This window comes from Alteromonas sp. ABH2_165 (genome assembly GCF_056159945.1).
Genome location: NZ_JBSWWF010000011.1, coordinates 1 through 115,343, shown reverse-complemented (window position 1 = coordinate 115,343; position 115,343 = coordinate 1). Strand labels below are relative to the sequence as shown.

102 protein-coding genes, 1 tRNA gene and 1 other annotated feature (1 of these 104 running past the window's edge) are annotated in these 115,343 nt (G+C 48.4%); of the genes, 57 read left to right on the top strand and 46 right to left on the bottom strand.

Translation table 11 applies throughout. The annotated features are described in order from the left end of the window. Window positions 1-102, bottom strand: partial view of a histidinol dehydrogenase gene (gene hisD / locus ACXAFQ_RS19475; protein WP_474825044.1) — the 5' portion only. The gene continues 1,206 nt to the left of window position 1, outside the view; 102 of the gene's 1,308 nt are visible here — the first part of the coding sequence; the start codon lies at window positions 100-102; the stop codon falls past the left edge of the window. Between the two features lie 6 nt (window positions 103-108). Further along, window positions 109-1,011 carry an ATP phosphoribosyltransferase gene (hisG, locus tag ACXAFQ_RS19470; RefSeq protein ID WP_474825043.1) on the bottom strand — a complete coding sequence of 301 codons (903 nt, stop codon included), beginning with the start codon at window positions 1,009-1,011 and terminating at the stop codon, window positions 109-111. Window positions 1,012-1,056: 45 nt separating this feature from the next. Then, window positions 1,057-1,173: a sequence feature (His leader region), on the bottom strand. Window positions 1,174-1,379: 206 nt separating this feature from the next. Here hisG and ACXAFQ_RS19465 point away from each other — a divergent pair. Further along, on the top strand, window positions 1,380-1,727 hold the full coding sequence (locus ACXAFQ_RS19465) for a hypothetical protein (RefSeq protein ID WP_474825042.1): 348 nt from the start codon (window positions 1,380-1,382) through the stop codon (window positions 1,725-1,727). 135 nt (window positions 1,728-1,862) lie between these two features. Further along, window positions 1,863-4,580 (top strand): M16 family metallopeptidase, encoded by a 2,718-nt coding sequence (locus tag ACXAFQ_RS19460; protein ID WP_474825041.1) that lies wholly within the window; start codon window positions 1,863-1,865, stop codon window positions 4,578-4,580. Between the two features lie 83 nt (window positions 4,581-4,663). Here the strand turns inward: ACXAFQ_RS19460 and arsB are convergent, their stop codons facing one another. From arsB to ACXAFQ_RS19420, 8 genes are all read right to left on the bottom strand, one after another. After that, window positions 4,664-5,680 carry an ACR3 family arsenite efflux transporter gene (gene arsB / locus ACXAFQ_RS19455; RefSeq protein WP_474825040.1) on the bottom strand — a complete coding sequence of 339 codons (1,017 nt, stop codon included), beginning with the start codon at window positions 5,678-5,680 and terminating at the stop codon, window positions 4,664-4,666. 9 nt (window positions 5,681-5,689) lie between these two features. Further along, window positions 5,690-6,406 carry an arsenical resistance protein ArsH gene (gene arsH, locus ACXAFQ_RS19450; RefSeq protein ID WP_474825039.1) on the bottom strand — a complete coding sequence of 239 codons (717 nt, stop codon included), beginning with the start codon at window positions 6,404-6,406 and terminating at the stop codon, window positions 5,690-5,692. Further along, window positions 6,406-6,879, bottom strand: coding sequence for an arsenate reductase ArsC (locus ACXAFQ_RS19445; RefSeq protein WP_474825073.1), 474 nt, complete (start codon window positions 6,877-6,879; stop codon window positions 6,406-6,408). The genes arsH and ACXAFQ_RS19445 overlap by 1 nt, the downstream gene beginning before the upstream one ends. Window positions 6,880-6,910: 31 nt before the next feature. Continuing rightward, window positions 6,911-7,189 carry a metalloregulator ArsR/SmtB family transcription factor gene (locus ACXAFQ_RS19440; RefSeq protein ID WP_474825072.1) on the bottom strand — a complete coding sequence of 93 codons (279 nt, stop codon included), beginning with the start codon at window positions 7,187-7,189 and terminating at the stop codon, window positions 6,911-6,913. Window positions 7,190-7,349: 160 nt separating this feature from the next. After that, the gene (locus ACXAFQ_RS19435; RefSeq protein WP_474825038.1) at window positions 7,350-7,832 is read right to left on the bottom strand and encodes a nucleotidyltransferase family protein; all 483 of its coding nucleotides are present in this window, start codon (window positions 7,830-7,832) and stop codon (window positions 7,350-7,352) included. A gap of 138 nt (window positions 7,833-7,970) precedes the next feature. After that, window positions 7,971-8,546, bottom strand: coding sequence for a lipid-binding SYLF domain-containing protein (locus ACXAFQ_RS19430; protein WP_474825037.1), 576 nt, complete (start codon window positions 8,544-8,546; stop codon window positions 7,971-7,973). 224 nt (window positions 8,547-8,770) lie between these two features. After that, window positions 8,771-10,690 carry a methyl-accepting chemotaxis protein gene (locus ACXAFQ_RS19425; RefSeq protein ID WP_474825036.1) on the bottom strand — a complete coding sequence of 640 codons (1,920 nt, stop codon included), beginning with the start codon at window positions 10,688-10,690 and terminating at the stop codon, window positions 8,771-8,773. A 193-nt stretch (window positions 10,691-10,883) separates the two neighbouring features. Further along, complete coding sequence (locus ACXAFQ_RS19420) at window positions 10,884-11,771, bottom strand: TraB/GumN family protein (RefSeq protein WP_474825035.1); 888 nt, start codon at window positions 11,769-11,771, stop codon at window positions 10,884-10,886. A gap of 134 nt (window positions 11,772-11,905) precedes the next feature. On the opposite strand from ACXAFQ_RS19420, the gene ACXAFQ_RS19415 reads away from it, so the two are divergent. From ACXAFQ_RS19415 to ACXAFQ_RS19355, 13 genes are all read left to right on the top strand, one after another. After that, on the top strand, window positions 11,906-12,808 hold the full coding sequence (locus ACXAFQ_RS19415; RefSeq protein ID WP_474825034.1) for a sulfite exporter TauE/SafE family protein: 903 nt from the start codon (window positions 11,906-11,908) through the stop codon (window positions 12,806-12,808). A gap of 120 nt (window positions 12,809-12,928) precedes the next feature. After that, window positions 12,929-14,242: an alpha-amylase family glycosyl hydrolase gene (locus ACXAFQ_RS19410; RefSeq protein ID WP_474825071.1), complete on the top strand. Its 1,314-nt coding sequence runs from the start codon at window positions 12,929-12,931 to the stop codon at window positions 14,240-14,242. A 101-nt stretch (window positions 14,243-14,343) separates the two neighbouring features. Continuing rightward, window positions 14,344-16,257: an ATP-dependent DNA helicase gene (locus ACXAFQ_RS19405; RefSeq protein ID WP_474825033.1), complete on the top strand. Its 1,914-nt coding sequence runs from the start codon at window positions 14,344-14,346 to the stop codon at window positions 16,255-16,257. Window positions 16,258-16,267: 10 nt separating this feature from the next. Continuing rightward, window positions 16,268-16,942, top strand: coding sequence for a tRNA (adenosine(37)-N6)-threonylcarbamoyltransferase complex dimerization subunit type 1 TsaB (gene tsaB, locus ACXAFQ_RS19400; RefSeq protein ID WP_474825032.1), 675 nt, complete (start codon window positions 16,268-16,270; stop codon window positions 16,940-16,942). A gap of 91 nt (window positions 16,943-17,033) precedes the next feature. Next, complete coding sequence (locus ACXAFQ_RS19395) at window positions 17,034-17,339, top strand: hypothetical protein (RefSeq protein WP_474825031.1); 306 nt, start codon at window positions 17,034-17,036, stop codon at window positions 17,337-17,339. A gap of 123 nt (window positions 17,340-17,462) precedes the next feature. Beyond that, window positions 17,463-18,173 carry a Slp family lipoprotein gene (locus tag ACXAFQ_RS19390; protein WP_474825030.1) on the top strand — a complete coding sequence of 237 codons (711 nt, stop codon included), beginning with the start codon at window positions 17,463-17,465 and terminating at the stop codon, window positions 18,171-18,173. Window positions 18,174-18,260: 87 nt separating this feature from the next. Then, complete coding sequence (locus ACXAFQ_RS19385) at window positions 18,261-19,100, top strand: alpha/beta fold hydrolase (protein WP_474825029.1); 840 nt, start codon at window positions 18,261-18,263, stop codon at window positions 19,098-19,100. Window positions 19,101-19,222: 122 nt separating this feature from the next. Continuing rightward, on the top strand, window positions 19,223-20,875 hold the full coding sequence (gene fadD / locus ACXAFQ_RS19380; protein ID WP_474825028.1) for a long-chain-fatty-acid--CoA ligase FadD: 1,653 nt from the start codon (window positions 19,223-19,225) through the stop codon (window positions 20,873-20,875). 56 nt (window positions 20,876-20,931) lie between these two features. Further along, window positions 20,932-22,095 carry a ribonuclease D gene (rnd, locus tag ACXAFQ_RS19375; RefSeq protein WP_474825027.1) on the top strand — a complete coding sequence of 388 codons (1,164 nt, stop codon included), beginning with the start codon at window positions 20,932-20,934 and terminating at the stop codon, window positions 22,093-22,095. 42 nt (window positions 22,096-22,137) lie between these two features. Further along, a complete protein-coding gene (locus ACXAFQ_RS19370) occupies window positions 22,138-22,434 on the top strand; it encodes a YcgL domain-containing protein (protein WP_474825026.1) in 297 nt (98 codons plus the stop codon). Next, the gene (locus ACXAFQ_RS19365) at window positions 22,434-23,435 is read left to right on the top strand and encodes a lytic murein transglycosylase (protein ID WP_474825025.1); all 1,002 of its coding nucleotides are present in this window, start codon (window positions 22,434-22,436) and stop codon (window positions 23,433-23,435) included. Before ACXAFQ_RS19370 ends, ACXAFQ_RS19365 begins: the two co-directional genes overlap by 1 nt. A gap of 1 nt (window position 23,436) precedes the next feature. Continuing rightward, a complete protein-coding gene (locus ACXAFQ_RS19360; protein ID WP_474825024.1) occupies window positions 23,437-24,099 on the top strand; it encodes a fumarylacetoacetate hydrolase family protein in 663 nt (220 codons plus the stop codon). Next, window positions 24,099-24,590, top strand: a complete 492-nt coding sequence (locus ACXAFQ_RS19355; RefSeq protein WP_474825023.1) for a YcgN family cysteine cluster protein — start codon at window positions 24,099-24,101, stop codon at window positions 24,588-24,590. Before ACXAFQ_RS19360 ends, ACXAFQ_RS19355 begins: the two co-directional genes overlap by 1 nt. Window positions 24,591-24,663: 73 nt before the next feature. On the opposite strand, the gene ACXAFQ_RS19350 is transcribed toward ACXAFQ_RS19355, so the two are convergent. From ACXAFQ_RS19350 to ACXAFQ_RS19330, 5 genes are all read right to left on the bottom strand, one after another. After that, entirely contained in the window at window positions 24,664-25,215 is a 552-nt protein-coding gene (locus ACXAFQ_RS19350) for a GNAT family N-acetyltransferase (protein ID WP_070125413.1), read from the bottom strand. Then, the gene (dsbB, locus tag ACXAFQ_RS19345; RefSeq protein WP_474825022.1) at window positions 25,212-25,733 is read right to left on the bottom strand and encodes a disulfide bond formation protein DsbB; all 522 of its coding nucleotides are present in this window, start codon (window positions 25,731-25,733) and stop codon (window positions 25,212-25,214) included. The genes ACXAFQ_RS19350 and dsbB overlap by 4 nt, the downstream gene beginning before the upstream one ends. 15 nt (window positions 25,734-25,748) lie before the next feature. Beyond that, a complete protein-coding gene (nhaB, locus tag ACXAFQ_RS19340; protein WP_474825021.1) occupies window positions 25,749-27,326 on the bottom strand; it encodes a sodium/proton antiporter NhaB in 1,578 nt (525 codons plus the stop codon). Between the two features lie 516 nt (window positions 27,327-27,842). Continuing rightward, the gene (amt, locus tag ACXAFQ_RS19335; RefSeq protein ID WP_474825020.1) at window positions 27,843-30,032 is read right to left on the bottom strand and encodes an ammonium transporter; all 2,190 of its coding nucleotides are present in this window, start codon (window positions 30,030-30,032) and stop codon (window positions 27,843-27,845) included. Window positions 30,033-30,188: 156 nt separating this feature from the next. Further along, on the bottom strand, window positions 30,189-30,611 hold the full coding sequence (locus tag ACXAFQ_RS19330) for a hypothetical protein (RefSeq protein ID WP_474825019.1): 423 nt from the start codon (window positions 30,609-30,611) through the stop codon (window positions 30,189-30,191). A gap of 151 nt (window positions 30,612-30,762) precedes the next feature. Between ACXAFQ_RS19330 and ACXAFQ_RS19325 the strand changes: the two genes are divergently transcribed. The 8 genes from ACXAFQ_RS19325 (at window position 30,763) to ACXAFQ_RS19290 (ending at window position 36,666) form a co-directional block, all read left to right on the top strand. Then, entirely contained in the window at window positions 30,763-31,464 is a 702-nt protein-coding gene (locus tag ACXAFQ_RS19325) for a response regulator (protein WP_474825018.1), read from the top strand. A gap of 1 nt (window position 31,465) precedes the next feature. Continuing rightward, complete coding sequence (locus ACXAFQ_RS19320; protein WP_474825017.1) at window positions 31,466-32,878, top strand: ATP-binding protein; 1,413 nt, start codon at window positions 31,466-31,468, stop codon at window positions 32,876-32,878. A 69-nt stretch (window positions 32,879-32,947) separates the two neighbouring features. Then, window positions 32,948-33,505, top strand: a complete 558-nt coding sequence (locus ACXAFQ_RS19315) for a DUF4136 domain-containing protein (RefSeq protein WP_474825016.1) — start codon at window positions 32,948-32,950, stop codon at window positions 33,503-33,505. 71 nt (window positions 33,506-33,576) lie between these two features. Next, complete coding sequence (gloA, locus tag ACXAFQ_RS19310) at window positions 33,577-34,107, top strand: lactoylglutathione lyase (RefSeq protein WP_474825015.1); 531 nt, start codon at window positions 33,577-33,579, stop codon at window positions 34,105-34,107. A 158-nt stretch (window positions 34,108-34,265) separates the two neighbouring features. After that, the gene (locus ACXAFQ_RS19305; protein ID WP_474825014.1) at window positions 34,266-34,529 is read left to right on the top strand and encodes a DUF7218 family protein; all 264 of its coding nucleotides are present in this window, start codon (window positions 34,266-34,268) and stop codon (window positions 34,527-34,529) included. Window positions 34,530-34,826: 297 nt separating this feature from the next. Continuing rightward, complete coding sequence (gene fadR, locus ACXAFQ_RS19300; protein ID WP_070125403.1) at window positions 34,827-35,537, top strand: fatty acid metabolism transcriptional regulator FadR; 711 nt, start codon at window positions 34,827-34,829, stop codon at window positions 35,535-35,537. Window positions 35,538-35,653: 116 nt separating this feature from the next. After that, window positions 35,654-36,013 carry a phasin-related domain-containing protein gene (locus ACXAFQ_RS19295; RefSeq protein WP_070125402.1) on the top strand — a complete coding sequence of 120 codons (360 nt, stop codon included), beginning with the start codon at window positions 35,654-35,656 and terminating at the stop codon, window positions 36,011-36,013. Window positions 36,014-36,084: 71 nt separating this feature from the next. Next, on the top strand, window positions 36,085-36,666 hold the full coding sequence (locus ACXAFQ_RS19290; RefSeq protein ID WP_474825013.1) for a hypothetical protein: 582 nt from the start codon (window positions 36,085-36,087) through the stop codon (window positions 36,664-36,666). Between the two features lie 42 nt (window positions 36,667-36,708). Here ACXAFQ_RS19290 and ACXAFQ_RS19285 read toward each other — a convergent pair whose 3' ends face one another. Further along, window positions 36,709-38,094 (bottom strand): hypothetical protein, encoded by a 1,386-nt coding sequence (locus ACXAFQ_RS19285; RefSeq protein ID WP_474825012.1) that lies wholly within the window; start codon window positions 38,092-38,094, stop codon window positions 36,709-36,711. A 25-nt stretch (window positions 38,095-38,119) separates the two neighbouring features. Next, entirely contained in the window at window positions 38,120-39,601 is a 1,482-nt protein-coding gene (locus ACXAFQ_RS19280) for a patatin-like phospholipase family protein (RefSeq protein ID WP_474825011.1), read from the bottom strand. 281 nt (window positions 39,602-39,882) lie between these two features. Between ACXAFQ_RS19280 and ACXAFQ_RS19275 the strand changes: the two genes are divergently transcribed. From ACXAFQ_RS19275 to ACXAFQ_RS19265, 3 genes are read left to right on the top strand one after another with little or no spacing between them, the layout of a single operon-like run. Next, window positions 39,883-41,100 (top strand): DUF445 domain-containing protein, encoded by a 1,218-nt coding sequence (locus ACXAFQ_RS19275; RefSeq protein ID WP_474825010.1) that lies wholly within the window; start codon window positions 39,883-39,885, stop codon window positions 41,098-41,100. Window positions 41,101-41,102: 2 nt separating this feature from the next. Beyond that, window positions 41,103-41,789, top strand: a complete 687-nt coding sequence (locus tag ACXAFQ_RS19270) for a TetR/AcrR family transcriptional regulator (protein WP_474825009.1) — start codon at window positions 41,103-41,105, stop codon at window positions 41,787-41,789. Next, window positions 41,789-43,225 (top strand): wax ester/triacylglycerol synthase domain-containing protein, encoded by a 1,437-nt coding sequence (locus tag ACXAFQ_RS19265; RefSeq protein WP_474825008.1) that lies wholly within the window; start codon window positions 41,789-41,791, stop codon window positions 43,223-43,225. Before ACXAFQ_RS19270 ends, ACXAFQ_RS19265 begins: the two co-directional genes overlap by 1 nt. Before the next feature lie 36 nt (window positions 43,226-43,261). Here the strand turns inward: ACXAFQ_RS19265 and ACXAFQ_RS19260 are convergent, their stop codons facing one another. Continuing rightward, window positions 43,262-43,981: a DUF1439 domain-containing protein gene (locus tag ACXAFQ_RS19260; RefSeq protein ID WP_474825007.1), complete on the bottom strand. Its 720-nt coding sequence runs from the start codon at window positions 43,979-43,981 to the stop codon at window positions 43,262-43,264. A gap of 138 nt (window positions 43,982-44,119) precedes the next feature. Here ACXAFQ_RS19260 and ACXAFQ_RS19255 point away from each other — a divergent pair, with 138 nt between their 5' ends. Beyond that, complete coding sequence (locus ACXAFQ_RS19255) at window positions 44,120-45,739, top strand: GMC family oxidoreductase (RefSeq protein WP_474825006.1); 1,620 nt, start codon at window positions 44,120-44,122, stop codon at window positions 45,737-45,739. On the opposite strand, the gene ACXAFQ_RS19250 is transcribed toward ACXAFQ_RS19255, so the two are convergent. After that, a complete protein-coding gene (locus ACXAFQ_RS19250; RefSeq protein ID WP_474825005.1) occupies window positions 45,708-46,322 on the bottom strand; it encodes a TetR/AcrR family transcriptional regulator in 615 nt (204 codons plus the stop codon). The genes ACXAFQ_RS19255 and ACXAFQ_RS19250 overlap by 32 nt on opposite strands. A 146-nt stretch (window positions 46,323-46,468) precedes the next feature. Here ACXAFQ_RS19250 and ACXAFQ_RS19245 point away from each other — a divergent pair, with 146 nt between their 5' ends. Further along, window positions 46,469-48,493 (top strand): FAD-dependent oxidoreductase, encoded by a 2,025-nt coding sequence (locus tag ACXAFQ_RS19245; protein WP_474825004.1) that lies wholly within the window; start codon window positions 46,469-46,471, stop codon window positions 48,491-48,493. Between the two features lie 23 nt (window positions 48,494-48,516). Here ACXAFQ_RS19245 and ACXAFQ_RS19240 read toward each other — a convergent pair whose 3' ends face one another. The 4 genes from ACXAFQ_RS19240 to ACXAFQ_RS19225 form a co-directional block, all read right to left on the bottom strand. Continuing rightward, the gene (locus tag ACXAFQ_RS19240; RefSeq protein WP_474825003.1) at window positions 48,517-49,362 is read right to left on the bottom strand and encodes an alpha/beta hydrolase; all 846 of its coding nucleotides are present in this window, start codon (window positions 49,360-49,362) and stop codon (window positions 48,517-48,519) included. Window positions 49,363-49,450: 88 nt separating this feature from the next. Continuing rightward, entirely contained in the window at window positions 49,451-50,560 is a 1,110-nt protein-coding gene (locus ACXAFQ_RS19235) for a retropepsin-like aspartic protease family protein (RefSeq protein WP_474825002.1), read from the bottom strand. After that, the gene (locus ACXAFQ_RS19230) at window positions 50,557-51,015 is read right to left on the bottom strand and encodes an acyl-CoA thioesterase (protein ID WP_474825001.1); all 459 of its coding nucleotides are present in this window, start codon (window positions 51,013-51,015) and stop codon (window positions 50,557-50,559) included. Before ACXAFQ_RS19230 ends, ACXAFQ_RS19235 begins: the two co-directional genes overlap by 4 nt. Then, window positions 50,999-51,727, bottom strand: coding sequence for an FFLEELY motif protein (locus ACXAFQ_RS19225; protein ID WP_474825000.1), 729 nt, complete (start codon window positions 51,725-51,727; stop codon window positions 50,999-51,001). Before ACXAFQ_RS19225 ends, ACXAFQ_RS19230 begins: the two co-directional genes overlap by 17 nt. A 139-nt stretch (window positions 51,728-51,866) precedes the next feature. Between ACXAFQ_RS19225 and ACXAFQ_RS19220 the strand changes: the two genes are divergently transcribed. The 6 genes from ACXAFQ_RS19220 to ACXAFQ_RS19195 all read left to right on the top strand — a co-directional run bounded on the left by ACXAFQ_RS19220 (window position 51,867) and on the right by ACXAFQ_RS19195 (window position 56,363). Further along, window positions 51,867-52,460, top strand: coding sequence for an elongation factor P hydroxylase (locus ACXAFQ_RS19220; protein WP_474825070.1), 594 nt, complete (start codon window positions 51,867-51,869; stop codon window positions 52,458-52,460). Next, a complete protein-coding gene (locus ACXAFQ_RS19215) occupies window positions 52,457-53,584 on the top strand; it encodes an ATP-NAD kinase family protein (RefSeq protein ID WP_474824999.1) in 1,128 nt (375 codons plus the stop codon). The genes ACXAFQ_RS19220 and ACXAFQ_RS19215 overlap by 4 nt, the downstream gene beginning before the upstream one ends. Window positions 53,585-53,615: 31 nt before the next feature. Then, complete coding sequence (locus tag ACXAFQ_RS19210; RefSeq protein ID WP_474824998.1) at window positions 53,616-53,924, top strand: YfcL family protein; 309 nt, start codon at window positions 53,616-53,618, stop codon at window positions 53,922-53,924. Between the two features lie 190 nt (window positions 53,925-54,114). Then, window positions 54,115-54,735 (top strand): FlgO family outer membrane protein, encoded by a 621-nt coding sequence (locus tag ACXAFQ_RS19205; RefSeq protein ID WP_474824997.1) that lies wholly within the window; start codon window positions 54,115-54,117, stop codon window positions 54,733-54,735. Window positions 54,736-54,740: 5 nt separating this feature from the next. Further along, window positions 54,741-55,493 (top strand): FlgO family outer membrane protein, encoded by a 753-nt coding sequence (locus ACXAFQ_RS19200; RefSeq protein WP_070125378.1) that lies wholly within the window; start codon window positions 54,741-54,743, stop codon window positions 55,491-55,493. Between the two features lie 3 nt (window positions 55,494-55,496). Then, window positions 55,497-56,363, top strand: a complete 867-nt coding sequence (locus ACXAFQ_RS19195) for a FlgO family outer membrane protein (protein ID WP_474824996.1) — start codon at window positions 55,497-55,499, stop codon at window positions 56,361-56,363. A gap of 199 nt (window positions 56,364-56,562) precedes the next feature. Here ACXAFQ_RS19195 and mnmC read toward each other — a convergent pair whose 3' ends face one another. After that, window positions 56,563-58,554 (bottom strand): bifunctional tRNA (5-methylaminomethyl-2-thiouridine)(34)-methyltransferase MnmC2/FAD-dependent 5-carboxymethylaminomethyl-2-thiouridine(34) oxidoreductase MnmC1, encoded by a 1,992-nt coding sequence (gene mnmC / locus ACXAFQ_RS19190; protein ID WP_474824995.1) that lies wholly within the window; start codon window positions 58,552-58,554, stop codon window positions 56,563-56,565. A 252-nt stretch (window positions 58,555-58,806) separates the two neighbouring features. Here mnmC and fabB point away from each other — a divergent pair, with 252 nt between their 5' ends. The 10 genes from fabB to purF all read left to right on the top strand — a co-directional run bounded on the left by fabB (window position 58,807) and on the right by purF (window position 72,803). Beyond that, entirely contained in the window at window positions 58,807-60,021 is a 1,215-nt protein-coding gene (gene fabB, locus ACXAFQ_RS19185; protein ID WP_474824994.1) for a beta-ketoacyl-ACP synthase I, read from the top strand. 133 nt (window positions 60,022-60,154) lie between these two features. Next, window positions 60,155-61,306: a 4-phosphoerythronate dehydrogenase gene (locus ACXAFQ_RS19180; RefSeq protein WP_474824993.1), complete on the top strand. Its 1,152-nt coding sequence runs from the start codon at window positions 60,155-60,157 to the stop codon at window positions 61,304-61,306. Window positions 61,307-61,356: 50 nt separating this feature from the next. Further along, complete coding sequence (locus tag ACXAFQ_RS19175; protein ID WP_474824992.1) at window positions 61,357-62,373, top strand: aspartate-semialdehyde dehydrogenase; 1,017 nt, start codon at window positions 61,357-61,359, stop codon at window positions 62,371-62,373. A gap of 374 nt (window positions 62,374-62,747) precedes the next feature. Beyond that, on the top strand, window positions 62,748-66,800 hold the full coding sequence (locus ACXAFQ_RS19170; RefSeq protein ID WP_474824991.1) for a FimV/HubP family polar landmark protein: 4,053 nt from the start codon (window positions 62,748-62,750) through the stop codon (window positions 66,798-66,800). Window positions 66,801-66,874: 74 nt separating this feature from the next. Beyond that, on the top strand, window positions 66,875-67,666 hold the full coding sequence (gene truA, locus ACXAFQ_RS19165) for a tRNA pseudouridine(38-40) synthase TruA (RefSeq protein WP_474824990.1): 792 nt from the start codon (window positions 66,875-66,877) through the stop codon (window positions 67,664-67,666). Window positions 67,667-67,859: 193 nt separating this feature from the next. Next, window positions 67,860-68,705, top strand: a complete 846-nt coding sequence (accD, locus tag ACXAFQ_RS19160; RefSeq protein WP_474824989.1) for an acetyl-CoA carboxylase, carboxyltransferase subunit beta — start codon at window positions 67,860-67,862, stop codon at window positions 68,703-68,705. Further along, window positions 68,706-69,989, top strand: coding sequence for a bifunctional tetrahydrofolate synthase/dihydrofolate synthase (folC, locus tag ACXAFQ_RS19155; protein ID WP_474824988.1), 1,284 nt, complete (start codon window positions 68,706-68,708; stop codon window positions 69,987-69,989). A 9-nt stretch (window positions 69,990-69,998) separates the two neighbouring features. Then, window positions 69,999-70,580, top strand: a complete 582-nt coding sequence (locus ACXAFQ_RS19150) for an SPOR domain-containing protein (protein ID WP_474824987.1) — start codon at window positions 69,999-70,001, stop codon at window positions 70,578-70,580. A 199-nt stretch (window positions 70,581-70,779) separates the two neighbouring features. Then, window positions 70,780-71,268 (top strand): CvpA family protein, encoded by a 489-nt coding sequence (locus ACXAFQ_RS19145; protein ID WP_474824986.1) that lies wholly within the window; start codon window positions 70,780-70,782, stop codon window positions 71,266-71,268. A gap of 14 nt (window positions 71,269-71,282) precedes the next feature. Continuing rightward, window positions 71,283-72,803 carry an amidophosphoribosyltransferase gene (gene purF / locus ACXAFQ_RS19140; RefSeq protein ID WP_474824985.1) on the top strand — a complete coding sequence of 507 codons (1,521 nt, stop codon included), beginning with the start codon at window positions 71,283-71,285 and terminating at the stop codon, window positions 72,801-72,803. Window positions 72,804-72,883: 80 nt separating this feature from the next. On the opposite strand, the gene ACXAFQ_RS19135 is transcribed toward purF, so the two are convergent. The 3 genes from ACXAFQ_RS19135 to ACXAFQ_RS19125 form a co-directional block, all read right to left on the bottom strand. Then, window positions 72,884-73,483: a Yip1 family protein gene (locus ACXAFQ_RS19135; RefSeq protein ID WP_474824984.1), complete on the bottom strand. Its 600-nt coding sequence runs from the start codon at window positions 73,481-73,483 to the stop codon at window positions 72,884-72,886. Window positions 73,484-73,758: 275 nt separating this feature from the next. Next, window positions 73,759-74,772 carry a LacI family DNA-binding transcriptional regulator gene (locus ACXAFQ_RS19130; RefSeq protein WP_474824983.1) on the bottom strand — a complete coding sequence of 338 codons (1,014 nt, stop codon included), beginning with the start codon at window positions 74,770-74,772 and terminating at the stop codon, window positions 73,759-73,761. A gap of 152 nt (window positions 74,773-74,924) precedes the next feature. Next, window positions 74,925-77,141, bottom strand: coding sequence for a TonB-dependent receptor (locus tag ACXAFQ_RS19125; RefSeq protein WP_474824982.1), 2,217 nt, complete (start codon window positions 77,139-77,141; stop codon window positions 74,925-74,927). 181 nt (window positions 77,142-77,322) lie between these two features. On the opposite strand from ACXAFQ_RS19125, the gene ACXAFQ_RS19120 reads away from it, so the two are divergent. Together ACXAFQ_RS19120 and ACXAFQ_RS19115 are read left to right on the top strand one after the other, a co-directional pair. Then, the gene (locus ACXAFQ_RS19120) at window positions 77,323-78,288 is read left to right on the top strand and encodes a nucleoside hydrolase (protein ID WP_474824981.1); all 966 of its coding nucleotides are present in this window, start codon (window positions 77,323-77,325) and stop codon (window positions 78,286-78,288) included. A gap of 3 nt (window positions 78,289-78,291) precedes the next feature. Beyond that, entirely contained in the window at window positions 78,292-79,527 is a 1,236-nt protein-coding gene (locus ACXAFQ_RS19115) for a NupC/NupG family nucleoside CNT transporter (protein WP_474824980.1), read from the top strand. Between the two features lie 32 nt (window positions 79,528-79,559). Here ACXAFQ_RS19115 and ACXAFQ_RS19110 read toward each other — a convergent pair whose 3' ends face one another. The 4 genes from ACXAFQ_RS19110 to ACXAFQ_RS19095 all read right to left on the bottom strand — a co-directional run bounded on the left by ACXAFQ_RS19110 (window position 79,560) and on the right by ACXAFQ_RS19095 (window position 84,768). Continuing rightward, window positions 79,560-80,249: a 2'-5' RNA ligase family protein gene (locus ACXAFQ_RS19110; RefSeq protein ID WP_474824978.1), complete on the bottom strand. Its 690-nt coding sequence runs from the start codon at window positions 80,247-80,249 to the stop codon at window positions 79,560-79,562. A 109-nt stretch (window positions 80,250-80,358) separates the two neighbouring features. Beyond that, entirely contained in the window at window positions 80,359-81,447 is a 1,089-nt protein-coding gene (locus ACXAFQ_RS19105; RefSeq protein WP_474824976.1) for a lipocalin-like domain-containing protein, read from the bottom strand. Then, window positions 81,444-84,023 (bottom strand): ABC transporter permease, encoded by a 2,580-nt coding sequence (locus ACXAFQ_RS19100; protein WP_474824975.1) that lies wholly within the window; start codon window positions 84,021-84,023, stop codon window positions 81,444-81,446. The genes ACXAFQ_RS19105 and ACXAFQ_RS19100 overlap by 4 nt, the downstream gene beginning before the upstream one ends. 1 nt (window position 84,024) lies before the next feature. Next, window positions 84,025-84,768 carry an ABC transporter ATP-binding protein gene (locus tag ACXAFQ_RS19095; protein ID WP_474824974.1) on the bottom strand — a complete coding sequence of 248 codons (744 nt, stop codon included), beginning with the start codon at window positions 84,766-84,768 and terminating at the stop codon, window positions 84,025-84,027. A gap of 435 nt (window positions 84,769-85,203) precedes the next feature. Here ACXAFQ_RS19095 and ACXAFQ_RS19090 point away from each other — a divergent pair, with 435 nt between their 5' ends. From ACXAFQ_RS19090 to miaE, 4 genes are all read left to right on the top strand, one after another. Continuing rightward, window positions 85,204-85,980: a hypothetical protein gene (locus ACXAFQ_RS19090; RefSeq protein WP_474824973.1), complete on the top strand. Its 777-nt coding sequence runs from the start codon at window positions 85,204-85,206 to the stop codon at window positions 85,978-85,980. Between the two features lie 924 nt (window positions 85,981-86,904). Next, window positions 86,905-87,156 carry a hypothetical protein gene (locus tag ACXAFQ_RS19085; RefSeq protein WP_070125354.1) on the top strand — a complete coding sequence of 84 codons (252 nt, stop codon included), beginning with the start codon at window positions 86,905-86,907 and terminating at the stop codon, window positions 87,154-87,156. 17 nt (window positions 87,157-87,173) lie between these two features. After that, window positions 87,174-87,743, top strand: coding sequence for a histidine phosphatase family protein (locus ACXAFQ_RS19080; protein ID WP_474824972.1), 570 nt, complete (start codon window positions 87,174-87,176; stop codon window positions 87,741-87,743). 116 nt (window positions 87,744-87,859) lie between these two features. Then, window positions 87,860-88,612 carry a tRNA isopentenyl-2-thiomethyl-A-37 hydroxylase MiaE gene (gene miaE, locus ACXAFQ_RS19075; protein WP_474824971.1) on the top strand — a complete coding sequence of 251 codons (753 nt, stop codon included), beginning with the start codon at window positions 87,860-87,862 and terminating at the stop codon, window positions 88,610-88,612. 34 nt (window positions 88,613-88,646) lie between these two features. Here miaE and ACXAFQ_RS19070 read toward each other — a convergent pair whose 3' ends face one another. The 7 genes from ACXAFQ_RS19070 to ACXAFQ_RS19040 form a co-directional block, all read right to left on the bottom strand. After that, window positions 88,647-89,288, bottom strand: coding sequence for a pentapeptide repeat-containing protein (locus ACXAFQ_RS19070; RefSeq protein WP_474824970.1), 642 nt, complete (start codon window positions 89,286-89,288; stop codon window positions 88,647-88,649). A 46-nt stretch (window positions 89,289-89,334) separates the two neighbouring features. Then, window positions 89,335-91,185, bottom strand: a complete 1,851-nt coding sequence (locus tag ACXAFQ_RS19065) for a methanol/ethanol family PQQ-dependent dehydrogenase (protein WP_474824969.1) — start codon at window positions 91,183-91,185, stop codon at window positions 89,335-89,337. Window positions 91,186-91,520: 335 nt separating this feature from the next. Further along, window positions 91,521-92,156 (bottom strand): response regulator transcription factor, encoded by a 636-nt coding sequence (locus ACXAFQ_RS19060; protein WP_070125349.1) that lies wholly within the window; start codon window positions 92,154-92,156, stop codon window positions 91,521-91,523. Then, window positions 92,137-93,423 (bottom strand): sensor histidine kinase, encoded by a 1,287-nt coding sequence (locus tag ACXAFQ_RS19055; RefSeq protein ID WP_474824968.1) that lies wholly within the window; start codon window positions 93,421-93,423, stop codon window positions 92,137-92,139. The genes ACXAFQ_RS19060 and ACXAFQ_RS19055 overlap by 20 nt, the downstream gene beginning before the upstream one ends. A gap of 235 nt (window positions 93,424-93,658) precedes the next feature. Beyond that, window positions 93,659-95,404 carry a flotillin family protein gene (locus ACXAFQ_RS19050; protein ID WP_474824967.1) on the bottom strand — a complete coding sequence of 582 codons (1,746 nt, stop codon included), beginning with the start codon at window positions 95,402-95,404 and terminating at the stop codon, window positions 93,659-93,661. Window positions 95,405-95,461: 57 nt separating this feature from the next. Next, window positions 95,462-96,088: a YqiJ family protein gene (locus tag ACXAFQ_RS19045; RefSeq protein WP_070125346.1), complete on the bottom strand. Its 627-nt coding sequence runs from the start codon at window positions 96,086-96,088 to the stop codon at window positions 95,462-95,464. Window positions 96,089-96,168: 80 nt separating this feature from the next. After that, entirely contained in the window at window positions 96,169-96,519 is a 351-nt protein-coding gene (locus ACXAFQ_RS19040) for a hypothetical protein (protein WP_474824966.1), read from the bottom strand. Between ACXAFQ_RS19040 and ACXAFQ_RS19035 the strand changes: the two genes are divergently transcribed. After that, on the top strand, window positions 96,475-96,876 hold the full coding sequence (locus tag ACXAFQ_RS19035) for a hypothetical protein (RefSeq protein WP_474824965.1): 402 nt from the start codon (window positions 96,475-96,477) through the stop codon (window positions 96,874-96,876). The two genes, ACXAFQ_RS19040 and ACXAFQ_RS19035, sit on opposite strands and share 45 nt — an antisense overlap. Window positions 96,877-96,976: 100 nt before the next feature. On the opposite strand, the gene ACXAFQ_RS19030 is transcribed toward ACXAFQ_RS19035, so the two are convergent. From ACXAFQ_RS19030 to ACXAFQ_RS19015, 4 genes are all read right to left on the bottom strand, one after another. After that, window positions 96,977-98,881, bottom strand: a complete 1,905-nt coding sequence (locus ACXAFQ_RS19030) for an alkaline phosphatase (RefSeq protein WP_474824964.1) — start codon at window positions 98,879-98,881, stop codon at window positions 96,977-96,979. Between the two features lie 12 nt (window positions 98,882-98,893). After that, a complete protein-coding gene (locus tag ACXAFQ_RS19025) occupies window positions 98,894-100,477 on the bottom strand; it encodes an alkaline phosphatase (RefSeq protein ID WP_474824963.1) in 1,584 nt (527 codons plus the stop codon). A gap of 316 nt (window positions 100,478-100,793) precedes the next feature. After that, entirely contained in the window at window positions 100,794-101,522 is a 729-nt protein-coding gene (gene lpxH, locus ACXAFQ_RS19020) for a UDP-2,3-diacylglucosamine diphosphatase (protein ID WP_474824962.1), read from the bottom strand. A 62-nt stretch (window positions 101,523-101,584) separates the two neighbouring features. Beyond that, entirely contained in the window at window positions 101,585-102,079 is a 495-nt protein-coding gene (locus tag ACXAFQ_RS19015; protein ID WP_474824961.1) for a peptidylprolyl isomerase, read from the bottom strand. Between the two features lie 169 nt (window positions 102,080-102,248). Between ACXAFQ_RS19015 and cysS the strand changes: the two genes are divergently transcribed. Further along, complete coding sequence (cysS, locus tag ACXAFQ_RS19010) at window positions 102,249-103,628, top strand: cysteine--tRNA ligase (RefSeq protein ID WP_474824960.1); 1,380 nt, start codon at window positions 102,249-102,251, stop codon at window positions 103,626-103,628. Between the two features lie 88 nt (window positions 103,629-103,716). On the opposite strand, the gene ACXAFQ_RS19005 is transcribed toward cysS, so the two are convergent. The 3 genes from ACXAFQ_RS19005 to gloB all read right to left on the bottom strand — a co-directional run bounded on the left by ACXAFQ_RS19005 (window position 103,717) and on the right by gloB (window position 107,319). Further along, on the bottom strand, window positions 103,717-104,769 hold the full coding sequence (locus tag ACXAFQ_RS19005) for an ion transporter (RefSeq protein WP_474824959.1): 1,053 nt from the start codon (window positions 104,767-104,769) through the stop codon (window positions 103,717-103,719). Between the two features lie 7 nt (window positions 104,770-104,776). Then, window positions 104,777-106,456, bottom strand: a complete 1,680-nt coding sequence (locus ACXAFQ_RS19000) for a lytic transglycosylase (RefSeq protein WP_070125338.1) — start codon at window positions 106,454-106,456, stop codon at window positions 104,777-104,779. A gap of 65 nt (window positions 106,457-106,521) precedes the next feature. Next, window positions 106,522-107,319: a hydroxyacylglutathione hydrolase gene (gene gloB, locus ACXAFQ_RS18995; protein ID WP_474824958.1), complete on the bottom strand. Its 798-nt coding sequence runs from the start codon at window positions 107,317-107,319 to the stop codon at window positions 106,522-106,524. Window positions 107,320-107,406: 87 nt separating this feature from the next. Between gloB and ACXAFQ_RS18990 the strand changes: the two genes are divergently transcribed. Continuing rightward, the gene (locus tag ACXAFQ_RS18990) at window positions 107,407-108,174 is read left to right on the top strand and encodes a methyltransferase domain-containing protein (protein ID WP_474824957.1); all 768 of its coding nucleotides are present in this window, start codon (window positions 107,407-107,409) and stop codon (window positions 108,172-108,174) included. Window positions 108,175-108,261: 87 nt separating this feature from the next. Here ACXAFQ_RS18990 and metG read toward each other — a convergent pair whose 3' ends face one another. Next, on the bottom strand, window positions 108,262-110,325 hold the full coding sequence (gene metG, locus ACXAFQ_RS18985; RefSeq protein ID WP_474824956.1) for a methionine--tRNA ligase: 2,064 nt from the start codon (window positions 110,323-110,325) through the stop codon (window positions 108,262-108,264). Between the two features lie 108 nt (window positions 110,326-110,433). Between metG and apbC the strand changes: the two genes are divergently transcribed. The 4 genes from apbC to ACXAFQ_RS18965 all read left to right on the top strand — a co-directional run bounded on the left by apbC (window position 110,434) and on the right by ACXAFQ_RS18965 (window position 115,146). Beyond that, window positions 110,434-111,522, top strand: a complete 1,089-nt coding sequence (gene apbC / locus ACXAFQ_RS18980; protein WP_474824955.1) for an iron-sulfur cluster carrier protein ApbC — start codon at window positions 110,434-110,436, stop codon at window positions 111,520-111,522. Between the two features lie 83 nt (window positions 111,523-111,605). Continuing rightward, complete coding sequence (gene dcd, locus ACXAFQ_RS18975) at window positions 111,606-112,199, top strand: dCTP deaminase (RefSeq protein ID WP_474824954.1); 594 nt, start codon at window positions 111,606-111,608, stop codon at window positions 112,197-112,199. A gap of 107 nt (window positions 112,200-112,306) precedes the next feature. After that, window positions 112,307-112,383 (top strand) — tRNA-Pro (locus ACXAFQ_RS18970). A 1,722-nt stretch (window positions 112,384-114,105) separates the two neighbouring features. Continuing rightward, the gene (locus ACXAFQ_RS18965) at window positions 114,106-115,146 is read left to right on the top strand and encodes a hypothetical protein (protein ID WP_474824953.1); all 1,041 of its coding nucleotides are present in this window, start codon (window positions 114,106-114,108) and stop codon (window positions 115,144-115,146) included. Window positions 115,147-115,343 lie beyond the last annotated feature (197 nt).

The following is a 115,343-nucleotide window of genomic DNA, read 5'->3' as shown; positions in this document are numbered from 1 at the left end:
AATGTCTGAAACGGTCACCCGCAGACTGTCTGAATTTTTCATTACCGGCCGGGCAAGGGCTTCGGTCTGCCCGGCAGGTGAGAGTGAGGACCAGTTGATCATTGCAGATTAACCCATCATTTTTTCAATTGGCATAACCAGAATAGAGCGACAACCTAAGGATTTCAGTTTTTCCATGGTTTCCCAGAATAGATCTTCAGGGCTGACCACGTGAACGGCTACTACATCATCTACGCCAGCCAGTGGCAGAACCGTTGGGTTCTCTGCGCCTGGCAGCAGACTCTTCACCTGTTCCAGATAGGCTTTTGGTGCATGCAGCATGATGTACTTACTTTCTTTAGCCTGAGTCACACCGTCGATGCGCGGCACCAGGCGGTTAACCAGCGCCTGCTTTTCATCGGACAGGGCACCGTCGGCGCGCTGAATAAGCACTGCCTTGGAGCGGAAAATCACATCTTCTTCTACCAGACCGTTGGCTTCCAGTGTGGCGCCGGTCGATACCAGGTCACAGATGGCATCGGCCACACCAGCGCGAGGTGCAACTTCCACTGAACCGGTCAGCATGACCGCACGGGCATTAATATTTTGTTCTTTAAAGTAGCGCTCAAGCAGGTAAGGGTAGGTGGTTGCGACTTTTTTGCCTTCCAGCGATTGAACACCTTCGTACGTCATTTCTTGCGGCACTGCCAGAGAAAGGCGGCAACCGCCGTAGTCCAGGCGACGCAGAACTTCAAAATCTGCGGGCTTACCTGCAGACTGACGCTCAAGCATCTTTTCTTCCAGCTCGTTCTCGCCAATGAAGCCGAGATCAACGATGCCGTCCATGACCAGGCCTGGAATGTCATCGTCGCGAACGCGTAACAAATCGATAGGCTCATTGGTTGAATGGGCAATGAGGAGGCGGTCGCGAATGTAGAGTTTTATACCGATCGCTTTTAGCAGCGCGATGCTGTCATCGCTTAAACGGCCTGATTTTTGAACTGCAATACGCAGACGTTTGCTGTCACCCATGTGAACATTCCTCTTTTATGAACCTGATTTGAAGCTGCTAAAACGAAAAACCCCCGGAAGTTTCCTTCCGGGGGTCGAGAATTCTTTATCTGCGCCGCTGGAAGGAACAAATAACCTTCCAGCACAAACCTGAAAGGCTATGCTTTATGATGGTGGTGATGGTTCGCAGCGCAATTAAACATGTAACGTAATTCTTTCCAATCTTTAGACGCGGCAAACATTAGCTAATCGGCTGCGCTAAATCAACCCCAAAACGGCTTTTTTAGGGAATTATTAGACCAAATGTTTGGTCATAAGTTATATCCTTCAGTTTAAAAGGTCGAAACTGACGTGTTTGTGCAAGTATTGTCATAAATGGAGGCGAAATTATGGTAAATGATTTGCTGTTTCCCATTCTTCCTCGGGATAGTCGCGTGCCGGTTCAATTTCGAAATCGCGTGCAAAAAATTGGCAAAATTACTCGTATTGAAGCGTTTGGTGAACATGAGCGAATGGAGCACGATGAAGAGCGCCGTGTCAGCAGCGAACATGAGCGAAAGCAATATCAGCAGAACCGCCATGAGCATGATGACTTGTATGGTCGAGATGGGCATATGGCCGAAGAACATGAGACCAAGGAAAGCAATGCGAATCTGAAAGAGGAGCAGGAACATCAGGATGCTGAAACAGGTGCAGAAAATGAAGATAAAATTAAGCATCTGGATATTTATATTTAGTAACGTTTTTTTCGTCACACCCAGTTCAAATATCCGCTAGTATAAAAATTGGTCACAAAGACGTTGGCCGGGTTGCGGCTTATACATGGTCGCTTCGCTTCAATGCCCCTAAAATAATGACTACGGACAGAACTCATGAAAAAGACGCTTCTGCTGGCCGCCCTCGCGGTTACGCACACCAGCCTATTTGCGCAATCTATCGACGTTAACAGCCTTGAAATTCCCCACACACGTTATGAACTCGACAATGGATTAACCTTACTGGTTCACGAAGACCATAAGGCACCTATTGTGGCGGTTTCGGTGTGGTACAACGTGGGCTCAAAAGACGAAAAACCCGGTAAAACCGGTTTTGCCCATTTGTTCGAGCACCTTATGTTTAACGGTTCTGAGAACTATGACGGCGAATACTTTAAGCCGTTCGAACAGGTCGGTGCCACCGACATGAACGGGACAACCTGGTTTGATCGCACGAATTATTTCCAAAACGTACCATCTACGGCTGTCGATTTGGCGCTTTGGATGGAATCGGACCGCATGGGGCATTTACTCGGGGCGATTACGCAGAAAAAATTGGATAACCAACGTGGCGTTGTACAGAACGAGAAACGCCAGGGCGATAACTCACCATATCGTAAAGCCGAATATAGTTTGCTGGAAGGGATTTTTCCGGAAGGCCATCCGTATCGCTGGAGCACCATTGGCTCCATGGAAGATCTCAATGCCGCGAGCCTGGACGACGTGAAAGACTGGTTTAAGCAATATTACGGAGCGGCGAATACCGTTATTGTACTGGCCGGTGATATTACTGCTGAAGCAGCCAAACAAAAGGTCGAACATTACTTCGGTGATATACCGCCTGGGCCGCCAGTTAAGCGCCTGAGATCTTATGTGCCGGAAAAAGAAATCAGCAGCTATGAAGAGGTCTTCGATAAGGTCGCTGCCGAGAGAATTTATCGCGTGTGGCCGGTGGCAGGTCGTACTACCGACGATATTGAAGCGCTGAACCTGCTGGCAAAAATTGCCGGTGAAGGTAAAACATCGCGTCTCTATCAGCGTTTAGTTGAAAAAGAAAAACTGGCTACCGGCGTCAGTGCCTATGTTGAAGAACACACGCTTGCCAGTATTTTCAATGTAGAAGTGACGCTGGCAGACGGCGCTGATGAAGAAAAGGTTTCCGCTATCATTGATGAGGAAATCGCAAAGCTGGTGAAGTCTAAGGTAACCAAGTCTGAGCTGGACGGTGCCCGTATGCGCACGCTGTCGCGGACGATTCGCGGTATGGAGAAAATCGGCGGCTTCGGTGGTAAGGCAAACGTACTGGCCGAAGGTGAGCTTTACGCCGATGACTCAAATCACTATATGGAGAGTCTTGAGCGCTATGTTGAAGCCACACCTGAAGATCTCAACGGTGTCGCAAAAGCGTGGCTGAGCGGCGGGTTCCATCAGGTAATTGTACGTCCGTTCCCCAACTACGCTGTTAGCAGTGAAAGCGCAGACCGCGCTAAACTCCCTGAAGTCACCGAAATGCCTGAACTTGCGTTCCCGACGCCTGAAGAGTTCAAGTTGGACAACGGCATTTCCGTTTATTTTGTAAAGCGGAATGCGGTGCCTGATGTTTCCATGCGCGTGGTATTTGATAGTGGTTACGCAGCTGATGCCAGTGGTTATCCGCTGGGAACGTCTTCTATGACCATGCGGATGCTGGAAGAGGGCAGTGGTAAAACTGACGGCGAGGCATATAAAACCGAAATGGATATGCTGGGCGCAGCAAGTTATTTCGGCGCATCGCTGGACAGTTCTTATGCTCATCTACAATCGCTGACGGCGAACCTGAAACCTGCACTGTCGCTTTTCAGTGAAGTGATTCAAAAACCTGCAATGCGGGATAATGATCTGACTAAGCTGAAGCCAATCTGGCTGTCGAACATTGCGCAGGAGAAATCTCAGCCCGTTCAGCTTGCTTTCCGGGAACTGCCGCCGTTGCTGTTTGGTAAAGAGCATCCCTATGGTATGCCGCTAACCGGTTCCGGTACCAATGAGTCAGTGAGCAAAATAACCACTAAAACGCTGAAAGATTTCCATGACACCTGGTTGCGTCCGGATAATGCGAAAATCATTGTGGTAGGCGATATTGAGAAGTCGACGCTGAAATCCATGCTGAACGATAGCTTTGGCGAGTGGAAAGTGTCTGGCAAAGCAGGTAAAAAAGACATTGCTGATGTGCCGCAGGTGAAGGGCCGGACGTTCTATCTGGCTGATCGCCCGGACTCACCGCAGTCGTTGATTCTGGCGGGTAAATTAATTCCTTCCGTTACCGATGAAGATGCGCTGGCAATCGACACCGCTAACGCTATCGTTGGCGGCAAATTCACGGCACGTCTGAATATGAATCTGCGTGAGGACAAAGGTTGGGCCTACGGTGCCCGTACCATGTCGCTGACCACGGCGGGTATGCGTCCCTGGTTTGCCTATGCACCGGTGCAGAGTGATAAAACCGTTGACTCTATCAAAGAGATCGATCGTGAAATGAAAGAATATAACGGTAAGAATCCGGCTACAGAAACTGAGCTTTCGGAAACAGTTACTACCGAGGTCCGCAAGTTGCCGGGTTCATTTGAGACGAACAACAGTGTGCTTTCTGAAATTCAGTCCAGTCTGATGCAGGGTAAACCTTTGAATTACCCGATGCTGCTTCAGCAGGAATATGACAAGTTAACGCTAGAGGATGTACGCGAACAGTCTGACCTATTTACCACCGACAATATTGTCTACATGATTGTAGGGGACGCTTCGTTATACAAAGCAGAACTTGAGAAAATGGGCAAAGTGGTGATGCTCGACATCGAGTAATCTTCTACTTTGAAAAAAGGCAGTGTCTGATTGAACCCTGACGCTGCCTTTTTTACTGCATTTGCTGTTTGGTTGCAGCGAATTCAGGCAAACCAATGTCGAGTTCGATTAGCAAACCACACCAGCGACAACATCACTGGCACTTCAACTAGTACACCGACTACGGTCGCCAAGGCTGCACCAGAGTGCAAGCCAAACAGTGAAATAGCTACGGCCACTGCCAGCTCGAAAAAATTAGAGGTGCCAATCATACAGGCCGGTGCGGCCACCTGATGCGACAGCCCCATTTTTTTCGCCAGCCAATAGCCAATAGCGAAAATACCGTAAGTCTGGATAAGCAGGGGAATCGCGATCAGAACAATGGCCTGTGGATCGGCGATGATGGTTTCAGACTGAAAACCGAATAACAGCACCACAGTGGCCAGCAAACCAATAATCGACCAGGGTTTCATGGTGGCAAGAAAACGGTTTAACCGCTGGTGGTTGTTATGGCTATCTAGCGCTTTACGTGTGAATACGCCGGCCACCAGTGGAATTAATACGTACAGTACAACAGACAACAGTAACGTATCCCAGGGAACCGTGATATCGGTTACGCCAAGCAGAAAAGCGGCCAGAGGCGCAAAGGCAAAAATCATGATGATATCGTTTACTGAGACTTGTACCAATGTGTAGTTTGCATCGCCTTTCGTTAGCTGGCTCCATACAAATACCATGGCTGTGCAGGGCGCTACACCTAGTAAAATCATACCGGCGATGTATTCGCTGGCGGTTTGTGGGTCGACCCAATCAGCAAACAGGCCTTTGAAGAACAGCCAACCCAGAAACGCCATAGAGAAAGGCTTCACCAGCCAGTTGATCACAAGCGTTAGTACCAATCCTTTAGGCTTTTTACCCACATCTTTGATAGAGGAAAAGTCCACCTGTACCATCATCGGGTAAATCATCAGCCAGATAAGAACCGCAATTACCAGATTTACATGGGCATATTCCAGCCCGGCTACCGCTGCAAATAAATCCGGAAACAGACTGCCTGCCACCAGACCCGTAATAATAGCGAGAGCCACCCACACTGATAAGAAGCGTTCAAATAATCCCATTACAATGTCCTAAATCGATTTTTGGTTTACGCGTTTGCTGAGTTCTTCAGCACTTTCCACCCGTTCAGAATAGCGGTCGACAAAATAATCCTTGTTGCCGCGCAGCATCAGGGTGAATTTCATCAACTCTTCCATCACATCCACAACGCGGTTGTAAAAAGGCGAGGGTTTCATTCGTCCATCTTCTTCAAATTCGAGGAAAGCTTTGGGAACCGATGACTGATTAGGAATGGTGACCATGCGCATCCAGCGTCCTAAAATACGCATCTGATTAACCGTATTGAACGACTGCGATCCACCGCATACCTGCATCAGCGCAAGGGTTTTTCCTTGGGTGGGGCGCATACCACCAATACTTAACGGCACCCAGTCAATCTGACTTTTGAAAATACTGGTCATTGCGCCATGACGCTCTGGCGAACACCAAACCTGGCCTTCAGACCACATCATCAACTCACGCAATTCTTTTACCTTGGGATGGTGCTCGTCTTCGGTATCGGTTTGGGGGAGCCCTTCGGGATTAAACACCTTAGCTTCAGCGCCCATGGCGGTAAGCAATCGGGCAGCTTCTTCTACGAGAAGGCGGCTGAATGAACGGGCCCGTAATGATCCATAAAGCAGTAAAATGCGTGGTTTATGTGTGAGCGACGTTGGGGCGCAAGCATCAAATGTTGGCGAATGCCACTGGTCCTCATTGATATTTGGTAGATCTGGTATCTTGGTCATTAGGCTTGTGCCCCTAGTTTCTTTAAAGCGGCGCGGAGTGCAGCTGGTTCTTTGTTATGTGTCGCAATGCTAAGCAATTCGGCGGCACGCTTTTCGATGATGTCGATGCAGGCAAGGAAAGCGGCTTTAATCTCTTCTTCTGTACCGGTTTCCTTCGACGGATCAGAGAGCCCCCAATGGGCTTTAACGCTTTTCCCAAACCATACCGGACAGGTTTCGCCAGCGGCAGAGTCACAAACAGTGATCACTAAGTCCGCGTCGAATGCCTCGAATTCATCCCAGGACTGACTGCGCAAGTCCTCAGTGTGATAGCCCGTTTCTTCCAAATACTTCACTGACAGCGGGTGCACTTCACCAACGGGCTGACTACCCGCACTGCGCGCCTCAATCACACCTTCGCCTATTTTATTGGTGATGGCTTCACTTAAAATGCTGCGACAACGGTTGTGTGTGCAGATAAATAATATTTTCATCATATTCCTTACTTAATGTTTTCAGTAGCGGTTAACAGCAGCCAGAGTCACTGATCTGACAGCGGGTGAATTTTGCTTTAAGGGCGTCAAATTCAGTATTTTGACAATCAACCGCTGTGCTAATAATGGCGCGTGCAGCCTTTGATAATTCAGGCTGTAAGCGGTAATACATCCATTTTCCACGGCGCTCATCGAGCAAAATGCCGCACTTTCGCAGCTGCGCTAAATGGCGAGATATTTTGGGTTGGTCCAGTGCCAGCGCTTCCATAAGTTCGCACACACACGCCTCGCCAAAGCAATGAATTAACATCACACACTTAAGGCGGGTATCGTCGCTTAGGCATTTAAATAGTTGCAGTACATCCATACAATGAATTAAATCACATATACGTTTTTAAACATATGTGTAATTTCACATATGTTGGCTAGCATGTCAATAAGGAGAGTTAACGGTTAGTGATATAGGCGTATTATTTGATGTTGTGATTGATCCAGAGCTTTGGCCATATCCGTTGCCAGCACTTGTTATTTATGCGGCTCTCGAAAAGCGAAAGTGAATGAGAATGGTGGTGCGTGATACTGTTATTGTAATTCATCTGTAGCCCATAGGGGGCCATGATTTCAACGGTGGAACCGGTGTAGCGGGCCGCGACGGCCGTTTCTTTCTCAACCCAATGGGAAATTGCATGGCACGTATCGGTGAAGGGAGGAAAGTCATGCTTGATGTGCATGCGTGCTTGATTGCGAACTTCCCAATTAACAGTAGGATACCGTCGCCGTAACAATTGCTGTAACTGCTGCTCCCGTGTTTTACCGAGATCGCTGTTATCGAAATACACAACATCCACATCATTGAGTGCGGTGGGGGCGGGATAGTGGTGAGTAAAGTCCCAAACAAGATTGCGAACGAACCCTGCGCCAATCCAGCAATCGGGAAGCTTCAGTGTTGCCACCGCTTCCAAGCAAGACCTATGTACAGGACTTTGCCATAGAAGCGATGCACAATGCGACGTTAATTCGCGGGTGTCTGTTATCATTTAAGGCGTTTCATCAGATCTGAGTTGTCACCGTGTCTGGTTAGTTCGCTGAAATTAGTTGAGGGCCTTGTCTACCCAGAATTTTGTGCCTTTAACTGTTGCTTGTAGCGATAGACCAGATTCTGTCAGCGTATACACAGTAATATCGCCGAGATAGCCTTCACCTTCTACGGAAACACCTTTCTGACCGGCTTTCGCTGTTGCGTCGGCATTGCCGCCGGCTGTCCAACCATTTTTTTCAAAGTAATCCATAGCCTTGCGAGAATGGAATACCATGACTATGCGGTAATCTTTTGCACCAATACCTAAACCGACACCGCCTTCAGCCATGTTCATATAGACCTGACGACCGGTGGCATTATCGTTCACCACGCCGTAGCCTGTTCCGGCAGAAACAAAAATCACATTCACGTTGGCATTACTGAACACAGCATAGCCTGGTGCCGTTTCGATTTGGGCACGAACATCCGGTTTTTCTTTATACAATTTAGCCAGCGCGACATCTTGCATGGTAAGAATCGCTTCTCGTTTCTCAGCTATGGTGCCTTGACCCATTGACGCACAACCAGATACCGCGACAATCGTCGCCAGAACCAGTGCGCTTGTTATCATTTTTATTTTACTTTTCATTCATTACTCCTTTAAAGCAGCCTGATGCCAACTTGCTGAACAGGCAATTTGTCTTTCGACAATATTGTTATAAGCGTTGACTGCAATTAATGTGCAAAGTATAGAAAAGTTAACTCTATCATTGAGTTAAGCGGTGGAATCGAGATTTACAGTTCTTTTAACAATAAAAAAGCGGCGCAAATTGCCGACACATTGTCGGATTTACGCCGCTCATTTAACTACAATTAAAAGCGATAACGTTTGAGCTGTTCCTGCATTCGCGAAATTTGCTGCACCAGTTCTTCACAGTTATCAGACACCGTTTGCGCATGCTGCAGATTTTCCTGACCCGCGCGCTGAATACTGTCTAATCGACCAGAAATACCTTTAGAAACGGCAGCTTGCTGCGTCGCCATGGATGACGTTTCCTGGTTCAATTCAGAAATAGTCGCCACAGCGGTAAGCGCTTGTTGCAGAGTTTCTCCGGCTTTCTGCGTAACTTCCACTGTGTTATAAGCATTCTCTTTATTCGATTGCATACGCTCAGAGGCATCACGACTACCTTGTTGCAGGCGTTCGATCATCACTCTGATTTCTTCGGTAGAACTCTGTGTTCGGCTGGCGAGTGAACGAACTTCATCGGCAACCACCGCAAAGCCCCGGCCTTGTTCACCGGCGCGCGCCGCTTCAATAGCCGCGTTAAGCGCTAGTAGGTTTGTTTGCTCGGCAATATTGCGAATGACATCCATGACACCGCTAATTTCTTCGCTAGAGCGGGCAAGTTCGGTAATTACCTGTACTGATGCGTCGACTTCCTGGGCTTGCTTCTCGATGTCAGCAATGGTGGCTTTGAGTACATTCACACTGTTTCGTGTATCGGTATCGGCAGCGCGGGCGGCATCGCTTGAGCGAATAACTATGTTGGACACGGCTTCAGCGCTTTGGTGCATTTCTGTGATCGCGCCCGTAATGGCATCCGTTTCGTTGGTGAGTGACGCCACCGTTGTTTTAGCGCCATGGGCGGTATCGTTCAACGTTTGTGATTTCGCCAACATGGTTTGTGTTGTTTGGCAGACTGTCTGTAAGGTTGTTTGTAGCTGCTCTAACAGATTATTAAACGCTTTAGCCATGCGGCCAAATTCATCATCGTTTTTCACATCGAAACGGAAGGTGAGGTCACCTTCACCACTGGATAAGTCGCTGACCACTTTTTGGAATTCGTCGAGAGGCTGACCAACAACCCGTTTAACCAGTATCACCAGGGCGATAAGAATGATGGCACCTGCGAGCAAAATTTTGACCAGCAGGTGGAGAATCGCAGAGGTCAACATGCCGGATTTTTCGCTTTCCGATTCAACCAGAATGATGTCATAACCCCAATTCTTAAAAGGTACTACTGTGATTTTCCAATCGCCGCGATTTGCCAAAGCTTCGTCTACGTCTGAAATCTTTACATGTGAAGAGTGCATTCTGACATTGCCTTTCGCATCTCTAAGCGCCACAAAACCCTTATCGAGAATGTGACTGGACGAAATAGCTTCTTCCAACACTTTTAGATCCGCTGAATAGCCTACGTACCAAATACCAATAACCTGATTCGATGCATTAAACATGGGCTCGTAGCCAGTAAGGTAGGGACTACCCAGAATATCGACTTCACCATAGTAAGCCTGGCCCTTTTTTATCATTGCCATGGCTTTGCCCTGAGGTGCTAATTTGGTGCCGATGGCGCGCTGTCCGTCTTTAATAACGTTGGTGCTTACCCGAATGTAGTCGTCGCCAGTCTTACTGAATAAGGTTGCTGTGCCGTCCATTATTTGCGTAAGGCCATCTACCAACGCAAAATTATTTGCCTGTGGTTGGCTACCAAGGTAGAGCTGATTGGCAGTGGTTTCTTTAACCATTGCCGTTCCCCGTTGAGACGGTATGCCAATAGCTTGTCCACGTTGTTTAAGCAGCGCCATACTACTTTTAACGCGTTCACTCATTATTGAATCGGTAACAGTGAATATGTTCAGCAAACGATTGGTGGTTGCATCAACCTGTGAAGAGATCCGTTCGTCAATGTCTGTTTTAATCGCACTCACGGTAACGATACAAATTACAACGGTGAAAAGGGCGATAACCGCAGAAATAGAAATTAAAAACTTACGCTTAATAGACATGGAAACTCCGACAATGCTTATCTCTCAGCTAAGCAAAGCTCAATAGGGCCCGGACCAGTCGCGTCGGATCCGGGATGTTCTCGTTGGGTCATGCTGTAAGAATAGTTTAAAACTTCAAATGAAGAGAGTTTTTATTTCATCTGATTATATTTTTTATGTAGCGAAACAAAAACTAAGCATTTATTTGTACTATTTACTGGAGCTGATGCACGGTGAAACCTTTGGTTTCTAACATGCTAAGCACGCCATCGGGGCCAGCCATATGCATGGTGCCTACCAATACAAATTCGGTTTCGGGCGTAGCCAGATATTCTTCTATTTTCGGCAGCCAGGCTAAATTACGCTTTGTCAGTACGTTGGCGTAGACTTGTGGGTAATCGTTTTTGAATGTGTCCATCGATGAATCAAACAACTGGTTCATGTTGCCATTGCGCCAGGCTTGCTTCATGGGTTCCAGGGTTTCAGACATGGTATCTAATTCTTCAAGAGAGTAGCGAATATAAGCATCTTCTTCGCCTTCCCCAAGTTTAGACAGGATCTCAAGTTGTTGAGTGGGCGTTTCAAACCAGTCTACCCGTTTTTCGTCGGCATCTGCTTTGGTGAAGAAGAAGTTATCGACGCCGGGATTAGTAAGCCCGGCATGCTGAAGCGCCATCATAGAAAGTGTTATGCCAAGAAACGACGGTTTCATTTTTTCTACCTGCGTTACGCTCACACCGTAGCGCGCAAGATAGGTTTTCAGTTGTTGGTACGTATCTTCACTTAAATCGTCACGAATGGTGCGTCCGTTCTTGTAGGTCATTAATTGTTGTGTTTGCTCAACAAACTGAGGAGAAACGAGTGCCGCCAGGTCGGTTTCGAAAACCAGTAAATCGGCAGCCTGGTAAGCGACTTCGTATTGTTTGGGCAGAGGATAATCATCAGGACTCAGAATGTGTAAGGTACCGCCAAGATAAATCGTATTGTCACCTTTGGAAACCTGCCATACGGAGGCTGCTTGGCAGGATAATGCACTGAGCAGAAACGTGGTGAACAAGCTGGAAAGAAAAACTGGCTTAAAGCGGCCCCTGATGTTTCGCATTTGGTGAACTCCTTTGCTACGATTCCCTATTTATTCGCTATGCAATTTACTGCTAATGTCATCAAAGTACAAACCGCATTATGATTCTACGCCCCAGTGGCGAAAATATGATCGAATTTGAGAAGTAACTATCTGTGTCCACTCTGTTAAACCGTTTTACCGTACCTTCTATTCTGCTGCTTGTGTGGGGCGTGGTGTTTTTTAGTCAGCCTGAACCACTAAACCTGGCATCGGATTTTGGCGGCTTTTTTGTGCTTGGTGTCATTGGGGCTATTTTCGCCAACGCCACGGGGGCTGGTGGAGGCGTCGTATTCGTACCCGTATTTAACCACTTAGGGTTTGCACCGGTAGATATTGTTGCCACCAGCTTTGCCATTCAATGCTGTGGTATGACTGCCGGGGCATTAAGTTGGTGGGGACATTTTACGCATACTGAAAGGCAAAATGCGCAATGGTCGGTTTTACCCCAGGTGCTTGTGCTTTCCATACCTGGTTCGGTATGTGGTTTACTTATGGCGCAGTACGCGGCGAGCAGTGTGCCTTTTCTCTCTGCCATTCAAGGCAATGTGGACGATTTACACATTGGCTTTGGCGTATTTTCGGTATTTCTAGCCCTGGTGATTTTTGCCAGTATTCCGCTGCTGCGTAAAACTGCATTCAAATTGGAAATGTCCAGTGTGGAAGTATTATTGCTACCTGTGGTGGGGTTCGTCGGCGGCGCGATTACCGCATGGTTATCTGTTGGTGTTGGTGAGCTCGTGGCTGTGCTACTTATTTTGCGAGGTTTTAGCGTAACCATGGCTATTGCAGTGGCGGTTATCCTTTCTGCGGTAACCGTGTGGTTTGGCGTTATTTATCATGTTCTTGAAACGCAGGCGGTAGCCTGGCAGGTGGTATTATTTGCAGGCGCAGGAGCTATCATTGGCGGCCGCTTGGCCCGCTATGTGGTGCTAGCATTTTCGGTACAAAAACTGAAATTGTTTTTTGGTTTTTGGGTGCTGTTACTTGGCTTAAGTGGCTTGCCGGTTTTTCATTAGCGCCAATAATGTTGTAGTGCTTGACAAACTTTTCCTCTATTGCACCGTAAACAATGTAGTGCCGGTGAAAACCTGCTAATGAAATGCGAGGGAATTACCGGCGTTCAATCTGAAAAGGGAATGAAGATGGCAGAACCGTTTGTACCGCAAAATCCCTATCAGGTGTCACAACCTGAATGGTCAAAAAACGCTGTTGTTTACCAGGTTAATACCCGTCAATTCAGCAGCAATGGCGATTTCAACGGCGTGCGGGAAGGCTTAGGGCGAATTAAGGCACTCGGTGCTGATATTATTTATCTGATGCCGGTTAATCCCATTGGCGAAATGAATCGCAAAGGTGAGCTGGGCAGTCCTTATTCGGTAAAAGATTACTATGCCATCAATTCGGAGTTTGGCGATGCCAACAGTTTTGAAAAGCTGGTAAAAGCCGTGCATGCGCTGGGCATGAAGCTGATCCTCGACTGGATCCCGAACCATAGCGCTTGGGACAACCCTTTAACCGTTTCTCACCCAGACTGGTATGCCCGGGATCACAAGGGAAATTTCCGACCATCGCCCTGGTGGGATTGGGACGACATCATCGAATTCGATTACAACGTACCCGCACTTCGACGTTACATGGTGGAAGCCATGTGCTATTGGGTTGAGCATTTTGACATTGATGGTTTCCGCTGCGATGTTGCCGGTTACGTGCCGAATGATTTCTGGGCGCAGGCGCGGGTAGCGTTAGATACCATCAAACCGGTTTTTCTACTGGCGGAATGGGAAAATCGCGACTTGCATGAAAAAGCCTTCAATATGTCTTATGCATGGAGCTGGAATGAGGCGTTACATGAAATTGCTCATGGGCAAGCGCCGGTTGACCGGTTAAGAAAGTATTATTCCTGGAATGAGCGCAGTTGGCCAAAATCCGCTTACCGGATGACATTCGTTAGCAACCACGACAAAAACGCCTGGGATGGCACGCAACATGAGCAATTTGCCAACGCGTTAGAAGCCGCGATTGTGTTGTCTGTAACCGGTGAGGGTGTGCCACTCATCCATAATGGTCAGGAAGCCGGGGAATCAAAGCGATTGGCGTTCTTTGAACGTGACCCCATCGAATGGCAGGAACATCCCATCGGTGATCTATATAAACAGCTCATCGCGCTCAAAAAACGGACTACAGCGTTATGGAACGGTGAATACGGTGCCACAATGTTGCAGGTGGTGTGTAACGATCTCTCTCGGGTTTTCAGTTATGTTCGGCAAGATGATAACGGCAAGGTGTTAGTTATCCTTAATTTGTCAGCTGATGTGGTTTCTCCTACCTTCGATGCCGATTTATACAATGGGCAATACATCGATGTGCTCAGTGAACAGCGCGTGGAACTGGATGCCTCCCAGCCGCCAATTTTGTCGCCATGGGCGTATCGCGTTTACGAAGCCGTTTAAAAAAACGCCTTCGAGAATCCATTCTTCCGGGCAGTGAAAAGCTGCCCCATTTTCCTGATAATTCTGGCATACTACGCGCTTTAAATTTTTAGTTGTGATCTATGCCTTCTGTTTCTTCAATTTTCTCTGCTGACGGATTATTGGCTCAGGCGATACCTGGCTTTATGCCCCGTGCAGCGCAGACCGATATGGCGCTGGCGGTGAAGTCAGCGCTGGACGACCAACACAGTCTGATTGTAGAAGCCGGAACGGGTACCGGTAAGACCTTTGCTTATCTTGGCCCCGCGCTACTGGCTGAAGGTAAAGCGATCATTTCCACCGGTACCAAAAACCTGCAAGAACAGCTTTATCACCGTGATTTACCGGTGATGAAGAAAGCGTTGGGAAGTCGCCGTAAAACGGCATTGCTTAAAGGCCGCGCCAACTATTTGTGTCTGCATAGAATGTCACAGCATGGCGGAAATTCAATGCTGGTGGAAAAAGAAGTGCTGGGGCAGCTTTCTACCGTGCGCAGCTGGGCGGAAACGACTAAAACCGGTGATGTAGGGGAACTGAAAACCCTGCCGGAAGATGCCAAAGTTCTGCCACTTATCACCTCCACGGTGGATAACTGCTTGGGGCGGGATTGCCCGGACTATGAAGATTGTTATCTTGTAAAGGCGCGTCGCAAAGCGCTGGAAGCCGACATCATTGTGGTTAATCACCATTTGTTTTTTGCAGATATGGCCTTAAAAGATACGGGTTTTGGTGAGCTGATCCCCGAAGCTGATGCCATTATTTTCGACGAAGCGCATCAAATTCCAGACATTGCCAGTGACTACTTTGGTGAATCGTTGTCGACACGCCAACTGCAGGAACTGGCAAAAGACATCAACGTGCTTTATCGCACCGTGCTTAAAGACGCCGACCAACTGGATAAATCTGCTGAGAAATGCCGAATTGCTGCTGCAGATTTACGCTTGCTGTTTCCTGAGCAGCCGGAAAAAGGCAACTGGGCGGAAGCCCTCGACAGGCAGGACGTCCAAACGCAGATTTCCCGCTTGACCGACGGCATTGCTGTGCTCTACGAAGTCATTAAACTGCACTTGGGGCGTGATAAAGATCTCGACAATATTTATGAGCGTGTAGCACAAACCCGCGACCAGCTCGCAGCGTTGTGTGACGGCCAGCAGGATGGGGTGAGCTTATGGTATGAAACCACCCAGCGTCATCTTATTCTGCATTTGACACCGCTCTCTATTGCAGCCAAGTTCCGTCGTTTCATTAATGCAGTGCCCCGCGGCTGGGTGTTTACGTCTGCCACTCTTACCGTTGATGGCGGATTCACCCATTTTCAAAAGCGGATGGGCCTGGATGATGCCAGAACCCTGGAATTAGAAAGCCCGTTTGATTACCGCGAACAAGCCATTTTATGTGTGCCCCGGTATTTGCCTGAGCCAAACAGCTTCAGCATGAAAGATACCTTATTCGAAACGGCCAAACGTTTAATTGCCGCCAGTAAAGGCCGATGTTTCTTGTTGTTTACCAGTCACGCCATGTTGCGGGAAATTGCTAAACGTCTGGAATTTGCCGTAGAAAACACCTTGCTGGTTCAGGGCACCACCACAAAACAAGCGTTGCTCGATGCATACCTTGCCGACGAACAAGCCGTATTACTGGGTACCGGTGCCTTCTGGGAAGGGGTTGATGTTCGTGGAAACGACCTTATATGCGTGATGATTGATAAACTGCCCTTTGCCTCGCCAGACGATCCGTTGTTACAGGCCAGAATGGATGATGTGAAAAAGCGGGGGGCGAACCCGTTTGCCGCCATTCAAATTCCACAGGCAGTTATCACCCTTAAACAAGGGGCAGGGCGTTTAATTCGCGACCCTACCGACAAAGGGGTGTTGGTTATTTGCGATAATCGCCTGGTAACCAAAAATTACGCGCAGACATTTATTGCCAGTCTGCCAGACATGAAACGTACCCGCTCACTCGATGTGGTTGAGTCATTTTTAAAAACCATCGATTAACAGGAATTGTATGAACCTTCTTGCTATAGATACCGCCACAGAAGCCTGTTCAGTGGCTGTGAGAACTGATCAGGGTGATTTTCATCGGTTTGAAATCTGTCCTCAACAACATAGCCAGCGTTTGCTGCCCATGGTAGACGAGGTGCTTAAAGAGGCTGGCGTTACGCTAAAAGACATTGATGGTCTGGTTTATGGTCGTGGCCCGGGGAGTTTTACAGGAGTGCGCATCGCAACCGGTATGATTCAGGGGTTGGCTTTGGGCTCAGGTTTGAAAGTGGCTGGGGTGAGTACGCTTGCTGCGATGGCGCAACAAGTCCTTGAATCACAGGGGAGCGCATCGGTTGCAGTGGCTATTGATGCGCGAATGAGCGAAGTGTATTTTGCACAATATCAGGCTGAAAACGGGCTGGTACAACTGCTGGATGAAGAGAGGGTTTGTCCTCCCGAACATGCTGCGTCTTTGCTTAGCGATAGTGCAAGTCAAGCAGGAACAGGGTGGGCAGCGTACTCGGAACTCACAGCCAAGTGCGACGCCGAGGTTGCGGTTTTGTATCCCGATGCTCGCTTTATGTTAAGCCTTGGCGAACAGCAATTTGCTCTAGGTGATGTAAGCGAAGCTGAACACATTGAGCCGGTTTACTTACGCGATAAGGTCACCTGGAAAAAGTTGCCTGGAAGAGAGTGATGGCGCAATTTTTGCTTGACTTCTTTCTCAATATGGGCTCTCATTGTATAAAATGTAATCGATAAATTGTAAGGGTTAACGCGTTTACATTATGGAAATCCAATCTGGCTTTGACATCATCAGACCGGAACAGGCTCCGCAACGCGCACAGCCTGAGCGTGTTGATGCCCGTCAGAAAGATCAGGCTCAACCGCTCGAGGGCATTGTTGAGCTAAAACCTATCCGCAACGATGCCTCTGACGACGTATTAAATTCTGCACGCAAATTTCAACAGCAAACCGGTTATGACCAGCCTGAAGGAAAGGGCAGACAAGCTGTCGCAGCTTATCAAAGTCTTGAGCGGGAAGCGCAACGGGACAATATTCGCGAATTACTTGGCGTTGATCTCTACGCCTAATGCGATAAGGCGTTAACCTTCTTAGTGCTTCATTCGTATAATGTTTAGGAATACCTATTGTTCAGCTAGCATTCAGCTTGCAGTAGGATAATGAACATGCCTATCAAATATTCAGGAACTACTATGCTGCGTTCTCTTTTCTTATTAGCTGCAATTGCACTGGCAACAGGTTGCTCTGTTGTTCCGGACGACATCGATTTGCCTGACGATACGAATCTTGTTTCGTATAACCGCGCTGTAACCGGCGGGGATGCTGTCATCGGACAGACTGCTCGATGGGGCGGGATTATTGTTGGAGTGGAAAATAAACCCGAAAAAACCTTCGTCGAAATCGTTAATTTTCCTTTGAATCACTATGGTAAACCTAACTCGGGTGAAGAGACTATCGGTCGCTTTAAAGTCGCGATGGATGGATTTGTTGATCCTATTCATTTTGAGAAAGGGCGCCTGGTGACGTTTGTGGGTGAAGTGCAAAAACCGATTGCCGGCATGGTAGGCGAGCAACCGTACATGTACCCACTATTAAACGGTGATAATTATCACATGTGGCGTAAGAACTCGGTTAACTATATTAATCCGCTGTTCTTTGATTACCGCATGGGCTGGTACTCTCCGTTCTACTACGGTGCTTATAGACCGTTCTCATCGCCTTGGGGCTTTGGTATCTATGACGGTTATTATCAATATAGTACCGGTCCGGCTATTCGCGTAAGGAAAACGTCGATCAACAACGTGGGTAGTTCTTCACGCTCAAACCGAAGCAGCGTATCGAGTCGTGCAGCACCACGGCCAACTTCAAGCGCAACACGATCTGTTGTGAGAAAAGAACAGTAATAAAATGCGGAAACGTTTTTCCTGGCAGAGCGGCAAGAGATTGCCGCTCTTTTGTTATTTGTTGCCGCATAGCTGGAGAGAATGGCGATGAAAGAAACAGAGTTTCAACTGGGTGATATCAAACTATCAGCATTGGACAACCAGGGTGCTGGCACGGTGGTAATCGGACTTCATGGTTTTCTGGATAATGCGGCTTCTCTAGCACCACTTGCCCCGTATTTGCAGAACAGCCGGTTTATCGCGCTGGATTTAGCTGGTCACGGGCACTCTTCCCATCGTCCGGCTGGCGCCCATTACCATCAAGCTGATTTCCTGCAAGATTTGTATGCGCTGATCACAGAAAATGCGTTTTCAGACGTTATTCTATTAGGCCATTCCCTGGGGGGTATTTTAGCAACACTGTACGCTGCCGCTTTTCCCGACCACGTCAAAGCCGTTATTAGCATTGATGCCTGTGGACCACTCACAAAATCAGCGGAAAGCAGTGCTGAACAAATGCGAGAATCGATTCAAAGTCGTTTTAAGAAACGCAAAAACCGGCTAAATATCGTTGATTTAGAGGATGCGGTTAAAGCCCGTTGTGCGGTATCAGATATTGATGAAGACAACGCTAGAGTGATTCTTTCCCGCAATCTCACGCAAGATGCATCGGGGCACTGTTTCTGGTCGAGCGATCCTAAACTGCGAACCAAATCTACCCTGCGCTATACTGAAGAGCAGGCCGAAGCGCTCATGCGAAATGTGCTTTGCCCGGTGTGGTTCGCTGCTGCTAGCAACAGCTTTAAGAAAATGCCGGATGTATATGGCGCGCGTAAAGATTGGTTTGTTTCTAGCCAATGTGAAGTGTTTGATGGGGGTCACCATATTCATATGGAAAAAACTGACGAAGTGGGGAGGGCAATTCGCCAGTTTGTTGAACAATTGTAAACAGGAACGTTTATCTTTTTGTTGTCATCCTATAAGATACGCAACTAATCAGACCAGTTGTAAAATATTGGTTAAGCAGTATCTGTAAATCAACTATAAAAATAAATGTTACCGGAGGGTGTGTGGAAAAAATTTGGTTAGAGCATTACGACCCAAGTGTTTCGGCAGACATTGACCCTGATCGCTATGCCTCTATTGTCGATATCTTCGAGCAGTCTGTAACAACCTATGGCGATCAGGTTGCTTACATGAACATGGGGCACAGCATCACGTTCAGAGAACTTGATGAATTATCAGCCCAGTTTGCAGCCTATTTGCAAAACAGTGGCCTTAAGCGAGGCGATGCCGTTGCTATTATGATGCCCAACGTGCTGCAGTATCCTGTTGCCATGTTTGGCGTTCTCCGCGCCGGTTTAACCGTTATAAACGTAAACCCGTTGTACACTGCTCGGGAGTTGGAGCATCAACTGAATGATGCCAATGCTCAGGCGATAGTGATTGTTGATAACTTTGCTGCCACGTTGCAGCAAGTGGTCGGCAAAACAAACCTTAAACATATTTATCGCACAGCCCTGGGTGATATGTTGCCTGCGCCAAAGCGTTGGGTGGTCAACCTGGGCGTTAAATATATCAAAAAGCTGGTACCTGACTTCTCACTGCCTACTGCCGAATCTTTTATGTCGGCAGTAAAAGCGGGAGAAAAGTTAAGCTATCAACGTCCTGACATTAAGGGTGAGGATTTAGCCTTTCTGCAGTACACCGGCGGCACGACAGGTGTGTCTAAAGGGGCCATGCTGACGCACCGGAATATGATTGCGAATCTTGAGCAAGTTTCCGGTATTCTTGAAATCGTTATTGAGCCCGGTAAAGATTTAGTGGTTACCGCGCTGCCGCTTTATCACATTTTCGCACTGTTGGCGAACTGTCTGCTGTTCTTGAAGTTTGGCTGTCCTAATCTGCTTATTACTAATCCGCGGGATATGCCAGGTTTTGTCAAAGAGCTGTCTAAACATCAATTTGCGATACTGCCTGGTGTAAACACCCTGTTTAACGGTTTGCTGAACACACCTGGTTTCAAAGAATTAGATTTCTCCCATTTCAAATTTGGTCTTGGCGGCGGTATGGCCGTTCAGCGTCCGGTAGCAGAGCGCTGGCAAGCTGTTACGGGAACAGTCTTGTTGGAAGGCTATGGTCTGACGGAATGTTCCCCAGTGGTTGCGGTGAACTCGCCTAAAATTAAAGCGTACAAAGGGGCCATCGGCATGCCTATTCCGTCAACAGACATTCGTCTGGTAGACGATGAAGGAAACGATGTGGCGCCGGGTGAGGCGGGAGAAATGCTGGTAAAAGGCCCTCAGGTGATGAAGGGGTATTTGAATCGTCCCGAAGATACCGCGGAAATTTTAAAAGACGGCTGGCTGTCAACGGGTGATATTGCGAAGTCGGATGACGAAGGTTATTTCTATATTGTTGACCGTAAAAAAGATATGATTCTGGTTTCCGGATTCAACGTGTTCCCGAACGAGATTGAAGAAGTGGCAGCCATGCACGAAGGTGTTGTGGAAGCAGCCGCGATAGGCATGCCTCACGATGTGAGTGGGGAAGTGGTGAAACTGTTCGTCGTGGCCAAAGACAAAAGTCTGACTGCCGAGCAGGTTATTGCCCACTGCCGCAAGCATCTCACAGGTTATAAAGTACCGAAGAAAGTGGTATTTAAAGATGACCTGCCGAAAACAAACGTAGGTAAAATCCTGCGACGGGAATTACGGGATTAATCGCTCCTGCTCGAATAAACACTTGGGACAGCCGGCTACTTTGCCGGCTGTTTTGTATGATGAAATATAAACTAATAACCGATAAAAAAGCGCTGAGAAGCGTGTGCGAAAAAGCGGCGGAAGCTGATGCGGTAGCCATTGATACCGAGTTCGTGCGAACCCGTACATTGACGCCTCTGCTAGGTTTGTTGCAGATGTTCGATGGCGAAAACCTGGTACTCATCGATCCGCTGGCGATTGACGATCTGTCTCCATTTGTCGAACTGATGGCCAACCCGAATGTGGTTAAGGTGCTGCACTCTTGTTCTGAAGATCTTGAAACGTTTCTGGCTGCCTTCGGCATGGTGCCAGCTCCCATTTTCGATACCCAGTTTGCTGCCAGTGTAATAGACATGGGGCCCACGTTGGGCTACGCCAGGTTGGTGGAATTAATGAGCAACGTGGTGCTGGATAAAGGCGAGTCTCGTACAGACTGGCTGGCACGTCCATTGCGCGAAGCGCAACTAAGTTATGCCGCCAACGATGTGCTTTACCTGTTACCCGTTTACCGCCAATTGGCTGAGAAAATTGCTCAGGTTGGTAAATACGAGTGGGTAACGCAGGAAATAGCTGTACTGGCAGAAAAAAAGAAAGCCCAGGTGTCTTTAGAGCAGGCATATCTGCATCTGAAAAACCTGTGGCGTTTAACACCTGAACAACTCACGGTATTTCGTCATCTCGCGGCATGGCGGCTAAAAGTGGCGCGGCAGAAGAATCTAGCATTGAATTTTGTGATTCGAGAAGGCCAGATGTTTGATATTGCTGTCAGAATGCCAGTAAGTCGTAGTGCACTGAGTCGCACCGAGGGCTTGCAGCCCCAAACGCTGCGCCGCTATGGTGACATACTTATTAACCTGGTGGCCGAAGCCCGAGAGTTATTCGAAGACACGCCGGCTGATCGTAAGCTTGTACCTATACGCCGACTTATCGATTTTCCTGAATACAAGAAAAACCTGGCGGCAGTAAAACGGATCTGTGCGGAAGTGGCGCAAGCACAATCCGTAACCGAAGAAGTCATAGCGTCGAAAAAACAAATCAATCAATTACTGAAGTGGCAGTGGTTCGATTTAGATGAAACCCGTTCACAAGGTTTGTTACCAGACCTTCTCTCCGGATGGCGCCGGCCGCTGCTGGAGGAAAAACTGACCTCTCTATTGGGCCCACTGGCCTTTGACAAGTAGGCTAACGGCTTTCGATAATACCGAATAAACCCAGGAAATCTTATGTTGTGTGCAGTGTATAAAACTCGTCGCAAAGAAGGCATGTATTTGTATGTGCCGGGCAACAATGCCTTTGACGACGTGCCAGAAATTCTAATGCAAAAATTCGGCACGCCTGAATTAGTGATGCTCATCCCCCTTGATAAACGGCCTCAATTAGCCGGTGTGAGCAAAGCCGATCTCGAAGCCGCGTTAAAGGATAAAGGCTTTTATCTACAAATGCCGCCAAAGGAAGAGGACATGCTTGCGACCCATCGCGTAGAGCAGGGGTTAGCCCCCAATGTGGATAACAAGCGCTAATGTTTTTCAATCAGACTAAACGCTGCCTTATGGTGGCAGGTATAATGCTCTCGCTAGCCATACCCAGCGTGCACGCCGAAGAAAAAACAGAAGCGGGTTTCAATGCTTATTTAGACGACATCAAAACAGAAGCCGTAAATAAAGGCTTTGACGCCGCGTTGGTCGACAGTGCGCTGACCACCGCAACGTTCAGACCCACGGTGGTGAAAGCAGACAAAAATCAACCAGAAAAGAAAATTACCCTGGATGATTACCTGGCCACCCGGGTACCAGACTGGAAAGTGAAGCAAGCACTGGATTTGTATAACCAGCACAAAGCGTTACTGGATGAAATCGGTAAGCAATATGGTGTACAGCCGCGCTTTATCTTAGCTCTGTGGGGGAACGAGTCTAACTTCGGCAAAATACAGGGTAGCTATCCGGTGTTTTCCGCTCTGTTGTCGTTGGCTTATGAAGGCCGCCGAGAAACCCTCTTCAAAAAGCAGTTTTATGCCGCATTAGAAATTATTCAGGATGGTCACATTCACGTTGATGATTTAAAAGGCTCGTGGGCTGGCGCAATGGGACAAAGCCAATTCATGCCCACATCGTTTCTAACTTATGCTGTGGACTATGACGGCGATGGCCGAAAAGATATCTGGCAAACCCCAGCGGACGTGTTTGCGTCGATTGCCAATTTCTTGTCTAGCGAAGGGTGGAATGACGATTACACCTGGGGGCGTCAGGTGAAATTTGTTGATGGCTATAAGGGTGAAAATGCTGGCTTAGGCAAAGCGGATTTTGTCCCTCTTGCAACATGGCAACAACGTGGTGTGCGTAAGTTTGACCTATCCAATTTACCGGATGTCGATATTAACGCGTCGTTAATTATGCCTGATGGCATCGATGGGCGACTATATCTGGTTTACAATAACTTCCATACACTGATGAAGTGGAACCGGTCTTCCTATTTCGGCATTTCTGTGAGTTATCTTGCCGATCGCATTAAAAAAGGGCAATAGCATGTACCAGCATAAAACTTCAGATGGACAAGTCATTGATTTGCCCGTTACTCGTGCGGTATGTATAGGCCGTAATTATCACGACCACATTGCAGAATTAAACAATGCTGTTCCCGATGAAGCGTTGTTTTTCATGAAGCCGGCTCCCGCACTGTGCGATATGTCGCAGCCGGTAACGATTCCTGACAATTTAGGCGAATGTCACAATGAACTGGAACTCGCGGTTTTGTTGAATAAACCGCTGAAGAATGCGTCTGAAGAGGACGTGTTGGGTGCAATTGAAGGTTACGGTTTGGCGTTGGATCTCACCTTGAGAGACGTACAGAGTAAACTCAAGTCGCAGGGTTACCCGTGGGAACGTGCAAAAGCGTTCGATGGTAGCTGTCCATTATCAGGCTTTGTTCCGGCGTCTACGTTTTCTGATCCTACCGATATTCATTTTACCCTTCATATTAATGGTGAGATGAAGCAGCAGGGGCATACCGCTAAGATGATTCGACCTTTATTAGCGCTCATTGCCGAAATGTCGCGTGTATTTACGCTGACACCGGGCGATGTGGTTCTCACTGGTACGCCAAAAGGCGTGGGTCCTTTAGTGGCCGGTGACAACATTGAAGCTATTCTTGAGGGTGGCTTAATGGTTACAAGCCGGGTGGAAGCGTAATGGAACGTTTCTGGGAAACCAAATCGCTAGAAGAAATGAGTAATAGCGAGTGGGAATCGTTATGTGACGGCTGCGCAAAGTGTTGTTTGCACAAGTTCATTGAGGACGATGAGGCCGAAGAAGCTGCCCCAACAGACGTTATCAGTGAAGGCGAGGAAATTCATTACACCAATATCGCGTGCTCACTGTTGAACACCAAAACCTGTGCCTGTACCCGCTATGCCGAGCGAACTAAGTTGGTGCCTGATTGTGTAAAGCTAACGAAAGCGAACCTGAAAGACATCTTCTTTATGCCGCCAAGCTGTGCTTATCGTCGCCTGCATGAAGGACGTGGTTTGCCGTCCTGGCATCCGTTGCTGCATAAAGGCAAGAAAGCTAAGATGCATCAACAAGGGATGTCGGTAAGAGGTAAAACGGTGTTTGAAACCGATGTCGATTTGGATGCCTTCGAAGATTACATCGCCAGCTGGCCATTAAAAGATATCGATTAATCACAGCGCTGGCTTCTTACGAGGCAGAGCAATAGCGAGCAGTTTGTTTAACTGCTCGCTTAATTCAATCATGTTATTCCGTTGTGACTGCATAAAGCAGTGCATTTCTTCCGCTCACCCGTTTGCGTAAAAAACCCTCTTTTTCTGCCCCCAACTTTTCTGCCACCCGAAGGCTTGCCTTGTTGTTGGGTTCGATCAGAAGTTCCAGTCTGTGCAGGTTCATTTGAGTAAATGCCAGCTTTTTCAGTGCCTGACTTAATTGCACCGCAACGCCTTGTCCGCACGCCTCAGGGCGGATCCAGAAGCCAAGGTTAGCATTGCCATGCAGCGGGTGAATATAGTTAATAAAGCCCATGCCAAGACACTTTCCGTCCATCACAAGCAGGTAGGTAATGCCATAGCCACTATCGCGTTGCGCTTTTAACGTCGCGATGCACTGACGGGCCTGCGGTAGGGTAACCGGGCACAGCGCAGTACCCATCCACGGACGTACGTGGTTAATAGATAACTGTGCGGCTTCACAAAGCATCTCAGCATGCTTTTCACTGATCCTCTCAATACTGATTGGGCTGGCAGTGGTAGCGATAGCAGGAAGCCGGGAAGGGAGGGTAGATAAGTCGATCAAAAGGGTTTCTTGTCCAGAATACGGCTGCCAAACACGATTACGAATACGGTGGTGTAAACACCGAAGATCACCATCATCCATTCAGGCATGCCCAAACCGAACAAACGCCAGCCATCATCAAGACAATCGCCTTTCGCTTCAAAAATAAGCGGTAGCCATTCGTGCAGAGGCATAAATTCCGGGAAGTTAGGCACAATACCGCAGCTGGAAAAAAGGGAAAAACTATGGATGATTTCGTATTGCTCTTGGGCAATCATGAAACCCCATACTGAGGCCACGATCCAGCCAGCAAATGCCAGCATGCGGGTTACACCGTTGTTCACAATTAACACCAGCAACGCCGACAGCATAATACTAATCACAGCGGTGCGCTGATAGATACACATAATACAGGGTTGTAAGCCGTTTACATGCTGGAAATATAACGCGGTAGAAAAGAGCCCGAGGGCAGAGAGAAACAACAACAGCCAGGCGGGTTTGTGCTCCGCCTGGCTGCTAATCCATTGAATGACTTTCATTGTCCGATAATGACCTTAGTGCGATTCGCCACCCATCATCGGTGACGCAGTATGATGCTCAATAAGGTGCATATCATATAGCCACTGGGTCGAGTCTGCCAATCCAAAATAGGTGGCTGCCAGTCCTACCAAGGTGAGTACAATAGTATAAGGCAGTGCCATCACCACCATCTTGCCATATGACAGGCGAAGGAGTGGGGCTATGGCAGAGGTGAGCAGGAACAGGAATGCCGCCTGACCATTAGGTGTCGCAACCGATGGCAGGTTTGTTCCGGTGTTAATAGCAACCGCAAGCAGATCAAACTCGTCACGGGTGATTTGGCCTTCCTGAAGCGCAGCCATTACTTCTGTAATGTATACAGAGCCTACGAATACGTTATCACTCACCATAGACAGTGCGCCATTGGCCAGGTAGAACATGACGAGTTGCATTTCGCCTTCGAATGTCAGTACCCAGTGGATAACAGGTTGGAACAGGCCCTGGTCGATAATAACGGCAACCACACCAAAGAATACGCAAAGTAACGCAGTAAACGGCAACGCTTCTTCGAAGGCTTTGCCCAGTGCATGTTCTTCAATGATGCCGCTGGCGGAGGTAGCCAGAACAATAACCGACAGGCCGATAAGACCCACAGACGCAAAGTGACCGGCAAGCCCAACAACCAGCCAAACACCAATTAATGCTTGTACCGCCAGGCGCGCTTTGTCGCGATTCGTGCGGCCTTGGTCCATGTGCTTGTCGTAAGACACCAGAATGTCACGTACAGCTTCAGGTAACTTCGCGCCGTAGGAGAACAATTTTGCTTTCTCCAGAAATATGGTTGTGAGCAATCCACAAATAAACACAGGAACAGTGATTGGAGACATACGAACAAAGAACTCGCCAAAGCCCCAACTGGCTTTGTCGGCAATGATCAGATTTTGCGGTTCACCTACCATGGTCATTACACCACCGAGTGCAGTACCTACTGCCGAGTGCATCATCAGGTTACGCAAAAATGCGCGGAAATTCTCAAGGTCATCGCTACCGAGTTGCACGTTGCCGTCGTCGGTGTGATCGTGGTCGTGATGGAACTCTTTACCCGATGCCACTTTGTGGTAAATCGTGTAAAAGCCCAAACCTACCGCAATGATTACCGCAACCACGGTGAGCGCGTCTAAGAACGCCGATAAGAAAGCAGAAGCAATAATGAAAGAAAGCGATAAGACCAGCTTGTTTTTTACTCTTATAACCAGCTTGGTAAACAGAAACAGCAGCAGGTCTTTCATGAAGTGAATACCGGCTACCATGAACACCAGCAGCAACAGAACCTCAAGATTTACCTCGATTTCGTGCATCATGTGTTCTGGCGAAGTCATGCCGATAAACATGGCTTCAATGAGCAACAGACCACCCGGCTGCAAAGGATAGCATTTCAGCGCCATCGCCAGTGTGAAGATAAACTGGATTACCAGCACCCAACCCGCGGCGTATGGATCCACCATGAAAAGGAAGGGATTGATAATCAGAAACGCTACAATCGTTTTTTTGTACCAGTCCGGCGCATGCCCCAGAAAGTTCTTATAAAGCGCCATTGGTAGCGATGTTTGCATAGTTAATTTTCCTTTAACAACAAGTTGGCGGTGTGCCTGGCCCTATATTGATATTTATTCAGTGTAGCCGTTTTAAAAGACAAGTTATGGTTTTTAGTGGTTTTTTGTGACCCGTGACTTATCTGACATCTGACTCTACATCAAATTTTAACCCTGAGAAAGTCGGGCCAGATATCGATGTCGACGTGCTGCAATGCAGCAAATAAGGTGGTGGGTTGGCCCGAATGCACCTAGTAAACGTAAGATTATTTAAACATCAATAAGTTACAAAAAAAATAATAAAGCCAATTGGTTAACGAACAGGCTACCTACAAGATATGTAAAATTAAAAAGAAATTCGGATAAATTTAATAACAATTCATTTACTGGCGAAAATGTAGCCGTAATAAGGGCGTAGACCCCGCCAGCTCTCACTTTTGTAACGGGTTGTGTTACAAAGCGGGCGGGTAACACCGTCACTTAACTTATCGTTGTCCGCGCTCACTTTGTGAACTTTTCAATTTAGTCATGTTGATGTTAGGCAAAACGATATTGACCAGATACCTTACCAAAAGTAACCGCAGCCCTGGATAGTGCCTCAGCTTCCTGTTTTATCGCCAGGCAATGATGGTGATTCTCATCACTACCATTAGAAATCGAGCGAAGTAATTGCTCTGCATTTTCAACCGATGCCAATTGCGAGTGCGTCGATTCAACAATTTTTTGGTTGAGTAAGGTTATCGCATCAATGTCTTCCGCCAGCTGGCGAAACGAGTGAATCATAGTGCTAGCATCTTCTGATGAGCGTGTGGCAATGGTTGCGCAGCTGGACAATTGTTGAGCATTATTCAAACTTTCTCGTTGCAATTGTTCAATTTCCATTTGAATTTTTTCAGTCGCGTCGTGGGTCTTCATTGCCAATTCTCGCACTTCATCGGAAACGACCGCAAACCCCCGGCCATTTTCGCCCGCACGGGCGGATTCTATGGCTGCATTCAACGCTAACAGGTTAGTTTGCTCAGCAATTGATTGGATCAATTCAACCACGCTACCGATTGATACAATATGTTCTGACAAGGCTTGCGCACTCTTGCTAGATGCCATTAGTTCGTTGTGTAGGGTATGAAACTCATCGATAAATGATTGAATTCGCGTAATATTTGAAGAGGCTTGCTGATGACTGTTACGGGTGTTTGCTACCCCCTGATTGACAAGTTCATGAATTTGATTGGCTTTTTCCAGGATACTGCTGGTCATAGCACTCACAGAAGTCGTACTGTGTTTTTGTTCCGAACTGGTCGTTTCCGCATGATCGACTTCAGGTTTTACCTTTTCAACATGGCAGAGAATGTCGCTGGCCGTGGCAGACATCATGCGAATACTTTGTTCAAAATCGCCGAGTAACTGATTAAATGCCAGCGCGGTTTCACCTGCTTCAGTGCCGTATTCTACTGGGGCACGAAGTGATAAATCCTTTTCTTTTACGATTTTGTCCATGGTCTGCATTGTATCTAGCCACACGGTGCGGGCGCCATGTTCTACTACATTCAGGCCTAAGTCTTCATCACCACCTGAAACACGCAGATCGTGAAGTTTGTTAAGAATGAAAAATACCAGGTATCCGAGTCCGAAAGCCCAGACAAAATAAGCGACAATACCGGTGACTTGCGTTGCTGCTTGAGAGAGGGCACTGCCTGCAGGCAAAACTGACGGATCGGCGAAGAATGCAAGTGCCAGTGTGCCCCATACGCCACCAAAGCCATGAACTGCAATGGCTCCAACAGGATCATCGAGCTTAAATTGATAGATGAGCCAGTCTTCGGCGAAATAAACTATGATGCCACCTAACGCACCCACAATGAGTGCATAATTCGGTGAGATAAGCGCGCAGCCAGCGGTTATGCTAACCAGGCCTCCTAATACCCCGTTTAGTGTTTTTTCAACGGCAATTTTACCCTTACCCAAGGCCGCCGCCATCACAATACAAGCAAGGCCACCGCCGGCAGCAGAGAGCATGGTATTGAGAATAATACCAGGAACAGCATCGTCGGCTGCTAATTGACTACCGCCATTGAAACCGAACCAGCCAAAAAACAAAATAAATACACCCAAGGTGGAAAGAAGCAAATTGTGTCCGGCAATAGGTTGCGGTTCTTTTTTTTCGTTGAACCGGCCTTTTCGTGCCCCAAGTATAATAACCCCTGCCAGGGCGACCCAAGCGCCTACTGAATGCACAACAGTGGAGCCAGCGAAATCAACAAAGCCACGGGCTTCCAACCAGCCTACATGCTCTGCACCGGCGATACTGCCCCACGCCCAATGACCAGACACAGGGTAAATAATGGCACTTATCACAATGGTAACAATAAGATAAGCATTGAATTTCGCTCGCTCTGCTACCGCGCCGGCAACGATGGTGGCAGCCGTTCCGGCGAAAGTAGCCTGGAAAATAAAAAACGCAATCGTGGAAGGGGTGGTCACTTCGCTGCCCATAAAGCCGGAAAACGCCACAAATGTTCCCCCGTCGCTGCCAAACATGAGAGCATAACCCACGCACCAGAAGGCAATGACCGCTACGATGAAATCACTGACATTTTTTATTGCGACGTTGTAGCTGTTTTTTGCTCGTACAAAGCCTGATTCCAACATGGTGAAACCTGCTTGCATAAACATCACGAGTCCAGCAGAAATAAGAACCCAAAGGATATCGATAGGTGCCAAATCCATTTTCAGAATTGTCCGGTTATAGAAGGAGAATTCTTTTTAGTGTAGAACAAAAAATGAACTGCGTGCGATTTGGAGCAAATGAGCGTGCAATTTAAAAAAAAACGGGCCACCCAAGGTGACCCGCTAGTTTCATCTCACTTTTAATGAGGGCTGAGCTTACTGCTCTGCATCTGTTTTTGGCGTGTCTTCTGGCGCCGCATCACGCCAACGCTTACGCTCGCCTTTATCGCGTGGACCTTTGTCATGACGACCTTCACCACGGGGACCGCCGCGCATATCTCTTTGCTCACGAGACATCATTTTTTGTAACATGGCCGTTTTCTGTTCGTCAGTGAATACCGTCCAGAATTCGTCGCGCAGCGCCTTTTGCTTCTCTTTAAGTGTCACAAGTTTTTGTTTTTGCGCGTCGGTTAGCTCAATGTCTTTCATCATCTTGTGCATCATCGGCGGCATGGTTTGTTCCATACGATCCGCTTTGTCGTCGTCACTATTTGCAGCTAGCGCTAGCCCATTGATGCTTGCGCCCATGAACACTGCTGCGATGCTGACCAGACCAATCTTTTTAAGTGAACGTTTCATAATGTTCTCCTGGAAATTTGTTCAGCCTCTTATTGAGGACAGCTTCATACTAGCGCGCTGAATGTCACGAAACGTTAAGAAGTGCAAATCTGATGTGAACATATGAAAAGTCAGGCATTATTAGCCATGTTAGAGTAAAAACAGGGCGCCAATGAGCATTCTATTAATTGAAGATGATAAAGGTCTTGCCGAGTTACTTACTGAGTTTCTCAGTATGTCTGGCTACGATGTTGTCCATTGTGCCGATGGTGAAGCTGGTTTGCAGGCCGCGCTTACCCAAACCGACATCGACTTGGTGCTGTTAGATGTAATGCTGCCGAAAATGAATGGACTGGATGTACTCAAGGGCATACGCCAGCAAAGTGAGTTGCCGGTTCTTATGCTCACGGCAAGAGGTGATGACTTAGATAAAGTACTTGGCTTGGAGTTGGGCGCAGATGATTATCTGGCAAAACCATTCAACGACCGTGAACTGTTGGCAAGAATTCGGGCCATTATTCGACGGACCGGCGATAAGCTTTCATTATCCTCAGAGGCGGCGCGCGAAAACAAAAAAATGTTACTTCAAGTCGGTGACATTGAAATTGATACACAAAAAATGTCAGTCAGTTGTCATGGTAGCGAGCTGGAGCTAACGGGCAGCGAATATGCGTTGCTCAAGTATTTAGGAAGCAAAGCCGGCGAACTTATCAGCAAAGAGGTATTATCAGAAACTTGTCTTGGCCGTAGGCTACAAGCGTTTGATCGCAGTATTGATACGCACATCAGTAACCTGCGCAAAAAGCTCAATGCTGTGAACTCCTCGGTGGATATAAAAAGCCAACGCGGCCGTGGTTACGGAATTTTCGTCTGATATGCGCTCCATTCGTAATTTTAACCTTAAGGTGTTGAGTTGGTTTTGGCTGACTATTCTGGTGTGCTTACTTTCTATTGCCATCCCTGCTTACATCATGCAGGAACTTTCAGATAACTCTCATCTCACTTCCCGTGAAAACCACCTGCTGGAAAATTTTGCGAAGAAAATGAATGCCGTGGTGGCAGAAACAGGGGATAACCGCCGGGCAATTCGATCACGGTATCGAGATCTGGATGAAAGAATGCCATTCCAATGGTTTATCATTAATGAAGAGCTTGAGATCGTTGCCAGCAGTGCGCCAGTAAGAGATTCGCTAAAGAGCCGTTTTGATAGCCGACGTTTCTGGTTATTTGCCCGCGGTGAACATCCTCGCGACATCAACATGGAATGGACACGCATGATCGGACCCGCAACACTGAGTTCTCGCCCCGATTGGAAGCTCATTTTATGGCGTCCTGAACGGCCACGCCCAGAAGATATTTTTCAGGCAATGCCTTGGTGGTTAATGGCGTCAATCTTTGTGCTTGTGACTTCTGTAATGAGTTGGCTATTGGTGCGCTCAATCGCTCGCCCGTTAAACCGGCTAGGCACAGCCTTCTCGACCGTGGGGAATGGCGGATTGTCTCATCGTATTGAGTTCGATAACGCCAGCAGTAAAGACAGTGAGTACGCATCTTCTGCGCCTTTCACCCGGCTTTTTGCTCAGTTTAATGAAATGACAGCAAAAATTGCTGCCCTTATTCAAAATCAAAAACGTCAGAGTGCCGATATCTCACACGAACTCAGAACGCCGTTAACCCGACTGCAAATGACCCTGGCGCTGGTACGCCGCAAATGTGAAGATCCGGCATTATTCCCTCTGCTAGAGCGCGCTGAGCGGGAAAATGAACTACTTAATTTGCATATTCAGCGGCTATCCGACCTAACCACCATGGAGGCGAGGGCGATTCAGCAGGGCGTGGTAACCTTGAGTGTTTCCTCGTTGCTCGAAGCGCTCTGTGAAGACGCGGCATTTGAAGCTGAAGGGCTGGACATGCAGTGGCAGCATACGTTATGTGATGCCACTCTTACCGTGTATGAAGAGCCGTTTATCACCGCGATTGAGAATGTGGTGCGCAATGCGTTCAAATATGCAGCTTCATCGGTATCATTACGTTGTGCTCTTGAGAATAACGAAGTCATCATTGTGATCGATGACGACGGCCCCGGAGTGGAGGAATCTGATTTAGCGCGACTTACCGACGCATTCTATCGAACAGATAGCGCGAGAAGCAGCGAGACTGGTGGTCTTGGACTCGGTTTGGCCATTACTGCAGAGGCAGTGAGACTGAACAGCGGTAAACTCGTGTTCCGCCGAGCCGACAAGGGTGGGTTGCAAGTGGAAATGCGTTTTCAAACAGCAGTGAACTAAATCGATCCTTTTTCCGGTCTCACTTCGTTTAACTCATATCATCAATACTTTTAAGTGGTGGAAGCGATTATGTCTTCAGCGCCGGTGCGATTTTTTCTCTTCGCCGTTATGTCTCTCATGTTGTTATCAGGCTGTGCCTCTAATAAGCCCCAAATTAATATGGATGAGCAACAAAACTTTGCTGCCATCAAAACCTTCTATGTGAAGCCTCCGTTGAACTCCGTTAACGGCACTCTTGAAAATCAACTCGAATCCGCCATTTCTTCCATCATGCGGGGTAAAGGTTTAAGCCCAGTTGGTCAGGCTGATGCCGACATAGAAGTCGCATTTTTGCCGACAACAGCGCGAAAGCAAGATGGTAAATCGGTAAGCTTGGGATTGGGCACCGGCGTATTTGGCCGTACCACCGGTATTTCGCTGGGCAGTATCTTCAGTGTGCCTGTGGGTGAGCAGGTCTCTGAATATCAAAACTTGCAAATTGATGTCATAAAAAATGGCAGCTTTATCTATAGTGCGGCCGGTAGCGCAGAACTGGATGCCAGCGACAATATTAGTGTACAGCGTGCACTGTCAGATTTAGTCCGTGAGCTTCTCGAGCCTTATCCGGCAACAAATAAAGCGCAGTAAGTAAAAAGGTTGCGTTGGCATATTTTGCCCCCAATTCTATTAATTCAACTCGTTATTACAAAGGTAAATGAATGACTCGCCATTTCGAAAAAGCAGACGGTTTATGTGAACAGAAAGATCCGGCAACGAACGGCTTCGTGTTTAACCAAACCATGCTACGTATTGCTGATCCCGAACGGTCACTGGACTTTTACACTCGGGTGATGGGCATGACGTTATTGAAAAAGTTGGATTTTCCAGACATGGCGTTCAGTTTGTATTTTTTGACGCACGGAGAAGACTTTTCTGATATCAGCAGCGATGAAGCTGAGCGCACGGCGCAAACTTTTGGACGTCCCGCCATGTTAGAGCTCACCCACAACTGGGGCGATACCGCAGAGAATAAAACGTACCACAATGGAAATAGCGAACCTCGGGGCTTCGGCCATATTGGTTTTCACGTACCCGATCTCGAAGGCGCATGTGCTCGTTTCGAAGAACTCGGTGTAGCGTTTCAGAAGCGTTTAGCCGACGGCAAGATGAACAATATAGCTTTTATTAAAGATCCCGATGGCTATTGTATTGAAATTTTTGACGCCAACCGGGTTGCCAGTGGAAAGTAAGATACCCTCAAATTTTCAATTCGTTCTTCCTACATTTTGCCTGCTCAAGCACTTTGAGCAGGTCATAAATCCCCTCTAATTTATCTAATCTTTCGCCGCTTATCTTGCGTAACAAATCTGAATTCAACGTTCTTAAGTTCAAGTTTGAGGAGACGGTAATGGCCACTAACCACGGTAATCAGATAAAAAACGATGATCGTTACGAAGCATTAAGAGACAAAGGCTACAGCAAGGAAAAAGCCGCACGGATTTCAAATGCGCAGGCGAATCCTAATCAGCATCCGTCTGAGAAGGGCGGTAAAGCCAAGAAATATGAAGAGTGGACCAAAGATGAACTTTATGAGCGTGCGCAGGAAATTGATATTGATGGGCGTTCGAGCATGTCGAAAGATGAGCTTATTGATGCGTTGAGGGATCATTAAATAATAGAATAGAGGGCTTACGGCTCTATTGGGTTGGTTGTTTTTTGACCTTTTAGAGAGGGTGTTGGTGCGGAAGTTAAGTTTTTTTCGATAAGCTGGAGTACTTTCTCTTCTCATTATCTAAGCGTCAAGTTTATGATTTCACTGTTAATTAGTGAGTTGGATTAGTGTTCTTACCTCGTACTTATTCCTAATTTAGATAGCAATCACCGCATATCACTATCTATATAATTGTCTTAAGGAAAATTCCTCTGGTACAATCAGTTCGATAATAAGAGATATTCAGACGAGACACCGATGATATACAAAGCCCAGAGCCCGGCAGGTTTTGCTGAGGAGTACATTGTTGAGTCAATTTGGAGCGGCCGCTTTCCACCGGGAACGATTCTTCCGGCAGAACGAGAATTGTCCGAACTGATTGGCGTCACTCGCACCACATTGCGCGAAGTACTACAACGTTTAGCCAGAGATGGCTGGCTGACGATTCAGCATGGCAAGCCGACCAAGGTAAATAATTTCTGGGAAACGTGCGGCCTGAATATTCTTGAAACCCTGGCTCGCCTGGATCAAGACGGTATTCCCGAGTTGGTTGATAACCTGTTAGCAGCACGCACTAATTTAAGTGCGGTGTTCATCCGCATGGCTATTCGGAACAACCCTGAAGACTCGGCAGAAATCATTGCTCGTTATCTGGAAGTGGAAGAAGACGGTAAAGCCTTTGCGCACTTCGATTACCAACTCAACCACGATTTAGCGTTGGCATCGGGGAATAAAGTCTTCGTGCTGATGATGAATGGTTTCAGAGGGTTGTATTCCCGTATTGGTGGATACTTCTTCTCTCACCAAACTGCCCGTGATGTGGCGAAAGACTTTTACAGCAAGTTGCTGGAAACGGCAAAATCCGGTGAACATGAAAGTGTACCGAATCTTATCCGTCAGTACGGTATCGCGTCCGGCAAGGTGTGGTCGCAGATCCGCGAAGACATGCCAAAAGATTTGGTCGATTGATTTTAAAAGAAAGAGGCTTATGCCTCTTTTTTTATTCCTGCAGTTTAGTATGTGATTTCTAACTTTATGGCTTAATTTAATCAGTAGATAAATAGCTTGTTAAAGGAGACAGAGTGATGTCCAAATCAGATACCATCAAAAGTAAACTGAATGACGCTGAAGATTTTGCCCGTAAAGTTTGGCTTGCAGGCTTAGGCGCTTATGGCAAAAGCGTGGAAGAAGCGCAGGGCCGCTACGAAAAGCTGAGCACGGAAGCGTCGAAAGTATTCGATGACTTAGTGAAAAAAGGTGAATCGTTAGAAGACGATGCCCGTACCAAGTTCAAAGAAACATCCGACGATGTAGAAAACCGTGTTAGCGATGTGCGTAAAAAGCTGGGTCTCGATGTCGACAACACCGATCAGCGCATCGAAGAATTGTCTGCGAAGATCGACGCCCTCACCGAGGCGGTAGCAAAGTTGGCTGCCAGTAAGTAAATCGATTTGGCGCTGGTAACACCCCGTTAGCAGCGCACTCGAGGCGTAATCTACTGACAAAGGGCATTATCATGACAGCGAGAAATAAACCTAATGGTCCATTAACGGGTTGGTTAGAAGCGGGTAGTGAGCTTGTAGCAGAGCAATTAGCCGGTGTGACCAAACAGGTTAATGCACACATTGAAAATCAGCAGCGCACCATCGATGATCTTCAAGCCAGAGGCGCGGTGCTGGATGCAAAAATAAAGCAAGCGCTTTCACCAGGAACCGTTTTGGACAACGTTGAACAAATGGTTAAAGCGAATCCGCTTTGGTCGTTGGTGCCTACGTTTAATAACAAAGGCGCAAAAAGGGCAGAGCAACTTGATGCCTTGTCTGCCAAAGTGGATCTGTTGGTCGAGCAAGTGGCTCTGCTTGCTGCGAAAGAAGCTAAAGTAAAAGCAGAAAAGTTGGCCGCAGAAAAGCTAAAACAAGCTGAGGCGGAAGCAGTAGAATCAGCATCCACAGAGACGGTTGTTAAACCTGACGACGATAACGTCGCAACGCCAGAGAAACCCTCTCGTCGACCTTCTACCCGCAAAAAAACGGTAGCGACGACGCCGAAAGTGAAAACACGCTCAGTGTCGACGGCAAAGCCACCAACAAGAAGTTAAGTTAACGCCGGCGAGATGTAGATGTCGGCGTTTTCACCATATCTAACGCCAAATGATCTGGTTCTTCTTATCAGCATAGAACTCATGGGCTTCCCAATATGCCGGAATATGATTATCCACATCGTCCATGGTGAAGTTCTTGCGAAGCAAGCTCATGATCTCCGCCATTCTCTCCCGGTCCATGGTCATCAGCTTTTGTTTGCTTTTGTCGAAGTAGAGGTTGCGTTCGGCAGGAATGCGCACCTCTGTTGTGGGTGAACAAAACTGCTGCTGTCTGGAAACGACCTTACAGATAGGTTCATCCGGTTTTTCCGGATTCAGTCTTGTTACTATGGCATATTCATAATGATTTTTCTCTTTACCGTCGTCACCCACAGGAATAAAACACACGCCAAATCCAATGGGGAAATGTCCCACCATGGATATGAAATATTCAGTAAGACGTCGACTCACATTTTGCTGCTTAGCTAATTGCTCGATGAGAATATAGCTTTTCGGAATAGAGGCTCGGCTGTAAGCCGCTTTTGTTGATAGCACAAAGGAGGCATACACTTGCGGTATTTTGATGATGTCTCCAATGCCGATTTTACCAATAAAGGTGTTTTGAATGATTTCAAGGGCGAAAGCGTGACCTTCCTTGCTGCCAAAAGCCTCTTCTGGGGTGAGGGCATCCTTCAGGTAGGTCACCGTGTATTGATAATTTAATTGCAGCATTTGTTTTCTTTCGGCATCGCTAATTTCTCTGAAGGGGTCAAGCTTACCTTGTTTGCCAATCAGGATATCCTGCGCGGCTTTATGGTTGAGGCCAATATCTTGCAGAAGCGCAGCCGTAATAACAGGAACCGCAATGTACTGCGTCCACTCATACATCTTCTCGTGGTCATCAAATCGTCCCAGTAACCCTCTATGCTTTAGCAGGTAAGGGTGCTTTAGGGCATCGTCGGCCAGTATTTTATCAACCAAACGCAGTGCAAGAATTGCTTTGTAAAGAGGTCTTAGGCGCTGATGTTGACGGGCATAACCAGGATTATTCTCCCTTGTGAGAAGGAACAAAGTACCGAGCACACGTGCCGTGGAATTCTGCGTTTCGAAGTAAGTTTCGCCCTCGCAGAGGTCTAAAATGATGCGCACTATCCGCTGCAAGTGCCGGTTGCGTTCTTGCAATGCTTGGTCGTGTAAAGCGACTTTTTGATTGTGCTTTTCAGTGAGTTCGTCGAGCAGCTTTTGATTAGCACGGTGCGTTTTTACTTCGTTTATTTCCAGCGCAAGGGTATTTATCTCAGCAGTGAGTGCAGGCGCTGTTTCGAAGTAATGTTGGGCGAGCGAGACTAAGGTAGGTTTGGTTTTCCCGTTAGCGTCGACAAGATCTGTCAGATTTTTAATTCTAACGACTAACGGACTATCAGCTTGTTCAAATTTGCTATTCACAACAACCTTCTGAATGACGTTCCATCTAAGTAGATTCCGTTCTGGCTGATGATGATGCGTGACCCGACACCTTGGCTTCACGTTCTTTCAGCTTAGCTAATAAACGCCTTAAAGTCTCACTAATTTTTGTATTTCTCTCAATAATATCAATGTGTTCCCACGTGGCTCGCTCACCGTCTGAAATAAGGTTGGTAACGCTTTCCAAAGTTGGGTTCGCCATAATTTGCGTCAGACTTCGCAACTGCCGTTGCGGGAGTATGTTGATATTTCCCACATACTGTTGATCGATTATAGACCGCACCTTATGGATTGCGAGTTTAGTGCCGCGGTGATTGACCCACTTTTCCAGAATATCAAACGCAAACACACTGTTACTTTTTGCAAGTTGCCTTACATGTCGGAAAGTCAGCCCGGTAATACTGGTTTCTTCGCTGCGGTTGGCGGGGACGAACGGAATAGCAAGGGGATTCGTTTGGCTGACAATGCTGTGGTTCACGCCGTAAAGGCGTGATAATTGTTTGTAGGGTAAATCGGCCATCATCGACCCGTCGACAAAGCGACGGTTTGGGATGTAAGGCACAATATCGCCCTGAAGATTTTTCGCTTTTAATTGCACGGGGCTGAAAAACACCGGCACGGCGGTTGATGCCCGCACCGCTTGCGTAATGACTGCTCTGGGCGATGTTTTTGCATTAAGCACTCTGGATTGCTGATGCAAATCTGCAGGAGATACGCTTACGTTTATATGCTTACCGGAAAGCGCAAAGGCTTCGTCAAAGGTCATAATGTCGAACAATTCAATCAACGTGTTTTCCAGCGCCCGACTGTCGAACAGTGATTTTTTCCCGAATCCCGACCAGTGCCGCCAGTATCTGAATTTTTCCAGAATAAATTCCGGGGCTAAACACGCTTCTAATTCTGATTGTTTTCGCGTGCCAATGAGGGCGGCGATTATTGCACCTGCGCTGGCGCCGGAAATCACGCCGGGCAGCAGGTTTTGCTGATTCAATGACTTCACAACTCCAGCATGAAAAATACCCAGTCCGGCACCACCAGACAGCATCAGGCACGATTGACCAAACGCGTACGTTGTCTCTTCAAAAAAGCGTTTTTTCTCATAGAAATCCACTATTGATTCGTCGGCTTCATAAATGGTGTTAAGGGCGGTGACAACTTCATCGATAAAAGTCTGGATAAGATCTTTCGTCCCTATTCGGCAATGGCCGAGCAGAGCGGGATTGGCGATATTCCCAAGGTTCCCATGCAGCCCCTCATGAATGATGGACATCAGGCCGTACACATCCTGCAGCTTTCTTGCTGCCTGCATTCTTTCTACCCGTTTGCGGATAAGGCGGTAATCATAATGCTGACTTACGTCTTCGTTTTTCCACTCATCAGCGCCAGACAGCGCGTCGTGAGCGAGACTGGCTTCACGGTAAGTGGGGTAATCTGCAGCATTCGCTATTTCTTTTTCAATTGCAGATAGTCTAGGGGGGAAAATGGCCATACTTTACCTCTTTAACGATGCTACCCAAGCTCGCCTTTGCTCATACGCATGATCTTCCTCTATGCCACTTTCGTAACGGTTTGCAAGCAACGAGTACAAGCCTGATAGCAGGATTATTAAGAGTGTAGAAAGCCTGATTTGAAATTACACCCTAATTTCACCCCCTGGATTTATCCGCTGCGCCATCCAAATCATGTTTTGCTGATAAATGTTTGCTAATTCGCGGTTCTGCCTTTAGCCTGAACCTATGTTGATAAAATAACCAGAACACAATAGCTTGCATGGAATGGAACGCTGAAACGCTGAGCTTGCTGTCTATCCCGCTGATCAGTGCGATAGTTGGTTGGTTAACAAACTACCTTGCCGTGAGGATGATGTTTTATCCTATCGAGTACGTGGGTTACCGTCCTTGCTTTGGTTGGCAGGGCCTGATCCCGGCCAAGCGCAGGGAAATGGCTGAAATTGAAGTCGAGCTGGTGCTCGGTAAGCTGCTTAGTGTTGAGGAATTGGCAGCGCGCTTAGAGGGCGACGTGCTGGCGCTGTCTATCGAGCGCAGACTTAAACAAGTATTGCGCGCCGTGGTCAACGAGGTCATGGAAGAGTCTGCACCGGATTTATGGGCGGCCATTCCTGTGCAAGGCAAAAATCTGGTTTATCGTCGCATCGAAAACGACATGCCTCATGTGGTGAAAAAACTAGTTACCGATTTTCAGCTCAATATCAACGAAATCTTAGATATTAAGGAGCTGGTGGTAGAGCAACTGGTGAAATCCCCTGAACTCATTAATGAAATTTTTCTTACTGCGGGTGAAAAAGAATTCCCCTTCATTGTTCGTTCTGGGTTCTATTTCGGCTTTCTGTTTGGCTTACCTACCATGTTGTTATGGCACTACTTTCAGGCCTGGTGGCTACTCCCATTGGGCGGATTGCTGGTGGGATATATCACTAACTGGATTGCCATCAAAATTATTTTTCAGCCCAAGCGTCCTATCAAGATTGGCCCCTTTACGTTGCAGGGCATGTTCCTTAAGCGGCAGCAGGAAGTCTCGAAGGTATATGCCGATATCATAGAGCGAAAACTGATCACGCCACAAAATATCACTCATGTGATCTTGCATGGTTCAGGTTCGGCGCAGTTGCTAGAGCTTATAGAGCTACATGTGAATGATGCTATTGAACGCTATGTCGCCGTTGCCCAGCCGTATTTCGCATTAGGTGTGGGGTCAGATAACTATTTCCGCATGAAGTCACTCGCGGTGAAGCGCATCTTTGAAAATTCCGATAAGTACTTGTTCTATGCCTACGATTACGCCCATGGCGCGCTACGGGTGGGCGATGATTTATGTTTGCGCATGCAGGCGCTGTCCCCTGAAGAGTTTGAAGGGGTGTTGCGGCCGGCTTATAGGCAGGATGAGTGGAAGCTCATTGTTACCGGGGCATTGTTAGGGTTGGCCGCCGGTATTGCTCAGCTAACATTGATATTCGGAGCGCCATTCTGATTATGAAAACCGCTGAGCGCATTTTGTATACGGCATTGAGCTTGTTCAACGAACACGGTGAAAACAGTGTAACCAGTGTCGATATCGCCTTGGAGCTCGATATCAGTCCGGGGAATTTGTACTACCATTACAAAGGCAAGGAAGTGATGGTGGAAAAATTGATCGCGTTGCACAAAAGCCAGATGTTGCAGGTATTACGGCGTGATTTGCTCGACAAAGTGGAAGGTGCTGAGGCCTTTTACTACCTGTACCTGATTATCGAAAAAATGCATGTTTTCCGTTTTTTCTATCGCAGCCCGGGGGATTTGGCAGAGAAATACCCGCATAGTCACAAAATAAGAAACAACGTAATAGATGCATTGGAGTCACAGCTGCATAGACTGCTGCAACAAATGACGGAACGAAATGAATTATTGGCCAGTAAAAGCGAATTGCTTCTGCTTACAGAACTGTTGTCACTCATTCTTACCCAATCATTCCAATATGATCAGCTGAGCCGCCCGCTCGACGAGGATGCGCAGCGCTACCATTGTTTATCGTTGGTGCTTACAAGTCTGCTACCTCGTTTACGTTTACCGGAAGAAGAGTTGTGGTCTCTGCAAAAAGGCATCGATAGCCATAGTTTGGCCAATCTTAGACGCCCTCACTTACAGAATACGCAAAGCGAACTACCGGGCGAGTCAGTCTGATGTCTCGTTCTTTGTCATTTCTTGATAAATCCTTTTGGTTGGCGGAATCTGACGCCAGCCCTAAACATGTGGGTTGTCTGCAAATTCTTGCAATGCCTGACGACGCAGACCCGACGACCTATGTCGATGCACTTTTTCGGGAAGTGAAAGCGCACGATAAAGTTACCCCGCCGTTTAATTGCCGGATAAAAACGTGGCTATCGTATCCGCTGGGGTTACAACCGGTTAAACAGATGGACATGGATTACCATGTGCAGTGCCATCGTATTGAAGATGTGCACGACAGACAAAAGCTGGATGCGCTTGTTGAAACCCTGCATGCTTCGCGGTTAGATTCAAACAAGCCACTGTGGCAGTTCGTATTTATGCATGACAGCAAGAGCCGACAGTTTGTGATTTACGCCCGGGTTCACCACATGTACGGCGATGGCGCCACCTTGGTACGTTGGTTTCAGGCCGGCTATACGGCGAAGCCAAACCACGATGACTTCGTGCCAGTGTGGGCGCTTAAACGGTTGCGGCACAAACGTAAAAGTCTGGTGCGTTGGCGCGACCGCGCTTATGCCAGCCGACAGTTTTTAAAGGCGGCGTGGGAATGTTGCTGCATCGTTGTGCGGCTGTTGATGAAAATCATGCGCATCAACACCCACTATATGCCTGTGCCATTTACCGGAACGAAAACCCCACTAACCGGTCAGTTAAAGCCGGGTAGGGCGGTAACGACCATGGATATTGATTTTATTCGTGTGCGCGGATTGGCCAAACGAACCCGGTCTTCGGCCAATGAAATATTGCTCTGTATCTTTGATATTGCCGTTCATCGATTTCTGCATGATTACGGGCAAACCTTTAGCCGACCACTTTACACCAACATTCCCATTAATCTTCGCAAGCCGGGTGAGAAAACCACCGGCAACAAAATTGCCATTGTGCCCATTGAACTGGCTCACGGCGAGCGAGATCCGTATCTTCGTTTACGGCAGATTATTGTGAACCACAGAATTGTCAAAAATGCTGCTCAGTCGGCCACACCGAGGGCCTTCAGCGGTTATACAATCGCTATTCAAGCGGTATCACTGGTGTTTGAGTGGTTACGTCTGTCCGATTGGGTAAAACCCATCGCTAACATTCTTATCTCAAATCTGCCTGGCCCTGTGGAATACAGGTACTTAAAAGACAGTAAGTTGCTAGCCTGCTATCCGGTATCGACCATGACGCCGGGCGGGGGAGTAAACATTACGGTGATGACATACAGCGGCAAAGCAAACATTGGTCTGGTGTGTTGTAATCGTCACGTGAAAGATTTAAACCCACTGGCAAAATATGCCCAGGAAGCGCTGAATAAACTTGAGCAATCTGTCGATGATCCTACTGTGGGTATTGATGATATTGGCGAACAAATTCACCGTTATCCGCCCTCTATCGTTAGCGAATAGAAAGTGTCAGCGACTTAAGGAGTCATCAATTAACGGCTAAAAGCTAAATCGTAGGCTGTCTTTTTCTACTGAGACCTGTTTCCCCCAACGTAAAAAGGTACGCTCACGCCACCCTTCGCTAAGTTGATAGTACAAGGCATCTTCATCAAGCAGGGAAAGTAACCGGCGGGAGATATCCGGTTTATGGTGGTCGAGAATTTTCTGCTTATCGGCACTGAGAAAAAGTTGCAGGTAATTCACGATTTTATCGCTGCGCCCCGTAGTTGCCACACTGGCAACGCTGATCAAGGGTTGCGCAAGCAGATTACTAAGACTTTTCCCTAACGTGAGGCCAGGCAAAATTTGTGAAATGAGATCTTGTGTGTCTTTGATAAAACTAAAATTATCGTTAACCAATTGAATCACATCAACATCCACATCGGTTAATCGCACAATGCCCTCAGCGGGAGCGTAAACCGGCTCTGCACTTACCACCAAGATGACATGGGCGCGGTAAATTTTTGCATCGAGAACGTTCAGCTCTAATTCGGCAAAGCATTCCAACGCTAAACGCTGTTGTTGCGCGTTAAATTGTACCCGGGCTTCAGTAACGTGCACTGAACCGGCGCCGGCGGGCACATCAATGGGAAACAGGCGGGGGAAATGGGGCTGAATTAACGCGTTGAGTTCGTCGCGGCTGAAATCATCATGGGTGAGTCGGCCAATTTTTATCAGCATACCACATACCCATATTTTGCTTAGCTCCTGCCAGCTCATGGTGTCGACTGTCCTTTAGCTGTGACGTGTATTTATGACGCGTTTCAAATTAACCGTTCAACAGTAACACAAATAAAACAGACAACGGCGTTAAATTTGTTAAACTGGTACGAGCAGTTGGCGCTGACGGATTGAACAATGAATGAAGAGAAATTCGATTACGTAATTGTAGGTGGTGGTTCGGCCGGAGCCGTCATGGCCGCCCGTTTGTCAGCAAATCCATCCCTGTCAGTGTGTTTGATTGAAGCGGGAGGCGCCGACACTAATCCGCTTATTCATATTCCTTTTGGCCTTGCTTTACTTAGTCGGTTCGACAACATCGGCTGGGGCTATTTTACTGCAGAGCAGCAGGCTTTATCCCATCGCGAGTTGTTCTGGCCCCGGGGAAAAACACTAGGCGGCAGCAGTTCGGTTAACGCCATGTGCTACATTCGAGGGCAGCGAGAGGATTACGACCGCTGGCATCAGGAAGGAGCACAAGGATGGGCCTATCATGATGTATTGCCATGGTTTCGCAAGGCTGAAGATTTCTTCCGAGGCGCAGATGCCTATCATGGTGTCGGCGGACCGCTGCGAGTTGAAGCGTTAAAGCATACCGACCCGCTCTCCGATAGATTTATCGCCGCCGCTGAAGAAGCTGGGTATACGCAGAGGGATGATTTTAATCGCGAGCAGCGTTGTGGCCTTGGCTACTACCATGTTACTCAAAAAAATGGGCGTCGGTGGTCTACTGCACAGGCTTACCTTAAACCGGTGCTGAACCGACCGAATCTTACGGTTTACACCAAAACCAGTGCAGAAAAAGTCTTGTTTAATCACGGCACCGCGACGGGTGTGCAAGTGCGGTTTAAACGCAAAAATCGCAGAATTCTTGCTACCCGGGAAGTGCTGTTATGCGGCGGTGCAATCAACTCTCCTCACTTGCTGATGCTTTCTGGTATCGGCCCCGGTGAAATGTTGGCGGACAAAGGAGTTCACGTACAGGTGGATTTACCTGGCGTGGGCTGTAACCTACAAGATCACCTGGATGCCATTGTGCAGTATCGGGCGAAAGGACATCACGGTTATGGTGTGGCGCTATCGGCAGTACCAAAGTATGCCGGTGCCACCTGGCGATATTTAACCGGACGTCGCGGGGCGTTTTCTTCAAACATTGCCGAGGCGGGAGGCTTTGCTTGTTCGTCACTTGCTTCAAATGGTTTACCAGATTTACAGTTTCATTTTCTGCCTGCCATTCTCGCTGACCACGGACGACGCATGGTGCATGGCTATGGTTTTGGCGTACATGTATGTGCACTGTACCCAAAATCCAGAGGACGACTGCTGTTGCAAAGTAGTCACCCTGATGACCATCCTCTCATCGATCCGAACTACCTCGCTCATCCCGATGACCTAACAGTATTAATAGACGGCGTACGACAAGCGCAGAAAATTGTGTCCTGTTCCGCATTCGATTCGGTGAGAGGAAAATCCGTATCGCCGGCTTCACATTCGTCTACAGACGAAGAAATTACGCAGTTCATTCGTGATCATGCTGAAAGTATTTATCACCCGGTGGGTACCTGCAAAATGGGCCAGAACGATGACCCTATGGCGGTGGTAGACAATCAGTGTCGGGTACGGGGGGTTAACGGACTTCGGGTCATTGATGCCTCGATAATGCCAACACTGGTGGGCGGCAATACCAATGCTCCTACTGTCATGATTGCTGAGCGGATGGCAGATCTTATTCTTCGCGGCTTGTGGCAGAACGCATAAAGACCTCTGCAGCACAGTCACACATTTCTGCCACATGGCTGGCATCGGCATAAATGCCGTCAATCAATAACCGGGCAATACCGTGGAGGGTGCTCCAGGTAACTTGGGCCAAGCGCAAGGCATCTTGATCGTCAGGCAGCAAGCCGAATTCCTGCCAAGTGCGGGTCATCGTAAGTTGATATTGAAAACACGGATAGGCCACTTCTTTTAATTGGTCGGTGGCTTGATGACTATGCCAAAGTGTTCGACCAAACATCAGTTCATACACTTGCGGGTGGCGGGCAGCATAGCCAACATACTGGTGAATGAATTCTCTAAAGCGTAATCCAGGCGCTTTATCCTGCTGCTCAAATATGGTTTTTGCTGATGTGTGCCAATCGTCAAAACCCTTCGCGGCAATAGCGCATAACAAGGCGTTTTTATCTTTGAAATGATGATAAGGGGCAGTACGTGAAACGCCCACTATCTCTGCGAGCTTGCGCAGTGAAAGGGCATCTATGCCATGCTCTTCAATAATCGCGTTGGCGGCATTAAGCAGTGCCGTACGCAAATCTCCATGATGATATTTTGAGCTGTTAGCCATAAGTCACCGTATCGCTGCTAAAGTGAGGGAAGTGTCCTTTTTAATCTTGACACTGTCAACTTTGATGTTATCTTGACGCTGTCAAGTTTGTGCAGTAAACAATTTGTTAAACTAATATCAACGTTTGGATATACAGAGGGCAAGTCATGAGCACCACACATTACCCCCATCTTTTCCGTCCACTGGAACTGGGCTTCACTCAGTTAAAAAACCGTATCATTATGGGGTCTATGCATACTGGGTTGGAAGAAATGCCCGGTGGACACAAACACATGGCCGCCTTCTACGCAGAACGCGCGCGCGGTGGCGTGGGGCTAATCGTGACCGGGGGCATTGGGCCTAATGAAGAAGGCTCTACTCACCCGATGACCCGACGCTTAGATTCCGATAAAGCGGTAGCACACCACAAAGAAGTCACCGATGCGGTGCATGCCGAGGGTGGGAAAATTTGTATGCAGATCCTGCATACTGGCCGCTATGCGTATTCTGAAAAGCTGGTGGCTCCTTCCGCTATCCAGGCACCTATTAATCCGTACAAGCCAAAAGCGCTTACAGAAGACGAAATAGCATCGCAGATCACTGATTTCGTATTTGCCGCCACACAGGCGCAAAAAGCGGGTTACGACGGCGTCGAAATCATGGGTTCTGAAGGGTATTTTCTGAATCAGTTTATCGCCGTGCGAACCAATCAGCGTACCGATGACTGGGGCGGCAGTTATGAAAACCGTATTCGTTTGCCTGTGGAAGTGGTTCGCCGTGTTCGTGAGGCGGTGGGAGACGCGTTTATTATTATATTCCGCCTGTCCATGCTGGATTTGGTCGAAGGCGGTTCTACCTATGATGAAGTGGTTACGCTGGGGTTAGAAATCGAAAAAGCCGGTGCCACCATTATTAATACCGGGATCGGCTGGCATGAAGCCCGTATTCCCACAATTTCAACCCGTGTTCCCCGCGCCGCGTTCACCTGGGTGACGGCGAAGTTTAAAGCCGCGCTGAACGTGCCGCTGATCACGTCGAACCGAATTAACACGCCGGAAGTTGCTGAAGAAGTGCTTGCCCGGGGCGATGCCGATATGGTGTCTATGGCGCGGCCGTTTCTGGCCGATGCGGAATTTGTCGCCAAGGCTGAACAGAATCGCAGCGATGAAATCAATACTTGTATCGGCTGTAACCAGGCCTGTCTGGATAATATCTTTAACGGCAAGCTCACCAGTTGTTTAGTCAATCCTAGAGCATGCCACGAGCTGCAACTGCAGATTGCTCCCACAGATGCGCCGCAACATATTGCCATCGTCGGCGCGGGGCCAGCCGGATTAGCCGCAGCAGTAACGGCAGCCCGCCGTGGGCATCGTGTCACCCTGTACGACAAAGCCAGCGAGATTGGCGGTCAGTTCAATATAGCGCGCCAGATCCCGGGTAAAGAAGAATTCAGTGAAACGCTACGCTACTTCAGCAAGCAGCTTGAGATTTACGGTGTAGAAGTAAAACTGGGTGTTGAAGTGACGGCTGAAATGCTGAACGACTCGTCAGCCGACAGCGTACTGCTTGCTACAGGTATTGAGCCACGGGTGCCGGACATCGACGGTATCGACCACCCCAGCGTAATGACTTACCTCGATGTGATAAAAGCGAAAAAGCCCGTGGGTAAGCAGGTTGCTATCATCGGTGCTGGTGGAATTGGTTTCGACGTGGCGGAATACCTGTCTCACGGTAAAGACTCCCCAAGTCTGAATATTCCGCTCTTCATGAAAGAATGGGGCATTGACATGACCATGACGGCTCGCGCCGGTGTGGAAGGTGTGAAACCACAGCCAGAGCCGTCGCCGCGACAGATTTTTCTGCTTCAACGTAAATCATCAAAAATTGGTGCTGGCCTTGGCAAAACCACAGGGTGGTCTCACCGGGCTAACTTGATGATGAAAGGCGTGAAAATGATCCCCGGCGTGCAGTACCAGCGCATTGACGACGACGGTATCCACTGCATTATCGATGGTGAAACAACCGTGCTTGCCGTGAATAATGTGATTGTGTGTGCCGGTCAGGAGCCTCTCCGGGCGTTGCAGGAAGGGCTGGAAAAGCCATGCTATCTGATTGGCGGCGCTGATGAAGCCCGGGAGCTTGATGCTAAGCGGGCTATTGAACAAGGTACTAAGGTGGCGGCGTCGCTGTAAATGCCTCAATAGCGAGGCTTCATTTAGCCCGCTTTTAGTTCATCGCTGTGAGCCAGCACAAAATGCGCAAGTCGTTGCAGGGCTTGTGCGCCCTCTGGCAGGCAATCTGGCCAAAGTGGAAACATGTGAAATAACCCTGGTGTGACGTGCAACGATGTTTCCACGCCAGCAAGGGCTGCTTGCCGTGCCAGCAGTAAACTGTCATCCAGTAGTACTTCAGTGGCAGCGACTTCAAGGTGCATAGCCGGCAGCTTGCTAAGGTCGCCCAGCAGCGGTGATGCGTCTGGGTGAGTCGGGTTAACATTCGGCATGATCATCGATACCAGCGCAGCATCGGCACTGTCTTCGTTCATGATGTCGGTAGTCCGTTTACGGGTAGTGCTTTTTCCCGACCGGTCGGTGTTTGGCGCCACGAGCGCAAGACAGTCAGCCTGCTGCCTGAGTGCAACACAAATCGCTAAGTGTCCGCCGGCGCTGTCACCACCTAAGTTGAGCGAGCCTGTGGTGGCAATAGTGTCTTCTGCAATAGCAACGGCATCCTCCAGCGGCGCTGGCCAGTGGTATTCGGGCGCCACTCTGTAGGCGGGTAATATAATCCTTAATCCATAACTTGCCAGTTCACGAGCCAGAGTCAGGTGGGTTTCCGGGCTGCCAAATACATAGCCGCCTCCATGGAACCAGATAAGTTCTGGGCCTACTCCAATTGCAAGACATCGAACACCGCCGCGGTCAATTTCTTCCACGTCGCTGGTGTCATGTAATCCGGCAATGTGTGCAAACGCTTTACGCATGGCTTCCGGTGAGCCTTCTACCGGCGTGCTGGTGATGAGCTTTCTGAGCTGAGTTTCATTGATTGGACGATGGCTCATGGCGTAGTCCCTGTTTTTGGATTTCATGGCGTAGATACGGGGCGTATGAGGTTTCAGTTTGACCTGTCCTGCTGAAATTGGGCCTGGTTCAATGAATGGGATCCAGCAACAGCGCGCTCTGATACTGGTCGATGCGAAACTCAAATCGCTTGAGAATATTCATGCCCAGCAGTCCTTCAGCACCGGTGAGGGTATCCTCCGGCAACACCATCAGGGTTACATTACTCAGTCTGAACGGCCCGAATTCCACTTTTTCGAGAGTAATCATGCGGGCTTCTACCCGCCCTCCGGCGGTATTCAGGGCAAACTTGCCGAGATCACGATAGTGCCCCCGCTGTCGTAGCTGACTGAAAACGTCTGAAGTTATAGTCGTTATCGACGCGCCGGTGTCCACGAGCAGTCGGGAATGACGTCCGTTGAGTTTAACCGGAGCAAGATAATGATCACCAGTCTGTTCAAGATCCATCACAAAAGCGTGTTCGGAAACAGCAGCGCCCCGGGAAGACACTGGCTTATCGTTTTCCTGCCGGGTAGCCAGTTTTTTATAAACCGATGCGCGGATGGCTTCCGCCTGGGGGTCGTCGGGCAGCACCGAAGCCAGCACATTTTCCATCAGTGTCAGCTTGTTCTGACGACCGTAAGCTTCTGCCAGCTGCATGATAAATGTGCGGTTCTGCGGCGCATACTGAAACAACGGCTCAATAAACTGGGCAAGCGTATCCCACTGACCGGCCAGACGAAGCTTGTCCAGCGCGTTATCGACAAGCGGCGGAATGATACTGCGTATTTCTCTGTCGATTTCAGCGGGTGGATTGCGCTCAAGCAGGCCATAGTAGTGAATGATGGCGTCGCTCAGCGGTTTTTCCTGTTTTACCCATTCTGCTTCCAGCATCAGCAGCTCCCAGTTGTCAGGCTCTGCCCGTAATGCAGCACTAAGCGCCGGATAAAAATTCGGGTCGTTGTCGGAAAACAATTGTCTAAGATGGGGAATTGGGCTAACAGATGCCGAAGTGGGTCGGGAATACACTGCCGCTGATGAAGGGGCGCTTGCAACAGGCTCTGTTTTTGGCTTCTTTGCCGACGACGTAAACGTCAATTCGGTGAGTTCGTTGGAAGGACGTGTCTGAGTGATAAACCATAACAGCGCCCCATTCAATGACAGAGAAACAAATAACGCACCTGTCAGCCATTTCTTCATGCGTTTACCGCGGCAGTGGTATAGATATCGCGAATCAAAGCGGGCATGCGAGCGGGCGCGCCGGTTTGCATGTTAACGCACACAAACTGTGTTCTCGCCTGGAATACTGTTTTACTGCGACGTGGGCAAACAAACTGAAACTGTCGGGTTAGGGTAATTTTGCCATCGCATTCTTTAATCCAGGTGGCGCACAAGAGCTCGTCATTCAAATGACTGGGTTGTAAATAATCCAGTTCATGACGGCGAATAACCATCCCTTTGCCCACATCCTGATAGTCGGCAAACTTAAGGCCTAAGTGATTCGAGTGGGCCCAGGCGAGCGATTCTAACCGGCTAAGATAAGCCACATTATTAACGTGATTATAATGATCGATGTGTTGCGGCTCTATCTTCCAGGTTTGCACGAAAGGCGAGGGCAGCAACCAGCTGACGGTAGTTTCACAACGTTGGGACATAAGGGATCGGGTTATCGCTTTCTAGTTCAAAGTCGGTTTGGAACAGTTGTAGCATTATTTGCTCTTCCCGGGCAATAACCGGGTCGATAAAGCTGTTCACGTCTCCCAGTTTCTTAAACGTCTCGTAGCCACGTTGCAAAAACTCATGTAACGACAATAACCCCGCTAGTTTTGCTGGACGACGAGAGAGGGATATCAGCATACCGATACCGCGAATATCAATCACGTCTGCCAATTGGTGACCCAGGTCGCGAATGATAGCTATCTGCCGTTCTCTGGCTTCCTGTTCACCTACTTGTCGGTACGCCATGGCGTATATGTCGTTATTTCGGGGCTCATCATTAAGCGACTTTCCCTCCAGCGCGCTAACCATTTTTTGGTCTAGCTCGAAGGACAATGCATTGAGTGCTAAGGCATCGTTTAGCGCATTCATGGCGGTACTGGGGAGTACCTTTGCAAGCTTGGGCACCACTCTGGCAATGTCGGCATCACGCTGGCTAAAATCTTTGGGGCCATACAATTCTTCTACGAAAAATGCCATCGCTTGTTGATAGGCGGGTTGCTGCGCCAGGTCGTTGTGGGTCACCAGCAATCGTTCGCACTGCCACTGTTGCAGTTGATGAATTGCAGGCATTTGGCCCATTTTTTCCGCGAGATTTTTAAGTGCGTTTACCCGATGTATGTGCCCGACAATGTCTTGAGTGGCCGCCAAAATAGTCCCCTGTTAGTTTCACTCAATGTGGATAAGCATACCATACGTGGGGAACAGTGATTTGTCTCACCATTTGGCGGAACGTGTGGCTTTTGGTACTATTCGCCACCTTTCAGTCACCCGGTTACTATCAGGATATATGCAGCAGATATTTGTCGCCAATGCTCAAGCGAACAACACGGTTTCCACGCTTGATGAAGATTTCGACCCACAGGTCGATGAACTCATTGCGTTGTTCGACAATACCTTCGCCGACACCTTCAATACTCGCCTGATCCGCGGTGAAGATGAGCCGATATATCTGCCTGCAGATAAAGACACGCCTTACCACCGAATCGTATTTGCCCATGGTTTTTTTTCCAGTGCCCTGCACGAAATTGCCCATTGGTGTATCGCGGGGGAAAAGCGCCGCTTACTGGAAGATTATGGTTATTGGTACTGTCCCGATGGACGGGACGAGTCTCAGCAGAAAGCGTTTGAACTGGTGGAAATTAAACCCCAGGCCGTGGAATGGGCGCTAACGTTAAGTGCGGGGCGCCGTTTTCGCGTGAGCACCGACAACCTGAATGGCGCAGAGCCTGATCGTGAAGGGTTCACCGAGGCGGTCTATGCGCAGCTTTGTCAGTACGCCGAAACCGGTTTCCCGCCACGGGCAGTGACTTTGATGAAAGCGTTACAATTGCACTTTAACACCGCCCCCTTTAACGCAGAATTGGTGAGGAACTTACGATGAGTAAACACTTTCGCCTTGGCGTTTTAATAAATCCTTACGCCGGTATTGGCGGTGCATTGGCACTTAAAGGAAGCGACGGCAAGGAAATCCGTGAGCAAGCGTTGTCAGCCGGTGCAGAGAAACTTGCTGGCGCTAAAATGGCCCGTGCGCTGAAGCTTGTGGAGCCACTTGCCGAACATGTGCAAGTGGTAACGGCAGCAGGTGAAATGGGCGAAGATATTTGTCAGCAGGCCGGACTTCGCACCACCGTGGTGTTCACACCGGAAAATCCACAAACAGAAGCCGAAGACACCGAAGCCGCGGTGAATGCGATACTGGCATCGGGTATCGACCTGCTGTTGTTTGCCGGTGGTGATGGCACCGCACGCAATGTGTGTGGTATTGCGCAGCAGCGAGTACCAGTGCTTGGTGTGCCAGCAGGCTGTAAAATCCATTCCGGCGTTTATGCGGTTACCCCAGTGGCGGCGGGGGAAGTGGTGGCGATGATGGTGCGTGGTGAACTAGTAAGCGAAACCGACGCAGAAGTCCGCGACATCGATGAAGATGCCTTTCGAAACGGCAAAGTATTGGCTAAACATTTTGGTGAAATGCGGGTGCCAGATGCACTGACCTATGTACAGGCGGTGAAAATGGGCGGCAAAGAAAGCGATGAGTTAGTCCTTGAAGATATTGCCGCAGAAGTCAGTGAAATGATGGATGACGAGCCAGAAACCTGTTTCGTCATGGGCTCAGGGTCCACCGTTGCCTACATCATGGAAAGACTCGGTCTGAATAATACGCTGCTAGGAGTGGATATCGTCAAAGGCGGCGCGCTTGTGGCTTCGGACGTTACGGCTTCGCAACTTCTTTCACTCACTGACGGTGAGTCGGTAAAACTGGTGATCACCGTGATTGGCGGGCAAGGCCACATATTTGGCCGCGGCAATCAGCAGCTATCACCGGCATTTCTGCGCAAAATGAGCAAAGAAAACATGCTGATTTGTGCCACAAAAACGAAACTACAGTCATTGGAAGGGCGCCCGCTGCGTCTTGATACCGGCGACGGTGAACTCGACAGCAGTCTTGCAGGATATTTCTCTGTGATCACCGGTTACCGAGATAAAGTACTTTATCCAGCAGAATGACTTATCAGCGAATTTTATAACAGGAGCAAAAATGCAGTATCCGGCAGCGGCTTCCACCGCGTTTATTGAACAAATCGGACAAATTGAACAAGCACTAGACGGTGTGGTAGACCATGGTGACGATGATGAACTGTTCATTGCCAGTTATTTGCAAGGGCATTTTGCTGTCATCGCCCGGCAGCAGGAAATGGAATCAGACGCAACGTTGTCATCGTTAGATGATGCGATGCAAGGTAGCCTTCAGGCTGCGTTCGACAATAAAGAACTGGACGATGGCGATCAGGAAAAAGTCTTAGCCTTATGGCAACGCTTGCTACACCAATCTCAATCGGCCAACTAACGTCTTTAATTATCCGAAAGCGGCAGGGCCTTGCCGCTTTCGTTATCTTTTTCTTATCGGTATTTCCTTCATCAATAATGGCAAAACGTCATTTTCTGCGTATTTCTAGCGTCATGTCTCTAACCTAGCTTTATGGTACGAATATTGCGAACAGTCGGATAAGAACGTCGTCTCTGACAGGTATTTGACTATGAAGGTAATCCCTCATGCCCGCCGGCTTACTATGCTGGCAGCATTATCAGCCCTATTGCTAGGTGGTTGCGCCAGTGAAAACAGTGCCACCGTGCTGCAGGAAGAAAATATGGCCGTGCCGGCATTGGGCAACATGGAATACCACACCTACATACTGGCAAATGAACTGTTTGCTAACCTCCGTCCATCGCGGCAGGCCAAGTACGCCGTTGTGGGTTTCGTGCCTGCTGATTCAATGGAATACAACCCGAATAATCAAGATCCGCTGATGATGCTGAGTCATCAACTGGAAGAAGGGTTAATCACGGAAGCCACAAAACGGGGCTATACCACTCAAGAGTTCAAACTCACGGACGATATAATAATGGGAGAGCGTGCAGACCGCGTGCTAACCCGTGATGTTGATTTATTGCCAGGCATTGAGCGGGTCGATTTTTATATCACCGGCACGGTGATCCGCCAACAATCAGGCGCCATGGTAAATGCCCGGGTTATCAACGCGCGCACCAAAGATGTTGTTGCAGCCGCCACCCGTTTTTTCCCGGAAGGTCTATTCTGGGATGAAGAAAAGGTGACCACCCGAAATGGGCGGCTGTACAGAAACGAAGATAAGGGGTAACACCAATGACTTTCCGCCGTAACCTCACCGCCACTGCGGTGCTGCTTTCCTGTTTGTCAGGCTGTTCCTTGCTAAGCGATGAACAAACCGAAACTGCAGAAAATACTCCGTCACTGCCGGTGATGAATGTCATTGATGTGCGCGCCGAAGATCGCGCGCCTTCACCCGCGGCCAATGAAGCCGACGCAGACAGCACAGACAGCTTCGGCGCGGTAGGGCAGCCACAGCTTTATAGCAGTGTGCAGGGCGCCTATCAGGGCCGGCCGCTCACTCATCATGTCGGGGATTATGTCCGCAATATGGCCCAGGATCTGGTGTCTAATATGGAGTACGTCAGCAACAAAACCCCCGTTGCAGTGACTAACTTTGCACTGCTGGATTCAGACTTGCAGCATACCAATTTACTGGGTCACCAGATGGCGGAATCGTTTATGCACGAACTGCATAAATACCGCATTCCAGTCGTGGATTTCAAAGCCACAGACTACATTCGCGTGACTGACGACGGCGATTTTCTGCTGAGTCGGGATTACCTTGATTTAAGCAGCAGCCTGCCAGTGGACTATGTGTTAACTGGCACCATGGCCAAACACCAGGGGGGCGTGCTGGTTAATGCGCGTATTCTTGGGATTGAAAGCCGCGCGGTAGTAGCTTCTGCCCAGTTACTAATTCCATTCTATGTAGTGGATGCCCTTATCCCGAGCGATAGCAACGGGAAAAGTGGTATTCGAGATGGCGTTAAACTAACCCGAGGATAAGCCGTGTCTCGTTCGATTTGTTCGCAATCACTTTCGCTGGCTTGTCTCGTGACTGTTTCGGTGATGTCTGGCTGTACTGCTTTGGATAACCAGTACCACGCGTTTACCGACAAACATGAGCACGATCCCGAACTCATGAAGGCTGATGATGCCACTCAAGGTGAAGGAATGCCTGAGGCTGGGCTTGTAGCGCAGGATAAACAGGCAGAAACCCAGCGTGAACCTGTTAAATACGCTCCCATAGACGGCATAGCGCTTAAAGCAACCACCAGTCAGGCGATTAACACATCAACGCCAGCTAAAACGGGGGACTGGGAGTATCATCCCGATTCTCGTGACGAATACCTGGCTGCGCAAGAGGCTTCCACAGAAACCACCACAGGCCGAGTGTGGCAAGACCCGCTCATTACCGGTTATCAACCCGATAGTACACACAAAGCGTTAAACGATTACGCCGCTCAACTGGCAATGAAATTAATGCGTTCTGCAAAAACGCTGAGCACTAATGATTTAATTGGTGTAGCCAGTTTTGTGAGATTAAATACCAGTCTACAAGACACCACCATAATGGGAAATCAATTGTCGGAGTTATTGATTGCAGAACTGCAAGGCGCGGGTATGAGTATCGTCGACTTTAAAATGGCCGGCGGACTAACGGTTACTCCTCATGGCGATTTGGCAATGACTCGCAATGGTGAAGCCCTTTCAAGACAAATGGAAATGGACCATATTCTCACGGGAACGTTAATTGAAGAGCCCCGTGGCGTGCGTGTTAATGCGCGAATTGTGTCGGTAAAAACCGGTCGCGTAGTGGGCAGTTCTACATTAGTAGTGCCAGCGTTTATGGTAGCAAGACTGAACAATCACTAAGGGTAAATAAGATCTTTGACCGTGTGAGTGTAATCGGGTAGTATGATTTTTGAGCGAAATGGTTGATTTTGACAAGTAAATCAATCCAAATGCATTATATTATTTGATAAATTCAGGATAAGGGATATTCTGTATAACGCTTGCTGCCCTGGGCCTGGATGGCATTGTGTTATACCATCTCCATAATGCTATTGATGGTTCAGGGCGCTTCCCCTCGAATACAATTTCTAATCATGAAGCGTTGCGGCGCTACAGCTTGAAGTAATTTCTCAGGCATCGGCATTGGCTGATGCAGTAATTGCGATGCTAAAACCTGCGCCATCAGTGGTGCCGTGGTTAATCCTCTTGAACCTAATCCGGTTAAAGTAAAAATTCTGCCTTCAGGCAATTCAGCCTGTCCGTCTATGGGTTTGCCGTTGGTGAGATCCTGATAACGTTCCCAAAGCACGTTTACTCTCGTGAGCTGACCACTGGCAGGTTGATGATCCGGTAGCGACAGGCGCACAGATGCGCGGGCATCGCCATCATGCTCCAGTTCACTTATCCAGCTTTCGTTACTTAGCGCCTTCTGGTGGGTTGCCAAATTAGTCTGGGTGTCGGCTTCACGTACATCCGTTGCGGTATCGCCTTTGCCATACGTAGAGCCCAGCGCATGACGACTATCCATTTGAGGGGTCATGTAACCTTTGTGGCAAAGTACGGTGTTGAGTTGGTTAATAGGCGCTTGGGTTGCTATTGCTTCCACCTGCCCGCGCACAGGGCGTAATGGCAACGCATTCATCGTGTCAATCAATACGCTACCGGCGCCAGTCGCCATAATGATGCGGTCGAAGGTGTGGCTCTCGCCGTTCACAGAAAACGTGACGCCTGTGGATGTCTCGCTGATGTTGCAGACTTTCGCATTTAGGTGCAGTGCCACTTTATCACCGCATGCCTTAATCAAGGCGTGTACCAAATCCGGCGGGCTTAGCCAACCGCCGAGGGAAATGAATAAGCCGTTGTCAGACAAGGGTAACCCAGAAATAGAAGTGGCTTCTTCGGCACTTACGGGGCGAACAAGTTCATCAGGCCATACTTCACCATCGGCCAGTTTTTGTTGACGATCTATCACCGCATCACTGAATCCCAGTTGCAGCACTCCGCACCATTGATGACGATAATCATTTGCCGGTAAGGCATTGTAATAGCGCCTGGCGTACAGAAAACTGTGTGCCTGAATTTGACTGGCAATACTGGCTTCACTATGAAGCTGCGGATAAAATCCTCCCTGACGATTTCCCGAGGCTCCGGTAGCCAGAGTTTCATCGGCGCAAAAAACGCTCGAGGCCACGCCTTGCTCTGCCAGGGCATGGGCAAACGTGGCTGCGGCCAAACCACCGCCCACAATCGCGATTCGTTCACCATCTCCTAGTGACGCATTGTTATAGCGGGAGTAGGGCGGCGCAGGTTGTTTGCCTTTTTCACTGTCAAAATAGCCCGCTAGCATGTCTCGCTTACGGCCGAAACCTTTTCGCTTTTCCACCACGAAGCCAGCATCTCTCAGGCCTCGTTTAACAATGCCTGCTGCGGTAAAAGTGCCAAACGTGCCACCTTGGCGGGTTAATCTCGTCATTTGCGAAAACAGCGCATCGGTCCACATCTCCGGGTTCTTACTTGGTGCAAACCCGTCGAGGAACCACGCATCAATCAAACCGCTACGAGGACAATGCCATTGGGGGAGCAGTTCATGTACGTCGCCCATCCACAAATCCAGCGTGCAGGAAAAGTCACTGAAATGCATGCGGTGACACCCTTGCAAAGCAATGGGGTACTGCTCGGTCAATGCATCGGCTGCCTGAGTTAATGCTGGGAAGGCGTTTAATGCCTGCCGCAGGTCTGCTTTTTTCAGTGGGAATTTTTCAGTGGTGAGTATAAAAAGGTGTTTTAGCGGGTGCGCGGGGTTGGCGTCGCGGAACTGCTTGAAAGCCTGCATGGCAACCAGACAATTCAAACCTGTGCCAAATCCGGTTTCTGCAATGACAAAGTCTCGGCGATTATGTGACTGCCAGCGCTCACTCAGATCATTGCCTCCGATAAAGACATGCAGGGTTTCGTCGATACCGCTGTCGTTAGAAAAATAAACATCATCAAAGTGATCGGCGACTGGGGTGCCGCTATCATTGAAATGGACCTGAGCTGACTGGGATTTCATCAAACAAAATTCATGCATACAAACGTTGGGGCGATGATACCTTGCATGCTACATTGAAAAAAGGTTTCGCTAAGTTCCTCGATTAAAAGCTGAACGTTTGCCACATTCAGCACTCGAAGCCTGTGAATATGCGTTCCCGGTATGGCCGGGAACAGATTTGGTTCTGCTCATAATAATGGTTAACTAAAAAGAGCAGACCAGTTTACCGACGAAAATCGTTACCATATGCCCCATCAAAATAAAGGGTTAGTTATGAGAAGAGCAGTTATTACCGGTCTGGGCATCGTATCCAGCATCGGTGTAAATCAGGATGAAGTACTGGCATCGCTGAAAGCGGGCAAGTCTGGTATCACTTTTTCTGAACAGTTTGCCGAAATGGGCCTGCGTAGCCAGGTTTGGGGTAAGCCGGATATCGAGCTGTCCGAACATATTGACCGTAAAGCAATGCGCTTTATGGGTGACGCCGCTGCATTCGCTTATGTCGCAATGCAGCAGGCTATTGCAGACTCAGGTCTGGAAGAGAAAGATATTTCAAATGAACGTACCGGTATCATTGCTGGCTCGGGCGGTGCATCGTCACTGAACCAAGTGTTGTCGGCAGATATTCTGCGTGAAAAAGGCGTAAAACGCGTAGGACCATACATGGTGCCACGCTGCATGGCGTCAACAGTTTCAGCCTGTCTGGCAACGCCGTTCAAAATTAAAGGTGTAAACTACTCAATCGCTTCTGCCTGTGCGACCAGCGCACACTGTATCGGCAATGCGTTAGAGCTTATTCAGTTAGGCAAGCAAGACGTGGTATTTGCTGGTGGCGGTGAAGAACTTCACTGGTCGCTGTCGAGCCAGTTCGACGCCATGGGCGCGCTGTCTTCTAAGTTTAACGACAATCCTTCTGTTGCTTCTCGTACCTACGATGCGAATCGTGACGGCTTTGTTAGCTCTGGTGGTGGCGGTATGGTTGTGGTTGAAGAACTGGAACATGCTCTGGCACGTGGCGCAACGATCTACGGTGAAGTTGTTGGTTACGGTGCAACCTCAGACGGGTACGACATGGTAGCGCCATCTGGTGAAGGCGCGGTGCGTTGTATGAAGATGGCTATGCAGAACGTTGAAGGCGGAATCGACTACCTCAACACCCACGGTACATCAACACCAGTAGGTGATGTGAAAGAACTGGCTGCAATTCAAGAAGTATTTGGTCAGTCAGGTGTGCCTATCAGTGCGACTAAGTCTCTGACCGGTCACGCCCTGGGTGCCGCTGGTGTTAACGAAGCGATTTACAGCCTGCTGATGATGAAGCATAACTTCATTGCGCCATCTATTAACGTAGAACAGTTGGACGAAGCGGCTGCTGGCCTGGATATCGTGACTTCACCCCGTGAAGCGGTACTGAATACGGTAATGTCAAACAGCTTCGGCTTTGGCGGTACCAATGCAACACTGGTAATGCAGCGCTACAACGGCTAATACGCAATTGCCGTGGCTGTGATGCAGCCTTGATAAAACGCCCGTTCCGGCTCTGTCGGCGCGGGCGTTTTGTTTAATCTATTCGATTCCAGTATCATACCGCCCCCCGGACAAAACGGCTGAACACTGACACATGATTCGCATCTTTTTTGAAGAAAGTATCCCTCAAGGCGAAGCGTATTTTTCTACGCTTGGCGACGCCACGTCATTTAATGGTCCTTCGTTAGCGCCAGAGCAACTCGGTGATGTAGATTATCTGGCGGTGCGCTCTACCACGGCGGTAACTCCGTCTCTGCTGGCAAAAGCCGACAAGTTGAAGTTGGTTACCACCGCTACGGCCGGTACCAATCATATGGATAAATCTGCATTGGATGCAGTCGGTATTGCATGGCGATCAGCCGGTGGTTGTAATGCCGTGGCTGTGGCTGAGTACGTGGTGAGTGCACTTATGAGCGCCTATCAAGATAAGCAGCTCAACCTCAGTCGCATAACCGTAGGCATTGTCGGTGCGGGTCACGTGGGAACGGCACTTGCCGAGCGTCTGCATGCGCTGAATATTGCCTACAAACTTTGCGATCCGCCATTGCAACAAGCCGGCGATCACCGCCATTTTGTAGCTATGGATGAAATCATGGCGTGTGATGTGATTACCCTGCATGTTCCATTTGTGAAAGCCGGGGAGCATGCTACGGGTCATTTGTTAGATGCAAAGCGTATTGCCGCGCTTAAACCGAACCAGTTGTTGATTAACGCCTGCCGTGGTGAAGTGGTAGATGAAGCCGCTTTGCTACATCGTCTCGGGCAACCTGACGCACCTACAGTGGTGCTCGATGTGTTTTTCAGTGAGCCGGAAATTAATCAGGCGCTGTTACCGTTGGTGTGGCTGACGACACCGCACATTGCCGGGCATTCTGTGGAAGGTAAACTGCGCGGTACGCAGATGGCGTATGAGCAGGTTTGTGAAGCTATGAACGTGTCGCCGACACTTGCCATGGATAACTTCCTTGAAATACCGGAAGCGTTGCCATTTGCGCCATCAGACCGCACTGCAGAAGCGTTGGACTGGGACAGTTTGGCAACATTATTGTTAAGTATTTACGACATCAGAAAAGATGATCAACTGTTCAGGCACGATACCTCCCGAGACGGTTTTTTGCATATGCGCAAGCACTATCCAGTAAGACGGGAATGCGGCTCCCATTTTCTTCGTATTCCAGCACCGGTATCCGAGGGGATTGTTGAGCAATTGTCGGGTTTAGGATTTCAATTTAATTTTGTACGCTGAAATGGCGATAGCCATTTTCAGTGACAACAGAGTAAGTAAGAGGACAGAACATGTCACAGGTTTTTGATGTAGCCGTACTGGGCGCAACGGGGTTAGTTGGCCAGGCGATGATTGAAATGCTCGAAGAGCGAAAATTCCCCATAGGCACGCTGTACGCGCTGGCCAGTGAACGTTCTGCCGGCAGCACAATTAATTTCAAAGGCGAAGAAATTGAAGTGCAAAACGTGGATGACTTCGACTGGACGTTGGTGCAGTTTGGTTTCTTCTCTGCTGGTGGGGATGTCTCGGCCCGTATCGCGCCAATAGCTGCTGAAGCGGGATGTATTGTTATCGACAATACCTCGCACTTCCGCTACGAACCCGATGTACCGCTAGTTGTACCTGAAGTGAATCCGCAGGCGCTGGCTGATTTTCGTAATCGCAACATCATCGCTAACCCAAACTGCTCAACCATTCAGATGATGGTGGCACTGAAGCCAGTTCATGATGTGGCTGGTATCGAGCGCATTAACGTGTGTACTTATCAGTCGGTATCGGGTGGTGGCAAGAAAGCCATGGAAGAACTGGCACTCCAAACGGCCAATCTGCTGAATACCCGTCCTATCACGCCGGAAGCCTTCAGCCGCCAGATCGCATTTAACGCCATACCGCAAATCGATGCCTTCATGGACAACGACTACACCAAAGAAGAAATGAAAATGGTGTGGGAAACCCAGAAAATCCTGGGTGACAGTGACGTGTTGGTCAATGCCACGGCAGTGCGCGTGCCGGTATTTTATGGCCACGGAGAAGCCATTCATTTAGAAACACGTATGCCAGTAGATGCGCTGCAGGTGAAGCAGTTGCTTGCCGATGCCCCTGGCGTGAAGGTGTACGATGCCCGTGAAGAATTTCCGACTCAGGTAAGCAGTGCCAGCGGCAACGACTGGGTGCACGTAGGGCGCATTCGCGATGATATTTCTCACCCCAACGGACTGAACCTGTGGGTGGTATCGGACAATGTGCGCAAAGGTGCTGCCACTAACAGCGTGCAAATTGCTGAAACCCTTATAAAAGACTACCTGTAAGTCAAACCGGCGCAGGGGTAAACTTCTGCGCCGGCCTGCCGATAACCTTTCTAAAGCAAATTAACGTGTCTGCACTGAAATTTGCGTTTTTCTAGATAGTTACCGTTAACTGGTTTATAGTTTTGGTAACTGTTAAGTGCAAATTATCATCATGGATTGAAGTTTGCATAAAATTGTGAATCTACAGGAATATTTCTGATAGTGACGGTTTTCTGACTCGCCAGTCGGACTGGCACGTTACGAGCAAACGAGCTCTGACATTATAAGAATAACAGGCAGCGGTGTGCCGGCTTGTCCGTGTACTGGTTACACCACCTGGCCTGGCCAACTGGAATATCTCTTCCGGTGTACGCTTGAGGGCATATAGGAACGCTATGAAATCGCATGTTACGGGCTTGCTAATTTTTTTATTGTTACTGGCAGCCGCGCCGGGATTCAGTGACGCGCAGGAACGGCAAATGCCGATCCGTGGGCCAAAAAATGCCACCAGTCAGTATTCCGGCAATGTGTATGGCCCCATCGATGATAACGATACGCTGTGGCGTATTGCCAACCGCTACAAACAAAACAAGAACCTCTCTGTCTACCAGGTGATGATTGGGATTTATGAACTTAATCCCGATGCCTTCGAACAGCAAAATCTCAATCTGCTGGTAAATGGCGCCATGCTGCAATTACCATCAGAGCGTTATATTGCCCGCATCGACCCTGAGCGCGCGAAAATGCGTGCCGAGCAAGATGACGACAATTTTGCCCGCATGGAAAATCGCCCGGGCAGCAGTACGAATAACATCAAACCGCCGGTACCACTGGTTAATCAAGAAGACCTCACCACCACCCGCAGTGCGATTGAAGATAAGATCACCCGCCTTGACAGTCAGCAAACTGAGCAGTTTGATGAGCTTCGTCAACAATTTGCAGCCTCCCTCGATAGTGTGCAGGCGATTCTGGATGAAAACCGCAAGCTGTACGATCGTGTCGAACAAGTGAATGAAGATCTGGCCTCTTTGCGAAATCAGGTCGAAGGTGATGTTCAGAGTAAAATGGACACGCAAACCAGCCAATTGATGCAAGTGCTGGACATGATGAAGCAGGAACAAGCCGAAAGACAGGCTGAAAAAGATGCTTCGTTCATGAATACCCTGATGCAACCCATGTCGTTGATCATTGGTTCAGGCGTACTTACCTTGTTGCTAGTGGGCGGTTTAGTTGCCTGGTTCTTAAAGCGTGGCAAGAAAAACAACGATGTGGAACCGGTGCAACCTGTTGCCCAGGTTTCGCCTGCGGATACCGCACCTGTTGCCGCGGCAGCCGCTTCAGCTGCCATCATTCCTGATCTGGATGACACGCCAGAATTGTCCGACGATGAGCTTTTCAATGATGATGAACTCCTCGATGACGTGCTCTCTAACGAATTGGAAGAGTCGCTCGATGACGATTTAGAGAGTTTTGCCGATCTTGACGATGACATGCTGGTGCCTGAAGAGGACTTTGCGTTTGAAGACGGAAATTCCGAATTAGGGCAGGACGAACTCGACAGCCTGTTTGACGATGATTTGTTAGCCGATGATTCGTTGGTGCCAGAAACCGATGAAATGGATGGCATCGACTTATCCGGCGATGAAGAAACACCTGAACCGCAAACTGAAGAAACGCAAACCGAAGCCCCTGAACCCGAAGCGACGTCTGATGTTGTCAGTGATGACGACATCGATGCATTGCTGGCAGGAAACGCGCCTGAGTCTGACGAACCTGCTGCAAGTGCGGACGACGATGATTTCGACGTAGATGCGTTGCTAGACGCCAATGCAGCTGATTTGGGTGATGGTGAAAATGAAGCCGGAGAAAGCGCTCAGGCGGATGCCATTGTTGAAGAAGATCAGATGGTTGACCCTGACGATACTCTCTCTGAATTCAGTGCCGCGACTGCCGATGAAGACGAAAAACCTGAAATAGACATTGATGATCTTCTAGAGGATAACCAGCCAGGTCAAGACATTACCTCATCCGATGGCAGCGTAGATGAGGAAATGCTCGAAAAGCTTGATCGCGAAATCAACGATCAGAATCAGGAGCTCGACCGTCTCACAGACAACATTATCAACGAGATGGATCAGCTCGACCAGATGGCTGACATGTTAGGTGACGATGAGGCTTCCGAAGAGGAAATTGAAACGCAGACTACACCGTCGCCTCAGGCCATCCAGGATTTAGACGCCTTTAGCGAAGATTTGGACGAAATCGATGTTGAGGATATGGAAAATGCGGATGAATTCACCGATCCACTTTCAGACGAATTAATTTCGGAATTACAAGGTGAGACCGCAGAAGAGGACGGGTTAACTGACCTCGATGACTCTGACGAAGTTACTAACGACCTTTCAGACGACCTCTCAGACGAACTATTAGCTGAATTAGAAGATGACGAAATGGACTCGTTGTCTGACGAACTGCTCGCTGAACTTGAAGCCGAAGAATCAGCGGCGGATGACATCAACGCCGACACGGATGCGCTGGAATCCAGCGACGATGAAGAAGATTTCAACGCCGAGCTTGACGATGATCTTACTAACGAACTATTGGCAGAACTCGAAGGCGATACAGACGATTTAGACACCGATGAAACTGATGAAGTCGAGTTCGATGAAGATGAACTTGGTAGTGATACCGAAGCGCTCGCTGTAGAAACGGATGAATCTGAAAGTGATTCGGTAGCGGATTCCGATGAAGATGAAGCGCTAGCTGAAGACACATCATTAGATGCAGATGCATTGATGGCGGAAATTGAAGCCGCAGCGGAAGAGCCTACCGCGACACCAGAAAATGACGTTGAACCAGAGGATGAGCTCGACGCACTGGCATCTGAAGCGCCTGAAGAGAAACAAGATGAATTGGTAGCCGAAGAGGTTGATTCGCCGGTTACCGAGGAGAATACTGACTACGAAGCCGAAGCCGAAGCCGAAGCCGAAGCCGAAGCCGAAGCCGAAGCCGAAGCCGAAGCCGAAGCCGAAGCCGAAGCCGAAGCCGAAGCCGAAGCCGAAGCCGAAGCCGAAGCCGAAGCCGAAGCCGAAGACCGTTTCGACGCCGCTCCAGCGCTTGAAGAAGATGAAGCGTTTGCCGAAGTGGAAGAGCAAGTTGAGCCGGAGATAGAACCAGAGCTAGAGCTTGAGCAAGAACCTGAGCTAGCGCCCGAGGCAGAATCAGAGCAGGAATCAGAGCTAGCGCCTGAGGCAGAGCCAGAATTAAAGCCAGAACAGGCCGACACGGAAGATGCAGAAGAAGCTGAGCAAAGTGACGATGTCACACCGCCATCGGCAGACATGCCTCAAGCCGCCGATAGTGAATATGAACATTATCAGCCCGAAGAAGTGGATGCGTTGGCTGATGAGTTGTTGGCCGAACTCGAAGGGCGCGGCGAACATGAAACGGATGATACGGCCCAAGCCGAACCTGTCTCACAACCCAGTTCACTGGAAGATTTACTTGAGCCTGTAGCAGACGCTGATGACACTGCTGCAGAGCCAGAGCCAGAGCCAGAGCCAGAGCCAGAGCCAGAAGTTGAAGCTTCAGCGGCCGATCCGCTGGACGAGGCGTTAGCAGAATTCGACCGTCAAATGATGGACGATATTCCTTCTTTCGCCAGCATGGATGCCGACACGCCTTCTGCGACTGCGTCTGAATCAGACTTTGACGATAGCATTCTCGAAAACGTTGACGACTATGAATTAGAACAGGAAGTTGATGGCGAAATTCCACCCGTTAAAACCGCAACCGAATTTAACGAGCTGGAAGACTTACCGGGCCTTGATGACTGGTTAACGCAAGACAACAGTGAAGATCACAAACTGTTAGACGAACTGGATCAGACTGATTTTGACGAATTGCTTGGCGGCATCGGCGCTGACGCAGACAGTGAGCCTGCTGCTGAAGACGACATCGCAATTGAAAAACCGGATATGTCGCTGGGTAATCCTGATTTGGATTTAGCAGCATTACTCAACGATCCTGACTCAGTCGCAGACACTGCTGAACCTGAAACGGAAGCCGTTGACAGCTCACCGCAAACATCATCAACAGAAGAAACCCCGCTTGCTGAAAGTGACATTGAGACGCTTGGCGGCAACGATGAAGAAGATTTCCTCGATGTGGACTCGCTGATAAACGATGGTTTTGACGAGAACACCATTGATGACAACGCGCCATTGGACTTAGATGTCAGTCTGTCTGATTTTACCGGTGTGAGTGATGACGACGACGTTATCGACATCGATAAAGACGCCGGCCAGAGTGCGAACCTGGATTTGGCACGGGTGTATGTCGAAATGGACGATGTTCAGGCAGCCAAAGAACTGCTTCAGGAAGTGGTTGAGAAGGGCAGTGATGAACAGAAAGAGGAAGCGCAAGGCATTCTTTCTGCACTGGGTTAAAATCTCCCGCGCGTCTTGCATCTGGCAGGGCGCCTGACTACACTTAGCCGATTTTTTACAAGAGGCAGAGTTACATGGCAAGAATAGCCCTGGGCGTCGAGTACGATGGCGCCGCACACTTCGGCTGGCAGCGTCAGCAGAAATTACCGAGTGTGCAGGGATATCTGGAGAAAGCGCTCTCCGCTGTCGCCAATACAACCATTGATGTGCAGTGTGCCGGTCGCACCGATGCAGGCGTGCATGCTACCGGGCAGGTGGTGCATTTTGATTTTGATGGTGAGCGTCCTGATCGCGCCTGGACCATGGGCGTAAACACCAATCTGCCAGATTCTATTGCTGTGCGTTGGGTAAAGAACGTCAGCGATGATTTTCACGCACGTTTTTCCGCCTCACACCGCCGTTATCGTTATGTCATTTACAATGCCACGTTACGCCCGGCCATCTTGCTAAACGGCGTTACCCATGAATATCAGCCATTAGATGCCGCGCTCATGCATGAGGCTGCTCAGGCTGTTATCGGTGAACAGGATTTTACGTCCTTCCGCGCGTCTCATTGCCAGTCTAATACCCCATTTAGAAACGTAACGGATGTTTCTGTGTACCGGCAGGGGGCTTATGTCATTGTCGATATTCGTGCGAACGCATTCTTGCATCATATGGTGCGCAATATTGTGGGCTCGCTGATTAAAGTAGGTTGCGGTGAGCAACCGGTTAGTTGGATAGCTGAATTACTGGCAGTGAAGGATCGCACCAAGGCGGCTGCCACCGCGAAACCGAACGGACTATACTTGGTGGATGTGACCTATCCGGAAACCTTCGACTTGCCGCGCAAGCCGTTAGGACCGCTGTTTCTGCCAGAAAGCTGAAAGCCGTGTGAACTGTCGGTGAACAGGCTGACTTCTTAGACCAGTTTTACTTTTTACTGTTTACCGATATGTGGTCTAATAGGCGGCTATATCGATTTTTTCAAATACTGTGCTCCAATAAATAAACACGGTTACAGACAACAGTTAACCACCAACTAAGCATGGTTACAGATAACAAAGGATTTTCCTTACTATGAGCTGGATTCAAAAAATTCTGCCTAAAACTCAGACATCAACCAAAGGTAACGTACCTGAAGGTGTCTGGACAAAATGTACCAGCTGCCAGGCTGTGCTTTATAAACAGGAACTGGAAAAGCTGTTAGAGGTATGTCCTAAGTGTGACAACCACATGCGCATTAACGCCCGTAAGCGTATCGATTCTTTCCTCGACGCGGGCGACCGTAAAGAATTAGGTGGTGATTTAGAACCGCAAGATCTGCTGAAGTTTAAAGACTCCAAGCGTTATAAAGATCGCATCACTGCGGCGCAAAAGAGCACTAACGAAAAAGACGCATTAATCGTGATGCAGGGCAAGCTGAAAGGTATGCCTGTCGTGGTTGCGTCTTTTGAATTCGCATTTATGGGCGGCTCTATGGCTTCGGTGGTAGGCGCGCGTTTTGTTGCTGCGGTTAATGCCTGTCTTGAGCACAACATGCCATTGATTTGTTTCTCTGCTTCTGGCGGTGCCCGCATGCAAGAAGCGCTAATGTCTTTAATGCAAATGGCTAAAACGTCTGCTGCATTGGCGAAAATGAGTGAAAAAGGCCTGCCTTACATTTCGGTTCTGACCGACCCAACCATGGGCGGTGTATCAGCCAGTTTGGCCATGCTGGGCGACGTCAATGTCGCTGAGCCAAAAGCACTTATCGGTTTTGCGGGTCCTCGCGTTATCGAGCAAACAGTACGTGAAACCCTGCCGGAAGGCTTCCAGCGCAGTGAATTCCTGCTGGAAAAGGGTGCCATCGACATGATTGTTGACCGTCGTAAAATGCGTGATAAATTACACGGCCTGTTAGAAAAGATGCACCGTCCAAACTAAGTGAACAATCAATCATCTCCTTTTACTGCGTCAGAGCACGATTCTCTGACGCAGTGGCTCTCTCATCTCGAGTCAATTCACCCGACATCCATTGACATGGGGCTGACCCGGGTTAAACAAGTCGCTGACAATCTTTCTCTTCAATTTCCCGACCAAACTGTTATCACCGTTGCCGGTACCAATGGCAAGGGCACCACGTGTCGTTTTATCGAGCAAGCCTGTCTGCTACAGGGAAAAACCACCGGCGTCTATTCCTCTCCGCATTTGTTAGATTATCGCGAGCGCGTGCGTATTAATGGTGATGTTGAAGCTGAATCAGCCTACTGCATCGCTTTTGCGGAAATAGAACAAGCCCGTGGCGACATTACACTGACCTATTTTGAGTTCGGCACACTCGCCGCCATGTTAATGATGCGCAAAGCAAACGTGGACGTGGTGATACTTGAAGTGGGCTTGGGGGGACGTCTTGATGCCACCAATATCATCGAGCCGGATTTAGCGGTTATTACTACCATTGGCCTCGATCACATGGATTGGCTGGGCGATACCCGTGAACTTATTGCCGTGGAGAAAGCCGGTATCATGCGCGATAACGGCATTGCAGTGGTAGGCGACCTCGAGCCTCCGGCAACCCTCGATGAATATGTAACGCAGCACAAAGTGAATACCTGGTGGGCAAAGCGGAACTTTTGTGTGGAAACCAACGTCGAAAACTGGCGTTGGCATTGTGACGAAGTCATCACCGACTGGCTGCCTATGCCACGCATTCCGCTGCAAAATACCGCAACGGCACTGGCTGCACTCAAGCGATTGAATTGGCTCCCCACTGCTGAACAACTCAAACAGTTGGTCGAAACGGTAAATGTACCAGGCCGACGTCAGCAAATTGCCAGTCAACCGGATGTACTGGTAGACGTGGCACACAACCCTCAGTCTTGCGCCCTCATGCGCGATTGGGCTGACAAAGGGTTAAACGGTGAATTGCATATTGTTGTGGGTATGTTAGCGGACAAATCTTTAGCCGCGACACTTGATGAACTGGCAACTGTGAAAGCCAAATGGTACCTTGGTAATACCAGTGGCCCCCGTGGACTCAGCGGTGAAACCCTGATGTCGCACCTCCAGCCACAACAAAAATTACATGCCGCCGCTTTCAGTTCAGTTTCTGATGCTTATCAAGCAGCCAGAGAGCAGGCAGGGCAGAATGATCGCATCCTGGTGTTCGGTTCTTTTCTTACCGTTGCGGATGTATTAACGTTTCACAGGGACAGAAGTATCCAATAGGAGTTAATCGTGACCTCGGCGCTATCCAACCGGCTGGTCGGCACAGTGATTGTAGTTGCTCTGGCAGTCATTTTTTTGCCGGATTTTCTTGATAGAAAAAAAGAAACTAATAACGATGCATTCGTGAGCGTGCCGGCAACTCCAGCGAAGAAGCCTATTGTGAATCCGGAACCTTTCCCAACAGAGCGTGTAGCTGGCGTAACCCAGCGGCCGCTTGAAGTGGTAGACGAACCCGCAGTCGACGATTCGCAAACGCAGACCGCGGCGCCGGCTGAAGCCGCCAAAACTCAGGTTGAAGATAAGCTCGCAAGCCAGACCGTGGTAGAAAAGCCTTCGGCTGAACCACAAGATGGCAGTTGGGTTGTTCAACTGGGCAGTTTCAGACATCAAAAGAACGTAGGGCAACTGCTGGAAAAACTTGAGAAAGCGGGTTACCGCGCGTTCAGCCGCCCAATCGAAACACGTTCTGGTCCGCTTACGAAAGTATTTGTCGGGCCAGACATAAACAAAGACAAGTTACAAAAGGCATTGCCGCATCTTCAGGATATCACGGGGCTCAAAGGCAAGGTCGCACCGTTTAAGGTGGACTGATCCCGTATTGACTGTCGACGTTCTGGCCTTGGCAATACCCTCTGTGTGCGGAAACTTTTCTTACCATAACGGCAGCTTATAAAAAATATCGGGCAGATTTCGCATTGGTAATCTTTTAGGCTTCTGTTAGAATGCGCGCCATCTCGCAGCAAGGCTGATTTACTGCGTGTTCAACGACAGACGGATAACATAACGCTTCATGAATTGGGTCGACTTTTCCATTCTCGGTATTATCGTGGTTTCTGCCCTGATAAGTGTGATGCGTGGCTTCGTGAAAGAAGCCATCTCCCTGGTAGTCTGGTTCGGTGCACTGTTTATTGCCAGTGAATTTCATGCCGATCTTGCTGTCTATTTTTCGCAAATTGAAGATCCAACGCTGCGCAATGGCGCGGCGATAGTGGTGTTGTTTATCGTAACCCTGGTGCTTGGTGGTATGTTCAATCATGTCGTCGGACAACTGGTTCAGGCGTCGGGATTATCCGGCACCGACCGTGCGCTAGGTGCGATTTTTGGCGCTTTACGTGGCGCACTGATAGTAAGCGCACTATTGTTCTTTATGGATACATTTACTGATGCGGCGAATACCGGGTGGTGGGGACAATCACTGCTCATTCCGGAATTCGGTGTCATTATTGAGTGGTTTTTCACCTTTGTGAAAGACGGCTCCAGTTTTCTAAAAACCGCTTGATATAGGTAACGCTCATGTGTGGTATTGTCGGAATTGTTGGTAAAACACCTGTTGCTCAGTCACTGTATGATGGCTTAACAGTGTTACAGCACCGCGGACAGGATGCTGCTGGTATCATTACGATTGACCAGAGTCGGTTCAATCTGAGAAAGGCCAACGGTCTGGTGCGGGATGTTTTCCATACCCGTCATATGAAACGCCTAACGGGCAACATGGGTATTGGCCATGTTCGCTATCCAACTGCCGGTACTTCCAGCTCAGCAGAGGCACAACCGTTTTACGTAAACTCGCCGTTTGGTATCGCGTTTGCGCATAACGGCAACCTGACTAACGCACACGAGCTGCAAGACGAAGTATTTCGTATTGCCCGCCGTCATATAAACACCTCATCCGACTCGGAACTGTTGCTGAACATCATGGCTCATGAGCTGCAGCAGTGCACAGACTTAACTGTGTCGCCGAAAGATGTGTTTAAAGTGGTAACCAATGTTCATAAGAAAATTCGCGGTGCCTATGCGGTTGTTGCGGCGATTATCGGTCAGGGCGTTGTGGCTTTCCGCGACCCCCACGGTATTCGCCCGCTTGCATTGGGTAAGCGCGTAACCGAGCTGGGCGACGAATACATGGTTGCCTCTGAAAGTGTTGCGCTGGATGCCGTTGGTTTTACCTTTATTCGCGATGTCGCGCCAGGCGAAGCTGTTTATATCACAGAAAAGGGTGAGCTTTTCACACAGCAATGTGCCGAGAATCCGGTTACTGTTCCTTGTATTTTCGAATTCGTGTATTTCGCCCGTCCTGATTCCTTTATCGACGGTATTTCAGTGTATGCGTCACGCGTGAATATGGGGCGCAAACTGGGTGAGAAAATTGCGCGGGAGTGGGCTGACCTCGATATCGACGTGGTTATTCCTATTCCCGAAACTTCCATGGATGTGGCACTGCAAATCGCCAACACCCTGGACTTGCCATATCGTCAGGGCTTCGTGAAAAACCGCTATATTGGTCGTACGTTTATTATGCCCGGTCAGGCAATGCGTAAGCAGTCTGTGCGTCGTAAACTCAACGCGATTTCTTCAGAATTCAAAGACAAAACGGTTCTGCTGGTCGACGATTCTATTGTACGTGGTACCACTTCAGGCCAGATCATTGAAATGGCCCGTGAGTCGGGTGCGAAGAAAGTGTACTTCGCTTCTGCAGCACCGGAAATTCGTTTCCCTAACGTTTATGGTATTGATATGCCATCAGCGAACGAACTGGTTGCGTATGGCCGTGAGATTGATCAGATAGCCGACCTTATTCAGGCAGATGGTTTGATTTTCCAGGATATCAGCGATCTCGTTGCTGCCGTTCGGGAAGAAAACCCGTCTATCGAAGAGTTCGAAACCTCGGTATTCGACGGTAACTACATTACCGGAGACGTTGATCAGGCTTACCTTGAACGTATCGACATGGCGCGTAGTGAAGCGTCGAAGAGCCCGGTGGTTCAGGCTGAGCTTTCAAATCTTGAAATGCACAATATGGATTCTGATAGCTGAGTTAAGTTATCCGCGCCGAACCAATAAAAAGCCGCTCATTCGAGCGGCTTTTGCGTAAGGATATGGATGAAATAATGTGATCAGTGAACGTATACCGGGCCGAAGCCCATACTCCACAGGATCACGGTGCTTGCCATTAGAATGGCGAGTAACACCAGGCCGCAAGTCACTACGGAGCTGGCATATATGAATCCTTTACCGTCCGGGATGTGCATCATGATTGGCGTTCCAGAGTAAAGGAGATAAACAGAGTATGATAATCCGACCAGGCCAACGGCCATTACAAACCACAGTTCAGGGTAAAGGCCCGCAAAACCCGTCATAAAAAGTGGCGTGGCGGTATAGGCAGCAAGATCTAACGATTCTGTATAGTTGGGTTTAGCGTCAAATGCGTTGGCGAGTTCGTGAATCATGTAAGTGAGGATCAGTACGCCCACGATCAATCCGAAATACATGCCAACCGCCAGCATTGCAGCACTGGATTCGGTAAGTTTGATTAAATCACCAGCCCCAATGCTCCAACCCAAATGCGCGCCAGAGTAGTAGGTTACTAGTGATGGAATAAGTGCGATTACGGCGATATGACTCAACGCGTAAACACTGCTTTCATGTCGTCTGTCTATGTCCTGCCATTCTTCACGGGGATGGGTGTAGATGCCGAGTAAATGATTAAGGATCATTGTTTGTCACCTTGTAATTAGGGCTGCAAGCAGCATTACGCTTATTTTCAATTATTTTCCAGTATCAATAGTTAACATGGTTAACATTATTAACATTGATTTTACATTTGAGTGTTGATCAGGTTTTGTACAACGTCAAACCTTTTTTGCTTAAAAAGTGTTCAGGTTGTCGGGGTGTTTGATTTTTAAGTAATTTTGAATAGTAGGTTTATAGAGAGGAAATAATAGTGAGGCCTGAACGTGTGCTCAGACCTTAATTTTTAGCGGCGCTTTACTTAAACAGACAGGGGAGCTGTTGAATGGCGAACGGAAAGGCTAACCCCAACCGTGCATTTTTTTCTTGAAGCCATTGGGTTTTCTTTGCGACGCAATAACATGGAAACTGCTTCTTCTGCCATTTCATCTAAAGGCATTTTTATGCTGGTCAGTTGCGGTGTCATAAATTCACACCAGGCAACATCATCAAAGCCTACCACTGACAAATCCTCAGGCACGCTTAGCCCTATCGTTGCCGCGTAGCGGATTATGTTCAAGGCGATAGTATCGTTACCTGCAATAATAGCGGTGACATTTTTCTTGTTCAGCAACGTCTTTGCTTCAATCGATAACTTATCAGTAAAGTCCGTTTCGCAAATCCATTTGATTTCAGCATCGCTGTCTTCTATCACTTTAACGGTGCCATTAATGCGAAGTTGCATGTTATCAACATGACGCGGGCCAGAAATTAATCCTATCTGTTGATGACCCAAATCCAATAGATGCGCAGCCTGTTGTACGCCACCGTCGAAATGATCTGGCGTTACCACATCGAAATCGGTTAAATCACGGTCGATAACCACCACAGGCATACCATGGGTGGCGTTGTTGATGGTGTTTTGTTGACTGCCAGGAAACCAAATCAGACCATCTGCACCGCTTTGCGCAAAGCGCTGTGTGCGCGCAATTTCCGTTTCTGCCTCAGCGTAGCTGTTCGCAAAGAACACCGAATAGTGCTGCTGGGCGCACACTTGTTCTATTTCTGTAGCAAGCTCAGAAAACAGTGGGTATCGAAAATCCGGTAAAAGCAAACCTATGCTGGCGCTGCTACCAGTTTTCATGGTGCGAGCAGCGGTATTGGGTTGATAGCCTAACTGCTTAACCACTTCCCGTACGCGCTCGGTAACTTGTTTACTAATAGCACCTTTACCATTGAGTGCATAAGACGCTGTGGCAAGGGATACCCCGGCTTCCTTAGCGACGTCTTTTAATGTTGGGGCAGAGGAGGCGGTTCTTGTTCGTTTTCCGGGCATAGATTTCAATTGTAAGTATCAGTAAAAGCTAAGTTAACATTTTGAATTTACGACAGATGAGCGCGAATAACCAGTAATAACCACTGGCAGACACAAAACGGGGCAGCGAATGCTGCCCCGTTTATCGGCTGTGACGCAAAGTCAGTGACAACTTAGAAGAACGTTGCTTTCAGTTCGATACCGAAGGTACGAGGCTGATTAGCAATGGCTGTAAAGTTGTTAAAGTCGATTGCACCGGTAACGGTTTCTACGTCGGTAATATTACGTGACCACAGCGCCACTTCATATCCGTCGTAAGTCTGGTATCCCACTCTCAGACCACCTTCCAACGCTGCTTCAGCTGTGAATTCGGTTGATTCATACAGGAAAAGATTGGTTTCGCTTTTGTAAGCCCAGTCGGTGAAGAAATACAGATCGCCGTTTTCCATTGGTATAGTGTAACGGGCAGTCAAACTACCAATCCATTCAGGTGCTTGCGGTAAGCTGTTGCCGTTGATAAGTGCAAAACCGTTGTCGTTGATAGGGTCAAGGACTGTACAACCTGAACCACATGCAGCAACACCTAAGTCGGCATCTTTGATTTCCGTGTCGTTATAGCTACCCGCAGCAGTGATGATAAAGTCTGGCGTAACCGCATATTCCAGTTCTGCCTCAATACCCTGACCGACAGATTCATCAGCATTCAGCAGACGGGTGTCGTTATCTTCACCACCAACAGCCGTTAATTGCTGGCCATCTACTTCGTAGCGGAATACTGCCACATTCAGGCGAGCATCGCCGTCTAGCAATGTAGATTTCACACCTGCTTCATAAGAAATCAGCGTCTCGGCGTCCACAGCAGTGGTGTAGGTGGGGGTACCAGCGATGGAAGGTGCACGGAAACCACGGGCAATACGGCCATACACCATAACATCGTCAGACAGGGTGTAATCGGAAGAGATATCCCAGCTGATTTCTGACTCGTCAGTTTCAGCATAGGAACTTTGCGGATCAGCTACCGATTGGCCACCGTTTGTCAATACTTCAATTGAGCTGAATTCTTTGGTGTCGTTAGTCCAGCGCACACCACCAGATACAGACCAGTCGTCTGCAATAGCGTAAGAACCGCTTACGAATACGCCGACAGTGTGGTTAGTTTGTTTCTGGTCGTTCAGTGAATTCAGCGCATTGTTGTTTTCTGTGCTGTAGCCTAAATCACCGTTAGTGGCTTTTTCATAGAAGTAGAAAAGGCCAGTTTGATAGTTGAACGGGCCGGCAAAGTTGCTTGCAAGACGCAGTTCTTCAGAGTACTGCTTAGCACCGTTGTCGCCAGCCGTTTCTACAGAGAAGAACGGGGCAGAGGCTGGATCGCAGCTTGCACAACCACCATCAACGTCGCCCAGTGAGTAGAAGCTCATGTCTTCATAAGCACTAATTGAGGTTAAGGTGTACTCGCCCAGCTCGAATGTCGCACGAATAGAACCACCATCCTGTTTCATACGGGAAGCATTGTTTCCGTCTTGGTTAACCAGGTAGCGATTCCAGCCGTCACGGAAACCTTTAGTTCCGCCTTCAATGGCATTCGCGTAGAAGATAGTAGAAGTACCGTTCAGATCGCGGTGGTGATAGTTAAACAGTACACTGATATCGTCTGTCGGTGTCCAATCAAGTTGAACACGGGCGGCATTGTCGTGGTATCCGCCTAATGCATCTTCTTCACCGGTATATTCATTCGATACGAAGTCGCTACGGTTTTGGGTAATACCTGAAACGCGGCCGGTGAGTACGCCGTCGATGAGGGTGCCGCCAACAGCACCTTGCAGGTTAGTTTGACCAAAGCGACCAAAACTCGCCGACACATAACCATCTGCATCAGCCGTTGGTTTTTTAGTATCGATTTTTACTACACCAGCTGGGGTGTTGCGGCCGAACAGCGTGCCCTGAGGACCTTTCAGTACTTCAATACGCTCGACGTCGAAAATTGGAAAGCCTTTCATGTTTGGCGAAGATTGAATGACATCGTCGTATACCAATTCAACAGGCTGTGAAGCGTTGAAGCTGAAATCGGTGTTACCGAAACCACGAATGTAGAAACGAGGAAAACTACGGCCCATTGAAGATTCCGCTACCAGGCTTGGTACGCGGGCGGTTAGAAATTTAATGTCGTCGCCAGAAATGGCGTAAGAGTTCACCTTTTCAGCGTTAACCACACTCATGGTGATTGGAATTTCCTGTGCGTTTTCAACACGTTTCTGTGCAGTTACGCTAATTACTTCCAGACTGCCTTTTTTTTCTGCAGCAGGCGTTTCCTGTGCCTGTAGACCAAAGCTCACTGCAAGCGCGAGGGCACTTACCAATGGAGCTGATTTCATTGTGCTTGATAAAGTCATTCGTGTGATACCAGTGAAAAGTTAGGTGAATCGTTTCATCTACATATAACCTTATTATTCACGTGGTTGTCAATTAAATGACATAAATCCGTAGTAAATCGAATTTTTCGTTGATATTCTTAAGTGAAACGTTTAATTAAAATTGTTAATTTGTCGTTAATTATTAGCACAAGGTAGTAACGTGAAAGATCATAATCTACAGGTATCACTGACAGAAGCGCGCAGAGCTGCGTTAATGACAGTGGATACACAATCGCCGGTTTCAGTGGTAATCGACTGTGACGCGGGTAATGAAATTGACGATCAGTTTGCCATTGCCTGGTCACTGCTTCGCCAGGACCGTCTTGATCTTCAAGCCATTTATGCTGCTCCTTATACCAATGCTTTTTTCGAAAATCAGGATGGTGAGCCGACTCGTGTAGAACATGCAGCAGAAGGCATGAAACGCAGTTATGATGAGATCTTGCGGGTGCTGTCTTTAATGGATGCCACTAATACTGTACCTGTGCTTAAAGGCTCTGAACATTATCTTAAAGACATGCAGGAGATTGAAAATTCACCAGCAGTAAATGATCTTATAAACCGAGCGCGCAACGCTGAAAAAACACTACATGTAGTCACAATAGGCGCGCCAACAAATATTGCCTGTGCCTTATTGCTGGCCCCAGATATCGCAAACAACATACATGTACTTTGGCTTGGTGGTCATAGTCAGGACTGGTACGACACGGAAGAATTTAACTTAATGCAGGATATGCCCGCCAGCCGCGTTTTACTTGATAGCGGCGTGGCGCTCACTCTATTCCCGTGTATGGGCGTAACGAACACGCTCGCGACTTCCATCCCTGAAATGCAGTTTTATTTGCTCAATACCAGCCGAATTGGCGATTATCTTGCCAACCTGGCACCCACATTTAACTGGATTACCTTTGCATCGCGAAAGGTGATGTGGGATATCGCCAACATTGGCTACTTGCTGGAACCGTCATGGTTTCGCTGCTCGCTGGAATCGTCGCCTGTGCTTAACGATAATCTTACCTGGAGCCGTGACGACAGACGTCATAACATACGCATTGTTCGATATATTGAGCGGGATAATCTCTTTAAAGATATCTTCCGTCGCATAATGGATGCAGATAAGAAATAAGCAATGACAACAATAATAACATTACTCGGCAGCGTCTTGTTGCTACTCGCAGTGGGATGGCTATGTTCAGAAAATCGCCGGGCAGTGAAGCCGCGAGTTATTTTCGGTGCGCTGGGACTGCAACTGGCCATCGTCGCCTTTATCTTGTTTGTTCCTTTTGGCAACAAGGTTTTGCTGGCGTTGTCGGGCGGGGTGAATAACATTCTGGCGTATGCCAACGAAGGTATTGCGTTTATTTTCGGCGATCTTGGCAGCAGTGAGTATGGTTTTATCTTTGCCATTAAAGTACTGCCAGTCATTGTATTTATGTCATCGCTGATGTCGTTGCTGTATTACTTCGGCATCATGCAGTGGATTGTCCGTCTGGTGGGCGGTTCGTTACAAAAACTGCTGGGCACCAGTAAAACCGAATCTATGGCGGCCACGGCCAATATCTTTGTCGGCAATACTGACGTGTTTGTATTGATGCGTCCATACGTGGGTAGCATGACGCGCTCTGAACTCTTCGCGTTGATGACCGGTGGTGTCGCGTCGATTGCCGGAGGTGTGCTGCTGGGTTACGCAGGTATGGGTATCAATATTGAATATTTGCTGGCAGCGGCGTTTATGTCTGCACCGGGTGGTTTGCTAATGGCAAAGCTATTATATCCAGAAACGGAACAAACCAGCCCGCCGGAAGATATTGAAAAGCAGCTTGCTGAATCGAAGCCTTCTACCATGATTGAAGCTGTCACTGAAGGTGCATCCAGCGGTCTGCAGCTCGCACTTGGCGTAGGCGCGATGCTGCTTGCGTTCATTGGTCTGATTGCGTTAATCAACGGCGCTTTAAGCGGCGTACTGGGTTGGTTTGGCGTTGAAGGGGTAACGTTGGAGCTGATCTTCGGTTATCTTTTTGCACCGTTTGCCTGGCTGTTAGGCGTGCAGGGCGATGAAGTGCTCACCGTTGCCAACTTGCTGGGGCAAAAGATGGTGCTGAACGAATTTGTGGCCTATGTGAGTCTGTCAGGCGTTCAAGACGCGTTAAGCGCACATTCGCAGCTAGTAACGGTCATTGCACTTGCCGGGTTCGCGAACTTGTCAGCCCCGGCCGTATTGCTTGGCGTACTGAGTCAGATGCTGCCAGACAAGAAAGACTATATTGCTAAAATGTGCCCGAAAGTCATTTTAGGGGGTTTTCTTTCAAACTTAATGAGTGCCAGTCTGGCCGGACTGTGTTATCAGCTTTCGCTGGTACTCTGAGGTTCATGAGGGCAGGGCAGTGCCGGTTATGTTCAGTGCGTAGAATTCGGCCCTGATTTTAGCTCATAAATTCTAAGTATTTTACTCACCTGTCCTTTGACATCGGCGAGTCCTACACCAATAGCGGTGACACTGCCTTTCGTGTAGGGCGGTTTAAGTTTCATTTTCTCTGCCACCGCTTTCAGCGCCTCAGATTGTTCGGCTGCCAGCAGTGTCATGTGCGGTTCGAAGTTTTGAAATACATTCGGGCTGCCATAGCGCTCGAATGCGGCTTTTTTCACGGGATAAGCATTTACCCAGCCCGGCAGTGGCGCTTTATTATCACGCATTGGTTCCAGAGCCAGAGTCACGGTGTCTGCAAGACGTTGTAAATCATGGCTTACTTCCGCATCTACAAATACCCAGTTTCCAGCGGTAACGGTAAAGCCGTTGGCAGTGAGTGGAATAGTAGTTTGGGTTGCGGTTACCGCCTCGACCTTTTCTAGTATGGATGGCATCGCTGTCTCGTCGAACTGTGTGAGGTAAAGCGTAACGTGAACTGGAAATCCTTTTTCATAAAAGGTTTTCATGCCTTCGTTGTTGAGTTCAGTACTCACGTCAGCCACGGTGTTCACGATGTTCTGTGAGGGAATTGCGAATACGTTAACTGACAAGGAAGCTGCCAGTGAATTGAAAGACAAAAGGGTGAAGGCGGCCAATGCCGCAGATTTCAGCGTGTTCAAAGAGGCGTTCCAGAAAAATAAAAACCATACGCTACACAAATTGCTTTGCCGGAACAACTATCCGATACGGGCGCCAGCAATAAACTATGAAAGATGCCCTTTGAGTATCTCAATACCCAGTCAATTCCATAAATCCATTACCGGAGTGCGAACCGGCCACCTCAATTCTACCTTCATAGTAAGGGAAACGGCCGTTGTTATGCTGTCCGGGTTTGAATGGATGCAGATTAATATCCAGTGACTTAGTGGGGATTTGCAAGCGCCAGTTTACCGGATAATCATGTTCGCCGATTGACTCGTTCCCGGTGGGCGTTAGCTGGATTGTCTCGTCTGTCAGTGTTTGTTGTTCGCCGCTTGTGGTGATGTAAGTGCCGGTAACATAGGGCTGTTGTCCGTTTACGTGCATCCGAAAGGCCATTAGTTTATCGCCGTTGTCCAAATGCAGAGAAAACCAATCCCAGCCTAGCGCATTGTTGTTTGCCAATTCACTGGTCCATTCATGATCGAACCAACCATTGCCATTAACCTGCAAAAAGTTATCGCCAATCTTGATTTTGCCGTTGGCGTGAATAAAGGGTTGGCTGTAATAGTAGGAGCGATAGGTTTCATCTGCGGTTTTAATACTGTATCCGTTATCACCTTGCTTTATTACCGGACCATCGGCAGATAATTGTAATGACACTGTGACCGCATCGTTGATGGTAAAATTCAGCGTGGAAGGCGTTAGCGACGTCGATTCACTTTGCCAACGCCAGTTATCTATTTGTGCCGAAAACGTTTGTGTATCGGTTGAAGGAGCTGTCACAAACACGTTGCCCACGCCGCCTGAACCAAAACGTTCTTCAAAGAAATGTTCGGTTGGGGAATGTAACGAGGCGTGACCCATCCACAATTGATTATCAGACCAATTACTCACATATTGCTGGTCGCCAGAAAAACGAAATAAGGTGAATTGCAAACCGTAAGGACGGTGCTGTGCATCTTCCAACACAAAAGTGAGATACCACCATTCGATGTCGAACGCAGGGTGACTTTTGTGGTCATTAGGCAGGATCACCGGTTTGTCACGACTCACCAAAGTAACGACAGGCTTTTCTGCATCAGCGGCAAATAGGCTGGTGCTGGGTTGTGGGTCAGTGCAGCTTATTAGCAGTACACTCAACAAGAGCGCTAAAACAATCATGCTCACGTTTTTCATAAGCGCTCTTCCTGCCTCAGATCGATTTTGCTGTTTAATCTCCCCAGCGGTAACAGTAGGACTACCAGCACCACCGCCAAACTCACTGCCACACTTTTCAGCAGCACAATCCAGTTGAGTGACAAGGGATAAACCCAATAAAACGCGAAGCGATTCACATACTCAATAAAAATCCAAGCTAATAAAATGCCAAATGGCACGGCAATAGCCGCTGTGGCCGCGCATAACAACATGTATTGGGCAGTCAGCGCGGTTTTTACGCTGCGTTGACTGATCCCCAGTGTGCGAAGCATGGCAAGTTGAGGTTTTAAATCCATGGTGAGCAGGGTTACGGATACCGCAAAAGCCAGTCCAGCAACCAACAAAGTGGCAATGTTTAAGGCATCAGTCACCACGAATGTGCGGTCGAAGGTTTCCATAGACACGGCAATTAACGAGGCTGAAGATATCAGGTTCGCATCGTCTGGCAACGTTTCTTGCAGTGATGATAATTCCTGCGCGGCTAAACTAGACGACGTGGCAAGCGCCGGGTAAATCGCCGCCACATTTCTGCGCGCCACTGGCATGCCAATCAAGCTTTCACTCACTATGATTTGCATCTCTGGGTTACCATAGTCGGGATAAATGCCAGCAACGCGGAATGACTGTTTCCCGCCGAGGAGTTGTTGCTCCAGCCCCAGCGTGAAAATCGGTCCAGTTTCTAAACGGTCTCCGGGCTTCACTCCTAAACGAAAGGCCAACTGCTGGTTCACATACACGGCTTCACCGGCATAGAAATCCGCTGGCGTACTCGGTGTTTCCTGTTCCAGGGGCAGATTAATCTGGTTGGAAAACGGCGACGGATAAGTCCGCAATGTTACTTTGGCGTTATTCATTTCGGCTGCATCACTCATACCGGCGTCGCTTACTGAGGTGACACCTTGATAAACAGGGAGTAGCCGAAGGCTGTCCGGCAAGGATGTTTCGCTGATAGGCTGCATGGAATATAAGTAAGCCGGTGCAGTAAGCCGCTGTTCTAGCCAATCCAGGGTGGCCTGACGAAAGCTATCCGTCATCACGTTCATACCAATGTTGGCGCTGAGCGCAATGAAAAAGGCACATACCGCCAACCGACTTTTTCCCGATAGCATTTGGGCGCTGGCAACCACATAGCTGGCAAGTGGGCGAGTAGGCGGAACCAGCCTTCTTACCATGCCTAGAAGCGGTGCCAACCACAGGATTAAAAGTGCGCTGGCGCACAGTAACACCGCAGCAACGCTTAAAAGTGCTGTGGCAGTCGATGACGCGAATACTAATGTCAGGGCGATGATCAGCAACAGAACAAGAGAGCAAAGCAGTCGTTTAAATGGTGGAAGCGGCGCTGTCTGCACTCTGTTGCGACTGAGGGCCCCCGCGAGCTGCTTTGCTGGCGCAATAAAGAACATGGCTAATGCTGCTAGCGAAACAACAAAAGCCCCTGCGATTAACTGCGTCAGCACCGGCGACGGCGCAACAAAAGCGGATTCGAACAACCCGCTAAAAGTCGCCTGGAGTACGGGTGTTAGCGAAAGCGTTAATGCCGCGCCGGCAAACACGCCAACGGGGCTCGCTATGAGGCAGTAGAAAGTCAGCTCGGTAAACAGTGCTGCCAGCAACATCCGACTGCCCACGCCAGCTTGTCGCAAACGAATAAACGCAGGGAGTCGGGCACGGTACATCAGCATGAGGGCGTTAAGAATGATAAATATCGACACTACCGCCATCAACGCGCCCATAGCCCACAAGTTAAGCTGAAAACTGTCTGCTAAGGTGCCCTTGCTGGTGAATGCTGGCGGAATAGTCAGTGCAAGGTTCTCTGGTAACGCCTGCTGCAGTCGTGTCTGCTCCTTATTCGAGAGTGTTCTTGCGACGACCAAGGCCGTTAATGGGAAGTTTTCTGGCGTGCGGCCTTCGGTGTAAAAGGCATCAATGGGCAGTACCAGGCGTTCATCAGGTAAGCCTGTTACTACTTGCGGCGTGCTAAAAAAGAGATTGCCAAATCCTGTCAGTGAAGTGTTGCAATTAAAGTAGCGTGCGGTTTGCTCAGATACCACAGCCCTTACGGTTGTACCTTTTATAGATGCATTTGGGTTTGATGCTAACGTTGCATCAGCGGGGTTGGCGATGGGTTTGTTAGCCGTTTGCCGATTAAGCATACCCGACATACCACCAAATGCGCCCGCGTTACTCAAGGCCGCCGTGATATCCACGCCAGTTATCGTGATAGGTAGAGAACGGGATTCGTTGGCCGGGCAGCTAATCTGTGCTTCCATTTCTATTATGGCAACAAGATAGGTAAAGCCCGCCGTGCGAAGGGCAATATAGTCGGCTTTACTGATGGGAGTCTCAGTACTTTTGGCGGTCACGCTGCCGCCTGCGAACCAGCCTGGTTGCGACGATGCCAGTTCGCCCTCGCTGGCCCCTTGATTGATGAGCGTAACCGACGAAAGGCCCGCGGTGGCTATAACAATGGCGACAATAATTAACAGCGGTTCCCAGAAGCGTCTGCGGTCCATTGCGAGCAGAACACGACACACCAACAGCAAGCGATTTAACATATTAGCGTTCCAGGCGCTTCTGTTCTGCATGTGTTTGTGAGGAGCGATGCTGTTCGCCATGCTGCTTTACATGCAGTTGCCCATGATGCAGCCACAAAGGAACGTCGGCTTTTTCTGCCACTTCGTGACTGTGAGTGACAACAATGAGGGTGGTATTGAGCGTTTGGCACTGTGCAAACAAGGTGTTTGCGACCTGCTCGCTGGTCTCTTCATCCAGGTTTCCCGTTGGTTCATCTGCCAATACCAGGGAGGGTTTGTGAACCAACGCGCGGGCAATGGCCACACGCTGTTGTTCACCACCGGATAGCTGTTGGGGAAGCTTTTCTGACAGGTGGGCAATCGCCATGTCTTCCATCAACGTACGCTGAAAATCTTTATCATGATTGCCTTTCAAGCGGGCGGTGAAGGCGATGTTGTCCCACACGTTGAGGCAATCCAGCAGGTTAAAACTCTGGAATACCACACCTAGAAGGTCCCGGCGAAAAGCATCAGCGGCTTTGTCGCTGGTAAAGGGCAGGGTGACATCGTCAATATGAATGGTGCCGCCATCCGGGAGTTCAAATCCGGCAATGAGCGACAGTAACGTGGATTTACCTGAACCTGAGGCGCCGCGAATGCTGGCCGAGCTTCCACTTGCTAACGCAAAGGATAAATCTCGCAAGATCTGAATGTCACCAAAGGATTTTTGCAGGTTTTTCAGGTTTAGCATGGCCGGGCAGAACACATTTTTATGAACGATGTTCACCGTTATACGGCAAGTCAGTATTGAAGGTACAGCTTAACCTGATATTTTTCATTCTGTTACAATCGAATGCTGAACCCGAAATAAGATAATAAATGTACAATTTATGGTTGACAGGTGTTAGGAGAGCAACTGTGTGTTGGAGTTATTCTAAGGTCGCTAAACAATTAGAGTATGACCAACTGTCATAGTAATTGAAAGGGAAAGTGGACCGAGGGACACCGATACCAATTAGAGGCCTACTCACGCGAGGCTATCTAAATCTGTAAGAATTGTCCTTCGAAGTTGAATTCGTAGGAGACTAACGTCATAGAGTTTCCCAGATCTATTTTCTTCCTAATTTCTATTATTGATTGCATTTTTTAACAATTCGTGATTAAAAGGTAGTAACAAATCTAAGAATCTATATGCACTAAGGACATGTAAATGTACTCTAGGATGAAAGCAACACTGTTCAAAAAAATGGATAACGCTGAGTACATTCAACATTTCTACGACATTTTTCATTCTGAGTACGCTAAAAAGGTTAAAAAAAAATATAAATTAAACCACTATCCGTTCGTCGAAAAAAGAAATCACGGTGTGAACTCCTATCAATTACCGATCGGGAATTCCACCTTCGATTTATTAACTTATAATTACCATCATAGTTTTGTAGAACAAATCCTACTTAACTATTATGTGATAGATGTTGCACTCATCCTGTTCAAGAATTCTCAAGGGCAAACATTGTCAAAAGCACAAGTTTCGGCTTGTCAGGAGGTCGCTCGAGCTTTCATAAAATCAGCTATCGAGTTCAGCGCTGATGTCGCTGTAAATTTCGGATGTAATACTCGAATTGGGACTAGAAATGTCTGCTTACCGCAAACATTGTGGACGAATAATAATCTTTTAGGAATTTTGAGTATCCAACAGTTCTACTCTGAAGTATGCAAGCCTAGTCGCATAAAAAAGCACATGCGTATCTCTGTTATTCGCTACATGAAAAGACACAATTTAATTAATCAGAAGTTTGAAGTTGAAGATCAGAAACAGTTTGTTTCACATATGAGACGAATAGGTGCTGGTGCTCTGGATGAACTCGAAAAGCTTGCCACTGAATTTATTGAAAATGACAGACCTCTGTCGGACGGTTTGAATCCGATCCTTAACTTACTCATATTTAATACACCTAAGCGTCGATTCAGAAAGGTAATAAAAACCTATGGACAATGACAAACTGATTTTTAGTCTAGAAAAATTTTCAGGAAGTCTTCTTATAACGATTTTCGCTATATTTGCATTTACATCTGGAGCGTTGCTAAGCACTAATAGCTACATCGTAAAGTCAATTTTTCTAATTTCTCTATCACTAGCAATATTGGGTCTTGTCTTTAGTTACCGAGCTATCTCTATACCTATTAATGTCTATGCCAGCCAAGACATAAAACATTTAACTGGAACAACATCGAGAGGTAGGAATCTGAATGTTGTTGAGCGAAATAAAATGATTCGTTATGTTAACTATCAGTGGCGTCTTTCTATAATCTCACTTCTACTACTCACAATATCTGTAGCTTTCTTCTTATTCACTGATAATACACCGAGTTTTAGAATTAAGGATTCAGTTAAAATTAGTGCAACATCCGAGTGAAATAATTTTTTAACATTTTTTTCTGGGATCTAACTTTTACTATTCTAAATTTTCCAGAACTAAGACAATAATTGCACTACTTATTATTAAAGGGTGAGATGGACAACAGTCTGTTGATGGTGTTCTAAATTCGCATAACAATTTGAGTAGTACCATGAGTAATAAGAATTTTTTCTAGCGACATCAATCCTAGATTGAAGTTTATTTATGAGAGTTCAAATTACCGGGGGAGCCGGTGATGTTTGAGACTGACCCACAAAGCGATCATATGAGCTTAGATGTTTTATAGTATGAAATAGCAATTGATGTTAAGCCGTGCCGTTTTACAAACTAACAAGTAGTTTCTCATCATACTGACTCGTAGCAGACTAAGCAGAAAGAAAAACTTCGTGATAACAAACATAGCAACTTAGCTTGAAAAAGTCTGTTACACAGGTTTAATCTGCCCCCGGTATTATTTGAGCCAGCCCGGTGAATGCGATACATTGCTGCTCACGAGGTGTCATATGGCAAAACCCAACAAGAAAGGGCCGGTTCGCACAGTGCTCATTTCCTGTCAGCAATGCAAATCCCCCATTTTTAAATACCGTAAAGGCGGCAAAGGTGCGCTGGTAAAATGTTTCATTGAACGCATTGTGGAAGACATGACGGTAAAGCCCTGTCATTGTCCGGGATGCGATCAGGAATTTGCCAGAGAAACCCTGATCCGCGGCACGCCAGCCTACAAGATGATTGGCGGCAAAGTGCATATGAAATGAATTCACAAGGACACTTCATGGAAAAACATATTTATCTCTGCCGTCACGGTCAGACCGAATGGAATCGTGACAAACGACTTCAGGGTCAGCTCGACAGTCCGTTGACTGAGCAGGGCAGAGCGCAGGCCGCCGAATTAGCCGGTAAAGCGAAAAACTGGTCGTTAGAGCTGGTGGTGAGCTCCCACCTGGGCCGAGCAAAAGACACCGCAGCCGTGTGTGCGGAAACCCTGGGTAAAGAACACAAAATCTATGAAGGCTTCTGCGAGCGTAACTTTGGTGAATGGCAGGGGCAGCATACGGCGAACCTGGCGGCGTATCAGGCGTTTAAAGCCCATCGCTACACGCGCCCTGATTTAATGCCGGAAAACGGCGGCGAGAGCGCCAATATGGTCGTGGCCCGGTTTTCCAGCGAATTTGAAAAACTTGTCAGTAATGAAACGGCTGGGTCGATTATGGTTATCAGTCACGGCGATGCCATGGCGTGTATTGCGCACAGCTTTGGTGAAGGGCGCACCATTGATAACTGCGGTGGTATGTTGCTTGGCTGGAAAGACGGCAAACTACACTGGCAGCGCTGGATAGACTAATAACTCTTATCGGATTTATGGTAGGATCCGCGCCCACGCCCGCTGGAGGGCGTGTTGCTTCACCCTGAAAGTACTAAATCGATACCATTAAACCTGATAAGCAGTGCTAAAAGCCGATGAACGAATTACTCGCGCCAATCCATTCATTTCTACAATGTGAAACCCCGGACGCCTGGGTTGATAAAGCCGCAGACAAAGACAATCTGGCGGTGGTATTAACCGATCATCTCATCTGTGAGCTAAAGGCGGCTCAGAGCGCTATGTTCTTGATTCGTCGTTACGCAGTAGACAAGGAAAGCGGTGATGCGTTGCTGGCGTGGTTAAAACCATTTGAAGATTTTGCCTACCGCAAAGAAGGGGATTGGCAGTCACTGCTAAAACACAACAAGCTGTCGAAATCGATTATTCCTAAGTCTGGCACGCCTTACGGGCAGGAGCTAATCGATAAAATGGTGCTGCTGATTAAAGAAGAATTGCATCACTTCTTTCAGGTGCTGGAAATCATGAATGAGTACGACATTCCCTATGAGAATATTGCCTCGAGCCGTTACGCGAAGGGAATGCTGCGTCATGTTCGTACCCATGAACCGGCAGCGTTAACGGACAAACTCATCTGCGGTGCTTATATTGAAGCCCGTTCCTGCGAGCGCTTTGCCAAACTCGCTCCTCATGTAGATAAACGTCTGGGCGATTTTTACGTATCTTTGCTGCGCTCAGAAGCCCGTCACTATCAGGATTATCTTACCCTGGCAGAGGAAATCGCCGGTGCTAATATTGCTGAACGCATCGCCTTCTTCGGTGAAATTGAAGCTGAATTAATCGCTTCGCCAGATGAAGATTTTAAATTTCATAGCGGTACGCCAGCGTAATTATGCTAGTTTCGCTGGCACTAAAAAATAAGTGTTACCAGTCGAAGGGACAGTCTGTGCAGCCTTCCATGTAGGTACCCTGAAAGGTTGCAAAGTGAATGCGTGTGCCTGTTAATACGGCCCGTGATAAATTGGCGTCATTCAATTTTGCTTCCTGAATATTGGCGTTGGTTAAGTCTGCGCCTTTCAGCTGTATTTTGTTCATCCACGCCCTTTCCATTCTGGCACTGCGCAGTATCACGCCGTTCATTTTGGCACCGGAAAGACGGGCCTGATCGAAATTGATGCCGCTAAGGTTCGAGTTATCAAACTTCACACCCTGAGCAAATAAAGCCCATCCTGTAGCACCTTCCAGATTACTGTTGACCACCGTTGAAGTTCTCAGATCACTATGGTTCAGGTTCACCATAGCCATATTCACATTATCCAGATGACTTTTTTTGAAGGTGACATAGCTGAGGTTGCTGTGACGAAGGTCGGCGCCATTAAATCTTACGTTGGTAAACGTGGAACCTGAAAGGTCAATATTACGCAGGTCGGCACCTCGTAAATCGGCGTCAACGCATTGGGTGTTTGGTGCCAGCGCGCAGCCATCAATCATCTTGATGTCGTCTTCAAAAGGGGGCGGGGCGGCCTGGCTGATAGCAGGAAGCAAGAGTAGTAAAAGCAGTCTCATTGTGTGTACTCCATGAGAAGGCGGGGCAAGGCCCCGCCGCGAGTGATTATCGGCTTGCTAGCTTTTTGTCGAAGTTAGGGATTTTAAATACCCAGAATGAACCGCCCTGAGCAACAGGTTTGGTCAACTCGGCCATATCGCCACCCCATAATGGTACAGCACCGCCGTAGCCTGAAGCGAAACCGATGTACTGTTCGCCATCCATTTCCCAGGTGATTGGGCAGGAAACAATGCCTGAGCCAGTCTGGAACTTCCACAGTTCTTCACCGGTTTTCTCATCGAAAGCCTTGATGAAACCATCACCGGTACCGGTAAAGATCAATCCACCTTTAGTGGCCAGTACGCCGGCCCAAAGTGGTAATTTCTCTTTGTGCGTCCACTTGATTTCGCCTGAAACTGGATCAACCGCCCGCAGTACGCCTACATGGTCATCGAACAGGGTTTTGATTCTGAAACCTTGACCCAGGTAAGCATTACCTTTTACATAGTTAACTTCTTCTGTCCAGTAGTCTTCTTTCCAGTGGTTTGCACCCAGGTAGAACCAGCCGGTATTCTGGCTATACGCCATAGGGTTCCAGTTTTTGCCACCCAGGAAAGGAGGTGAAACTTCAATGGATTTACCTTTCTCTTCGCCTGGCTCAGGCAGTGGAGGACGCTGTCCTTCTACTTCCACAGGGCGACCGGTATCTGGGTCGATGTGGGTAGCCCAGGTGATTTTATCGACGAACGGGAAGCCTTTGATGAAGTCGCCGTTTTCGCGGTCGACAACATAGAAGAAACCGTTACGGTCGGCATGGGCTGTAGCTTTTACTGTTTTGCCATTATCTTCGTATTCAAACAGCACCAACTCGTTGTTACCGGAGAAATCCCAGGCATCATTTGGTGTGTGTTGATAGAACCATTTAACTTCACCGGTGGTTGGGTCAACGCCAACTTGCCCTGAGGTATAGAGGTTATCCCAGTTGCGCGGATCGTCACCTTTCGCAGTTCGCTTCCAGGTATTCCACGGCGCCGGGTTACCTGCACCAATGATGATGGTATTTGTTTCCACGTCAAAACTAGCACTTTGCCAAGGGGCGCCGCCGCCATGATGCCAGGCTTCAACTAACTCACCATTTTCGTCTCTGGGCCAGGTTGGCGCATTTTTGTCTCCGGTTGGTGTACTCTCTTCACCATTCAGGCGGCCCATATGTCCTTCCACGAAAGGACGCATCCACACTTCTTCACCAGTGAGTGGATCGCGGGCGAATAGCTTACCTACAACACCGAATTCATCACCGGATGAACCGTGAATTAGCAGTACTTTTCCGCTTTTTTGATCTTTGACCAGGGTAGGGGCGCCTGTCATGGTGTAACCCGCACGGTAATCTTCGAAGCGTTTTTTCCACGCGACCTTACCGGTGTGACGGTTGAGCGCAACGATACCGGCATCTAATGTACCAAAGTAAACCAGATCGCCGAAAATCGCCGCACCACGATTAATCACGTCACAACAAGGTCTAATGCCTTCTGGCAAGCGATGCGAATAGGACCATTTCTTTTCACCCGTTCTGGCGTCGAAGGCAAAAATGCGCGAGTAGCTGGCCGTAACATAAACAACACCATCATAAACCAGAGCCTGCGACTCCTGACCACGTTGTTTTTCATCACCAAAACTCATCGTCCAGGCGGGCGTTAGCATATGAACGTTGTCTTTGTTTATTTGATCAAGCGGGCTAAAACGCTGGGCCTGCGGTCCCATGCCGTACATGAGCACGTCTTCTGGCGTATTCGCATCGTTTTCAATGTCTTCCCAAGTGACGCCTTTCGCGAGGGCGTTTTGGCTGGCCAGCGCTGCGGCAATCAGCACTGCCGATTTAAGCAGGCCTGTTTTCTTCAGAGTGTTACTTACTGACATATCGCACCTTTCATTTTGTTTATAAAGTGTTAACAGTATGCGACTGAATACAAGCAGAAAATATAGACTTTTACCCAAAGAAGGCAGGGCAAAATTCCCGATATTGGTGGGAATAACGCCTTGATATAAAAGATATTTATATTTGATGTCAAAAGTGTGAAGCAAAAAAAATGCTAACCCCCATTGAGGGTTAGCATGCAATTGTGTGAGCTGTTGAACCTCACTAAATCAAAGGGCGTCGAACGCTTTCCCCTTAATCTAAATATAGTGTGTCAAAACAGCGTGAATATGGATACGGAACTCTTCCCGGTTTACGCTGGGGAAATTCCCGAATGTTAATTCGCTACCTTTACATAACCATTATCGATAGCTAAGTGCACCAGCTCTGTGCTGGTTTTTACCTGAAGCTTGTTCTTCAACTGGGTAATGGCATTCGATACCGTTTTGTCTGAAATATTTAAGTCCATGGCAATGCGGTTTCGTTTAAGCCCTTTGGCCACGCCCATGAACACATCAAATTCACGGCGCGTGAGTTGGTCGAAAATATCGCGCTTTTCACTGTAGGTATAAGAAGCCAGATTAATAGCCAATTCATGTTCAATATAGGTGCGCCCAGCCATGACCGTTTTTACCGCATCCAGCATCACTTCAGGGCGGCAGCGCTTGCTGATATAACCCGATGCTCCCGTGTGCATGGCACGGTTCACAATAGACGCTTCCTCGAACATACTGAAAAATATAATTTTTAATTCTGGATGGCGGGAAAGGAATCGCGGTGCCAGATTCAGGCCACTCGCCTGGTCCAGGTTAATGTCCAAAATCATCACATTCACATCATGTTGCTTCAGGCACGTCATGGCATCCCGGGCATTTTCAGCCTCGTGAATGGTGGCGTCCGGCAGCATCATTGCCAGCAAAGCGCTGTAGCCTTGTCTTACTACAGCGTGATCATCAACAAGTAGTATGTGCATTTTTTTGTTTCTCCCTAAGGGGTTGCAGCGCCGGCTGCATGGGTGCCTTTAGCGTTATTGTTGTTCCAGCCAGGGCGGTAATAGTAAGCGTACCGGCAATAAGGCGTGCTCGTTCGCGCATAGACTCCAGGCCAAGCCCTTCATTTTCTGCCAACGTATTGGGTGCCATGCCTATGCCATTGTCACTGATAGTCAATTTCACACTTTCGCCCGCGGCATTTTCTTGGGTGTCACTTTCAACTTCGAGCGTCACGTTCGCGCGGGTTGCATGAGCGTGTTTAATAATATTACTGAGCGCTTCCTGCACAATTCTGTAAATGTGCATGTCACTGTCTGAGCTCACCGATACTGATGTGTCTGGCAGGGAATAGGTAATGGCAATAGTGTTCATTTCTGCCCAGCGCTCCAGCATTTCCTGTAATGCCGACACCAATCCCATCCGGCTTAACGTTACCGGATAAAGCTGTTGGACTAACTGGCGAATGCCTGACTGCATATCGTCGCACTGCTGTTCCAGCAAGGTAGCTGTACGCTCTATAAATTTAGGGCTGTTACTTTGTTGCTTAAGCATAAAACTTTGCACGCGCAGTCCAGTAACGAGCTGGCCAAGATTGTCGTGTAGCTCTCTCGCCAGGATTTGACGCTCGTTTTCCTGCAGCGACGCCAACCGTGCGCGTAACTGGTGTACCTTCGCTTCGCGCTGTTCCAGGGCGCTGGCCATGTCTCTGGAATGCACAATGACGCTGTCTATTTCTTCAATATCGCTTGGCGCAACATCAACACGATAATTGCCCTGACCCACCTCGCGCAGAGCATTGCTAAGCTTGCGCAGCGGTTTCATGCGGCTCTGCACTGCCAGGTGAAGAAACGACAATGAAACAACTAATGACAGGGTTAGAATGCCAAATACCTGGTAAACAGTTGTCAGCACTTCAGCGCGCTCAGCGGCGGGATTCGCAAAAATCAGTAACTGCCTGCCGTCATTATCTGAGGAAGTAAATTGGTCAATGAGGGGGTAGGGAAGCTGTGAACGTATTTCCGGGGTGTCGGTGATCACCGCAGTGATGTGGCGACTATGCTGCAATGCCGCACCGATTTGCTGAAAACTCACGCCTTGTTCAACCAGGGCAATGGCCAGTTGATTGGCTGCATCAATTTCGGTTTCCACATCTTCAATGGCCTGACTATACAGAGCAAACCCCAGCAGGCAGCCCAAAAGCAGGTAGATTGTAGATATAGACAGAACTATTTTGCGTGAAGCTTTCATCTGTTTACGTTTTATTAACCATGGTTACATAGTATGCAGTATTAACAGAAGTTGCTTTGCCACTTTAGCCAAACATTTATAGTACTTTGGTAGCGGTAGGTCATTGCCGCGCTTTCACAGTGGTGGTATTTGTGTTCGCTTCGGCGGTTATAAGAAAGCGGAGTACTGGTGTACTCCGCTCTTACAAAATTGCTGCCCTGATTTCCAGTCAGCGGTGACGCTTCGACAAGCTAAATTACTCGGCTGGCGCTGCGCCATTTGACTTCGGCTTTTCAACAGGTGATGGCGTAGTCATGCTGTTCAGTAACGTGCTGTCGCCTTTCAGTAAATCGGTCAGAGAACCGCCTTGCTTGTCTACCAAACCCACTTCACGGAGCAGTGCATCTACAACCGGGGCATTGGCGCGATAGTTGAGCGCTGCCTGGGTTACCTGGTCGGCCATGCTGCCATTACCTGTGCTTAGTGTGCCTTCCTGACCGCTTCCGGAAGCGCCCACACCATAACCCTGCAGTATTTTAATACCTTCAATATTTTCCAGTGGCTTAACCGCACTGGAAATAACTTCAGGCAGCACTTTAAGAATAGCCAGCGCTTTTTGCAGCTCAATCTGTTCGTTCTTCAGGGTGTTTTCGGCATCGTACAATGCCTGTTTACCGGCAGCTTCAACAGCCAGTACTTTCTCATCGGCTTCGGCTTGCAGCATTTTCGCATCGGCAGAGGCTTTGGCTTCGGTGAGGATAGCCTGCGCAGCGTTTTCTGCCGCTTCTTTCTTCGCCTGTGCTTCAACGGTAATACCTACTGCCTCACGCTCAGCCTCTTTACGGGCATCGATAACTTCGATTTCCATGCGACGCTTGGCGTCGGCAACCTGACGGGCAGTAATCACCGCTTCTTCTTTCTCAACCTTGGCTTTTTCTGCTTCGGCAGCTTTTGCACGGGCGGCAGATTCTTCTTCCGATTTGGTGGCAACAGCGATTTGTTTTACCTGTTCGGCCACTTCCACATCTTGCTGCTGGGCGATGCGGGCTTCTTCCAGTGCTTTGCGCTTGGCGATTTCCCGGGTTTCCAGTTCGCGGGACTTATCGATTTCTGCAGCTTCTACCGCCTTTTCTTTGGCGATAGCGGCTTCACGCTCCTCACGCTCTTTTTGCTCACGTTGTTTGGCAATTTCCGCTTTCTGTTCCTGACGCTTGAATTGCAGCACCTGTTCCTGAGTCAAACGGGCTTCTTCTTCATCCCGTTTTATGTTCAGAGATTCTTTTTCAGCTTCAAGATTACGGGTTTCAATCTTAATCCGGTTTTCCTGCTGAATATCATTGGTTTCCTTGCGCTTCTCTTCAATGATTTTGGCAAGGCGGGCACGACCTTCAGCATCGAAGGCATTATTTTCGTTGAAGAAGTCCAGGTCGGTCTGATCAAAGCCGGTCAGACTGACTGATTCCAGCTCAAGACCGTTCTTTTCGAGGTCGTTGGCGACACTTTGCTGCACTTTTTGCACAAAGTCTGCACGCTGTTCGTGCATTTCTGTCATCGACATCTCCGCGGCTACCGCGCGCAGCACGTCAACAAACTTGGATTCCATGAGTTTTTTCACTTCCTCGGCGCGGGTGGTCCGTGTGCCGAGGGTTTGTGCAGCCATGGAAATACCACTGGCGTTAGGGGCCACGCGAAGATAGAAATCTGCTTTTACATCTACCCGCATGCGATCTTTGGTGATAAGCGCATCTTTCTGGGTTTTCTCCACTTCAATGCGCAGCGTGTTCATGTTCACAGGAATGATTTCATGCACCACTGGCAGCACGATAGCACCACCGTCTTTAATCACTTTTTCGCCACCCAGACCGGTACGCACAAAAGCGGTTTCTTTGGTTGCACGTTTATAAAGTTTGGCGAATATCAGCCCGATAGCGAGCAGGGCGATGATGACAATCAATGCCAGGATTAGGATCTCCGGCAGATTATTCGATGAGTATGTTTCCATGTTTACTGCTTCCTTTGTTACTACTGTTTCCGTCGTTTATGTTCCCTTAAAGCCTAGCTAGCGATACCTTGTCGCCAACCAGCTTTGCGGGTTTTTCTTCACCAGAATGATTTTCTCTCCTCGGGTGAATGTGTCTTCTGTTTCAAATGGTTCAACAAGTACATAGTGGACCTGACCATACCTGTCAGGAAATTTGGCTTCTGCCGGGCTGCCTGTGCGAGCAACGCCAATGGTAATTTCCGCCACGGTGCCAACAAAGGAATCGGTATCCATTGCGGATGATTCGTTTTTCGGCAGCAAACGTGCCAGTGCGCCACCGAAACGACCGGTGAGGGGGAGGGCGATGAACATGGCAATGGGCACGCCAACAAGTGCAGATAAATAGCGTCCGCTGAAAAAGCTGGAATAGGTCAGATTCAACAGATAGCCGGTTAATCCGAATAGCGTTAATAATAGAATAAACCAGATCATCACGGGCAGGCGGTCGAGTGAGAGCCAGCTGGTAATGCTAGACAAGCCGGTTACTGTATCTGTACTGCCGTCTATGTCTGGTAAGTCGTCGAACAGACCCAACAAACTGGTGCCTAGCAACATGCCAAGGCATTCAATAATAAAGAAAAGTATGACTATGCCAACCGCTGCGCTAAACAGAAAATTGGCATCGTGAAAGAAGAAAGTGGACATTCTTCACCATCCTTGATGAAAATAAAATCCCTTCTTTTATAGCACAAAATTTTACATATAGGCGAATTTTGCGACAGAGATCAATGATGATGTTCACCAATGGCATTACCGTTGGCATCATAGAAGCCGCTGGCACCCGCTTCAATGAAGCCCTGGTGAACCATGTTAGTGAGAAATGGGTCGGTATGATCGTCGCCGATGTCGGCAAAATCCGTGGTCTGAAATTCTGATCGTTTGGCAAAGAACGCTTTGATGGCCTGCTCATCGTGATTGATGGAATCCTGTTGCCAGCGTATTTCCTTATCACCACGTTTTACCCTAAACGAGAGCAGCAAATCCTGCGCAGGCATCCAGACAAGGTCAATGGTCTCATTGTCTTTTTCCAGATGATAACGGTCTTCCTGGGTGCAACCTTCGCCGCGAGAGCTCACCTTCGTCAATTGGCTTATAAAGGCATCTTTGATCAGTTGGTTGCGGTATTCCCAATCGTTATCTACCCGGCCGTGAATGGCTTCGCCTGGTTGATATTCAATTGCACGGGCATGGCTATCGAAAAAACGCGTGGCTTTCACTCGCTCATGCACATGTTCCCACATTTGCGTGATGTTGTTGGCGGGATACTCGTGGGCCACTACGTTGGGTTTACGCCACAAACCCAGGTGTTTTTGACTTTGTTTATCACCGTGTTTCTCAGTGAATGTGTATTCAGCGTGTGCCCAGTTTTTCTGTGCGTCACATTGTTGTTCGTTGGTGGAATCGCTGTTTGCGAAAGCGGAAGTCGAAAGTAACAAGCTGCTTAAAGTGAGTACAATTTTCTTCATAGTCATAACCTGAAAAGGGATGCCCGCAGGCATCCCATAATTTTATTTTAAAAACGTGTCGAACGCGTTACTCAACGGCTGAATTAGCCTGTTCGGTTAGGTCAGCGGCAAAGTCCATCACGTGGAAGATAACGCTTTGCTCGTTGGTGCTGTTGATCAGGAAGGCACCCGGACCTTTTGCATAAATGCCAACGTCTTCACCTGAGTGAGTTTCTGACGACAGTGGCACTAATGCTTCCTGGTGGAAACCTGGTGTTGTGGTATCGACATCGGTGATGTCTTGACGACCAGCAGCCAAATCATAGTTGTAGCCTTCATCAGCATCGGTTTCTGCGCCGAGGTTACGGAAACCATTTCCGTTCATGTAGCCCACAGTGGTATATGGCATGCCGTCAGCCGCTGTGGCTGCTTCTTCCGCACCCACGTTAACCACTTTGCCCAGAATTGGGTTACCACGCTTCGGATAACCGGCAATGGTGAATACATGGCCGTGGTCGGCTGTCACGATGATCAGCGTGTCGTCGTCATTGGTTAACTCGTCAGCAACAGCCACAGCATCGGCCAGTGCGACCGTGTCAGTCAGTGCAGTATAGGCGCTGCCCGCGTGGTGACCGTGGTCTATACGACCGGACTCAACCATGAGGAAGAAACCGTCATTGTTGTTGTTCAGAACGTTAATGGCGGTCTCGGTCATTTCAGCAATAGAAGGTTCACCGGCTACATCGTTAGCGCGGTCGGCTTCGTACTGCATGTGAGACTCGTTGAACAGGGCAAACACGCGCTCAGTGGTTTCAGTATCAAGACCATCGAAGCCAGCTTGATCGTAAATGTACACACCGTTTGGATATTGCGTCGCCCATTCTGCCGTTAAGTCACGGCCATCAGTACGATCACCTTCCACAGAACTTACTGCATCAGGGCTGTTAAACGCTTCGTCACGAGGCAGGAATGAACGGCGTCCACCGCCCATTACCACTTCGATACCGTCGATGTCTGCACCGAAACGGGCTTCAGTGGCGGCTTCAAAACCAACCAGCTGTGAGGCAATGTCGGTACAGCCAGCTTCAATGGCTTCTGCAGGCATATCGCCATCGTCTTCCCAGTTACGGTCAGCCGATTTCGCGTAAGTCGCTGCAGGTGTGGCGTGGGTGATACGTGCCGTTGACACGATACCGGTAGATTTACCGGCCAGTTCAGCCAGTTCCAGAGCGGTTACCAGTTCAGTACCGGCAACTGTGCTGCAATCGCCACGCACCACATCTTCGCTTACCCCGATAACTCCCACGTCAGTTTTCACACCGCTCATCATTGCCGACATGGTGCCGGCAGAATCTGGTGTTTGCGCATCAACGTTATAGGTTTTCGACAAACCGGCGAATGGGAAGCGGTCAAAGCTCAATTGGTTCTCTTCACCGCTGTCACCGTTCATCTGGCCTTCCAGAATACGTGCAGCAGTAACAGTAGACACACCCATGCCGTCGCCAACGAACAGAATCACGTTCTTCGCTTTACCGTTTAACTGGGCAACCGCGGCTTCCAGAGACTCGTGCTTGGTAACCGTGGTGTTACTGGTAAGGTTACGGGTACTTTCGGTAGAAGAGGTGCCGGTGGCCTGCATCCAGACGTTTTTATTGGCTTCCACTTCTGCCTGACCGGCGACAAAGTAGTCGTTGTTCAGGCTGGTCAGCAGCTCTGAATTTGCCACCTGCGTATTGGCCTGTACGCACACATAGCTGGTGTCGGTGATTTCGTCATCGCCCAGTGCGCCGTCAGCATTGCTGTCCAGACCGCTGTCGAAACGCACGCCACTGTTAGGGCAGTTTGCATCGCCGGTTGCCAGTTCTGTCTGTACCGTCAGGCTGTTCAGGCCATTGGTACCGTTCGTGCCGTCTGCACCGTCGTCGCCGTCCAGAGAACATGCGGTCAGGCCAGCCATGGCCAGAGCTAAAACGCTATATTTAAATGCTTTCATGATGTCCTCTTCTTATTCTTCAAGCAGACCAAGAGACTGGTTAATCAGGTGGAAAACAACAGACTGTTCGATAACACCCTGAATTAACTGGCTGCCCGGGCCAGTGCCGTGCAGTGAAATGTCTTCACCAGAGTGAGTTTCTGAGGTCAGTGGGATCAGTGCTTCCTGGTGATAACCCGGGGTAGTGGTATCAACGGCAGTGATATCCATGCGGCCGGCATTAACGTCTTCGCTGTAAATCGCGTCAGAATCTGTTTCTGCACCCAGATCGTTGAAACCGAAACCATTCATGTAACCTACGGTGGTGTAAGGCATGCCATCGGCAGCGGTAGCCGCTTCTTCTGCACCTACGTTAACCACTTTGCCGAGGATTGGGTTACCACGCTTGGGATAGCCCGCGATGGTAAATACGTGACCATGGTCAGCAGTCACCAGAATAAGGGTTTCTGACGGGTCAGTGTTGGCCACGGCGGCTTCAATAGCAGCTTCCAGTGCCAGCGTTTCAGACAGTGCGCCTGATGCGTTTCCGGCATGGTGAGCGTGGTCAATACGACCGGATTCAACCATCAGGAAAAAACCATTGTCGTTGTTGTCCAGAATGTCGATGGCTTTAGTTGTCATTTCAGCAATAGAAGGCTCGCCCGCCACATCGTTGGCGCGGTCTGCTTCATACTGCATGTGAGATTCATTGAATAAACCAAACAGACGGGTCGTTGCTGCAGCGTCTACCGCATCAAAACCGGCCTGATCGGTGATGTACACACCGTCGCTGTACATGTCCTGCCATTCAGCAGTCAGGTCACGCTCGTCAGTACGGTCACCTTCAATTTCGCTTACGGCATCGCTGCTGTTGAATGCGGCATCGCGAGGCAGAAATGAACGACGACCACCGCCCATTACCACGTCGATACCGTTTACATCGATACCGGTAAAGCGGCTTTCCAGATTTTGTTCAAAGTGAACCAGCTGGTCTGCAATGTCGGTGCAACCTGCAGCCAGTGCTTCCTCCGGCATGTCACCGTCGTCTTCCCAGTTACGGTCTGCAGATTTTGCATAAGTGGCAGCAGGTGTTGCGTGAGTGATCCGTGCTGTGGAAACCACACCGGTAGACAGGCCTTTAATTTCTGCCAGTTCCAGAGCTGTAATTGCTTCGTTACCAGCAACTGTCGAACAGTCGCCACGAACGATATCTTCATCCACACCGATAACACCTACATCCGTTTTCAGACCCGACATCATGGCTGTCATGGTACCGGCTGAATCAGGCGTCTGAGCATCAACGTTATAGGTTTTTACCAGCGCCGTTCCCGGAAAGCTTTCCCAGGCCAGATAACCTTCTTCACCCATTTCACCAGCAAGCTGACCTTTACGGATGCGTGATGCGGTAAGGGTTGAGATACCCATGCCGTCGCCGACAAACAGGATGACGTTCTTAGCACGGAAATTATTGTTGGTTTCCAGCTTTTCTGCGATTTTTGCCTGTGCGTCTGTAAACCATGCACTTTCAGCCTGCCAGGCTGGAAGTACGTCGGCCTGCAAACCAGACGACACTGCCAGTGCAAGCGCGCTGACAGAAGCTTTCCAGTTAAATTTCATTGTGACATTCCTAATTTATGTTTTCGTTATCGGCGCATGGGTTGCAGCCGTTTGCCATCAGGAATAGGGGAAAGGGTGTGACGACGATGTGTAGCCGAGATCACCCTTGGTCAGTGGAGGACATCCCTATCCTGGGTCGCAAGATAGCCTAGGGATGATTTATGACGAAACTGTTAATGCTGCATGAAGGATTTATGGCAATGTGTGACGGTGTAACGGTTAGCTAAGTCATTGAAAATGTTATAACATAACAATCTGGTGGCTGAGATGTAGCCGTTTGTCTCGTCGAAGTTTCTATCGAAATGCTAAAAAAATGTTACTTACTGAACTTTCTATTTTCGAGGCTAATTTCGTCAGTACTGACCTTCAAAACTGAGCCTTGATCATACCAGTCACCCAACACGATGCGGGTTGCAGGTTTGCCATTTGCTTCCAGAGAATGAATGTTGGGGCGGTGTGTATGACCATGAATGAACCGCTGCACGTTGAATTTTTCCATGGCTTTTACCACTTCTTCGGGGGTGACATCCATGATTTCAGCCGTCAGGCCGCTCTGGTTCATTTTACTTTTTTTACGGCCGTTCTCAGCCACTTTACGGCGGTAAGAAAGGGGAAGGGCAAGCATTAAACGCGGCCACCACCAACCACGGCTTTTCTTGCGAAATTTCTGATACGCCACATCCATGGTGCACAGTTCGTCGCCATGACTGATTAATGTTGGATTACCATATAAGTCGATAACCGCCTGCTCTGGCAGCAACGTCATACCGGCTTGTTGTGCCCAGCCATCACGAATGGCGAAATCTCGGTTACCATGAATAAAGAACACGGGGGTGTTTAAACTGAGTGCTTTGAACGCTGCAGCGATTTTATCGTTAAAAGGCGTTTTATTGTCATCGCCAATCCAGTATTCAAAAAGGTCGCCTAGAACGTAGAGGGCTTCAGCCTGTGGCGCTTCGTCTTTAAGAAAGGAAAGCAGACAGTCGGTAATATCAGGACGGTCTTCGCTTAAATGAATATCAGCAATGAAATAAGTAAATGGCATGCGACTACATCAGAATATATGAGGCAGCAGGGCGCTGCCTCTGATTTCAAAACTGCTCAGGATTACTCTGTAATAACAGCAGATTCGATGATCACCGGCTCTACCGGTACATCTTGGTGGAAACCATTGGTGCCGGTTTTAACGGCTTTGATTTTCTCAACCACGTCCATGCCGTCGATTACTTTACCGAATGCACAGTAGCCCCAGCCGTTTACTGATTCGCTGGTGTGGTTCAGGAAGTCATTGTCGTTCACGTTAATGAAAAACTGACCTGTCGCTGAATGCGGATCGTTAGTACGAGCCATGGCGATAGTGCCTTTTTCGTTGGCAACACCGTTATTCGCTTCGTTTGCGATTGGCGCGTTAGTGGCTTTTTGATCCATGTCAGGCGTAAAACCGCCGCCCTGGATCATGAAACCATTGATTACGCGGTGAAAAATCGTGTTGTCATAGAAACCTTCTTTCACGTAGTTTAGGAAGTTTTCTACCGTTGCAGGCGCTTTGTCTGCAAATAATTCGATGGTGATATCACCGTGATTGGTTTTTAAAGTAACCATGATTCGCCCCTTATCTGTGTCCCAGGCATTTAAAGTGGGCTAATGGTAGCCGATTTCCTGCGGGAGATAAATTATTCACTGATAAAAGGCGGCAAAACCTGTGCGACCGCTATCGGTAGTGCTACACTTTCGCCCCGAATTGATTCCATGTAAAAAATTGAGGATACCTATGCTACACCTATACAACACACTGACCCGGGAAAAAGCACCATTTGTTCCGTTGAAGGAAGGATGCGTGGGGTTATATGTGTGTGGTATCACGGTGTATGACCTCAGCCACATGGGCCACGCCCGTACGTACCTGAGTTTTGATATTCTGGTGCGTTACCTGCGTCACAAGGGCTACGACGTGAACTACGTGCGTAATATCACAGACGTAGACGATAAAATCATCGCCCGGGCCAATGAGAACGGTGAAACCACTGACGAACTGACCGCCCGCACAATTGCGATGATGCACGAAGATTTCGCGGCCATTAATTTGCTGGAGCCGGACATCGAGCCGCGCGTGACTACGCATATGGCGGAAATTATCGACATTATCGAAAAACTGCTGGATAAAGGCTACGCCTATGTGGCAGAAAGCGGAGATGTACTGTTCGATGTGAGCAAGTTTGGTGATTACGGCAAACTCAGCCGCCAGAATCTGGAGCAGCTCAAGGCTGGTGCCCGGGTAGAAGTGGCAGCAGGCAAAGATGATCCGCTGGACTTCGTGTTGTGGAAGCAGGCGAAAGCCGGCGAACCTCATTGGCAATCACCGTGGGGTGACGGTCGTCCTGGCTGGCACATCGAATGTTCGGCCATGAACCATAAACACCTTGGCGCGCACTTTGACATTCACGGCGGTGGTTCTGACCTGACCTTCCCGCACCACGAAAACGAAGTGGCGCAATCCTGCTGTGCTTACGATACAACCTACGTGAATACCTGGATGCACACCGGCATGGTGCAGGTGGATAACGAGAAGATGTCCAAATCGCTGGGTAATTTCTTTACCCTGCGGGACGTGTTGCAGGAGCATGATGCAGAATCGCTGCGTTTCTTCCTGATGTCGGCGCACTATCGTAGCCAGCTGAGCTATTCACTGGATAACATTACCCAGGCGAAAGCCGGTCTTGAGCGCCTGTACACGTCACTGCGTGGCGTAGATGTAAACTCTGCGACGGATTTGTCCTACGGCGGTTATCTGGAACGTTTTGAATCGGCCATGAATGATGACTTGAACGTGCCGGAAGCGATTTCCGTTTTGTTCGACATTGCCCGTGAGCTGAACAAGCAAAAAGGCAATGCGGAGGAAGCCGGCAAGCTGGCGGCAGTACTGAAAGGCATTGGTGGCATTGTCGGTATTCTGCAGGCAGACCCTGAGGCCTGGTTACAGGGTGACAGTAACGACGATGAAAGTGCTGAAATTGAAGCGCTGATCAAGCAACGTAACGACGCACGTGCTGCCAAAGACTGGCCTGCCGCTGATGCCGCCCGTGATGCACTGGCCGCCATGAACGTGGTACTTGAAGATGGCCCGAACGGAACAACCTGGCGAAAAGGTTAAGTTTCGTTTAGTTATTAGCAATTAAAAAAGAGGTGCTGTTCAGCACCTCTTTTTGTTTTCAGCGATCATTGCCAATTAAGCGTACGATTCACTCCAACGGACCGGGAGTCGTGTTTTTCACGCCGGCTTCTGGTACGGGTTTGTTTTGATTAGCAAGTTCGTCTTTCCAGCGCTGCTGCGCCACGTGAGCTTTTACCAGTTCCAGACATTCATTAATCACATTTAAGACTTCCTTATCGAGGTCCTCAGCCACTGGCGTGTAGTCGTGTAAACCTGCATCAACAAAATGGTCGATTTGTTTGGCATCGAGGTCTGAAAGCAGGTTGATTACCGAGGCGGTAACAATATCAGTAACGGCGGATTCCAGCGTATTCTCAATGGTTTTTCCAACCACAGGAATATAGTGGAGGGTGGAAACCTGATCGTTACTTTTCACCGCTTTACCTACGGATTTGCGTACATGCTCGCGGATGACTTCGCCATAGTGGCCGTGGCTGATGGCGTCGCCGAAATGATTTAACACCCCGGCCAGCCATTGGGTGAGAATAGGGCGGCGTGGCGCCAGCACTTGTCGGCTTATATCATCAACCAGCGGCGAGCCAGCTGAAATGTCTTTTTGCGCATCGCTCAGTATTTTCACCACAATGCGGTCAGACAGCTCTTCTACCAACACGTCATAGTAAAATCGAAAGAACCGAAAAACGGCGGTTCGGTTCAAATCGATGATGTGCTGTTTATGCATGCGATGCAAAATGGAGAAAATGCGCAGAAAACGGAATATACGAGTCGCACCCAGGGGGATCAAACCGACAATATCGTACCAGTGCAGAAACGGGAAAAAGTACCAGCGCAGATGTTCTTTGCGTACCACTGACACGACCCAGCGAAAACAGAATTCAACAAAGAAAATGATAATGAAGGTGAGGTCGACAAGAATAAAATTCTTGTGAATAGGGTCGTAGGCGGCGGTAACACCGGGAAACCATGACTCGAGCTGGTCATGCACCAGCCCGGTACCGTACATGGCATCGAACAACAGCCAGGCCAGATTTATCAATAATAAACCCAGCATGACAAGGTCAAGAATTAACCAGGGTGTTTCATGACTTTTCCGTAAGTTTGCCCAGTTAATTCTTAACATGGTTGGTTTATCCTACATTTTTGAGTCTCGTTACATCCACGTGGAGCTTTAGTTTCTGACCAGGCTGAAGGTATCGCTTCTTGCTCAGGCTATTCCAAGTGGTGATGTCTGACACTTTTACATTAAACTTACTAGCGATACGGGAAAGACTGTCTCCCGGTTTAACCGTGTAAGTCAGAGAACGCATGATGGCGGAAGCATCTGCTTTCGGTTTATCACCACCTTGCCAGATAACTAACGTTTTACCCGGACGCAGCGTGTCACCGGGTGCCATGCCATTCCACTTCGCTAAATCACGTGTGCTCACCTTATATTTACGGGACAAATCCCAGAAGGTATCGCCGGATTTCACTGTGTGCGTTACTTTCGTAGAAGATTGTGCACGGCTTTGCAGTGAAGCCAGGCGTTGGTCTTTCGAGAGTGAATAGGCATCAAGCTCTTTAAGTGCCACCGGGATCATCACAAAATCACCCACGCGAATCATGTTGCCCGACAGACCATTCACTTTTTTGATGATGTCGGCAGTAGTGTGATATTGCTTGGCCAGTTTCAACAAGCTGTCGCCACTTTTTACTTTATGACGGGCCCAGTTAAGACGGTCGTGACGGTCGATGGCAGCCAACTCTTGTGCAAAGCTGTCAGCTTTTTCAATAGGCAGCACCAATTGGTGAGGTCCATCAGGATCGGTGGCCCATCGGTTGAAGCCAGGATTCAGCGCATGTAAATCTTCTAAATCCATGTCTGCCAATTCAGCAGCGAATGCCAAATCTACCTGGGAACCGATATCAACAAGCTTAATCACTTCCACGTTATCAATGGTGGGCCAGGCAAAACTGTACTCATCACGGTTTTTCAGGATGTCGGCAAGGGCCAGTAATTTGGGCACATAAGCGCGGGTTTCACGGGGTAAATCCAGCGACCAGAAATCAGTTGGCTTGCCGGCTTTACGATTTTGCTTAATAGCGCGCAGCACACGGCCTTCGCCCGAGTTGTAAGCGGCGAGGGCATGCAGCCAGTCACCGTCGAACATTTTATTTAAGTAGGTAAGGTAATCTAATGCGCCTGCGGTGGACGCTACTACGTCGCGACGGCCGTCATACCACCAGGTCTGACGAATACCAAAGCGTTTTGCGGTACCGGGAATAAACTGCCACATACCTGCAGCGCGACCGTGAGAGTAGGCAAAAGGATCAAAGGCACTTTCGACAATCGGCAACAGCACAATTTCCAGAGGCATATCGCGCTTTTCAATTTCTTCGGTAATGTAATATAAGAACGGACGCGCGCGATTCACCACACGGGCCATATACTCAGGGTGCTTTAAATACCAATTACGTTGACTGGTGAGACGACGATCGTCAGGAATAGTAAACGCCATTTGTGCTGCGACGCGGGTCCACACGTCGTCTATGACCACTTCCGCCGGCGCTTCGGGTTCTACTGCTTCTTCCAGCGTTTCATCTACATCTTCTACCGGGTGAACCACTTCGATAACGCCTTCTTTGGCGATTTCGCAATCTTCCGCATCTTCGATTGGCGTTTGGCCAATCTCGCAGGTATCGGTATCGCTGGCGGCATTCATTTCTGCCGCTTGCTCATCGGCAATAGCCTGCTCGTCTGTCGTCTGGCAACCACTTAGCAGGCTGACCAGGGTAATGCTGGCGAGAAGGCTCTTTACTGATTTCATTAATTTACTGCCCCGCGATTAAACTTCAAAACGTGATATTGTATCGGTGTCTGCCCCCGAATGCATTAAAACTCATCTTTCCACTTACGAATTGCGGCAAAAACGGCCACTTCATCGGCCGGTTGTTCACCTTTAAATGATGCCGCTGAATGGGCAACATCAGGCTGATTACTGCGCATAAACGGATTGATGGCTTTTTCTTTCTGCATGGTTGAAGGCAGTGTAATGCACTCTTCAGACCTAAGTTTGCTCACAAGGTTCGCATGTTCCTGCAATACCGTGTTTTTGGGCTCAACGGCAAGTGCAAACTTCATATTAGACAAGGTGTACTCATGTGCACAATACACTTTAGTCTCATCAGGCAGACGCTTCAGTTTATTCAGCGAGTGCAACATTTGTGCGGGAGTACCTTCAAATAAGCGTCCGCAGCCGCCGGAAAATAACGTATCTCCACAAAACAGCACGCCGTGACCATAAAAGCCAATATGATCGAGAGTGTGACCCGGCAGTTCAACCACCACCAACGTTAAATCAAGCACATTGAGGTGCACATCATCACCTTCGTCTACCCGTTTCGTCAGGCCGCTAATTTTATCGTTAGCTGGGCCTATGACAGGTAAAGATGGATTGGCCGCGACCAGGCGAGGAATGCCGCCTGTATGATCGTGATGGTGGTGAGTAATTAACACTGCCGCGAGTTCCAGATCATGCTGTTGGCAAAACTGCATTACTGGCTCTGCGTCACCCGGATCAACCACTACCGCATGGTGATCGTTATGCAGACACCAGATGTAATTATCGGAGAAGGCGGGAATGGCAGTGATGTGTATTCCGTCAGGGAGTGTCGAAGACGTCCGGTTCATGGGATACCTGCTTGTGAAAAGGGATTAATGCGATACTATAAGAACTTGATAGCAGCGACGCAACCAATTGGATCAGCCTGAAATTTAATGAAATTGGCTTACCGGGCGAAACCGCCCAGATACCCACTGTCGTGGTCAGAACTTCCTGCGGGTGAAGCAATTCACGACGCAGTGCAATCCGTCAGCAACAGCCTGTCGTCGCGGGTGTTTGGCTATCACTTCGTGAAATTAGGGGCGCTAAGTAGTGCCGTGGAATTACCAAAATGCGGTGTTTCTCATCACATTCGGCAGGCGCCAGAAAAGATAGATAACGCGTCTGTTGTTAGCCTTTCCTCTGAATTACCTTACGTTGAAAACAGTATCGACGGTTTTCTGCTTGCCAACGAACTGGATTTCTGTCAGGACCCCCATCAAATCCTTCGCGAAGTCGACCGGTGTATAACGCAAGACGGCTACGTGATCATCAGTGGGTTTAATCCTTTTAGTCTCACCGGTATTGGTAAATATCTGCCGCTGAAACGGGGGAATTTACTACACGATGCCCGGTTCTTTTCATCGGGCCGGGTAAAAGACTGGCTGCAACTACTGGGTTTTGAAGTGATTGAAACCCGTCACATTCTGTTTTCTATGCTGTTTCTCAAGAAGCAGTTTTCGATTTCCGCGAAATGGCACAGCCGCGTAAGCCGGTATTTTCCCTGGTGCAGTTCGGTGTACGTGACCATCGCCCGCAAACGGGTGGTGCCTATGACCACCATTAAACCACAATGGAAACTCAAGCCTCGTTTTTCAGCAGTAGGCGCGAGTATGCGCCTCTCTGATGGTGCGTGTAACGAGCAACTTGGTCAGCGTCGTTAGTCTTGTAAATAAAGGATTTATTTTAATAAAAAACGGTGCTCTGAAGCACCGTTTTTGTCATATAGCAGAGGTTTAACTCACCGGCGTTTACTTCACGCGCATACCAGGCTTTGCGCCTTCGTGAGGCTCAAGGATGTACAAATCCTTGCCGCCAGGGCCAGCTGCCAGCACCATGCCTTCAGACATTCCGAAACGCATTTTGCGCGGTGCCAGGTTTGCCACCATCACGGTGTGCTTACCAATCAGATCTTCAGGGGCGTAAGCCGACTTGATACCAGCAAATACCTGACGGGTTTCACCGCCTAAGTCCAGTTCGAGACGCAGCAGTTTGTCTGCTTTCTCGACGTGTTCTGCATTGGCGATGCGGGCGATGCGGAAATCCACTTTGGCAAAGTCGTCAAAAGTGATTTCTTCGCTGATAGGATCTTTGGCCAGCGGGCTTTCAGGGTCCAGTTTAGGCGCGTTTGCTGCTGCCAGACTTTCTTTGGAATCTTCAACCATGGCGTCAATTTTCTCCATCTCGATGCGCTGCATCATTGCTTTAAACTTGTTGATTGCGTGACCTTTCAGCACTACCTGACTGCTTTCCCAGGTGAGGGTGTCGTTCAGGAAAGCTTCGGCTTTTTCGGCCAGAATGGGCAGCACCGGCTTCAGGTAAGTCACCAGAATGCGGAACATGTTGATACCCAGCGAGCAAACATCGTGCGTAAACTGCTGCTTGGTTTCATCCTTAATGGTTACCCACGGGGCATTGGCATCGATGAACTGGTTGGCTTTATCTGCCAGCGCCATAATTTCGCGGATGGCCTGGTGATATTTACGGTTCTCGAAGTTCGCCGCAATGTTATCCGCTGCCGCGTGGAACTCTGTCATCAGCGCTTCGTCAAGAACGGTGTCTGACAGCTTGCCATCGAAACGCTTAGTAATAAAGCTGGCACAACGGCTGGCGATGTTCACCACTTTACCAACAAGGTCGGAATTTACTTTCTGCGCGAAGTCAGCAAAGTTCAGGTCGATATCGGTAACACCATCACCCAGCTTCGATGCGAAGTAATAACGAAGGTATTCTGGGTCCAGGTGGTCGAGGTAGGTACGACCTTTAATAAAGGTACCGCGAGACTTCGACATTTTAGCGCCGTTAACCGTCACGAAACCGTGAATGTTCACACCGGTAGGCTTACGGAATCCCGCGCCTTCCAGCATGGCTGGCCAGAACAGACAGTGGAAATAGGTGATGTCTTTACCGATGAAGTGATACAACTCGGTGTCGGTACCCTGATTCCAGAAATCGTCAAAATTCACGTCGTTCTGGTCACAGAAGTTCTGGAAGCTGGCCATGTAGCCAACTGGCGCATCAACCCATACGTAGAAGAATTTATTTGGCGCGCCCGGAATTTCAAAACCGAAGTAAGGTGCATCGCGGCTAATGTCCCACTGTTGCAGACCTTCTTCAAACCACTCCTGGAGCTTGTTTGCCATTTCTGATTGCAGGGCACCCGAGCGGATCCATTCTTTCAGCATGCCTTCAAATTGTGGCAGGTCGAAGAAGAAATGCTCTGATTCTTTCAGTACTGGCGTGGCACCGGAAACCACACTACGTGGATTCTTAACTTCAGTAGGGCTGTACGTTGCACCACACACATCACAGCTGTCGCCGTTTTGATCTTCAGCATTACAGCTTGGGCAGGTACCTTTTACGAAACGGTCTGGCAGGAACATTTCTTTTTGCGGGTCGTACAATTGATTAATGGTACGCTTGCTGATGTAACCTGCTTCATCCAGACGGTTATAAATGGTTTCACACAGCGCCTTGTTTTCCGGCGAGTGAGTCACATAATAGTTGTCGTACTGAACGTGGAAGTCCAGTAAATCCTGGTGGTGTTCCGCACGGGTGCGGGCTACCATTTCTTCAGGCGTGATCCCCAGTTCCTGAGCTTTAAGCATGACGGGAGTACCGTGAGCATCGTCAGCACAAACACTGTAACATTCGTTACCGCGCAGGCGCTGGAAGCGGGTCCAGATATCAGTCTGGATATGCTCGAGTAAGTGTCCGAGATGGATAGAGCCGTTTGCGTACGGCAATGCACTGGTTACCAGAATGCGACGTTGCGCATTGGCCGGTGCAACAGAATTCGACGTGTTTTCAGACATAGTGTTATGTTTCTGTTCTCAGGCGTTAGAAAAGGCTGCAAATACTAGCGGAATCGCGCCACTTTTGCATTACGTAAATGGCACGAACGCTTATTTTAAAGGTGAATTATGTTCTTTTCCCGTAAGGGTGACAAGCGAGTGCAAACCGCTGCACAAACTCTGGCCGATTATTATTCCTTGACGGTGGAGGAAACCAGCAAATGGTGCGACATCGACGGCAACAGTATCGTAATAACATTGCCGTTTTGTGCCTTAACTCAGCATGGGGCGTTGCGTGATGTACTCACCGCGGCTTTAGATAAAGCCAGTCACGCTAAAACGGACATCGCGATAAATCAAAAAATCGTCGGCGCGAAAACCGCGCAACCACCGGTAACCAATATTCGCAATGTGGTGGCTGTGGCCTCAGGCAAAGGCGGCGTTGGGAAATCTACCACTTGCCTGAATCTGGCGTTTGCGCTTATGCAGGAAGGTGCCAAAGTCGGTATTCTCGATGCCGATATTTACGGCCCATCCGTGCCCATCATGTTGGGTAACCCGCTGGCGCACCCATCTACCGACGACAATAAACACATGAAACCCCTTGAAGCTTGGGGCATGGTCGCTAATTCCATTGGTTATCTGGTACCCCAGGAAGATGCTGCGGTGTGGCGGGGGCCCATGGCCAGCCGGGCACTAAAACAGCTGTTAGATGAAACCTTGTGGCCCGTACTGGATTACTTGATTGTGGATATGCCGCCGGGAACCGGTGACATTCAACTAACCATGGCGCAGCAAGTGCCATTGAGCGCTGCCGTGGTAGTGACAACGCCGCAGGATCTCGCCGTGGCCGATGCGCAAAAAGGCGTTTCCATGTTTGAGAAGGTGAACGTGCCGGTAGTGGGACTTATCGAAAACATGAGTTATTACCAGTGTTCTGCCTGTGGCCATACCGATTACTTGTTTGCGCAAGACGGCGGAAAAGCACTGGCCGAGCGTTATAATTTACCGCTTCTGGCGGCGTTGCCTCTAGATGTGTCAATTCGCGAGCAGGCCGATATCGGCAAGCCGCTGGTGGTAGATAAACCAGATAGCCCGCTGGCCGCCACTTATCGCGATGCTGCCCGGGCACTTTCTATGCAAATGGGGCTCACATTACCTGCTCGTGAGAATGAATCGTACATTCGAGGTGAAACCATCGGCATCAACATTGTTTAAGAATTAATTCTTCCTTATGCGTTGTCTGACAAGCCCTGACAACGCATAATACCCCCGTTTTTTCTCCCCCTTGGATAAGTTTCATGCGTTTATCAGACCGCGATATATACGAGTACCTGCAATCAGGCAAAATTAAGATTGATCCCACTCCCGAATACGAGCGCATTAGCGGCGTAACGGTGGATATGCGGTTGGGCAATAAATTCCGTGTATTTGAAGATCACCAAGCCGCTTACATTGATTTGTCCGGTCCTAAGCATGAAGTGCAAGAAGCGCTGAACTCAGTGATGAGTGACGAGATTGAGCTGGAAGAAGGCAAAGCGTTCTTCCTGCATCCAAAGGAACTTGCGCTGGCGATTACCCACGAATCTGTCACCTTGCCTGACAACATTGTAGGCTGGCTGGATGGCCGCTCTTCACTGGCACGTTTGGGCTTGATGGTTCACGTAACGGCGCATCGCATCGATCCAGGTTGGTCTGGCAACATCGTGCTGGAATTCTACAACTCCGGTAAGCTGCCTTTGGCACTTCGCCCATTAATGAAAATTGGTGCACTGAGTTTTGAAGTGCTTTCTTCGCCAGCAGAAAAACCGTACAACGCCCGTGTCGACGCCAAATACAAAGGTCAGGCCGGTGCAGTGGCCAGTCGGATTTCTTCTGATGATGATGGTAAATAGGTGAGGGTAATCAACGGATTGCTCATCAAATAATCGCTCGAACAAGTTTAGTCATAAATGTCGTTGCAATGTAGGCAAAAATGAGTAGACTTGTCGGCTCTTTCGGTCGGTGTGTGGCGCAGCTTGGTAGCGCACTGTCATGGGGTGTCAGGGGTCGGAGGTTCAAATCCTCTCACACCGACCAATTCCTTATCCCATAATATCAAATGTGTATCTCCTCTCTTCGAATGGTCCATTCAAAGATGCATTCAGAATTTTTGCAAAATACCAATCCAACACATAATTTCAGCAGTTTTTGCAATTCACCAAGACTATCCCGCTACAGTTTTTTATTGTTGTAACTGTTCCAGTTTGAAAGGAGTATCTCCTTAGAGCGAGGGACGGAAATGAAATTGATTGGGAAATACAGCAAAGGCAAAATGCAAATATTTAAAGTATATAGTTGTTGGCCAAGTATCCAATCAATGTCATCCCATCATCTCCCAAGTAAGCAGAGTTAATTTTTTCAACATTGCACTCTGTTATAAACAAGCTTCTGTATATTGCTAATATTTTCTGTTATAAAAGAGTGTCTTAAACATATTTTGAAAAGTTAAATTAGGGATAATTATGAAGTACTTCTCAATCGTTGTTATTAGTACATTGAGCTTTCACTGCAATTTTGTATTTGCACAATCTGCTGGAGGTTCTGATCAAGGTGGTTGGACAGTTTTTTTACCCTCATTTCTTTTTATTGCGCTAGTAATTGCCCTTTTCGTAAAACTGAACTCTAAGAAGTTTTGGGCCCGTAAACACCCTCTTTCTTTGCAGGATTATCTTTCAAAACACCCAGACGCCAATACTGGTCATGGTATTAAATGTAAATTATGTGGTTCGAAGTCTTTAAAAAACATAGGCTTGACGAACGCATCAGATCCCAGACGACTTATCAGTTGCAACAGTTGTGGTACTCCGTTATACCACGTAGAGCAATAAGGTTCTTATTATCAGACAGTAACTCTTAAAGCGGGAAAATAGTAATTCGTTAATAAACTATTGCTTGTCCGCTTCTTTTCAGAAGCGTACATCTTGGTACTGGCATTCCTGAGACTGCTTAGTACATGAAGCGGACATTTCATTTTCTTTCCCATGTAAACACAAAATATGGTTTTCAAGTGGGGACGGGTGTTACTATGAAATCTGAGTAATAAACCGATAAGTCGGAAGACTAGGATGTCGAAACCTAAAACGTTAGCAACTCCACAAACTATTGTTTGGACTTTTTTCAGTGCATTGAAAAGGCAAATTAGTAGAATTGATCCCGGTTACAAAGATGCAGAACAAGACTACGCTATCTGCTTATTTCTTAGTGTGAATGTCGTTGAATGCTTTATGAATGTCTATTTCAGAGTATTGGTATCAACTCAAGGGTATACTAACTTCGAATCAGAATTACTGTCCGACATAAAAAAAGAATATCCTTAGACAAAAAATTAAAAACTTGGCCTAAAAATTATCTTGGCAAGCCCTTAGATTTTGGGAGTTTCGAAGTACAGAGCTTTATTGAGTTAAAAGATCAGAGAAATGCATTAATGCATTTCGTTTCGAGTCACGAGAGTTTTGATCTTCCTGATTCATTAACAGTTCATGGACTAGCTGATATGTCAGCATTGAAAACTTTGACCCTCGAACAGGTGAAGAGATACCCTAGAATAATAAGAGTGTTTGCTTACGAAATATTTAGAGCTCAGGGGATCGAGGAGAGAAACCTCGCTAGTAACTTTCACAGATGGTTTGGTGAACCTGATTTATAACAAAAAAATAAAATCGCTCGCAAGCTCGCTGGTACACAAACACGACGGTTGTGTCACTTCGTTCCGATTATAGCCGCCATATTCACGGGCGTTATACATCAAAGGGGGGTTAGGTGGAAAATTTAACACCTACATATCAAGGAAAACCAACAGCTTATCTTGATCATAATATATTGGATTTATTGGTAAAAAATCCCTTATTAAGCTTTAAAGAAGATCTTAGACAGAAGTACCAGATTTTATACTCCGATGAAAATCTCAAAGAGATAAAACGAACTGGAGAAAATGGTTCGCTGTACTTGGATGTTTTAGATGATCTAGAAGCCATGCATTTAAAGTTAGTTCTAACCCCTCGTTTTGAGCTTACTGGCGACGCGGTGATAAGTATCACTAAGCCTGTTGATGCGTTCACTAATTATTGCCAAAACATTGAAACAGTATATGAACAATTGGAAAAATCGACATCTCAGTCACTACTAAAATTCTATGGTGGTCGGCAGGGAGATACATTTGATGATATAAATAATGAGCAAATCGGTGCGTTTGACAATTTGTTAAGTCATATCCAGAGCTTGGTAAACAAGGATGAAATTCAGAAATATTCCCCTGAGATTTACGAACATGTATCTGCTTATACGTCAGAGTTAAAAAGGTCGCACGATGAAGCACTCAAACAAGCTTCGAAAGAATTACGTAAGCATGTTTCAGATGAAAGTAATTACTCCGGCGTCGACAACTACAGGGGAAATACCGGCATTGGTCCAGTTCAATTAAATAATATTGAGCCACCCAATGTTCTTGAAAAGATATGGACCGCACATAAAGAGGTTGATGGTTATGCTGGGCTAGACTTCACAATTGAGCAATTCTACGGCATTAGCTTGAACCCAATTTACAACCGTGAAATGTACCTCTTCGAAAAAATAACGTCCATATACAATGTACTCAATGTTGTAGGTTATCATCCAGACTCGAAAATGAAAAAGGAGAAAAGGTTTACTGCTGCAATGAGTGATGCGGGTCATGCATCAATAGGTAGCTTTGCCAATTTTGTCTTTTCCAGAGACATTGCTTTTATAAAGAAAACTAGAGCTACATATGAGTTCCTCCAAGCAAAAGCCCAGGTTATTCAAGTCAATGTCAGTGATGCATAGCAAGTAATTGAAGCAGTATAAGTTCTTAGCTGGCTAGTTTCGCTCGCGAGTACAGCCTGCTAAAAACTTGCCCCTTAATTTAGACGTTGAACGTCCGTTGTTTGTCTAAAGCAGTCATTGATAATTCAATGACTGAATTCCCGAAATGGTCAAAAGCGGACATCACCGAGATACTTGGTAAAGGACTGCTTCGTACA

What these genes read in the sequence shown, in the direction of transcription:
- hisG (WP_474825043.1), bottom strand. Translation starts at nt 1,011, where the DNA reads ATGGGTGACAGCAAACGTCTGCGTATTGCAGTTCAAAAATCAGGCCGT.
- ACXAFQ_RS19465 (WP_474825042.1), top strand. Translation starts at nt 1,380, where the DNA reads ATGGTAAATGATTTGCTGTTTCCCATTCTTCCTCGGGATAGTCGCGTG.
- ACXAFQ_RS19460 (WP_474825041.1), top strand. Translation starts at nt 1,863, where the DNA reads ATGAAAAAGACGCTTCTGCTGGCCGCCCTCGCGGTTACGCACACCAGC.
- arsB (WP_474825040.1), bottom strand. Translation starts at nt 5,680, where the DNA reads ATGGGATTATTTGAACGCTTCTTATCAGTGTGGGTGGCTCTCGCTATT.
- arsH (WP_474825039.1), bottom strand. Translation starts at nt 6,406, where the DNA reads ATGACCAAGATACCAGATCTACCAAATATCAATGAGGACCAGTGGCAT.
- ACXAFQ_RS19445 (WP_474825073.1), bottom strand. Translation starts at nt 6,879, where the DNA reads ATGAAAATATTATTTATCTGCACACACAACCGTTGTCGCAGCATTTTA.
- ACXAFQ_RS19440 (WP_474825072.1), bottom strand. Translation starts at nt 7,189, where the DNA reads ATGTTAATTCATTGCTTTGGCGAGGCGTGTGTGTGCGAACTTATGGAA.
- ACXAFQ_RS19430 (WP_474825037.1), bottom strand. Translation starts at nt 8,546, where the DNA reads ATGAAAAGTAAAATAAAAATGATAACAAGCGCACTGGTTCTGGCGACG.
- ACXAFQ_RS19425 (WP_474825036.1), bottom strand. Translation starts at nt 10,690, where the DNA reads ATGTCTATTAAGCGTAAGTTTTTAATTTCTATTTCTGCGGTTATCGCC.
- ACXAFQ_RS19420 (WP_474825035.1), bottom strand. Translation starts at nt 11,771, where the DNA reads ATGCGAAACATCAGGGGCCGCTTTAAGCCAGTTTTTCTTTCCAGCTTG.
- ACXAFQ_RS19410 (WP_474825071.1), top strand. Translation starts at nt 12,929, where the DNA reads ATGAAGATGGCAGAACCGTTTGTACCGCAAAATCCCTATCAGGTGTCA.
- ACXAFQ_RS19405 (WP_474825033.1), top strand. Translation starts at nt 14,344, where the DNA reads ATGCCTTCTGTTTCTTCAATTTTCTCTGCTGACGGATTATTGGCTCAG.
- tsaB (WP_474825032.1), top strand. Translation starts at nt 16,268, where the DNA reads ATGAACCTTCTTGCTATAGATACCGCCACAGAAGCCTGTTCAGTGGCT.
- ACXAFQ_RS19395 (WP_474825031.1), top strand. Translation starts at nt 17,034, where the DNA reads ATGGAAATCCAATCTGGCTTTGACATCATCAGACCGGAACAGGCTCCG.
- ACXAFQ_RS19390 (WP_474825030.1), top strand. Translation starts at nt 17,463, where the DNA reads ATGCTGCGTTCTCTTTTCTTATTAGCTGCAATTGCACTGGCAACAGGT.
- ACXAFQ_RS19385 (WP_474825029.1), top strand. Translation starts at nt 18,261, where the DNA reads ATGAAAGAAACAGAGTTTCAACTGGGTGATATCAAACTATCAGCATTG.
- rnd (WP_474825027.1), top strand. Translation starts at nt 20,932, where the DNA reads ATGATGAAATATAAACTAATAACCGATAAAAAAGCGCTGAGAAGCGTG.
- ACXAFQ_RS19370 (WP_474825026.1), top strand. Translation starts at nt 22,138, where the DNA reads ATGTTGTGTGCAGTGTATAAAACTCGTCGCAAAGAAGGCATGTATTTG.
- ACXAFQ_RS19365 (WP_474825025.1), top strand. Translation starts at nt 22,434, where the DNA reads ATGTTTTTCAATCAGACTAAACGCTGCCTTATGGTGGCAGGTATAATG.
- ACXAFQ_RS19360 (WP_474825024.1), top strand. Translation starts at nt 23,437, where the DNA reads ATGTACCAGCATAAAACTTCAGATGGACAAGTCATTGATTTGCCCGTT.
- ACXAFQ_RS19355 (WP_474825023.1), top strand. Translation starts at nt 24,099, where the DNA reads ATGGAACGTTTCTGGGAAACCAAATCGCTAGAAGAAATGAGTAATAGC.
- dsbB (WP_474825022.1), bottom strand. Translation starts at nt 25,733, where the DNA reads ATGAAAGTCATTCAATGGATTAGCAGCCAGGCGGAGCACAAACCCGCC.
- nhaB (WP_474825021.1), bottom strand. Translation starts at nt 27,326, where the DNA reads ATGCAAACATCGCTACCAATGGCGCTTTATAAGAACTTTCTGGGGCAT.
- amt (WP_474825020.1), bottom strand. Translation starts at nt 30,032, where the DNA reads ATGGATTTGGCACCTATCGATATCCTTTGGGTTCTTATTTCTGCTGGA.
- ACXAFQ_RS19330 (WP_474825019.1), bottom strand. Translation starts at nt 30,611, where the DNA reads ATGAAACGTTCACTTAAAAAGATTGGTCTGGTCAGCATCGCAGCAGTG.
- ACXAFQ_RS19325 (WP_474825018.1), top strand. Translation starts at nt 30,763, where the DNA reads ATGAGCATTCTATTAATTGAAGATGATAAAGGTCTTGCCGAGTTACTT.
- ACXAFQ_RS19320 (WP_474825017.1), top strand. Translation starts at nt 31,466, where the DNA reads ATGCGCTCCATTCGTAATTTTAACCTTAAGGTGTTGAGTTGGTTTTGG.
- ACXAFQ_RS19315 (WP_474825016.1), top strand. Translation starts at nt 32,948, where the DNA reads ATGTCTTCAGCGCCGGTGCGATTTTTTCTCTTCGCCGTTATGTCTCTC.
- gloA (WP_474825015.1), top strand. Translation starts at nt 33,577, where the DNA reads ATGACTCGCCATTTCGAAAAAGCAGACGGTTTATGTGAACAGAAAGAT.
- ACXAFQ_RS19305 (WP_474825014.1), top strand. Translation starts at nt 34,266, where the DNA reads ATGGCCACTAACCACGGTAATCAGATAAAAAACGATGATCGTTACGAA.
- fadR (WP_070125403.1), top strand. Translation starts at nt 34,827, where the DNA reads ATGATATACAAAGCCCAGAGCCCGGCAGGTTTTGCTGAGGAGTACATT.
- ACXAFQ_RS19295 (WP_070125402.1), top strand. Translation starts at nt 35,654, where the DNA reads ATGTCCAAATCAGATACCATCAAAAGTAAACTGAATGACGCTGAAGAT.
- ACXAFQ_RS19290 (WP_474825013.1), top strand. Translation starts at nt 36,085, where the DNA reads ATGACAGCGAGAAATAAACCTAATGGTCCATTAACGGGTTGGTTAGAA.
- ACXAFQ_RS19280 (WP_474825011.1), bottom strand. Translation starts at nt 39,601, where the DNA reads ATGGCCATTTTCCCCCCTAGACTATCTGCAATTGAAAAAGAAATAGCG.
- ACXAFQ_RS19275 (WP_474825010.1), top strand. Translation starts at nt 39,883, where the DNA reads ATGGAATGGAACGCTGAAACGCTGAGCTTGCTGTCTATCCCGCTGATC.
- ACXAFQ_RS19270 (WP_474825009.1), top strand. Translation starts at nt 41,103, where the DNA reads ATGAAAACCGCTGAGCGCATTTTGTATACGGCATTGAGCTTGTTCAAC.
- ACXAFQ_RS19265 (WP_474825008.1), top strand. Translation starts at nt 41,789, where the DNA reads ATGTCTCGTTCTTTGTCATTTCTTGATAAATCCTTTTGGTTGGCGGAA.
- ACXAFQ_RS19260 (WP_474825007.1), bottom strand. Translation starts at nt 43,981, where the DNA reads ATGAGCTGGCAGGAGCTAAGCAAAATATGGGTATGTGGTATGCTGATA.
- ACXAFQ_RS19255 (WP_474825006.1), top strand. Translation starts at nt 44,120, where the DNA reads ATGAATGAAGAGAAATTCGATTACGTAATTGTAGGTGGTGGTTCGGCC.
- ACXAFQ_RS19250 (WP_474825005.1), bottom strand. Translation starts at nt 46,322, where the DNA reads ATGGCTAACAGCTCAAAATATCATCATGGAGATTTGCGTACGGCACTG.
- ACXAFQ_RS19245 (WP_474825004.1), top strand. Translation starts at nt 46,469, where the DNA reads ATGAGCACCACACATTACCCCCATCTTTTCCGTCCACTGGAACTGGGC.
- ACXAFQ_RS19240 (WP_474825003.1), bottom strand. Translation starts at nt 49,362, where the DNA reads ATGAGCCATCGTCCAATCAATGAAACTCAGCTCAGAAAGCTCATCACC.
- ACXAFQ_RS19235 (WP_474825002.1), bottom strand. Translation starts at nt 50,560, where the DNA reads ATGAAGAAATGGCTGACAGGTGCGTTATTTGTTTCTCTGTCATTGAAT.
- ACXAFQ_RS19230 (WP_474825001.1), bottom strand. Translation starts at nt 51,015, where the DNA reads ATGTCCCAACGTTGTGAAACTACCGTCAGCTGGTTGCTGCCCTCGCCT.
- ACXAFQ_RS19220 (WP_474825070.1), top strand. Translation starts at nt 51,867, where the DNA reads ATGCAGCAGATATTTGTCGCCAATGCTCAAGCGAACAACACGGTTTCC.
- ACXAFQ_RS19215 (WP_474824999.1), top strand. Translation starts at nt 52,457, where the DNA reads ATGAGTAAACACTTTCGCCTTGGCGTTTTAATAAATCCTTACGCCGGT.
- ACXAFQ_RS19210 (WP_474824998.1), top strand. Translation starts at nt 53,616, where the DNA reads ATGCAGTATCCGGCAGCGGCTTCCACCGCGTTTATTGAACAAATCGGA.
- ACXAFQ_RS19205 (WP_474824997.1), top strand. Translation starts at nt 54,115, where the DNA reads ATGAAGGTAATCCCTCATGCCCGCCGGCTTACTATGCTGGCAGCATTA.
- ACXAFQ_RS19200 (WP_070125378.1), top strand. Translation starts at nt 54,741, where the DNA reads ATGACTTTCCGCCGTAACCTCACCGCCACTGCGGTGCTGCTTTCCTGT.
- mnmC (WP_474824995.1), bottom strand. Translation starts at nt 58,554, where the DNA reads ATGAAATCCCAGTCAGCTCAGGTCCATTTCAATGATAGCGGCACCCCA.
- fabB (WP_474824994.1), top strand. Translation starts at nt 58,807, where the DNA reads ATGAGAAGAGCAGTTATTACCGGTCTGGGCATCGTATCCAGCATCGGT.
- ACXAFQ_RS19180 (WP_474824993.1), top strand. Translation starts at nt 60,155, where the DNA reads ATGATTCGCATCTTTTTTGAAGAAAGTATCCCTCAAGGCGAAGCGTAT.
- ACXAFQ_RS19175 (WP_474824992.1), top strand. Translation starts at nt 61,357, where the DNA reads ATGTCACAGGTTTTTGATGTAGCCGTACTGGGCGCAACGGGGTTAGTT.
- ACXAFQ_RS19170 (WP_474824991.1), top strand. Translation starts at nt 62,748, where the DNA reads ATGAAATCGCATGTTACGGGCTTGCTAATTTTTTTATTGTTACTGGCA.
- truA (WP_474824990.1), top strand. Translation starts at nt 66,875, where the DNA reads ATGGCAAGAATAGCCCTGGGCGTCGAGTACGATGGCGCCGCACACTTC.
- accD (WP_474824989.1), top strand. Translation starts at nt 67,860, where the DNA reads ATGAGCTGGATTCAAAAAATTCTGCCTAAAACTCAGACATCAACCAAA.
- ACXAFQ_RS19145 (WP_474824986.1), top strand. Translation starts at nt 70,780, where the DNA reads ATGAATTGGGTCGACTTTTCCATTCTCGGTATTATCGTGGTTTCTGCC.
- purF (WP_474824985.1), top strand. Translation starts at nt 71,283, where the DNA reads ATGTGTGGTATTGTCGGAATTGTTGGTAAAACACCTGTTGCTCAGTCA.
- ACXAFQ_RS19135 (WP_474824984.1), bottom strand. Translation starts at nt 73,483, where the DNA reads ATGATCCTTAATCATTTACTCGGCATCTACACCCATCCCCGTGAAGAA.
- ACXAFQ_RS19130 (WP_474824983.1), bottom strand. Translation starts at nt 74,772, where the DNA reads ATGCCCGGAAAACGAACAAGAACCGCCTCCTCTGCCCCAACATTAAAA.
- ACXAFQ_RS19125 (WP_474824982.1), bottom strand. Translation starts at nt 77,141, where the DNA reads ATGACTTTATCAAGCACAATGAAATCAGCTCCATTGGTAAGTGCCCTC.
- ACXAFQ_RS19115 (WP_474824980.1), top strand. Translation starts at nt 78,292, where the DNA reads ATGACAACAATAATAACATTACTCGGCAGCGTCTTGTTGCTACTCGCA.
- ACXAFQ_RS19105 (WP_474824976.1), bottom strand. Translation starts at nt 81,447, where the DNA reads ATGAAAAACGTGAGCATGATTGTTTTAGCGCTCTTGTTGAGTGTACTG.
- ACXAFQ_RS19100 (WP_474824975.1), bottom strand. Translation starts at nt 84,023, where the DNA reads ATGTTAAATCGCTTGCTGTTGGTGTGTCGTGTTCTGCTCGCAATGGAC.
- ACXAFQ_RS19090 (WP_474824973.1), top strand. Translation starts at nt 85,204, where the DNA reads ATGAAAGCAACACTGTTCAAAAAAATGGATAACGCTGAGTACATTCAA.
- ACXAFQ_RS19085 (WP_070125354.1), top strand. Translation starts at nt 86,905, where the DNA reads ATGGCAAAACCCAACAAGAAAGGGCCGGTTCGCACAGTGCTCATTTCC.
- ACXAFQ_RS19080 (WP_474824972.1), top strand. Translation starts at nt 87,174, where the DNA reads ATGGAAAAACATATTTATCTCTGCCGTCACGGTCAGACCGAATGGAAT.
- miaE (WP_474824971.1), top strand. Translation starts at nt 87,860, where the DNA reads ATGAACGAATTACTCGCGCCAATCCATTCATTTCTACAATGTGAAACC.
- ACXAFQ_RS19070 (WP_474824970.1), bottom strand. Translation starts at nt 89,288, where the DNA reads ATGAGACTGCTTTTACTACTCTTGCTTCCTGCTATCAGCCAGGCCGCC.
- ACXAFQ_RS19065 (WP_474824969.1), bottom strand. Translation starts at nt 91,185, where the DNA reads ATGTCAGTAAGTAACACTCTGAAGAAAACAGGCCTGCTTAAATCGGCA.
- ACXAFQ_RS19060 (WP_070125349.1), bottom strand. Translation starts at nt 92,156, where the DNA reads ATGCACATACTACTTGTTGATGATCACGCTGTAGTAAGACAAGGCTAC.
- ACXAFQ_RS19055 (WP_474824968.1), bottom strand. Translation starts at nt 93,423, where the DNA reads ATGAAAGCTTCACGCAAAATAGTTCTGTCTATATCTACAATCTACCTG.
- ACXAFQ_RS19050 (WP_474824967.1), bottom strand. Translation starts at nt 95,404, where the DNA reads ATGGAAACATACTCATCGAATAATCTGCCGGAGATCCTAATCCTGGCA.
- ACXAFQ_RS19045 (WP_070125346.1), bottom strand. Translation starts at nt 96,088, where the DNA reads ATGTCCACTTTCTTCTTTCACGATGCCAATTTTCTGTTTAGCGCAGCG.
- ACXAFQ_RS19035 (WP_474824965.1), top strand. Translation starts at nt 96,475, where the DNA reads ATGATAACGGTCTTCCTGGGTGCAACCTTCGCCGCGAGAGCTCACCTT.
- ACXAFQ_RS19030 (WP_474824964.1), bottom strand. Translation starts at nt 98,881, where the DNA reads ATGAAAGCATTTAAATATAGCGTTTTAGCTCTGGCCATGGCTGGCCTG.
- ACXAFQ_RS19025 (WP_474824963.1), bottom strand. Translation starts at nt 100,477, where the DNA reads ATGAAATTTAACTGGAAAGCTTCTGTCAGCGCGCTTGCACTGGCAGTG.
- lpxH (WP_474824962.1), bottom strand. Translation starts at nt 101,522, where the DNA reads ATGCCATTTACTTATTTCATTGCTGATATTCATTTAAGCGAAGACCGT.
- ACXAFQ_RS19015 (WP_474824961.1), bottom strand. Translation starts at nt 102,079, where the DNA reads ATGGTTACTTTAAAAACCAATCACGGTGATATCACCATCGAATTATTT.
- cysS (WP_474824960.1), top strand. Translation starts at nt 102,249, where the DNA reads ATGCTACACCTATACAACACACTGACCCGGGAAAAAGCACCATTTGTT.
- ACXAFQ_RS19005 (WP_474824959.1), bottom strand. Translation starts at nt 104,769, where the DNA reads ATGTTAAGAATTAACTGGGCAAACTTACGGAAAAGTCATGAAACACCC.
- ACXAFQ_RS19000 (WP_070125338.1), bottom strand. Translation starts at nt 106,456, where the DNA reads ATGAAATCAGTAAAGAGCCTTCTCGCCAGCATTACCCTGGTCAGCCTG.
- gloB (WP_474824958.1), bottom strand. Translation starts at nt 107,319, where the DNA reads ATGAACCGGACGTCTTCGACACTCCCTGACGGAATACACATCACTGCC.
- ACXAFQ_RS18990 (WP_474824957.1), top strand. Translation starts at nt 107,407, where the DNA reads ATGAAATTGGCTTACCGGGCGAAACCGCCCAGATACCCACTGTCGTGG.
- metG (WP_474824956.1), bottom strand. Translation starts at nt 110,325, where the DNA reads ATGTCTGAAAACACGTCGAATTCTGTTGCACCGGCCAATGCGCAACGT.
- apbC (WP_474824955.1), top strand. Translation starts at nt 110,434, where the DNA reads ATGTTCTTTTCCCGTAAGGGTGACAAGCGAGTGCAAACCGCTGCACAA.
- dcd (WP_474824954.1), top strand. Translation starts at nt 111,606, where the DNA reads ATGCGTTTATCAGACCGCGATATATACGAGTACCTGCAATCAGGCAAA.